This is a genomic window from Terrabacter carboxydivorans (assembly GCF_039532035.1).
Lineage (GTDB): Bacteria > Actinomycetota > Actinomycetes > Actinomycetales > Dermatophilaceae > Terrabacter > Terrabacter carboxydivorans.
Genome location: NZ_BAAARE010000012.1, coordinates 56,257 through 170,179, shown reverse-complemented (window position 1 = coordinate 170,179; position 113,923 = coordinate 56,257). Strand labels below are relative to the sequence as shown.

The following is a 113,923-nucleotide window of genomic DNA, read 5'->3' as shown; positions in this document are numbered from 1 at the left end:
TGCCCTGCCAGAGGCCGACGAAGTCGGGCAGGGTCTTGCGCGTCGTGTCGATGTCCTCGACGTGGACGCCCGGCACCCGCAGGCCGATGATGGCACCGGCGGTGGCCATGCGATGGTCGTGGTAGGTGCGGAATCGCCCACCGTGCAACGGTGCCGGTGAGATCCGCAGACCGTCCGCCGTCTCGGTCACGTGGGAGCCGACACCGCCGAGCTCGGCCGTGAGGGCCGCGAGCCGGTCGGTCTCGTGGCCGCGGATGTGGGCCACGCCGCGGATCCAGGTGGGGGTGGAGGCGAGGGCGGCGAGAGCCGCCACCGTCGGCGTCAGCTCGGCGGCGTCGTGCAGGTCGATGTCGATCCCGACGAGCTCGCCGCTGCCGGTGACGGTGAGCCCGGAACGGTCGAGCCGCACGTCGGCGCCCATGCTGTCGAGGATCTCGCGCAGGAGGTCTCCGGCCTGGGTGGTGTGCTGCGGCCAGCCGGGGACGCGCACCGTCCCGCCCGCGACCAGCGCTGCCGCGACGAAGGGCCCGGCATTGCTGAGGTCCGGCTCGACCGAGACGTCGAGGGCGTTGATCTCGGAGGGCTCGACGCGCCACGTGTCGGGCTCGCTGTCGTCGACGATGGCACCCGCGTCGCGCAACGTCTCGACGGTCATGAGGATGTGCGGCTCGCTGGGCACCGGCTCGCCGGCGTGGTGCACGGTGACGCCGTCTCCGTAGCGGGCACCTGCCAGGAGCAGGGCGGAGATGAACTGCGACGACGCCGAGGCGTCCATGGTGACGGGCCCGCCGGGCACGTGACCGCGCCCGTTGACCGTCACCGGCAGGTGCCCCTCGTCGTCGTCGACCTCGACGCCAAGGGCGCGCAGCGCGTCGATGACCGGGCCCATGGGCCGCAGGCGGGCCTGCGGGTCGCCGTCGAGCCGGACCGGACCGTCCGCGAGCGCTGCGACCGCCGGCAGGAAGCGCATGACGGTGCCGGCCAGGCCGCAGTCGATGCTCACCCCGCCGGCCAGCCTCTCGGGCGGCGTGACCACCCAGTCGGGGACCCCGCCGGCCACCGCCTCACCCTCCGGCACGACGTCGTCGATGCGGACACCGAGCGAACGCAGGGCATCGGCCATCAGCAGCGTGTCGCGGGACCGCAGCGGAGCCCTGAGGCGCGACCGGTCCGTCGCGAGCGCCGCGAGGACGAGGTAACGGTTCGTCAGGGACTTGCTGCCCGGGAGGACGACCGTCGCGTCGAGCGGTCCGGGAGCGACCGGGGCCGCCCAGTCGGGCGACGACCCGGTGCCGGCCGGGGCGGAGGAGCCGGCGGACTGGGTGCTCACGGGCGTGGGGTGGGGCGATGGTTCGGCGGGACTCAACTCAGCTCACGACGTCCTGGGCTCGATGGGCGAGCAGCCGCGCCTCACGCTGGGCGGTCCGCTGGGCGTGACGGGCCTCGCGGCGCGTCGTCTTCGTGGCGTGCTGGGCGCGCCAGGCGAGGCCGGGGCGACCCTCGGTGTCGACGGCGGCCAGGAGCAGGCCACCGAGCAGGCCGACGTTCTTGAGGAACAGGCTGCGGCTCTGGGCCTTGCGCGTGGGGTCGGTCTCCTCCCAGAACGCGTGCTCGATCGCCGTGGTCGGGACGATCGAGGCCGCGAGCACGGTCGAGGCCAGACGCGGCATACGGCCCGTTGCGAGGAGCAGGCCGCCGCCGAGGAGCGCCGCGCCGTTGACCCGGACGAAGAGGTCGGGGTCCTTGGCGGCCACGTCGGCTCCGGGGACCTGGTCCGGCACCTTCTGCAGCAGGTGGGCGGCCTGAGGGGTGCGCGCGGCAGGGTTGCGCAGGGCGTCGACCCCTGCTGCGACGAAGACGGACGCAAGGAGCGGACGGGCGAGACGGCGGACGATCATACGATTTCCTCCTCTGGCCGCAGTGCGCCGGAGCGCGCCGTGGCCATCGTGGACGTGTGGACACCTACGGTATCGACATACCCGGACGAGCTGCGGGCACGCCCACGTCGGGACGTCCCACGAGCCACCCGGCATACGCTGTGGCGCATGTGCGGGAGGTATGCCGCGAGCGCGCGGCCCGACGAGCTCATCGAGGCCTTCGACGTCGACGAGGACCACATCGACGAGCCCGCGCGCAGCGTGCTCAAGAGCCCCCAGAGCCCACCGGCGGGGGAGCCCGACTGGAACATGGCCCCCTCCAAGCAGGCGCCCGTCGTGCTGACGCGGCGCCCGCGGGGAGCCGACCCCGAGGCCGGCCAGTCGGACGGGCAGCCGGCCCCTGCCCGCCAGCTGCGGCTCCTGACGTGGGGACTCGTCCCGTCGTGGTCCAAGGACGTCAAGATGGGGCTGCGCATGACGAACGCGCGGGCCGAGTCGGTGCTGGGCAAGGGCGCCTTCGCCAAGGCCGCCCTCTCCCGCCGCTGCATCGTGCCGGCCGAGGGCTGGTACGAGTGGCAGGTCTCGCCCACGGCCGTCGACGCCAAGGGCAAGCCGCGCAAGCAGCCGTTCTTCATCCACCGGGCCGACGGCGCCCCGGTCGCCTTCGCCGGCCTCTACGAGTTCTGGCGTGACCGCGAGCTGCCCGACGACGACCCTGCGGCCTGGCTCACGACCTTCACCATCATCACCACGGCGGCCGACCCCGGGATGGACCGCATCCACGACCGGCAGCCGCTCGTGCTCGAGCCGGGCCAGTGGGAGCAGTGGCTCGACCCCGACGAGAAGGACCCCGGCTACGTCCAGGGTGTCCTCGACTTCGCCGACCCCGGCCGGTTCGAGGCCCATCCCGTCAGCCGTGCCGTCGGGGCGACGCGCAACAACGGGCCGTCGCTCGTCGAGCCCGTCCCGGAGTCCGAGCTCGAGGGCGTGGTCGACCCGATGACCGGAGAGGTGATCGGGGCATGACCGCCCCGATCCGGGCGACCGTGCGGGAGATCGACACCCCGGGTGGCCCGGCGCGGGCGCACGTCCACCGACCGGCGCGCCCGCACGGCACCGTCGTGCTCGGCCACGGGGCCGGGGGAGGCCTCGGTGCGATCGACCTCGCCATCGCCCGCGAGGTCCTCGTCGGTGCTGGCTGGGCCGTCGTGGTGGTCGAGCAGCCGTGGCTGGTCGCCGGCCGCCGGGTCGCCGGGCGGCCGCCCACCCTCGACCTCGCTTGGGTGCCCGTCGTCGAGGCCCTGCTCACCGGCCGCGGGCGGCTGCCCCGGCCCCTCGTCGTGGGTGGCCGCAGCGCCGGGGCACGCGTCGCGTGCCGCACGGCCGGGGCCCTCGAGGCGGACGCGGCGCTGCTGCTGAGCTTCCCCCTCCACCCGCCCGGCCGGCCCGACCGCCTGCGCGCCGACGAGCTGGCGCTCGCTCCGGACCCCTCGTGGGTGCTCCAGGGGTCGAGCGACGCCTTCGGCACCCCCGACGAGGTGCGCCCGTACCTGCCGCCCGGTGCCACGCTCATCGAGGTGCCCGGGGCGCACAGCTTCCCCGGCAGCTCGCGCGCCGCCCTCACCGAGGCCCTGACGGCGGTCGCGGGAATGCTCCCCGCCTAGGCGTCGTTGCACGGAGCATGGTCACCTGCCCCACCCGTGAGCCCGAGAGCGTCAGGACCGTGCCGGTCGAGCACGGTCTGCTGCAACCGCCCACCGGTCTAGGCTGGGAGGCGATGGCAAAGGACAAGAAGACCGATCCGAGCGCCGCCCTGCGGCTCGCGGACCCCAGCACCGACACCCCCACGGCTGCCCCGACCGCCCGGAGCGCCGCGGCGGCGGTCTCGGGCCCGGCCGCGGTCGTGGACCCCGAGGACGTCGCCCGGGCCGACGCGAGCGTCGACGTGGCGAGCGAGAGCGAGCCGGAGCGCCGCGCGCGCTTCGAGCGCGAGGCGATGCCGCTGCTCGACCAGCTCTACAGCGCCGCCCTGCGCACGACCCGCAACCCCAGCGACGCCGAGGACCTCGTCCAGGAGACGTTCGCCAAGGCGTACGCCGCCTTCCACCAGTACAAGCCGGGGACCAATCTCAAGGCGTGGATGTACCGCATCCTCACCAACACCTACATCAACACCTACCGCAAGAAGCAGCGCCAGCCGCTTGAGTCTGACGCGGCGCAGATCGAGGACTACCAGCTGGCGCGTGCCGAGTCGCACACGTCGGTGGGCCTGCGCTCGGCGGAGGCCGAGGCCCTCGACCACCTCCCCGACAGCGACGTCAAGCGGGCCCTGCAGGCGATCCCGGAGGAGTTCCGCCTCGCGGTCTACTTCGCCGACGTCGAGGGCTACTCCTACAAGGAGATCGCCGAGATCATGGAGACGCCCATCGGCACGGTCATGAGCCGCCTGCACCGCGGGCGACGCCAGCTGCGCGAGCTGCTCTCGGAGTATGCCGCCGACCGGGGTTTCGCCGCAGCCGGCTCGGTCGAGGCCGCGAAGGGCGCGGGCACCGAAGGAGGACGGTCATGAGCGACACGACGGCCGGAGCACCGGGAGCAGGCAACGAGGCGTCCCGCACCGACTGCTCCGAGGCGCTGCTGCGGGTCTACGAGTACCTCGACGGCGAGCTCGGTCCCGACGAGTGCGCCAAGATCCAGGCGCACCTCGACGAGTGCGGTCCGTGCCTCAAGGAGTACGACCTCGACACGACCCTGAAGTCGCTCATCAAGCGGTCCTGCGACTGCGAGCAGGCGCCGGAGGCCCTGCGGATGACGATCATGTCGCGCATCTCCATGACCGTGATCCAGGTCGACCGCGGCTGAACGCCCACGACGTCTTCGTCCGCCCGACGGCGGACACGACGAAGGCCCGCCCCGAGTGATCGGGTGCGGGCCTTTGACGTCTGCGGCTCAGGCGTTGGGCTTGCGGCCGTGGTTGGCGGCGTTGCCCTTGCGGGAGCGGCGCTTGCGGGCGCGCTTGCTCATCGTCGGCTCTCCTTGGTCCTGCGGGATGCTTCGCGCCCGTGCGGGCACGAAGCACCGATTCTTCCACACCGGCCCCGAGTCACCCAATCCGGTAGCGACGTTCCCTGCCAAACCTTAAAATCTTGGTATAGATCCGTCCGTAACGGCCGGATCTTCTTCCGTGCGCCTTCCTATCGTTGGCATCCTGAGCGCTGAGGGAAACCTCGGTTGTTCTGTGCTGCCGCGAGCACCGCCCCTCCATGGCGCACGCATCCGGAACATCAATGCAATGAAGGAGCCCCCAAATGTTCGCTGCCCTGCTTTCCGCCCTTGCTGCCAGCTCCACCGACTTCACCACCCGCGCGCTGTCGTACTTCGCCAACACGTGGACGTGGGGCAGCTGAGACCTGCTCCACTCCTAGACACCCGTTCGGTCCTGCGACCCGCCGTGGTTGCAGGACCGAACCGTCTTCGGGCATGAATAGGACGTGACCAGCCGAACCGAGAGCCCATCCCCGTCGCGGGCAGGGCCGTACTACATCGCCGGGCTGGCCGTTGCGTCGGTCGTTCTCGGCGCGGTGGCCTGGCGCTACGGGCGCCATCCCGACCTGGCGCCGCTGCTCCTGCTGTCGGCCATGGGGATCCTCAGCTTCAACCTCCGCGAGCCCACGGTCACCTCACGCATCGGCTTTTCCTTCCTCTCGATCATCCTGCTCGCCTCAGCGGCGATACTCGGTCCCTTCGGTGCATGGTGCGTCGGGGTCGTGTCGCAGGCGATCGAGCGAGACCCCAAGGTGATGTGGTTCCAGCGCGTGTTCAACATCGCGATGACCGGAATCATCGGCCTCGTAGGTGCAGGGGTCTACCTCGCCGTCGGTGGGGCGCCGGACCTGGAGCAGGTCTCGGGCTTCAGCGGGCTCGCTCTGCAGGTGGGAGTACCCCTGATCGTCGCGGACGTCATCCAGTGCCTGACCAACGCCGTTCTGCTCTCAGGCGCCATCACGCTGTTCCAGGGGGTGCCCTTCTGGGTGTTCGTACGCCGCGTGCTCGTGAGCTCGGGCGTCGCGTACGTCGGCTACGGCGTCATCGGGTTCCTCTTCGTCGTCCTCTGGTTCCCCGTCGACCTCGGCGCCTTCAGCGCCCTGCTCATCATGGCGCCGCTGCTCGCGGCCCGGTGGGCCTTCATCCAGTACGGCGAGGAGGTGCGCTCGCACGAACGCACCGTCGACACCCTCGTGACCGCCCTCGGCACCAAGGAGCCCCCGGCCGTGCCCCGCAGCCGCAGGGCCGCCCGTCTGTCGGAGTGGATCGCGGAGGAGCTCGGACTCGGACCCCACCAGATCGAGACGGTGAGGTATGCCGCCACCCTCCACGAGATCGGACACCTCGGGGTCCCGACCCGGCTGCTGCGGCGCGCCCCCGAGGCGGTCAGCGTCGCCGAGCGGCGGGTCATCGACCGCCACTGCGTGATGGGGGCGCGGATGATCGAGGGCATCGACTTCCTCGAGGACGCACGCTCCGGCATCCGGCACCAGCACGAGCGCTTCGACGGCGACGGACGACCCGACGGACTGGCAGGGCAGGACATCCCGCTCGCCGCCCGGGTCGTCGCCGTCGCGTCGGCGGTCGAGAACCTCCTCGACGCCCCCGGCGACGTGCCGTGGGACGCCGACACCACTGACATCGCCCGGGCGCTCCAGTCCGACCCCGGGCGCTTCGACCCGGCTGTCGTCACCGCGGTCCTCGCGGTGCTGGAGAAGCACGGCCGCCCGCACGGTGCCTCGACAGGCGTGAGCCGGTGATCGGCAAGGCCCGTCGCCCGTTCGCCCTCGTGCTCGGACTCGCAGGCCTGCTCGTCTCCGTCGTCGTCACCGTCGTGACCCGCGACCTGCCCGCCGGCGGCAACGACGCCGGCATCGGGGTCGTCGTGGCGTTCGCCGTGGCCATCGTCCTCGGCGAGTGGTTCCTGCTGCTGGCCCCCGGCTTCCGGGGGTCGGCGCCGATGGCGATGGCGAGCGCGTTCGGCCTGGCGCTGACGACTGAGGTCCCCGAGGGTCACTTCGTCTCCTACGGGGCGGCGTTCGTGCTGGCCGTGACGGCGGCGTCCATGACGGTCGGCACCGGCACACGCGTGCTCGCCGGACGTGAGGCCAACATCGTCGAGACCACGGGCCGGCTGGTGGCGGTCGCCGTCGTGGCCCTGCTCTACCGCGAGGCGCACCTCGGCCAGTCCCCGGGCACGCCGACCCACTCCGACGGACTCGTGCCCTGGCAGCGTGCGCTGCTGATGCTGGGCATCACGATGCTGGCCCTCGTGGCCGACACGCTCTTCACGTCGGTCCTGCGGGCCCTGTCCGCCACGGCCAACCTGCGACGCACCTTCGTCGAGGAGGTGCGCTCGTCGTTCGCCATGTCGATGGCCGTCGCGGTCACCGGGGTCCTCATCGCGCTGGCGGCGCCGGCGATGGGCATCGCGTCACTCCCGCTCTTCCTCATGCCGCTCGTGCTGACCCTCTTCGCGTTCCGCCGCTACGTGAGCATCCGGGCGACCTACCTGCAGAGCATCCGCACCCTCTCGCGACTGACCGACGCGGCGGGCTACACCCCCTCGGGCCACTCCGAGCGGGTGGCGGCCCTGTCGGTCCGGGTCGGGCGCGAGCTCGGGCTCTCCGAGCGCGAGCTGCTCGACCTCGAGTACGCAGCGCTCCTGCACGACATCGGTCAGGTGGCCCTCGTCGAGCCGATCCCGGGCGGCGCCACGGTGCTCGCGGCACCGGCCGACCAGCGTCGCATCGAGGCCGACACCGTCGCGATCGTCCGCGAGACCGGCGTCTTCGAGGGGGCCGCGCGGATCCTCGAGCACCAGACCACTCCGTACCGGCAGGTGCGCGAGCTCGGTGAGGAGATCCCGCTGACGAGCCGCATCGTCAAGGTCGTCAACGCCTACGAGGACCTGACCGCCGGGGCACGGAGCGTGCGGGCGCGTGAGGCCGCGGTGGAGCGGATCTACCTCGGGCTCGGGTACGAGTACGACCCGCGCGTCGTCGATGCCCTGCTCACCGCGATCGGGACCGGGGCCGACCAGGGCTGAGAGAGGCGTCACAGCCTCGCGTCGACCCTTGGGTGCGGGACGCAGCCGTGCCATGATGGCGACTTCGGGCAACCCCCGTCGCGAGAACGAGCTTGCAGGCCAGACCCCCGGCACTGTCTCACCAGTGAGGGCGCCTGCCCTCGACTTCTCCATGCGAACGAGGTGTCCCCAGCATGAGTGCGTTGCCCACCACCCAGCCCTTCGACCCCGCCGACCCGGTCTTCCGCGTCCACGAGGGAGGCAAGCTCGGGGTGCACGCCACGTCGGACCTGCGAGACGCGGCCGACCTCTCCCTCCTCTACACCCCCGGCGTCGCTCAGGTCTCCCTCGCCATCGCCGCCGACCCGACGCTCGCCGCCGTCTACACCAGCCGCCGCAACACCGTGGCCGTCGTCAGCGACGGGACCGCGGTCCTGGGCCTGGGGGACATCGGGCCCCTGGCCGCCATGCCCGTCATGGAGGGCAAGGCGGTGCTCTTCAAGCACTTCGCCGACGTGGATGCCGTCCCCGTCTGCATGGAGACCGGCAGCGTCGAGGAGATCGTGGACGCCGTCGCGCGCATCGCGCCGACCTACGGCGGCATCAACCTCGAGGACATCTCGGCCCCGCGCTGCTTCGAGATCGAGCGCCGCCTCCAGGCCCGCCTCGACATCCCCGTCTTCCACGACGACCAGCACGGGACCGCGATCGTGGCGCTCGCCGCCCTGCTCGGCGCGGTGCGGGTCGTCGAGAAGGACCTCGCCGACCTGACGGTGGTCGTGTCGGGCGCGGGTGCGGCCGGGGTCGCGGTCAGCCACATCCTGCTCGCCGCCGGGGTGGGCGACGTCGTGGTCGTGGACTCGCGCGGGGTGATCGGACCGGACCGGGACGACCTGGCGCCGCACAAGGAGCAGCTGCGCGAGGTCACCAACCGCCGTGGCGTCACCGGCTCGATCGGGGACGCGCTGTCGGGCGCCGACGTGCTCGTCGGCGTCTCCGGCGGGACCGTGGCCGAGCGGGACCTCATGCGCATGGCGCCGCGGGCCATCATCTTCGCGCTCGCCAACCCGGACCCCGAGGTGCACCCGACCGTGGCCGCCCGCTTCGCCGAGGTGGTGGCGACCGGTCGGTCCGACTTCCCCAACCAGATCAACAACGTGCTTGCCTTCCCCGGGATCTTCCGCGGGGCGCTCGACTCGGGCGCCCGACGGGTCACCGAGGAGATGAAGCTCGCGGCGGCGTATGCCATCGCCGGGCTCGTCGACGAGCCGACCGCCGACCGGATCGTGCCGAGCGTCTTCGACGAGCGGGTGGCGCCGGCCGTGGCCGCCGCGGTGGCCGGCATGGTGACCGGCAAGGTGACGGGCGGCGCCGGTCCGAGCAGGCTCGGGGCGACGACGCGCTGAGCCGTCAGGGGCTCCCGGTCGGTGGTGGTCCGCCCCGGCCGGGAGCCTCGCCGTCGTCGGCGGGGTCGGTGAGCCCTCTGGCGGCCAGCGCCTCGCCCGTGGCCCGGGCGTAGGCCACGACGTGCACGACCGTCGGCACGACGACCGCCCGGGGGTCGCGCTCGAGACCGCGGGCCCTGGCCGACTCGCGCACGCTCGAGAAGGAGCCCGCCACCCAGGGCACCGACCGCACGACGACCCCGAGGGTGAGCGCCACGACCTCCGGGTCGACGAACCGGCCCAGGGGTCGCGCGGCGCGGACCGCTCCGTCGAGCAGGTCGGAGACGGGCGTCGTCGCCGTGAGGATCCCGGCGGCCACGAAGGCGTTGACGATGCCGAGGACGACGCGGACGGCATACACCAGGTCGTGGGCCCACCACTGGAAGGCCAGCAGGAGAACGAGGACCGGCAGCAGGCCCCGCAGTGATCGCAGGAGCCGTCGGGCCGGGAGCCTGGCGACCAGTACGATGCCGGCAAGGGCGGCCGTCGCGAGGGCGAGCGGCAGGACCGACGAGACCGCCCAGGGCAGCACCCCGACGGCGAGGACGCCGACGAGCTTGAGCCCCAACGGCATCCGGTGCACGACCGACGTGCCCGGCACGTGAGCGGCGAAGATCCCGTGACCGGTCACGGCTCGTCGACCAGCCGGCGGTAGTGCTCGACGGCGGCACGCGGGTCTCCGTCGAAGACGATGCGACCCTCGTCGACGACGAGGGTCCGGTCGGCGGTCGCCGCCAGGTCGAGGTCGTGGGTGGCCAGCACGACGGTCTGGGCGAGCCCGTCCAGGAGCGCGCGAAGGCGGAGGGTGTTGCGGCGGTCGAGGAGCGTCGTCGGCTCGTCGAGCACGAGGAGGACCGGGTCGGTGGCGAGGACGACGGCGAGAGCCATGAGCTGGCGCTCGCCGCCGGAGAGGTCGTAGACGCTCTGGTCGGCCAGGTGGGCGAGCCCGAACCGGTCGAGGACGGTCTCGGCCGCGGCCCGGCGGTCGCCGCGTGACCGGTGCAGCCGTCGGAGCGAGAGCTCGACGTCCTCGCGGCCCGTCGGCATGACGAGCTGCGAGATGGGGTCGGTGAAGGCGAAGGCCACGCGACGGCGCACCCGCGCGCCGTCCCGCACGGTGTCGAGGCCGTCGACGGAGACCGTGCCGGACGTGGGGGAGACGAGGCCGTTGAGCAGGCGCAGCAGCGTCGACTTGCCCGAGCCGTTGGCGCCGACGACGCTGACCCGACGGTCGTCCAGGACGAGGTCGACGGGTCCGAGGATGGTGCGGGTGCGACGGTCGGGCGAGCCGTCGACCGGCACGGTGACCGTGGCCCCCTCGAGGCGGACCTGCGTCATGGAGCTGTCACGGCGCGGTCGGAGCCGAGGTCACGCGCGGGGGCGCACGAGCACGTCGGAGAACGCGCGGTGCACCGCGACCGCGGCGACGACGGCGACGACGTCCTTGGCCAGGTCGCCCGGCAGGAAGGGCAGGTCGGCGCTGATCGCGGCGGAGAGCGGCAGCTTGAGGTTGACCATGAGGCCCAGGACGCCGAGGACGTGGACGACGGCGATCGTGACGACGAACGAGGCTGCTGTCAGCAGGGCCACCCACAGGGAGCGACGGGTGCGGCGGAGCACGACCTGCGCTGCGAGGCCGACCACGACGGCCGCCACGAGGAAGGACACGAGGTAGCCGGCCGTCGGCCCGCTCAGCACCTGCAGCCCAGACTGGCCCCTGCTGAAGACGGGCAGCCCGACGAACCCGAGGAGCAGGTAGAGCAGGACCGCGAGGCCGCCACGGACCGGGCCGAGCACCAGACCGGTGAGCATGACCGCCAGGGTCTGCAGGGTGATCGGCACGCCGAGGGCGCCGACGGGGATGCCGGGCACGACGGCCGCCGCCACGAGCAGGGCGGTGAAGACGGCCACGAGTGCCACCGACTGCGCGTCGACCCCGCGACGTGGGCGCGCCTGCGACGAGGGGGCCCCGCCGGCGTCGGACGAGGGGGAGGCGGAGGTGCCGGCACGCAGGTCGCCCGGCGCCGGCTGGGCCGCGCTGCGCACGGGCGTGTTGTCGGTCACGCGGAGGACCCTACCGGGGTGCGGGAGCGGTCCCGGTCACTATGGTGCTGTGATGCTCGCTGCCTACGCCGTCAGTCAGTCCGCCTCCGACCCGCTCTCCGGCCTCGTGGTGGGCGAGCGGCCCGACCCCGAGCCTCGTCCCGGCTGGACCGTGGTCGACCTGCGGGCGGCCGCGCTGAACCACCACGACGTCTGGTCCCTGCGGGGCGTGGGGCTCGCGCCGGACCGCTTGCCGATGGTGCTCGGCTGCGACGGGGCGGGCGTCGACGCCGACGGCAACGAGGTCATCGTCCACGCCGTCGTCCCCTCGGACGGCTGGCGGGGCGACGAGACCCTCGACCCGCGCCGCACGCTCCTGTCGGAGCTGCACGACGGCACGCTCGCGGAGAAGGTGCTCGTCCCCGCCGGCAACGTCGTGCCCAAGCCCGAGTCGATGTCGTGGGAGACCGCGGCCTGCCTCTCGACGGCGTGGCTCACGGCATACCGCATGCTCTTCACCAACTCCGGCGTGCAGCCCGGCGGCACCGTGCTCGTCCAGGGCGCCGGGGGCGGCGTGGCCACGGCCCTCATCCAGCTGGGCGCCGCAGCCGGCTACCGGATGTGGGCCACGTCGCGCGACGAGGCCCGCGGGCAGCGCGCGCTCGAGATCGGCGCGGACCGCGTCTTCGGCTCGGGCGAGCGGCTCCCGGACCGTGTCGACGCCGTCATGGAGACCGTCGGTGCCGCCACGTGGTCGCACTCGGTCAACTCCCTGCGGCCCGGTGGCACCATTGTCATCTCGGGCGCGACGTCGGGCGACGCCCCGGCCAAGGCCGAGCTGACGAAGATCTTCTTCAAGCAGCTGCGCGTCGTCGGCTCGACGATGGGCACCCGCGAGGAGCTGGCGCACCTCGCCCGCCTCGTCGAGCAGCGGGGCATCGAGCCGGCCGTCGACTCGGTGATGCCCCTGGCGGACGCCCGGGACGGCTTCGCCCGGATGGTCGACGGCGACGTCTTCGGCAAGGTCGTCTTCACGGTCGGCTGACCGCGACGGTCAGGTCTGGGCCGCTCCGGAGATCCGGACGACCGCGGACAGGCCGTCGGCGGACGGCGGCCCGGCCTCGCCGACCAGCCACTCGCACCACAGCGCGGTGGTCAGCCGGGTGACGAGGCGCCCCAGCTCGTACGCGCTGTCCGCGCCGAGGGTCACCGAGACGTGGCCCACGTCGGCCGTGCCGGACTCGACGCCGTGCAGGGCGGCGCGCACCGCCCGCGAGACCGCGTCGAGGCGGCTGTCGCCGGCGGCGGGTGCCACCCCGACCTCGGCGGCCTCCGGGCTGCCGGGCTCGATGCCGAGCGCGGCGCGCACGGCCTCGACCCGGCCGTGGCCGAACCAGTCGCCCGGGCCGGTGCGCACGAGGTCTCGCCCGCGGGGGTGGCCCTCGAGCGGCTCGTCGAGCACGACGTCGGGGAGGCCGCGCAGCACGGCCACGGGTACCGCGGCCACCTTGCCCTTGACGAGGTCTGCGGCGGCGGCGATCTCGTCGGCGACGGCGCGCGTCGTCACCTCGAGCGGCCTGCCGTCGGCGTCCGTGCCTCCGCGCAGGTCGTCGAGCACGCGGAGCCCGTGGGCACCGAGGGCGAAGTCGGTCTGTCCGACGCGCCAGGCGCGGCCCGCGGTGTCGCTGAGCACCACGCCGACCCGGACACCGTGTCTGGCCACGAGCGCGTCGTGCACCTGCGCGCAGACGCCGTCGGGGTCGTGGGGGAGGAGCAGCCAGCCGCCGCGGTCGCCCGTGTTGGAGCCGTCGACGCCGGCCGCGGCCATGACCGGCCCGGCCTTGGCGCGCACGACGCGGGTGACCCGGTCGCCGACGGCGCGCTCGGCGACGACGTGCTCGCTCTCACCCCGCACGACGCGGTCCTTGTCGGGGTCGTGCGTCACGAGCCCGAGCGCCTTGCTCGCCACCTTGCTCGAGATGACGACGACGTCACCGTCGGCCAGGTGCACGCCCGCGTGGTCGAGTCCCACCTGGACGACGTCGGCGAGGTCGTCGCCCTCGCGCACCTCGGGTATGCCGGTGAGCGGGGTGATCGTGACGGGTGCCGTCACGCGGGGGCCCGCTCCGCGCGCAGCCGCAGGCCGAGGTCGAGGGCCGCTCCGGCCATCTCGGCCGCCGCGTCGACCGAGCTCATGAGCAGCGGGCGCCGCAGGACCTCGAGGCCGCGACGGGCGGGCATCGGGTCGTCCTCGTCGACGAGCCAGCCGTCGAGGAAGTCGGCGTAGAGCCCGGCGACACCGGCGCTCGACTCCTCGACGCCGATCGTGCGCAGGCAGACGTCGGCGTGGCCGCGGACGGGCCGTCCACCGACGAGGGGCGAGACCCCGACCACCGGGGCGCGCGTGCCACGCAGGGCGTCGCGCACGCCGGGGACGCCGAGGATGATCCCGATCGAGACGACCGGGTTGCTGGGCGGGAGGATGACGACGTCGGCCTCGCGGATCGCCTCGAGCACCCCCGGCGCGGGAGTCGCCCGGTCCAGGCCCGCCACGACGAACCGCTCGGCCGGCAGCTCGGCCCGGTGGCGCACCCACCACTCCTGGAAGTGGATGGCGCGCTGCCCCCCGTCCGGGTCGCCCTCGGCAGACACGACGACGTGGGTCTCGACCGGGGTGTCGGTCATCGGCAGGAGGCGGACTCCGAGGTCGCCCAGCCCCCAGCGGGCGGAGAGACGGTCGACGACCGCGCTGAGCGGCATACCCTGCCCGAGCAGCTGCGAGCGGTAGACGTGGGTGCCGAAGTCCTTGTCGCCGAGGGTGAACCACTGCGGCTCGGCACCGAGGGCGGCGAGCTCGGCGGCGAGGTGGTGCGACTCGTCGGCGCGCCCCCAGCCCTGGCCCTCGTGGATGCCGCCGCCCAGCGTGTAGAGCAGCGTGTCGATGTCGGGGCAGACCCGGAGGCCGAAGAGGGTGATGTCGTCGCCGGTGTTGCCGATGACCGTCAGCTGCAGGGGATCGGAATCGGGGCCGACGGGGTAGGACTGTCGGGCGTGGTGGAGCAGGCCTCGGAGGAACCGGGCGCCGCCGACTCCTCCGGCCAGGGCGGTGATGCGCATGCGCCGATCCTCTCAGCAGCCTGTCCCGGAGCGAGCGCGCGGGGTGGGCCCGGGCATCTCGAACCTGCGAATATCACCAACGGGCTTGACGTGGGGCGTATGACACGCATGTAATTTCATTGTTGTAGTCGGTCGGGGACGTACTTCTGGAACCAATGGACCTATTTGTCCAGAACCTCCTGAGAACGAACTCGCTCGGTGCGACAGTGCATCCACACAGTGCACGTCAGGGTCGAGGAGGGGTCATGCACGATTTGATGGTGGTTTGGTCGGACACGGGTGAGCAGGAGGGTGAGCTCTCCTGGCAGGAGCGCTCGCTCTGCGCCCAGACCGACCCGGAGGCGTTCTTCCCCGAGAAGGGCGGCTCCACGCGCGAGGCCAAGAAGGTCTGCGTGGGTTGCGAGGTGCGCTCCGAGTGCCTCGAGTACGCCCTGTCCAATGACGAGAGGTTCGGCATCTGGGGCGGACTGTCCGAGCGAGAGCGCCGCAAGCTGAAGAAGCGCGCGGTCTGATCGTGAGGTTCGAACCCGGTGCCCCGCAGGTGTCCGGGTGAAGGTAGCCGCTGTGCCCGATGAGCTAGCCGAAGACCACAGCACCCCCGCCGGCGCGGGGGGCGCGTCGTCCGCGTCGTTGTCTGCCCCTCCCTCCACCGGGCAGCGACCGGACGTCACCGTCGAGGCGATCGTCGTCGTGCACAACGGAGCCACGTGGCTGGCGCAGTGTCTCGACGGCGTGGCCGCCCAGACACTGCCGCCGGCGCGGCTCGTCATCGTCGACGTCGCGAGCAGCGACTCCTCGAACGCCATCGCGCACGCGCACTCCGGCGTGCGTCGCGCGATCGGGTCCGTCGAGGTGGTCCGCCTCGACGCCCGCGTCCCGGTCGGCCGCGCGGTCGAGCGCGGGATCGCGGCCCTGCCCGCGCCCACCGACCCCTCGTCCAGCTGGGTCTGGGTGCTGCACGACGACTCGGTGCCACGCGGCAACGCCCTGGCGCAGCTGCTGCAGGCCGGCCTGCGCTCCAAGTCCGTCGGCGTCGCCGGCCCCAAGCTCGTCGCCTGGGACGACCCGCGACGACTCGTCGAGCTGGGCATCCAGATCACCCGCACCGGACGCCGGCTCGGGTCGCCCGTCCGCGGCGAGGCCGACCAGGGCCAGTACGACCACCGCGCGGACGTCCTCGCGGTGAGCACGAGCGGCATGCTCGTGCGGCGCTCCGTCCACGACGACATCGGCGGGTTCGACCCCGCGTTCGTCGACCACGGCGCCGACCTCGACTTCGGCTGGCGCGCCCAGCTTGCCGGCCACCGCGTCATCGTCGTGCCCGGGGCCGTCGTGCGCGACGCCTCCGCGAGCCTCGAGGGGCGACGTCCCGGCGCGGCCACCCCCCGCGAGCTCGAGCGCCGCGGCCGACGGGCCGCCCGTCAGGTCACCCTGGCCCGGTGCTCGCCCTTCGCCGCTCCCTTCCTCGCGATCTGGATGGCGCTCTCCGCCGTCCTCGCGTCCCTGACGCTCCTCGTGGCCAAGCGCCCGAGGCAGGCCTGGCGCGAGCTGACCGACGTCTCGGCCCTGCTGCACCCGTTCGCGACGCTGGGCGCCCGCTGGCGTGGCCGTCGCACCAAGCGGCTGCGCCGTGACCACCTCGGCACCCTCTTCGTCGCGCCGTCCGTGGCGGCCCGCACGACCATCGACCACATCCAGGACGCCATCACCCCGGAGCGCACCCGCGCCCGGCGCGAGGCGGCCGCCACCACCGAGACGGGTCCCGTCGCAGACGAGTCCGAGTCGCTGGACAACCTGCCGGCCTCCCTGCCCCGCCGTGTCGTCACCCACCCGGGCTTCCTCGCCGTCGCCGCCGTGCTCGTCGTGAGCGTCGCCGCGTGGCGCGACACGATCCGCGCCGGCGCTCTCTCCCCGACCAACGCGGGTGTGGCCGGTGGTGAGCTGCGGCCCGTCACGACCGACTCCGCCGGCCTCTGGCACGCCTTCCGCGACGCCTGGCACGGCGCCGGTCTGGGCACGGGTGCCGAGTCGGGACCGCACCTCGCCGTCCTCTCGGCGCTGACCTGGCTGGCCGAGCAGGTCCCCGGGGTCGCCGAGAGCCGGTCGAGCGCGGGAGTCACGATCGCCTGGCTGCTCTTCCTCACCCCGGTGCTGGCCGCCTGGTCCACCTACCTCGCGGCGCGCGTCGTCACCTCCTCGCGTCCGGCCCGGGCGCTGGCCGCCCTCGCCTGGGGCACGGCCGGCGTCGCCGTCTCGGGCCTGGCGCAGGGGCGGGTGAGCGTGGCCGTCGTGCACGTGCTGCTGCCCTTCGTGCTGGCCGGTTTCTGCCTCGCCGCACGGCGTGACGGCACCTTCACGGCCACCTTCGCGACCGCTCTCGCGACGGCGGTGCTCGGCGCCTTCGCGCCGCCCCTCCTCGCCCTGGCGGCCCTCGCGGCCCTGCTGCTCCTCGTCCTGGGCCCGGGCCTGCGCCGGGCGAGGGCGCTCGTGCTCCTCGTCGTGCCCGCCGCCCTGCTGGGTCCGTGGATGGCGCGCTTCGTGCACGACCCCAGACTCCTGCTGTCCGGGCCCGGACTCGTCGCGACGTCCGCCGACCGCAGCCCGTGGGGCGTGCTCGGCCACGTGCTCGGCGAGGCCACCGCCACCACCTGGGTGGCGTGGCTCGGGGCCCCCGTCGTCCTGCTCGGCATCGTCGGGCTCGGGGCGCGCGGACGCAGTCGTGCCGAGTCCGTCGGGATGCTGGCCGGTGGGCTGCTGGCCGTGGTGGGGCTCGCTGCGGCCCTCGCCTCGGACCACGTCGTCCTCGGCTCCGCCGAGACCGGAGTGGGCCAGTCGGCCCCGGCCCACCTCTGGGCCGGACTCGGTGTCCAGCTGTGGTGGGCGGGCCTGCTCGTCGGCGTGCTGGCCGGCAGTCGCGCCGTGCTCGCCTCGCTCGGGCGACCGGGTCGTCGGTGGGGCTTCGTCGCCGCCGTCCTCGCGGCCACCCTCGCGGTCGTGCCGGTCGTCGCCGGCGCCGTCGTCTGGGGGGTGGAGGGCATCGGTCGCACCCTCTCCGTCGGCCAGGCCACGCTTCCGGCGATCGCCATCGAGCAGGGCAGCGGATCCCTCGGCAACCGTCTGCTGCTGCTGCGCCCCTCCGACGACGTCGTGGACTTCGTCCTCGCCGGCCAGGAGCCGGGCGAGCTGCTCCGCGACCTCGACCGGGCCCCGGACGCGGATGACGCGCCGCTCGTCGACGCCGTCGCCAACATCGTCGGTGGCCGAGGCGCGGACTCGCTCGACTCCAAGGCCCTGGCCCGTCTGGGCATCGGGTTCGTCCAGGTGCGTGCGACGGCCGACTCCGCCCTCGCCCGACGTCTCGACTCGTCCGAGGGCCTGAGCCGCCTGGGTTCCAGCTCGCGCGGCATCCTCTGGAAGGTCCAGCCCCTCCCGGCCGCCACAGGCGCGGAGGGCGCCGCGGCCCCGTCGCGAGCGCGCCTCGTCGACGCCGACGGTCGACTGCTGCAGGTCGTGCCGACGGTCGGCCCGCACGCCGCCGTCGACACCGTGCTGCCCGCCGGCACCCAGCCCCGGATGGTCGTGCTGGCCGAGCCCCGGGAGTGGTCCGGGCAGGCTCGGGTCAGCTTCGACGGGGCCGTGCTGCAGCCCGTGGCCGGGGCCGCCCAGCCGACGTATGCCGTCCCCTCCTCCGCGGGTGCTCTCCAGGTGGACCTCGCGGCCGCCCAGCCCTGGTGGCGCCTCGGCCAGGCCGTGCTGCTCGCCTTCGTGGTGTTCATGGCCCTGCCCTTAGGCAACCGACGCTCGAGGAGGCGCGCATGAGGAACGTGTCCGGCACCGTCCGGGCCGCAGCCGTGGCGCTCGTCGCCGCGGGCCTCGCGGTCGGAGCGACCCGCGTCGGCGGCTCGGTCCAGCTGGCCACCGCGGGCGAGCGGGTGGGCCTGCCCGAGTCGTCCAGCGTGCTCGTCGACGCCGCGACGCTCGTGTGCCCCGGCCAGCAACGGCTGGGTGCCGCCGGGCTGCGCGACGTCCAGGGCACCGTGTCCGTCGCTGCGGCCTCACCGGACCAGGGTGTGGTCGCCGGAGCCCCGTCCGGTGGCTCCGGAGGCGTCCAGCTCCTCGCCGGGTCGTCCTCGAAGGGTCTCGCCCAGACCTCCGACCGGGGCGCCGTCGCCTCGGCCGGCGTCAGCGGTGCCGACGTCGTCGTGGCCAAGGCCGACGGCGCTCTCGCTCCCGGCCTCGTTGCCACGCAGGTGTGGCGGCACACCGGCGACGACGACCGCGGACTCGTGGTGACGCCGTGCCAGCTGCCGTCGTCCGACGTCTGGCTCGTCGGGGGCGGTGGCGGCCCGTCGCGCACCGAGCGCATCATCGTCAGCAACCCCGGCGCCAACGCCGTGTCGGTCTCCTTCGAGGTCCTCGGGACCTCGGGCCGCATCGACGCCGCGAGCCAGCGGAGCGTCTCGATCGCCTCGCTGTCGCGCGAGGTCGTCTCGCTCGACGCCATGGCGCCGGCCGAGAACGCCCCGGTCGTCCACGTGACCGCCACCGGAGGTGTCGTCTCCGCGGTCCTCGACGACCAGTGGATCCTCGGTGCCACCGGGCGAGGCATCGACGACGCCACGCGGGCCGCCGCCCCGGGCACCGACCTCGTCGTGCCCGGCGTCGAGACCGGCGGTGACGCGTCCCTGCGCCTGGCCAACCCCGGCGAGAGCGAGGCGCTGGCGCAGGTGCGGCTGCTCACCGACAAGGGCACCGTGCAGCCAGACGACCTCCGGGCCGTCCGGGTGCCGGCCGGCTCGACCGTCGACGTGCCGCTCCCGGCCAACGGGGCAGCCATGGGGCTGGGCATCCGCTCCGACCAGCCGCTCGTGGCGGCTGCCTGGGCCGAGCGCCGGGCCACCACCGCGGACCAGATGGGTGACTTCGCCTGGTCGCCGGCGACGCCCGCCCTGCGCGGGGTGGCCGGAGTGCTGCTGCCGGGCCTGCAAGGAACGACGAAACGCCTTCTGCTGACTGCGGGCTCGTCCGCGGCCACCGTCGAGACCCGGCTCGGCACGGGCGACAAGGCAAAGGTCTCGAGCGTCGACGTCCCGGCGGACTCGACGGTCGCGGTCCCGGTCGGCGACGCCGACAGCGTCTGGGTGGTCCCGACGTCCGGTGCCGCGCGAGCGGCGGTCTCGGTCGCCGGCGTCGACGGGGGAGTGCCGTTCTTCTCGGTGGCCTCGCTCACCGACGCCCCCGTGCGCGCCCTGTCCGTCCCGGTGCGTCAGGTGCGCAACTGAGCGAGCCTCTGCCCGCTGGTCACCAGGGCGCGCCGGTCTCCCGGTGCGCCTTAGGGTCCGGGGTCAGGCGGCCGGCAGGGTCAGGATCTCCGCGCCGTCCTCGGTGATCGCGATGGTGTGCTCGCTGTGCGCGGTGAGGCCACCGCTGGCACTGCGCAACGTCCACCCGTCGGGGTCCGTCACGAGCTCGGCCGTGTCGGCCATGACCCACGGCTCGAGGGCCAGCAGCAGGCCGGGGCGGAGCCGATAGCCGCGGCCGGGTCGACCCGTGTTCGAGACGTGGGGGTCCTGGTGCATGGTCGACCCGACGCCGTGCCCGCCGAACTCGGTGTTGACGGGGTAGCCGGCGCCGGTCAGGACCGTGCCGATGGCATGGGAGATGTCACCGACGTGTGCACCGGGGCCGGCGGCGGCGATCCCGGCCGCGAGGGCCTGCTCGGTGGCCTCGATCATCTCGGTGCTGCCCGTGGGCCGTGTCTCGCCCACGACGAAGCTGATCGCCGAGTCGGCAACGACGCCGCGCAGCGAGACCGCGAGGTCGAGCGAGAGCAGGTCGCCGTCGGCGAGCGCATGGGCGTGGGGGAGTCCGTGCAGCACGGCGTCGTTGACCGAGGTGCACACGTGGTGACCGAACGGGCCCCGCCCGAAGGACGGCGCGTAGTCGACGTAGCAGGACAGCGCCCCCGCCTCGGTGATCATCTCCCGGGCCCACCGGTCCAGATCGAGCAGGCTCGTGCCGACCGTGCTGCGACTCTTCAGCGTCTGCAGGATGTCGGCGACCAGGGCGCCGGCTCCCCGCGCCCGGTCCAGCTCGGTGGGGTTCAGGATCTCGATCATGCGGGCCTCTCTCGTCCAATAACTATCCCGGCAATGTTATCCCGGTGGGATAGGATCCGCTGCATGGTCAGGCTGCCCCTCACCCCCGCCGAGCTGGCGCGCGGACAGCGCCTCGGCGCGCTGCTGCGACGCGCTCGAGGGGAGCGCTCGATGCTCGAGACGGCCCTCGAGGCCCGGGTGTCACCCGAGACCCTGCGCAAGATCGAGTCCGGCCGCGTCGCGACTCCGGCCTTCCCCACCATCGCCGCGATCGCCGACGTGCTCGGCCTCTCCCTCGACGCCGTCTGGGCCGAGGTCAACGAGTCGCCGGACACGTCCGGGAGCGGGACGGGCTCGACCGGCCAGGTCAGCGACCTGGCCTCGTAGCGCGGCCGTCCGACGACCGGCGCCCGGTCACTCGCCGAAGCCGGGGTCGAGCTCCTCCGGTGACACGCCGAGCAGGCCTGCGACCTGCTCGGTCACGATGTCGGCGACGAGGGCTGCCACGTCGCGACGGTCGGTGACCCGCGTCTCGACCGGCCGCCGGTAGACGACGATGCGGGCCGGGCGGGCACCCGTGGCGGGGAAGAGCCGCCCGAGGGGCACCTCCCGGTGGTCCCAGGGGGCGGGTCCTCGCGGCACGTCCTCGACCGCGAACTCGACTGCGGGAAAAGCGCGCCCGCACGTCGCCTCCAGGCGGGCCGCGGCGTCGAGGACGAAGCCGTCGAACTCGTCACGGCGCGACACCATGGCGGGAACCGGCGGCCACGCCAGCGGTCCACGCCGACCGCGACCGTGCCGGTCGCGCGGTCGGCGTCGTCCGGGAGTGCGGGGCGAGGCGGTGTCCACGACCACACTCTAGATCGACGGACACGGCCCACGACGCCGCGCCGGACGGCATACGCCCGCGGTGATCTCGTGCTGGGACGGCGTGGTGATTCGTCCTCTTCGGGAGGGCGGGCTAGAGTCCCGGATCGTGGGTCTGACACGTGGTTGCTCGAAGACGGGATGCGCCCGTCCCGCCGTCGCGACCCTGACGTACGCGTATGCCGACCGCGCCGTGGTCGTGGGTCCGCTCGCGACCTACGCCGAGCCGCACACCTACGACCTGTGCCTCGAGCACGCGGAGCGCATGACGGCCCCCCGCGGCTGGGAGGTCGTGCGGGTCGGTGGCGAGTTCCCCGAGCCCGCCCTGGCGGCTGACGACCTGCTCGCGCTGGCGGACGCCGTGCGTGAGGCCGGCCGTCCGCGCACGAGCCGCCCGCCCGAGCCGCGCACGACCCCGCGGGGACAGGCGAGCGCCGAGGCCGACTCCGGTGCCGTCGAGTCCGGCCGCCGCGGACACCTGCGCATCCTCAAGGACTCCTGAGCAACTAGGGTGTTCGGCGTGCCCCACCTCGCAGACTTCGTCAAGGCCTACGACGTGCGTGGACTCGTCCCCGACCAGCTCTCGCCCGAGGTGGCCCACGCCATCGGCGCGGCGTTCGCCGAGGTCGTCGCCGTCCCGGACGGCTCCGACGGGGTCGTCATCGGCCACGACATGCGCCCGAGCTCGCCCGAGCTGTCGGCGGCCTTCGCCGCCGGTGTGACCTCGCGCGGCGTGGACGTCACGCTCATCGGACTGTGCTCCACGGACGGGCTCTACTACGCCAGCGGCGCCCTCGACCTCCCGGGTGCGATGTTCACCGCGAGCCACAACCCGGCCCGCTACAACGGGATCAAGCTGTGCCGCTCCGCGGCCCGCCCCGTGGGCCAGGACTCGGGACTGGCCGAGATCCGCGACCTCGCCCAGTGGATGCTCGGCGGAGGCACGGGGCTGGCACTGCCGGCGGGCGGTCCGGGCTCCGTGACGACGCGTGACCTCCTCGGCGACTACGCCGCGTTCCTGCGCGGCCTCGTCGACCTCTCCGGCTCGCGCCCCCTCAAGGTGGTCGTCGACGCCGGCAACGGCATGGGCGGCCACACGGTCCCGGCCGTGCTGGGGACGGCGGCCGGGCTCCCCGAGCTGCCACTGGAGATCGTCCCGCTCTACTTCGAGCTCGACGGGACCTTCCCCAACCACGAGGCCAACCCGCTCGACCCGGCCAACCTCGTCGACCTCCAGGCGGCCGTCCGCGAGCACGGCGCCGACATCGGGCTCGCCTTCGACGGCGACGCCGACCGCTGCTTCGTCGTCGACGCCGACGGCGAACCGGTGTCGCCGAGCGCCGTCACCGGCCTCGTCGCCGTCCGGGAGATCGAGCGGGCCCGTGCCGGCGGCGACACGACGGTCTCGATCGTGCACAACGTCATCACGAGCGCGGCGGTCCGCGAGATCGTGCTCGAGGCCGACGCCACGCCCGTCCGCACCCGGGTCGGCCACTCGTTCATCAAGGCCGAGATGGCCCGTGCCGGAGCCGTCTTCGGCGGAGAGCACTCCGCGCACTACTACTTCCGCGACTTCTGGTTCGCCGACACCGGCATGCTCGCTGCCATGCACGTGCTCGCTGCCCTCGGCGAGCAGGACGCGCCGCTCTCCGAGCTCTGCGCGGACTACGAGCGCTACGTCGCGTCCGGCGAGATCAACTCCACCGTGACCGACGCGGCCGCCGTCGTCGACCAGGTCCGGGCGTGGGCCCAGGTCCGGGGCGCCACCACCGACGTGCTCGACGGGCTCACCGTCAGCAGCCCTGCCGGTGACACCCCGATGTGGTGGTTCAATGTGCGCGCCTCCAACACCGAGCCGCTTCTGCGGCTCAACGTCGAGGCAGGCGACCGTGAGACGATGCAGGACGTGCGCGACGAGCTGCTCACCCTGATCAGGTCGGGTGCCGACGGCGCCGACGCACCCCACGAGGGCGGGTCCACCACCGCCCAGGACGCAGGAGACGCTTCGTGAACCAGAGCCAGCAGACGATCGAGCCGTGGCTGCGCGGGATCATCCGCTGCCCGCAGTGCAAGGGCGAGCTCGTCGACGCGACCGCCGACACCGCGGGTGAGACCGCGAGCGCTGCCGATCCGGCCGCAAGCACGTCGGTCACCGAGCTGCGCTGCGGCACCTGCCACCTCGCCTATCCCGTCGAGGGCGGCGTCCCCGTCCTCCTCGTCGACCTCGCCCGCCGCACCGACGGCTGACCCGCGTGGGCGCCGTGTTCGACGAAGCCCGCCTCGACGACGAGGGTGCCCTGGCGTCCATCGACTCCAGCGACACGCTCCGCGCCCTCGCTGGGGCCGGTGCCCAGGTGCGGCGCACCATGGCCGCCGCCGGGGAGGCCGGCCTCGACCGGCTGCGTGACGTCGGGCCCCGTGGCGTCGTCGTCGCGGCCGCCGGCGGGTCCGTCGCCGTCGCCGACCTCTTCGAGGCCGTCTCGCGCCGCGCTGCGGCGCTCCCGGTCCAGAGCTGCACGTCCGGCTCCCTGCCGGGCTGGGTGGGCGCGCTCGACGTGGTGCTCGCGGTGTCGCAGTCGGGCCGGGCCGCAGGCACGCTCGCCCTCGCGGCCGAGGCCGCCAGGCGTGGCGCGTTCCTCGTCACCGTCGGCGCCGCGGAGTCCCCGCTTGCCGACGTCTGCGCCCGCGCCCACGGGGTGCACGTGCCGGTCGCCGTCGAGGGCTCGTCGTCCCGCACGTCGGTGTGGGCACAGGCGACGCCGGCCCTGCTCGCCGCCGACGCCATGGGGATCGCCTCCGTCAGCCACGAGACGCTGGGCGAGCTCGCCGACCTGCTCGACCGCGTCGCCACCGACGCGCGTCCGTCGTCCGAATCGTTCGTCAACCCGGCCAAGATCCTCGCGACCGAGCTCGCCGAGTCGACGCCGATCGTCCTCGGCGAAGGGCCCTTCGGCGACGTCACGGCACGCCGGGCCGCCGCGATGTTCGGTCGCACCGGGCGGGTCCCGGTGGCCCACGGCGCCCTGCCCGACGCCGCGAGCCAGATCGTGGCCTGCTTCGACGGGCCGCTGGCGCCCGGGCAGTCGGGCGGGGGCGGCAGCGACGACATCTTCGCCGACCCCTTCCTCGACGGCCCGAGCCGCCCGCCGCTGCGCCTCATCATGTTGCGCGACACCTCGGCCGGCGACGGGCACGGGCTCGCCGACACCGTCGTCTCCGTGGCCGAGGACGCCGGCGTGCGGGTGTCGCTCGTCGACGCGCCCGCCGCCGACCCTCTCGTCCGCCTGGCCCACCACGTCGTGCTGACCGACTTCGCCGCGACCTACCTGGCCCTCGGCTTCGGCTTCGACCCGGCGACCTCGCCCCACGTCCGCCTCCTGCGGGGTGCGCGGGAGGTGTGAGACGGCCGGGCCCCGACCGAAGGCGTATGCCGTCCGGTGGGCCCGAGCGCGCGTCGTCCCCACCCCGACCGGGCCGCGCCGCCGACGTAGGCTGCGACGGTGACCCAGCACTTCGACCTCGCCATCATCGGCAGCGGCTCGGGCAACTCGCTCGTGACGCCCGACTTCGACGACAAGCGCGTCGCCGTGATCGAGGGCGGGACCTTCGGCGGCACCTGCCTCAACGTCGGCTGCATCCCGACCAAGATGTTCGTCTACGCGGCCGACATGGCGCGGGACGTGCGCGAGGCCGGCCGCTACGGCGTCGACGCGACCCTGCAGGGGGTGCGCTGGGCTGACGTGCGCGACCGCGTCTTCGGGCGCATCGACCCGATCTCCGACGGCGGCCGGCGCTACCGCGTCGACGGGCCCAACACGACGGCCTTCCTGGGCCACGCCCGCTTCACCGGCGACCGCACGCTCACGGTCGACCTGGGCGACGGCCGGCAGGAGACGCTGACGGCGGACCAGGTGGTCGTCGCCGCCGGTGCCCACCCGGTCGTGCCCGACGTCATCGCCGACTCGGGAGTGCCCTTCCACACGTCGGACACGGTCATGCGCATCGACGCGCTGCCAGAGCGCCTCGCGATCCTCGGCGGAGGCTTCATCGCGGCGGAGATGGCGCACGTCTTCGCCTCCTTCGGCGTGCACGTCACGGTCGTGGCGCGGTCCTCGCACCTGCTGCGCCACCTCGACACCGACATCGCCCAGCGCTTCACCGACCTGGCCCGCGAGCAGTGGGACGTGCGCACAGGGTCCAACGTCGTCCGCGTCGAGCCCGGCGCCGGGGGAGCGGGGGTCCGCCTGCACCTCGACAGCACCGCGGTCGTCGACGCCGACCTGCTCCTCGTCGCCACCGGGCGGCAGCCCAACACGGCCGGCCTCGGCGTCGAGGCCGGCGGCCTGCGGCTGCTCGACGACGGTCGCATCGAGGTCGACGACCACGGCCGCACGAGCGCTCCGGGGGTCTGGGCCCTCGGTGACGTCAGCGCGCCGTACCAGCTCAAGCACGTCGCCAACGCCGAGGCGCGCACCATCGCGCACAACCTCGTGCACCCGGACGACCTGCGCCGCCTCCCGCTCGAGCACGTGCCCTCCGGCGTCTTCAGCCACCCCCAGATCGCGACCGTGGGGCTGACCGAGGAGGAGTGCGTCGAGCAGGGCCGCGCCCACGTGAGCCACGTCCAGGCGTTCGGCGACACGGCATACGGCTGGGCCATGGAGGACACGACGAGCGTGTGCAAGCTCATCGCCGACCCCACGACCGGGCTGCTGCTCGGTGCCCACCTGATGGGGCCCCAGGCGACCTCGCTCATCCAGCCGCTGATCCAGGGGATGGCGTTCGGCACCACGGTGCACGAGCTCGCCCGGGGGCAGTACTGGATCCACCCGGCGCTCGCCGAGGTCGTCGAGAACGCCCTGCTCGGGCTGAAGCTCGACCCACCCTCCTGAGCGCGTTCCCAGCCGGCTTCCAGACGCCCCTAGGATGACGCCATGGCAGGCGGACTCGTAGCCCTACTCGACGACGTCGCGGCGCTCGTGAAGCTCGCGGCGGCGTCGGTCGACGACGTCGGCGCGGCCGCGGCGAAGGCGAGCGTCAAGGCCACCGGGGTCGTCGTCGACGACACCGCGGTGACGCCGCGCTACGTCGAGGGACTGGCACCCGAGCGCGAGCTGCCGATCATCAAGAAGATCGCGCTCGGCTCGCTGCGCAACAAGCTGCTCATCATCCTGCCGGTCATCATGGTGCTCAGCCAGTTCGTGCCGTGGGCGCTGACGCCGATCCTCATGGTCGGTGGCACCTACCTCGCCTACGAGGGCGCCGAGAAGGTCTGGGAGATCGTCTCGGGGCACCGCGAGGAGCAGGCCGAGGCCGGCGCTGTCGACGAGGACGCCGTCGTCTCCGGCGCCGTCCGCACCGACTTCATCCTGTCGGCCGAGATCATGGTCATCGCCCTCAACGAGGTCGACACCGAGCCGTTCCTCTCGCGCCTCATCATCCTCGTCATCGTCGCCCTGCTCATCACGGCGCTCGTCTACGGCGTCGTCGGCCTCATCGTGAAGATGGACGACGTCGGCCTCCACCTCGCCGGACGCGACTCCGGGGCGTCGCAGAGGGTCGGCCGCGGCCTCGTCAAGGGCATGCCGAAGCTGCTGTCGGTGCTCTCCACCGTCGGCATCGCGGCGATGCTCTGGGTCGGCGGCCACATCCTGCTCGTCGGCGTGGACGAGCTCGGCTGGCACGCGCTCTACGACCTCGTGCACCACCTCGAGGAGGGCGTCGCCGGGGTCGCGGGCATCGGCGGCCTCCTGGCCTGGGTGGTCAACACCCTCGCCTCCGCCCTGATCGGCCTCGTCGTCGGAGCGGTGGTCGTCGCCGTCCTGCACGTCATCCCGCGGCGCACGAAGCACGACGAGGCCACGACCTCGCACTGACGGGGCAGGCCCAGCTGCACACTTCGGGGCCGACCACACCGCGTATGCCGTGTGCTGCCCTTCCAGAGGTGTGTGCCGGGGTCGTTCGACGGGCCGACACCGCTGTCCACACCCGGTGCGGGGGCACCTGCCACCGTCCACAGCGGGCTCCGGGCCGACCGTCCGGCCGGCCCGGAGCGGGCACCCTGACGGCATGGACCTCGTGCCCCACTGCGACGACCACGTCGTCGACGCCGCCCGCCTGCACGACGTCGGCCTGGCGTCGCACGACATCGAGCGGCTCTGCCGGGAGGGGCGCCTGCACCGTCTCGTCCGAGGCTGGTTCGCCACCCGTGCGCCTGAGGACGCCGTCGACCGGCACCTGCTCAGCCTGCGGGCGTTGTTGCGCCACTTCGAGGGCCGGGTCGCCGCCAGCCACCACACGCGCCTGCTCCAGGCCGGGATCCCCGTGTGGCGCGCGGACCTCTCCGACGTGCACCTCACCCGGGTGCACGACCGCGGGTCGAGGTCGCGCCAGGGCTACCGGGTGCATCCAGCCCTCCCGGGGGTCCGGGTCCGCGAGACGAGCACGGGGCCCGCGCTGCCGATCGCCGTCGCGGTGGTGCAGACCGGCATCCTCAACGGCCCGATGGACGCACTCATCGCCGCAGACGCGGCGCTGCACGCCGAGCTGATCACGAAGGAAGGCATCGTCGCGGCGCTCCGGGTCTTCGCGGGACGGAACGGGGTCGCGCCGGTGCGAGCTGCCCTCGCCCACGCGCACGGCCGGCACGAGTCGCCGGGCGAGACCCGGCTCGCTGCGGTGCTGCGCGAGCTGGAGATCCGTGCGACGCCGCAGGTGTGGATCCGGACGAGGCAGGGGGCCAAGCGGGTCGACGCGCTGCTCGACGAGCGCCCCGTCGTCCTCGAGTTCGACGGCGCGGTGAAGTACCGCCCTGCCGCGGAAAGTGCCGGTGTCACGGGAGACGGCCGGATGACCGGTCCACCCGCCGACAACCCGCTCTTCGCGGAGAAGATCCGCGAGGACGCGATCCGCGACGAGGACCACGAGGTCGTCCGCGTCGTCTGGTCACAGCTCGGCGACCCGGGCGGCATCCGACGCCGGATCGAGTCCGCCGCCCGTCGGGCCGCGCGGAGGGCGGCCTGACCCGTCCGACCGCGCGCCTGCACACCTCGGAGTCAGCGCCACCCCGCCTGCGGCGGGTGACCGGCCCGAAGGTGTGCGGGCGCCGCGACGGCGGATCTGCGTGCGCAGGGCTCGACAGGCGATTCGAGGCGGACCGACCCCGCCGCTAGACTGGGCGACTGCCGGCGTGGGTGATGACCCGCCACAAGAGCCCAGAGGGGCGCGCCGGGTCTGCACACCGACGATCAAAGGAAACGATCACTCATGTCCTTCGACTACAAGGTTGCCGACCTGAGCCTCGCCGAGGCCGGCCGACACCAGCTCCGACTGGCCGAGCACGAGATGCCCGGCCTCATGGCGATCCGCGAGGAGTACGCCGCGGCCCAGCCGCTCAAGGGCGCCCGCATCGCCGGCTCGCTGCACATGACCGTCCAGACGGCCGTGCTCATCGAGACCCTCACCGCGCTCGGCGCCGAGGTCCGCTGGGCCTCCTGCAACATCTACTCGACGCAGGACGAGGCCGCCGCCGCCGTCGTCGTGGGCCCGAAGGGCTCCGCCGACGACCTCCAGGGCGTGCCCGTCTTCGCCTGGAAGGGCGAGACGCTCCCCGAGTACTGGTGGTGCACCGACCAGATCCTCACCTGGCCCGGCGGCGAGGGCCCCAACATGATCCTCGACGACGGCGGCGACGCCACGATGCTCGTCCACAAGGGCCGTGAGTGGGAGCAGGCCGGCCAGGTGCCGCCCACCACCGACGAGGACTCCGAGGAGTTCGGCGTCTTCAAGGAGCTCGTGCGCCAGACCCTGGCAACCGACCCGCAGAAGTGGACCACGGTCGCCGCCGGCATCAAGGGCGTCACCGAGGAGACCACGACCGGCGTCCACCGTCTCTACCAGCTGGCCGAGGCCGGCGAGCTGCTCTTCCCGGCCATCAACGTCAACGACGCGGTGACCAAGAGCAAGTTCGACAACACCTACGGCTGCCGCCACTCGCTCATCGACGGCCTCAACCGCGCCACCGACGTCCTCATCGGCGGCAAGGTCGCCGTCGTCGCCGGCTACGGCGACGTGGGCAAGGGCTGCGCCGAGTCGCTCCGCGGCCAGGGCGCCCGCGTCATCGTCACCGAGATCGACCCGATCTGCGCGCTGCAGGCCGCCATGGAAGGCTTCCAGGTCGCCCGCCTCGAGGACGTCGTCGAGACCGCCGACATCTTCATCACGACGACCGGCTGCTACGACGTCATCACCGCCGAGCACATGACGAAGATGAAGAACAAGGCCATCGTCGCCAACATCGGTCACTTCGACAACGAGATCGACATGGCCGGCCTGGGCCGCGTCCCCGGCATCCAGAAGACCGAGATCAAGCCGCAGGTCCACGAGTGGACGTTCACGTCCGGCAGCTCGATCATCGTGCTCTCCGAGGGTCGCCTGATGAACCTCGGCAACGCCACCGGCCACCCGAGCTTCGTCATGAGCAACAGCTTCAGCAACCAGACGATCGCCCAGATCGAGCTCTTCACCAAGACGGGTGACTACGCCAAGCAGGTCTACACCCTGCCGAAGCACCTCGACGAGAAGGTCGCCCGCCTGCACCTCGACGCCCTCGGCGTCCGGCTCACCGAGCTGACCAAGGGCCAGGCCGAGTACCTCGGCGTCGACGTGGCCGGCCCGTACAAGCCGGAGCACTACCGCTACTGATCCCAGCGTGTCGTCGGCTCTCGCCGGCGCTCCTGGAGCACGAGTCCGTATGCCGTCCCCCTCACGAGGGGGACGGCATACGTCCGTCCGGGGTGGCCGATGCCGGTCGCAGACGGCGGCCGGGTCGTGCCGAGGGCAGGGCTTCCGGCGGCCTGCTCCAGCGGTCGCGGCGACGCCTGCCGTGGGAGGATCGGAGGGCTCACCGCCCACCCGTCTGGCAGGGACCCTCCATGAACAAGCTCCTGGCCGGTGCACTGGCACTGGCGTTGTCCGTCTCGCTCGCCGCCTGCTCCAAGTCCGTCGACCCGACGGCGACGTCGAGCACCCCGGCCCCCCCGGCAGCCTCGACGTCGAGCGCGACGACGCCGACCGACTCGATGTCGGCAGCGACGACCGACGACACGGGCGGCGGCACGGGCGCTGCCACGGTCGGACCGGTCGACCAGTCCACTCCCGAGGCCGCCATGACGTCGTGGCTCGAGTCCATGGTGGCCGGCGACGGCAACACGGTCTGCGGGCTCATGGCCACGGGCGGCAAGACCATCGCGAGCATCCCCGGCGCAGCCTCGGCCTGCGGCAAGACGATCACGCCGATGCTCGACCAGATCAAGGAGCTCGGCGGGGCGTTCCAGGGCCTCAAGATCAGCGGCGCCACCGTCAAGGGCGACCAGGCCACCTTCGAGAGCGTCACGACCGAGCCGGCCCTGGCCGCCGACGTCGTCGCCAGCTTCAAGGCGGTCCGCATCGGCGGCAAGTGGTACGTCACCCAGGGCTGAGCGCACTCCGCTGACGCCGCGCCGCCGGCGCGGCCTTCGGGCCCGAGCACGTGTGCCGGGTCGCGGGGTCCCGTGGACGACACCGGCCGGCATACTCCGGCCTGTTCGTCCCCGGCGCCGTCGGCGTGGGCCGATGAGCGTCAGCGGGTGGTCAGGCGTGTGTGATGATTTGGTCAGGACATACGGGGCGCGTGATCCGCGGTCCCGGGAAGGAGTCTGTCGTGAAGGGTCGGGTACTGGTCGTCGACGACGACCTCGCACTCGCCGAGATGCTCGGGATCGTGCTGCGCAACGAGGGGCTCGACGTCACGCACGTGGCCGACGGCTCCGAGGCGGTGGCTGCCTTCCGTGAGTCGCGGCCCGACCTCGTGCTGCTCGATGTCATGCTGCCCGGTCTCGACGGGATGGAGGTGTGCCGACGCATCCGCGCCGAGAGCGGGGTGCCGATCGTCATGCTGACCGCCCGCACCGACACCGTCGACGTCGTCGTCGGCCTCGAGTCCGGCGCCGACGACTACGTCGTCAAGCCGTTCAAGCCGCAGGAGCTCATCGCGCGGGTCCGTGCCCGTCTGCGCCGGGGCGACGAGCCGGCTCCGGAGCGTCTCGCCATCGGCGACCTCGAGATCGACGTCGCGGGCCACTCGGTCAAGAGGGCGGGGGAGTCGCTGTCGCTGACGCCGCTCGAGTTCGACCTGCTCGTCGCCCTGGCGCGCAAGCCGTGGCAGGTCTTCACGCGCGAGGTGCTGCTCGAGCAGGTGTGGGGCTACCGCCACGCCGGTGACACCCGCCTCGTCAACGTCCACGTGCAGCGGCTGCGCTCGAAGATCGAGCACGACCCGGAGCGTCCCGAGATCGTCGTGACCGTGCGCGGAGTGGGCTACAAGGCGGGTCCGTCCTGACATGACCGAGCGCGCGGCCCGGAGCGGACCCGCGGGCCTGGCCTCGCGGGCCGGAGCTCCGCTGCGCGCCGCGTGGCAGCGGGTCCTGCACCTGTGGCGTGCCTCGCTCGGCTTCCGGGTCGTCATCGTCACGATGCTGCTCGGCATCCTCGTGCTGACGGCCGTGGGCACCTACCTCTACGGCTCCATCGCCCAGGGCCTCGTCGACAGCCGCCAGCGCATCGCCTCCGAGGACAGCCTGCGTGACGCGACCGACGCGCAGGGGCAGTTCGATTCCACCGACCAGACCGACACGCAGGCCAAGCTGACGCAGTTCGCGACGACGCTGATCAACACCTACCGCCGCGACGCCGGCAACGAGACGCGCTACGTCGTGCTGACGCGGTTCGACAACAACAACTCGCCCTTCATCGTCGGCCCGATCGAGAGCGGCAGTGTCGGGGTGCGGTTCATCCCCGACGAGCTGCGCCAGCAGGTGGCGGCCCAGCCCGACCGCCAGCACCTGCAGGTCGCGACGATCGACGAGGGCGGCGACAGCATCTCGGCCGTCATCGTCGGCCAGAAGGTCGAGCTGCCCGTCGCGGGCAACTACGGCCTCTACTTCATCTACCCGATGGACCGCGAGCGCGAGATCATCAGCTTCATCGGGCAGACGTTCCTCTTCGGTGGCGCGGCGCTCATCCTGCTGATCGGCGCCATCGCGTTCGTCGTGACCCGGCTCGTGGCCGACCCCGTGCGCCGCGCCGCGGCCGTCGCCGAGCGCTTCGCCGAGGGCAACCTCAACGAGCGCATGCGCGCCAAGGGCGAGGACGACCTGGCCCGGCTCGGCAACTCCTTCAACGGCATGGCCGCCTCGATCCAGCAGCAGATCGCCCAGCTGGAGAACCTCTCCCGCGTGCAGCAGCGGTTCGTCTCCGACGTCTCCCACGAGCTGCGCACCCCGCTGACCACGATCCGCATGGCCGGTGACCTCATCCACGACTCGCGCGGAGACTTCGAGCCGACGGTCGCGCGCTCGGCCGAGCTGCTCCGCGGCGAGCTCGACCGGTTCGAGTCGCTTCTGAGCGACCTGCTCGAGATCTCCCGCTTCGACGCCGGGGCAGCGGTGCTCGAGGTCGAGGCCAGCGACCTGCGCGCCTGCGTCGAGCGCGCCGTCGACGCCCACCGCACCCTCGCCGCGCGGAAGGGCACGCAGCTCGTCGTCAACGCCCCGACGAGCCCGGTGGTCGCCGACATGGACTCGCGCCGGATCGAGCGCATCCTGCGCAACCTCGTGGCCAACGCCGTCGAGCACGGCGAGGGCAAGCCGGTCGAGGTGACGATCGGGGCCAACGACAGTGCTGTCGCCGTCACGGTGCGCGACCACGGGGTCGGCCTGCGTCCCGGCGAGGCGGCCCTGGTGTTCACGCGGTTCTGGCGGGCCGACCCGGCGCGTGCGCGCACGACCGGAGGCACGGGGCTCGGCCTGGCCATCGCGCTCGAGGACGCCCGGCTGCACGCCGGTCGCCTCGAGGCCTGGGGTGCCCGGGGGGAGGGTTCCTGCTTCCGCCTGACCCTGCCGCGCCGGGCCGACGCGACGATCACCAGCTCACCACTGCCGCTCAGCCCGCTGGCGGGCGAGGCCGCCCGGCTCCGGGCGGGTGGCGACGACGTGGACCCGCCCTCCGGCCTCGGCCGCCCCGCCGACGACGACACGCTCCGCCTGCGCCGCATCGTCGTGGAGCGCACCCCGTGAGAGCACGCCTGCTCGCGGGTGCGCTCCTCGTCGCGTCGACCCTGTTGGCGGCGTGCGGCGGCCTGCCGAGCACCGGCCCCGTCGTCGAGGGCCGTCCGCTCGGCGAGGTGCTCAACGAACCCGTCCGGGTCGTGGCCGTCGGGCCGGTCGACGGCGCGAGCCAGGAGGCCATCGTGCGCGGCTTCCTGCGCGCGGGCGAGGACACCGACGAGACCCACGCCACCGGCCGCTCCTTCCTCGCGCCCCAGTCGGTCGACCTGTGGAGGTGGTCGAGCGAGGACGTCGTCGTCTACGACGGGGACCTCACGGTCAAGCAGGTCGGGGACGACACCGTCGACGTCACGGCCACCGCCATGGCGCGCCTGACCCCCGACGGCCGCTACATCGAGGAGCCTCCCGGCACCCGGGAGAAGGTGACCTTCGGCGTCACGAAGGTCGGCGGTGAGTGGCGCATCGAGCTGCCCGCCACCGGCTTCGGGCTGTGGCTCGACAACGACCAGTTCAACCGCGTCTACGTCAAGCGGTTCATCCACTACGTCAGCCGCAACGGTCGCGACCTCGTCCCCGACGCGCGCTGGTTCCCCATCGGGACCCGTCTCGCGACGACCCTGGCCCGCGCGCAGCTCAGCGCCGTGCCGCCCTACCTCTCGGGTGCGGTCTCCACCGGCGTGCCGACCGGCACACGGCTGGCGGTCAACGCCGTCCCGGTCACCGCCGGCAAGGCGCAGGTCAACCTCAGCAGCCAGGCCCTGTCGGCCGACCCGGCCAACCGGGCCGCGATGTGGGCGCAGCTGACCAAGACCCTCAGCCAGGTCTCGTCGGTGGCCTCGGTGTCCCTCGCCGTCGACAACACCCAGCTCGAGCTGCCGGGTGGGGTGACGTCGGTGTCGTCGGCGGCGGACCTCGGCTACGACACCGTCCCCCAGAGCATCTTCGACACCGCGCTGCTGCGCAGCGGCGACACGATCCGTCGGTTCGACCCGCGCTACGTCCCCGACACCCAGGCGTCCAAGCGCCCCGACCTCAAGCCCAAGGACGGCGACATCGCCCGGGTGCCCGACACCTGGGTCGACCTCGCGCTCTCCGTCGACGGGAAGCAGGTGGCCGCCGTCTCCCGCGACCGGACGGAGCTGTCCATCTGGCGGGCCACCGAGCAGACCCGGTCGCTCCCGCCGTTCGCGACGTCGCTGACGCAGCCCGTCTACGACGCCAACGGCTACCTGTGGACCGCCGGCAGGGACAGCAAGGGCGATGACCGGGTGTTCGTCGTCGACGCGGTCTCGAGCGACCCGAAGACCACCGCCAAGGCCGTCAGCACGCCGTGGCTCGGCAAGCGCCGCATCACGGCCCTGGCGGCGTCGCCGGATGCCGCCCGGATGCTCGTCATCACCACCGACCGCTCCGGTGGCGACGTGCAGCTCGGGCTCACCGGCATCGTCCGCGCCACGAACGGCGAGCCGCAGTCGCTGGCCGAGCCGCTCCAGCAGGCGCAGTCCCTGACCCGCATCCAGGACGTCACCTGGCTCGACCCCGCGACGTACGCCGTGCTCGGGCAGGTCGGGGCCGACGACGCGATGCGGCCGTGGCTCGCCTCGATCGGGGCCGGCGTCGACGGGACCCGCCCGGGGATCGGCCGGCTCAACGCCGTGCCCGGCGCGGTGAGGATCACGACGGTCGGCGGTCCACGCGGCATCCTCATCGTCACGAGCGACAAGCGGGTGCTGGCCCGCGCCGGCACCAACTGGCCCCTCATCGAGCGTGGCAGCGACGTGCTCGTGCCGGGGAGCTGACCCGCGACCGTCGACCCGGTCCGCACGGCCCAGGCTGCGTCCACACCCCCTCGGTGAGGCGGGCGTCCGTCCCCAGCTGCCGACGACACCGCCGCGCGGTGGGGCGTCCTGCGCTTCGCTGTCGGTGTGGCCGTTGGTGTCGACGGGAGGGAGGCGGCGGGGTGCGACCGACTCGACCGGATGGGCGTCCCGGTGGACGACTCGGTGGACGACTCGGTGGACGACCGAGGGGGCCATCCGGTGACGGGGGAGGGATGGCCCGCGTGGTGGCCCGACTGAGGCAGAGCGACCTGCTCGACCTCGTGCTCCCGAGGGAGTGTGGCGGCTGCCTGCGTCCCGGGACCGACTGGTGCACGCGTTGCGCCCGTGCCCTGGCGGGGCTGGCCTTCCAGGTGCCCGAGGCGCTGGGAGCGGGCGCGCCGGCGCCGGGTATGCCGTCTCCGGCCCTCGCGGCGCCCGGCACCTTCCGCGGCGCGCGGGGCGGGGCGGGACCGGCGCCGGGGCCGGCAGCAGAGAGGGGTGGCGGCCCGTGGGTGGCGCCCCACCCGTCGCCGGACGGCATGCCGCCCGTGCATGCCTGGGGCATCTACGCCGACCCGCTCCGGGCAGCCGTGTCGGCGTGGAAGGACGTCGGCCGGCGCGACCTGGAGGCCGTCCTGGTGCCCCTGCTCGCGGCCTCGGTCGACGGTGCGCTCGCGGGGGTGGGCTGGTCCGACGGGGTCGTGGTCGTCGTCCCGGCGCCGTCGTCACGACGCGCCGCGCGCGAGCGGGGCGACACCCCGTTGACAATGCTCTGCGGCGCAGCGGTCGCCCAGCTCGCCGGGCGTCCGGGACCGACCCTCCGGGTGGCTCCCGCCCTGCGCCACGTCCGTCGGGTGCGGGACCAGTCGGGCCTCGGCACCGTCGAGCGGCGCGGCAACCTCGCGCAGGCACTGTCGGTGAACCCGTTGTGGCACAGCGTGATCCACGACCGCCGTATCCTGCTCGTCGACGACGTCGTGACGACGGGAGCCACCTTCGCCGAGGCCGCGCGGGCCCTTCGAGCGGCGGGTTCGGGCGCCGTCGTGGGTGCGTCCATGGCCGCGACGCAACGCACCCGTGGGTGAGCTCGCACCCCGTCCCAACAGGGACGGCGGCCCCCTCCCGAGTGCGCGGAGTGTCATGGCCTGCATGCCTTCCAGTGGGAGCGCGGCCCAAGTAGGGTCGAGTCATGACCCCGTCCCACGGGGAACGGCCTCCAGGTCGTGCGCCCCCGGGACGAGATCCCCAGGAAGGGGTGGTGCCCCGTTGACCGGCGGGCCCGTCCAAGGTGACCAGAGGCCCGGAACCACTCTCACTGCACCGCACGAAGAAGACGTGCGCGATCAAGGAGGAACCGTGGAGATCGTCGTCACTGGACGCCACGTCCAGATCCCCGACCGATTCCGTGAGCAGCTCGACGAGCGACTGGCCAAGGTGTCGGCGCTCGCACCCAAGGTGCATCGCATCGACGTCGTCGTCACCCACGAGCGCGTTGCCCGCGGGTCCGAGAAGGTCGAGATCACCTGCCACGCTAAGGGCCCCGTCATCCGGGCGGAGGCGTGTCTCGATGACAAGTACGCCGCCCTCGACGCGGCCGTGGACAAGCTCATGGATCGCCTGAGGCGGGTGCACGACAAGCGGCGCGTCAGCCGCGGACGACGACTCCCCGAGTCGGTGGCGCAGGCGACCGCCCGCATCGACTCCGCGAGCAACGGCTCGGCCCCGCAGGGCGGCGAGCCGACCGACACCGGCGAGGGCCGGGTCGATGACCTCGAGCGCTTCGGCGCGCTCGGCAACTCGCCCATCGAGGTCCGGGAGAAGATCCACACGGCAGCGCCCATGTCGCTCGAGGACGCCGTCAACGAGATGGAGCTCGTCGGTCACGACTTCTTCCTCTTCCACGACGCGGACACCGACCGCCCGAGCGTGGTCTACCGGCGTCGCGGCTGGAGCTACGGGGTGCTGCACCTCGAGACCGACGCGGACGCCGGCGTCGCCGCCACGGGTTGACCCCTGCTCCCCGAGCGGTGACGCCGTCGGGGCGCTCCCTCCACGAGGGGGCGCCCCGACGGGCGTCCACGCCCGGCTCCGGCAGGCGTCCGCGGCCCGGCTCGACCGCGCCGTCGCGGGTGCGCCGCGCGGCCGGAGCGCCCTTGGGCTGCGGTTTCCGGGGTGTGCGCCAAGATGGGGGCGTGAACCCGCCGTCCCCGGATGTCATCCGCGTCCTCATCGTCGACGACCACGCGCTCTACCGTCGGGGCCTGCAGATGGTCCTCGCCGTCGAGGACGGCATCGAGATCGTCGGCGAGGCCGCCGACGGGGTCGAGGCGGTCGACCAGGCGGAGGAGATCCTCCCCGACGTCATCGTGATGGACGTGGGCATGCCCAAGCGGGGCGGCATCGACGCCTGCCGCGTCATCAAGCAGCGGGTGCCGTCGGCCCGCATCATCATGCTGACGAGCTCCGACGAGGAGGCCAACCTCTTCGAGGCGGTCCGCGCCGGCGCCAACGGCTACCTGCTCAAGGACGTGCCGCCCGAGGAGGTCGCGGCAGGCATCCGTGCCGTGTTCCACGGGCAGTCGCTGCTCTCGCCGCTCATGGCCTCCAAGCTGCTCGAGGAGTTCAAGCAGATCAGCCAGCGCGAGCCGGTGCCCGCACCGATCTCGGGGCTCGAGCTGCCGCGCCTGACCGAGCGCGAGCTCGAGATCCTCAGGCTCGTCGCCCGGGGCCGCCTCAACCGCGAGATCGCGAACGAGCTGTTCATCTCCGAGAACACCGTGCGCAACCACATCCGCAACATCCTCGACAAGCTCCAGATGCACTCGCGCATGGAGGCGGCGATGTACGCCGTGCGACAGCGCCTCATCGACCCCGGCGAATGAGCGCGGCCACCCGCAGCCTGACGCGCGGCCAGGCGCGTCGGGTGGCCCTCGCCGCGCAGGGCTTCCTCGATCCGCGACCCGAACCGTTCGCGGCGACGATGCGCCACGTCCAGCGCGTCGTCGACCGGGTCGGCGTCGTCCAGATCGACAGCGTCAACGTGCTCGCGCGCAGCCAGTACCTCCCGTTCTTCTCCCGGCTCGGCCCCTACGACACGACCCTGCTCGACCGGGCGCGTGACCGCGCCCCGCGCCGGCTCGTCGAGTACTGGGCGCACGAGGCGAGCCTCGTGCCGCCGCAGACGTGGCCCCTGCTCGACTTCCGCATGCGGGCCGCGGCCGAGAAGGCCTGGGGCGGGATGCGCCGCATCCTGCAGGAGCGTCCCGACTACGTCGACCTGGTCCGGGCCGAGGTCGAGGCCCGCGGCCCGATGACTGCCCGGGAGGCCGAGGTGGCCCTCGCCCACGACCAGCCCCGTCGCACCGACCACTGGGGCTGGAACTGGTCCGAGGTCAAGCAGGCGCTCGAGTACCTCTTCTGGGCCGGGCAGATCAGCTCGGTCGGGCGCACGACGCAGTTCGAGCGTCGGTATGCCGCGCTCGCCGTCACCGCTCCGCCGTCCCTGCGTGCCGCGTGGACCGAGCGCCCCGGCCCCGAGGCCGACCCGGAGCGCTACCTCGAGCTCGTCCGCATCGCCGCCCGGGCCCACGGCGTCGGCACCGAGCTGTGCCTGGCCGACTACTTCCGCATCCGGCGCGAGGACGCCCGACCCGCGATCGCGCGGCTCGTCGCCGAGGGCGAGCTCATCCCGGTCACCGTGCCGGGCTGGAAGCCGGCCTGGCTGCACGCGGAGGCCCGGCTGCCACGGCGGGTCCACGCCGAGGCCCTCCTCAGTCCCTTCGACTCGCTCGTGTGGCAGCGCGAGCGGATCCACGCCCTGTGGGACTTCCACTACCGGCTCGAGATCTACACGCCCGTCGAGAAGCGGGTGCACGGCTACTACGTGCTGCCCTTCCTCCACGGCGACGGCCTCGTGGCGCGCTGCGACCTCAAGGCGGACCGAGCCGCGGGGGTGCTGCGGTGCCACCGCGTCACCTGGGAGCCGGGTGCCCCGCCCGAGGCCCGGGCCGCCCTGCTCGCCAACCTCGAGTCGATGGCGAGCTGGCTCGGTCTGGGCCGGGTCGACCTGCCCGCGGGGCTCTGAGCGCGGAGGGTGCACCCGGCATACGTCGTCGGTGACGGAGCCGGAACCGGGCCGGAACCGGGCCGGGCCGCGGTGCGTTGGTCGTTGTGTCCGGAAGGCGGCTAGCCTAGGCGGGTCCCGTGACCCATCACGGGCGATGGAGCCCGCCCACCGGGCGCGTCCACACGTTCAGTCGGGAGTGAGATCACCAGATGGCCGTCATCGAGAAGCTGCTTCGCGCCGGCGAAGGCCGGACCCTGAAGAAGCTCCAGGGCATCGCCAAGCAGGTCAACGCCCTCGAGGCCGACTTCGAGAAGCTCTCCGACGAGGAGCTGCGCGACGAGACCAAGGGCTTCCGCGAGCGCCTCGACAACGGCGAGACGCTCGACATGCTGCTGCCCGAGGCGTTCGCCGCCGTCCGCGAGGCGAGCAAGCGCACCCTCGGCAAGCGCCACTTCGACGTGCAGCTGATGGGTGGCGCCGCCCTGCACATGGGCAACGTCGCCGAGATGAAGACCGGTGAGGGCAAGACCCTCGTCGCGACCCTGCCCAGCTACCTCAACGCGCTGTCCGGCAAGGGCGTCCACGTCATCACGGTCAACGACTTCCTCGCCGAGTACCAGTCCGAGCTGATGGGCCGGGTCCACCGCGCCCTCGGCATGGAGACCGGCTGCATCCTCAGCGCGATGACGCCCGAGCAGCGCCGCGTCGAGTACGCCAAGGACATCACCTACGGCACCAACAACGAGTTCGGCTTCGACTACCTGCGCGACAACATGGCGTGGGACCCGTCCGAGCTCGTCCAGCGCGGCCACAACTTCTGCATCGTCGACGAGGTCGACTCGATCCTCATCGACGAGGCCCGCACCCCGCTCATCATCTCCGGCCCGGCCGACCTCGCGACCAAGTGGTACGTCGAGTTCGCCCGCATCGCCGCACGCCTCAACCGCGGTGAGGACGGTCGCGGCGACTACGAGGTCGACGAGAAGAAGCGCACCGTCGGCGTCCTCGAGTCGGGCATCGCGCGCGTCGAGGACCTCCTGGGCATCGACAACCTCTACGACACGGTCAACACGCCGCTCATCGGCTACCTCAACAACTCCATCAAGGCCAAGGAGCTGTTCAAGAAGGACAAGGACTACGTCGTCATGGACGGCGAGATCCTCATCGTCGACGAGCACACCGGCCGCATGCTGCCCGGTCGCCGCTACAACGAGGGCATGCACCAGGCCATCGAGGCGAAGGAGGGCGTCGAGATCAAGAACGAGAACCAGACGCTCGCCACGATCACCCTGCAGAACTACTTCCGCATGTACGACAAGCTCTCCGGCATGACGGGCACGGCCCAGACCGAGGCCGCCGAGCTCAACTCGATCTACAAGCTCGGCGTGATCCCGATCCCGACGAACCGCCCCATGATCCGCAAGGACCAGGCCGACCTCGTCTACCGCACCGAGGTGGCCAAGTACGACGCCGTCGTCGACGACATCGCCGAGAAGCACGCCGTCGGACAGCCCGTCCTCGTCGGCACCGTCTCGGTCGAGAAGAGCGAGTACCTCTCCCAGCAGCTGAAGAAGCGCGGGATCAAGCACGAGGTCCTCAACGCCAAGCAGCACGAGCGTGAGGCCGCCATCGTCGCCGACGCCGGCCGCAAGGGCGCCGTCACCGTCGCGACGAACATGGCCGGACGAGGCACCGACATCATGCTCGGCGGCAACTCCGAGTTCCGCGCGGTCGCCGAGCTGAAGCGCCGCGGTCTCGATCCCCACGAGACGCCGGAGGAGTACGAAGCCGCCTGGGACGAGGCTCTCGCCAAGGCCGAGCGCGACGTCGCTGCCGAGCACGAGGAGGTCACCGAGCTCGGCGGCCTCTACGTCCTCGGCACCGAGCGCCACGAGTCGCGCCGCATCGACAACCAGCTTCGTGGCCGGTCGGGCCGTCAGGGTGACCCGGGCGAGTCCCGCTTCTACCTCTCGCTCAACGACGACCTCATGCGCCTGTTCAACGCCGGTCTCGTCGACCGCTTCATGCAGACCGCCGGCATGGAGGACAACGTGCCGATCGAGTCCAAGATGGTCACGAACTCGATCCAGAAGGCCCAGGGCTCGGTCGAGGCCCAGAACTACGAGATCCGCAAGAACGTCCTCAAGTACGACGACGTCATGAACCGCCAGCGCCAGGTCATCTACGACGAGCGCCGCGCCGTGCTCGAGGGGGAGGACCTCCACGAGCAGCTGCGCCTCTTCGTCAACGACGTCGTGACCTCCTACGTCGACGCAGCGACGGCCGACGGCTTCGCGGCCGACTGGGACCTCGAGAAGCTCTGGGACGCGATGCGCCAGGTCTTCCCCGTCTCCCTCACCATCGAGGAGGTCGAGGACATGGCCGGCGGACGCCAGGCCATCACGGCCGAGCTCCTGCGCGAGCAGCTCATGTCCGACGCCCACCACGCCTACGACCAGCGCGAGGAGATCCTCGGCTCGGACACGATGCGCGAGGTCGAGCGTCGCGTCGTCCTGTCGGTCCTCGACCGCAAGTGGCGCGAGCACCTCTACGAGATGGACTACCTCCAGGAGGGCATCGGCCTGCGCGCCATGGCCCAGCGCGACCCGCTCATCGAGTACCAGCGCGAGGGCTTCCAGCTCTTCGAGGCGATGATGGAGGCGATCAAGGAGGAGTCGGTCAGCCACCTCTTCTCCGTCGAGGTCCAGGTCCCGGAGCCTGCCGCTGCAGCCGTGGGCGCCGCGCCCATGTCGGTCGGGGAGCTCATGGGTGGCCTGGCCGAGCACGCCCCGGTGGCCGACGACGTCACCGGCGCCTCGGCCCAGGACGGCGAGGACGAGTCCGTCGCCGCTGGGCGTCGCCCGTTCGGGTCGGGGGTCCGCGTCTCCGGCGTCGACCTCGAGACCGACGGGCAGCGCTCCGGCGGTCTGCGCTACACCGCACCCGGCGAGGACGGCCGCGCGGTCGAGACGGGCGGCCAGCAGACGGTCGAGCGCAAGGCCGACCGCCGCGGCAAGAAGGTCAAGCGCAAGCGTCGCTGAGCGACCAGCGCACCGAGTGCGTCACGGCCCGGGCACCCCTCGTGGTGCCCGGGCCGTTCGCGTGCTCCGTGGACGGGTCCCGCGGGTGCCGGGTGGGTGCCGGGTGGGTGCCCGCGTGGAGGTCACGTGATGTCGCGTGGATGTCGGGTGGGCGGTGTGGTGTCGTGGCGAGGTGTGCCGGGGCTGCCCGCTGGACGTATGCCGTGTGGCTCAGCCGATCGTGAGCGCCGTGACGAGCCAGCGGCCGTCGAGGCCCTCGAGCCGCAGCGCCAGGGCCCGGACGCGGCCGTGCGACACCACGACGGCGCAGGCCTCGACGACGCCGTCGGCAGGCTCGCACACCCGGACGCGACGCACGATCGCCGGCCGTCGCGGCCCGGGGACCCGGCGCCGCCCCGCGACCATGGCCTGGCGGGCGAGGACGGAGTAGATGGTCGGTGCGGTGTGCCGGATGAGCTGCGGTGCCGGCCGCTGGCCCGAGACGACCTCGACGATGGCCTGCGCCAGGCGACCCACGAGCGGCGCGGGCTCGGGCAGCTGGGCCGATCGGGTGGGCTGACGACCGAACTCCTCGTCGTCACGGGCGCCGAAGAAGTCGAGCGCCAGGGCGTCCTGCGCGTAGGGCTGCTCGCCGTGCCAGGCCTCGTCGGCGCTGATGATCCGGGGCGCCGTCTGCGGGATGCGCCGGACGGTGAAGCCGTCACGGCTGCCGCCGGGTCCGGTGGGAGAGGAGTCGACGGCGGGGGTCGAACCCGTCGTGGTCGTGCGTGCCATCACTGGTCTCCTTGCTGTGCTGTGGCGCCTGCCTCGGGGCCGGCGGCGGATGCGGAGGGGTGGCGGACGGCGGACGAGCCGACGACAGCGTCCGGTGGCCGGAGCAGCTGGCCGGGAGTGAGCAGGTCGGGGTCGTCTCCCACGACGTCACGGTTCGCGGCGTACCACCGCGGCCACTCCCGGGCGACCTCGGCGTCGGTGGCGCTGGAGCCGAGGTACCGCGCCGCCACGGACCAGAGGGAGTCGCCGCGTCGGACGGTCACGAGGTCGTGGGCCGCTGTCGTCACTCGCGGGGTCGGCGCCATCAGGCGGGAGCGGTCGGCGTCGTGGACGGCCGGGGGCGCCGAGGGGACGTAGCCGGGTCCGGACGCCGTCCGTGAAACGGTGGTGCCACGGGCCCGGACCCTGTCGGCTCGTCCCGTCGAGGCCGGGCCGGCGTCGGGAGCCGTCGGCGCGTAACCGGGACCGTCGGGGGGCCGAGGCGCGGGGGCGGCAGGCGGAGCGGCGACGCCGCGGCCGGCGTCGGTCGAGGGGGTGAATCCCGGGACCGCCTCGGTGGGTGTGAAGCCCGGTGCCAGACCGAGCGACGGGCCGGTCCCGGTGGTCCGGGCATCCGGTTCGTGGGCGCCGGTGCTGCGACCGACCGGCCCGGAGCCGGCGACAGAGACGAGCGCCGGCGGCAGGGCCAGGGAGCCGACCGAGGCTCCGAGCGCGAGCGCCAGCGTCTTGCGGACCGCGACCGGCGTGACGCGGTCGGCGACACCAGCCGCTGCGCGTCCCACGGCTCCGGGCGAGAGCGCCGCCACGGCCAGGAGAGATCCCAGGGCCAGCCAGGCCGCCAGGAGCAGGCCCACCCATCCGAGCAGGACGAGCAGGACGTCGTCGGGTCGGGTGGCAGCGGAGAGCCCCGGCGCCTGGCGCACCAGGGTGGCGAAGAGCGTCAGGGCCGCGGCTGCGAGACCGAGCCCGAGCAGAGCTCCTGCCAGCTCTCGGGCCGTTCGGCGCTCGCGTGGCCGGCGGGTGTGAGCCCTGCCGCTACCCATCCTGGTCGACTGCGATCCCCTGTGCATGTATTCATTTAATGCAGTTTGCTTGTGATTGGTCAAGTATGGTTTTGGTCAAGAAGGATCTCGGGTTGGCAGAGCGTCTGCCGGCCATGGAGGGTGGAGCACATGCGCTGGGACCGGCTCTTCGACGACCTCGAGGCACAGCTCGCGCTCGACGAGGTGCGCGAGCTCGATTCGGAGGTCGCCGACCGCACCCGGCGCGAGCGCGCCCAGCTCGACCTGCACACGCGGCTGCTCGCCAACCTCGACGCGCCGCGCGCTGCGTTGCGCCTGTCCGGACGGGTCGTGACCGGTCGGCTCCTCGACGTCGGACCCGACTGGGCGCTCGTCGAGACGGCGCCTGAGCGTCCCGTCCTCGTGGCCCTCCCGGCGGTGCGGGCGGTCTCGGGGATCGGCCCCGGAGCGCGCACGCCATCGGTCGTGGCGCGACGGTTCGGCATCGGGGCGGCCCTGCGCGCGGTGTGCCGAGATCGGGCGGTGGTCGAGGTCGCCGACGTGGACGGTCACCTCGCGACGGGGACGATCGACGTCGTGGGGGCCGACCACCTCGAGCTCGCCGAGCACGCATCCGACGAGACGCGGCGCACGGCCAACGTCACGGGGAGGCTGCTCGTGCCGTTCTGGTCCCTCGGCTCGGTCCGACGGATCTAGCGCATCCGTGCCGAGCCGCAGCGCCGTGCCGCTCCGCAGCGCCGTGGGGGGCCACCGCGACGTGGCGTCGCGGCGGGCGGCGGGTCACTCCTCGCCGGCACCGCCGAACGGGTGGGCCTGCACGAAGGACTTCGTCTCGGCGTACATCCGCTGGATGTAGCTCTCGAGCTCGGTGGCCTCGACCCGCCACTGGCCCCGGCCGCCGATCTTGATGGCGGGGAGCTCGCCGGAACGCACGAGGGCGTAGGCCTGCGCGGAGGAGATGTTGAGGATCTCGGACACCTCGGCGAGCTGCAGGAACCGCTGGGCCACGTTGACTCCCTCTTCTGGCACGGCCGTGTCGACCGCCTCGTTCTCACCCGTACCCGTGGCGGGGTGGGGCGCGTCCCTGCGAGCCTCGCCCCCTGGCGGCGAGGCTGCGCGGATGACCCCCTCATCCTAGGGATTCCACGGCGGGGGCCTTCACGGTTGTCCCCACCTGTGCACCTCGACGGGCGCTCCCGCCCCCGGTGATGCAAGATGATGCCGCGTCGTCCGGGCCAGTCGTCGGGCCGACGAGCCATGAACCGACGGATCACAGGGGGTCCCATGACCGAGCTGGCCAGTCCCAGCGCCAAGCGCCTTGCTCGCCCGTCGTGGCGCGACAGCCGCCTCGTCGTGGGCGTGCTCCTCGTCGTCGTCGCCGCGACGCTCGGCGCGAAGGCGGTCGCGAGCGCCGACGACCGGGTGCCGGTCTGGGTGGCTGCCAGCAACCTCGTGGCCGGTGACGAGGTCCAGCAGACCTCCTTCGAGCGGGCGGACGTGCGGCTCGCCGACGGGATGAACGCCTACCTGCCCGCCGACGCGCCGCCGCCGACCGGGGCGTTCATGCTCCGCGACGTGCGGGCCGGCGAGCTCGTGCCCCTCTCGGCCGTCGGCGGCGCCGATGCCGTCGACGTGCAGCGCGTGACGGTCCGGGCCGATGCCATGTCGACGACCGGCCTGACCCGCGGGAGCCGTGTCGACGTCTTCGTGACGCCGAAGACCTCGAGCGCGAGCGATGCCGCCACGACGCCCACGAAGAAGGTGCTCCAGTCCGCAGCCGTCGCGGCAGTGCTGACGAGCAGCGGGGGGTTCGGCTCCGGCTCCATGACGTCCGTGCAGATCTACGTGCCGTCGGACAAGGTGCAGCCGCTCGTCGAGGCGGTCGACGGTGAGGCGAAGCTGACGCTGGTGCCCTCCGTGGGCTCAGCCACCGGCGGCGGGGCATGACCGAGGTCCTGACCGCCCTCAGCCCGCAGTGGGAGTCGGCGGTGGCCACCGTGCTCGAGGGTGTTCGCGGGGTGACGGTGAGCCGTCGCTGTGCCGACGTGGCCGAGCTGCTGTCGGTGGCCGAGGCGGGGCTCGGCGACACCGCGGTCATCTCCTCCGACCTGCGAGGTGTCGACCTTGCGGTCGTGGGCCGCTTGCGTGCCAACCGGGTCCGCGTCATCGGCGTCCACCCGGCCGACGACGAGACCGCCGAGCGGAGGTTGCGCCAGCTGACCGTCACCGTCACCGTCCCGGTCGACGCGGACGCCGAACGCTGGGCGACGGCCCTCGAGGACGGCCGCGCCGCCACCGACGAGCTCGAGGCCTCGCTGCGCGGCTCCGGACCCACCGGCGCCGTCGAGCCCACGGGACCGTCCGAGCTCGCCGGGCCGCACGGGCTCCACGGACTCGGCGAGGCTCCGGACCCGGCCGGCGAGGGCGCCGGGGCGAGGTCCGCGTCCGGAGGTGCCTCGAGCACCGACGCAGGCTCCGACACCGACGGTGCCGGCACCGGATGGCGCCCCGCCGGTGCCGACACCGGGTCCTCGCGTGACGACGAGGACGCGGCGACCGGCGGGTGGGCTCCGGCAGGCGGCCTCGAGGCCGAGACTGCCGCCTCCGGGGCGCGTCGCGGCCCGGAGCGCGCCCCCGTCGTCGCGGTCTGGGGACCCACCGGGGCGCCGGGTCGCACGACGATCGCCTCGACGCTGGCCGCCGAGGTGGCGAGCCGCGGCGTCGAGGTGCTCCTCGTCGATGCCGACACCTACGGCGGGTGCGTGGCCCAGACCCTGGGGCTGCTCGACGAGGCCCCGGGCATCGCGGCCGCCTGCCGGGCCGCCGACCAGGGCCTGCTCGACCTGGCGGCGCTCTCACGCATCGCACCCACCGTCGCCCCGGGCCTGCGCGTGCTGACCGGGCTGCCCAAGGCCGAGCGCTGGCCGGAGGTGCGCGCCGCCGCCCTCGAGCGCGTGCTCGAGCTGAGCCGGTCACTGGTTCAGGTGGTCGTGGTCGACTGTGGCTTCTGCCTCGAGGACGACGAGGAGCTGAGCTACGACACGGTCGCTCCGCGCCGCAACGAGGCGACGCTGACCTCGCTCGCGGCCTCCGACGTCGTCGTGGCCGTCGGGGGCGCCGACCCCGTGGCGCTGCAGCGCTTCGTCCGCGGCCTCCAGGAGCTCGGCACCGTCCCGTCGGGAGACCCGGTGCCGGTCGTCAACCGGGTCCGCAGCGCAGCCGTGGGCTCACGGCCCGAGTCGCGCATCGCCGACTCGCTGCTGCGCTTCGCCGGGCTCACCACGGTGCGCTTCGTGCCCGACGACCCCGCCACCCTCGACTCGGCGCTGCTCGCGGGACGCTCGGTCGTCGAGCACGCTCCCGAGTCCGCGGTGCGCACCGCCGTGGCCGACCTCGCCACCGTCGTGCTGCCGTGGACCGTCGCGCCCGGGCAGCGACGCGACCGTCGAGACCGGCGTCGCCGCTCGCCCCGACGTGGTCGCTCGGCCGCCGTGGGGGCGTGAGAGACCGGGTCGTGAACGCCGGACGGTGAGCTAGCCGTCCGAGGGGGAGCGACCGGAGGGGGGCGACCGGTCGTGAGCGGCTGGCGCGTGGGCAACCACCGCTGCCGCTCCCACTGTGGTCAGGGCGCGAAGAGGATCGTGAGGCCGCCGAGGGTGTAGATGATCATGACGACCATGAGCGGCACCTGGCCGACCACGGCGGCGCGACGGTCGAGGACCGTGATCGCGCGCTCGTGGGCCGCGAGGACCCCGAGCAGGTGGCCGATGACGATGCTCACGGCCTGGATCGTCGCGACGAGGGTGGGCTGGATCAGCAGGTCGTTCGGCGTGAGGCCGGCCGTGCCGAGCAGGTCGGCCCCGGTCCCGAGGGGGTCGGTGAGCAGGCGCCAGGCGTACTGCCCCTGGTAGACCCACAGCGACCAGTAGTGCGCGACGACGTAGCCGCCGGCGATCGGGATGAGCGACGGGGCGATGTCGCTGACGAACGTGAAGGACCGGGTGAAGGGCTCGCGGGAGAGTCGCACCGAGACGACCGACGCGAGCCAGATCGTCACCGCGACGAGGCCGAAGAAGGCGAGCAGGGTGGCGGTCTTGAGCAACGAGGAGGGGACCGGGGAGCTCTGCACGAACGTCGACCAGGACAGGTTCGCCGAGAAGCCGTCGTAGGCCGTCCCGCCCAGCATGACGGCGACCGTCGGCACGAGCCCGCGCTGGCCTCGCAGGCCGTTGACGCCGTGCAGCGGGGTGCGCAGCACCCAGCGACCGTCCCGGCGGCGGCCGAGGGGCGAGAGCAGGCCGAGCAGGCGCGACCACGCCTCGAAGGGGTCGGCGTGGTCGAACCAGGTGCGGCCGAACACCGCCGAGCCCAGCAGCGACACCGCGAAGAACCCGCCGACCAGGAGCTGGAGGAAGCCGAGCGAGGTGTTGTCCTCGGCGACCAGCTCGACCCAGGTGAACGTCCCCAGGCCGAGCGCGGCCGGCCAGAGTCCCCACCGGTAGGGCAGGACCGCGAGGTCCGGCGAGACGCGGGCCAGGCGCAGGAGACCGGCGTGCAGCGCGCGGACCGGGTTGATGACGCGCCACATCGGGCCCAGCAGCATCGAGGAGAAGGCGAGGCCGACCCACAGCCAGACGTAGACGACGTGGGGCACGGGGTTGCGGGCAGAGTCCGGCCCGAGGACGAGCGCGGCCAGCGTCCACAGCGTGAGCGCCGCGGCGAGGACCCGGGCCACGACGCGGAGCGCACGGGAGTCGAGCAACGCCGCCAGCGGGCCCGGCAGCAGCACCCCGTCGGTGTCACGCAGCCGGGGCTCGCGCCAGAGCGTGCCGATGGCGACGAACGAGATGACGAGGGCTGCGACCGCGGCGATGACGAGCGCCGTGAACGGCAGCGGCAGGTCGCCCCGGCTGCCGACGCCGTGGGCCGGGACCAGGGCCGGGGAGAGGACGGCCACGGTCAGCGGACGGCGACCGTGAGCAGCGTCAGGGCCGGGTCGTGGGTCTCCACCTCGTAGGACCCGGCCTCCTTGCCCGTGAGCCGGAGCGTCGTCGGCACGCCGGCCTTGAGCGCCTCCTCGACCTCGAAGCCGTGCGCGTGCAGCTCGTCGTCGTGGTCGCTCGTCACGACGAGCTCGAGCGTCGAGCCGATCGGCAGGTCGACCTGTGCCGGGGCGGGCGTCACGGTCTTGCCGGTGATCGTGACCGCGAGACGCCTGACGCTGCCGGTCGAGACGGCCGCGCCGGCTGCGCCGGACCCGGGGTCCGACGTGGCGGAGGAGCAGCCGCCCACCACCGCGAGGGTGAGGACGCACACGGCATACGGAAGGGCTCGAAACGCACGCATGGCCACGATCCTAGGCAAGCCGGTCTGGCAGAGTGTGACCATGTCTGACCGGCTGACCTCGCTCGACGCGTCGTTCCTCTACCTCGAGGAGTCCACCACGTCGATGCACGTCGGGTCGGTCATGGTCTTCGAGCCGCCGCGGGAGGGCTTCGACTACGACCAGCTCGTGCGGATCATCGAGAGCCGCATCGGCGCCATCCCGCGGTTCCGCCAGAAGGTCCTCGACGTGCCCGGGCGCATCGCCAACCCGGTGTGGGTCGACGACGAGGCGTTCGACATGGGCTACCACGTGCGCAGGGCCGGGCTGCCGCGCCCGGGCAGCGACCGGCAGCTGCAGGACTTCGTCGCACGCGTCCAGCCGCGCAAGCTCGACCGCACCCGGCCGCTGTGGGAGGTCTACCTCGTCGAGGGCCTGCACGACGGGCGCTTCGCCATCGTCACCAAGACCCACCACGCCCTCATCGACGGCGTCAACGCCCTCGACATCGCGCACGTCATCGTCGACGCGGTCAAGGGTGAGGACGAGGTCGACTTCGTGACGCCCTGGGAGCCGAGCCGCCCGCCGTCGTCGGTCGAGCTCGTGACCGGCGCGGTCATCGACGCCGTGCGCCGCCCGACCCAGGTCGTCGACCTCGTGCGGGGCGGCCTCAACGACGCCCTCAACGTCGGCATGCGGGCCGTGGAGTCCGCGGGCCAGGTGCTCTCGACGGTGGCGCGCACGGCAGCCCGTCCGGCGCCCGACTCCCCGCTCAACGCCGAGATCGGCTCGGCCCGGCGGTGGGTCATGATCGCGACCGACCTCGAGGACTACCGCCTCGTGCGCAAGCGGCTCGCCCGGGGTGCCTACGCCGAGGACGTCACGATCAACGACGTCGTGCTCGCCACGATCGCGGGAGGCTTCCGCGCCTGGCTGCTGGGGCGGGGTGAGGCGGTCAGCCCCCACACCTCCGTGCGCGCCATGGTGCCGGTCAGCATCTACGGCGACGACCCCGCCGGGATGTACGCCAACCAGGTCATGGCGTGCGTCGTCAACCTGCCCGTGGGAGAGCCCGGCGCCTCGATGCGACTGCACCAGATCGCGTTCGCCATGCGCCAGCAGATGGAGGGGGGCCAGGCCGTGGGTGCCACCTCGCTCGCCAACCTCGCGGGCTTCGCGCCGCCCACCCTGCACGCGCTGGGCGCCCGGCTCGGCTCCGCCATGTCGCGCCGGCTCTACAACGTCATGATCACCAACGTGCCCGGCCCGCAGACCCCGCTCTATGCCGGTGACGCCGAGATGCTCTCGACCTACCCGGTGACACCGCTGGCCAAGGGGCAGGCCCTGTCGATCGGGATCACGTCCTACAACGGCGGCGTCTACTTCGGCCTCAACGCCGACCGCGACGCGATGCCCGACGTCGACGTGCTCGGCCAGTCCATCGTTGAGTCGCTCGCGGAGCTGACGAGCGGAAGGGAGTCCTGATGCCGGTCGTGCGCGTCTACGTGCCGCTGGGCAGGTCGCAGCTCGAGGAGCTCGCGGCCACGGGCTCGCTCGCCGCTGGTCCCGGCACCCCTCGGACGGCGTATGCCGTGACGTCGGGTCTGGAGCAGGCCGCGCCGGGTCTCGACGTGGAGGACCTCGAGTACGCCGCCTTCAGCGACGCCGTCGCAGCTGCGGCCGGGTTGCGGTCGGCCCGCTCGGACCGTCGCGTCGTCGCCTCCGCGGACGCAGATCCCGCGTGGGTGTCCCCGCGTGACGGGGTGCCCGTGTCCAAGGTCGTGCTGACGGCGCCGGTGCCGCTCTCGCGGGTGGCGTCGTTCCACGTCGACGACGAGGTGACCGGCGGTGTCGACGACGAGGCCGACGAGCTGCTCTGGTACGACGTGACCGAGCTCGACGACGTGCGCTCCTTCTTCGGCTGAGCCGTCGTGGCCGACGACGAGGAGGTCGCCCTCTACGACGAGTCCGGCGAGGTCGTGGGGACGGCGCCCCGCTCGGTCATGCGGGCGCGCAACCTCAGGCACGCGGCGTCGTCCGTGCTCGTGCGCGACCCGCTGGGGCGGGTCTACCTGCACCGGCGCACCACGACGAAGGACGTCTATCCGGGCCTGCTCGACTTCGCGGCCGGGGGAGTCGTCCTCGCCGGCGAGGACCCCGCCGTCGGCGCCGTGCGCGAGGTCGAGGAGGAGCTCGGGGTCGTCGGCGTCCCGCTCGAGCCCCTGGGCGTCGCGGACTACGCCGACGACCACACCCGCTACCGCGCCTTCCGCTTCGTCGTGACGTGGGACGGGCCGATCCGGTGGCAGCCCGAGGAGGTGTCGTGGGGCGAGTGGGTGACGCTGGAGGAGCTCGTGCGACGCCTCGACGCCGAGGCGTCGACCGTCGTGCCCGACAGCGTGGCCGTCTGGTCGGGGATCGTGCGCTCCTGGCTCACCGGAGCGGCCTGACCGAAGCGAACGCCAGCACACCCTTGTCGTGGACGAACGATCGTGCTTTTATGAGCCATGGGCAAGGGTGAGAACACGAAGGTCGCGATCCTCGACGAGGCGACCGAGCTCGCCTCGCTCGTCGGGCTCGGTGGCCTGACGATCGGCTCGCTCGCGGCCGCGACGATGCTGAGCAAGAGCGGCCTCTATGCCCACTTCGCCTCCAAGGAGTCGCTCCAGGTCCAGGTGCTCCAGCACGCGCGCGAGAAGTTCACCGACGTCGTCATGCGTCCGACGATCGCCGCCCCGCGTGGGGAGGCGCGGGTGCGTGAGTTCTTCGACCGGTGGATCACCTGGCAGTCCACGGCCTTCGACGGGGGATGCATCTTCGTCGATGCGGCCAGCGAGTTCGACGACCAGGAGGGGCCGGTCCGTGACGAGCTCGTGCGCGCCGAGCGCGACAAGCTCGAGTCGGTGACGCTCATCGTCGGCACGGCCGTGAGCGAGGGCGACTTCCGCGACGACGTCGACCCCGAGCAGTTCGCCTACGAGCTCGAGGGCATCGTGCTCGCCCACCACCACGCGCGCCGTCTCATGCGCGACGGTCGCGCGGAGGAGCGAGCCCGCCGTGCCTTCGACCGGCTCGTCGAGGCCTGCCGCCCCGTCGCGCAGTCGGCCTGAACCGCCGGCTGCGGTTCCGACCTCCCACCCACGACAGCACCTACCCGTCGAGGCCGACGCCGACCGGCGCGGCCCACCCACCCGGAAGAGGAGACAACATGACTATTTCTTCGGCTCATAAAAGCACGATCGTTCGGTCGTTTATCTGCGCCTCGACGAGAGTCGCAGAACCCCTGACCCCGTCCCTCGGGGCGCGACTCGCCGAGCGCCTCTGGTTCCGGCTGCCCTCGACGAGCCCCCGTCCCGCCCGTCACGCCGGTGCCACGCCGGTCCGTGAGCTGCTCGGGTCGCCGTTCGAGGTGGCACTCCGCGGCCGCACCGTCCGTGGCTGGACCTGGGGGCAGGGGCCTGTCGTCTACCTCGTGCACGGCTGGGGCGGCACGCTCGAGCAGCTCACCCCCCTCGTCGCGCCGCTCCTCGACCGCCGGTTCCAGGTCGTCGCGTTCGACGGCCTGAGCCACGGCCGCTCCGACCCCGGTGCCCACGGCCCGGCCTCGAGCGACGCCGTCGAGCTCGGCCGCTCGCTCGACGCGGTCGCGGCGCGGTTCGGGCCCGCGCGCGCCGTCGTCGCGCACTCGATGGGAGCCCTCAGCACCCTGCTGGCCGTCCGGGACGGCTGGCTCGCGACCGAGCGCGTCGTGCTGCTGGCCCCGCCCAGCGGCATACCCGACCTGCTCGAGGCCCTGCGGAGCGAGCTGGGGCTGGGGGAGAGGACGATGGCGCGGCTCGTCGAGCGGGTGCGCCGTCGTACCGGCTACGCACCGGGCGAGCTGGGGCTCGCCACGATCGCCGCGACGCTGACGGACCGGGAGCGCCCCGAGCTGCTCGTCGTCCACGACCTGCTCGACCGGGAGGTGCCCCACGAGCCGTCGAGGCTGCTGGTGAGGTCGTGGCCCGGCGCTCAGCTGCTCTCGACCGCGGGGCTGGGCCACCGGCGCCTGCTCGCCGACGCGGGGGTCGGCGGAGCGGTTGCCCGGTTCGTCGACCGGCTGCCGGTCGAGGCCACCCTCCACGGCGAGGACCGGCCACAGCCCCTCGCCCGGGCCTCTCGTCCGGAGGTGGCGACCACGGAGGAGGCCGCCTGCGTCGACTCCCGCGTCGGGGCGGCTTGAGCGTCCCACGTGCTGGTCCGGGGGAGTCGCGGTCAGTCGATCCCTTGTTACCTTGCGCGGATGGACTTCACCGCTGACGAGTACGCGCGCCGCGATGCCGACCGCCTCCGCGAGATCCTCGCCGGGCCGCCCGTGACCTGGGTGTTCCTCGGCGACAGCATCACCCAGGGCGTCACGCACACGCACGGCCACCGCGGCTACGTCGAGCACTTCGCCGAGCGCGTCCGCGGTGAGCTCGGGCGACGCGGTGACGCGGTCATCAACTCCGGGGTGTCCGGTGCGACCACCGAGGACCTGCTGCCCGAGTTCCACTGGCGTGCAGGACGATTCGCGCCCGACGTCGTCTTCGTGATGTTCGGCACCAACGACATCCTCAACGGTGAGGACGGCGTGCGCGGGTTCCGCTACCGCCTAGACCAGATCGTCCAGCGCTCCCGCGACGTCGGCGCCACCGTCGTGCTCCAGACGCCGCCACCGGTGCTCGAGGACGGCGGCCGAAGCCCCCACCTCATCGGCCTGTACGCCGAAGCCGTTCGCGAGGTCGCCCGCGACCTCGGCGTCCTCGTCGTGGACCACGCCGGGGCGTGGGCGAGTGCCGCGTCCGGCGTGGGCGCCGACGTCGCGCCGGACGGCTGGCTCGACGACTCGTTCCACCCGGGCGCCCGCGGCCACCACGAGCTGACGCTGACGCTCCTCGAGGCTCTCGACCTCGCCGACCCGGCCAGTGACGTCTGCTCGCTCGAGGTCGCCGACGCCGTCGGGGCGCCCGCCTGACCACACGGCATACGCCACTGCACACGTCACGACGGGCGCGGGTCCGCTCGGTCTCCGACGGACGCGGAGCCCGGCGCCGGTCAGGGACGGCTCAGGGTCGGATCAGGGCACTCCCCAGCAGCGGAACCGGGCCTTCGCGCGCGACCATGGAGTCATGACACAACCGATCCCGAATCCGTCGTCCGGCCAGTCGCTGACGCCGACGAGCGAGGAGCGCACCTGGGCCGTCCTCGGCCACCTCGCCGCGCTCGTCGCTGCCGTCATCTCCGTGGGCTGGCTCAGCTTCGTCGGCCCGCTCGTCATCTGGGCCATCTACAAGGACCGCAGCGCGTTCGTGCGCCAGGCGGCGGCCGGGTCCTTCAACTTCAACCTCGCCGTGTGGGCCGCGATCATCGTCGGCTGGGTCATGTTCTTCACCGTCCTGCTGATCCCCGTCGCGATCATCGTGTGGATCGTCGCGGTCCTGGCCGGCATCTGGTTCCACGTGCGCGCCGCCATGGCCGCCAACCGCGGTGAGTCCTTCCGCTACCCGTGGAGCATCCCCGTCCTGCACTGAGCTCCACTGCGGCAGGCATGGAACGATGGGGTGGCTGCCCACGAGGCGGCCACCCCATCGCGCCCCCGGGCGCAGACCGTGCCAACCGCAGGAGAACTTGATGGACGCCGTGACCCACGTGCCCGCACCGGCCAACGAGCCGGTGCTCGACTACGCGCCGGGCTCGCCCGAGCGAGCCGCGCTCGAGGTCGCCCTCGCCGAGCTGGGGTCCACCCAGACCGAGCTGCCCCACACGATCAACGGCGAGCGCGTGGTCGGCACGGGGCGCAAGATCGCCGTGCGCCAGCCGCACGCGCACCGCAAGGTGCTCGGCACGCTGCGCAACGCCACCGTCAAGGAGGGGCAGGCCGCCGTCGACGCCGCCAAGGCCGCCGCCCCGATGTGGCGCGAGCTGTCGTTCGACGACCGCGCCGCCATCCTGCTCAAGGCCGCCGAGCTGCTCTCCGGCCCGTGGCGCGCCCGCCTCAACGCGGCGACAATGCTCGGCCAGAGCAAGACGGCCTACCAGGCCGAGATCGACGCCGCGTGCGAGCTCATCGACTTCTGGCGCATCAACGTCCACTTCGCCCGGCAGATCCTGGAGCAGCAGCCGCCCCTCAACGCCAAGGGCATCTGGAACCGCTCGGACTACCGCTCCCTCGAGGGCTTCGTCTACGCGGTCACCCCGTTCAACTTCACGGCCATCGCCGGCAACCTGCCGACCGCCCCGGCCCTCATGGGCAACACCGTCGTGTGGAAGCCGAGCCCGACGCAACAGCTCGCGGCCCAGCTGACGATGGAGCTGCTCGAGGAGGCCGGCATGCCGCCCGGCGTCATCAACCTCGTGACCGGCGACGGCATCAACGTCAGCAAGGTGGCGCTGCGCGACGAGGACCTCGCCGGCATCCACTTCACCGGCTCGACGCCGACGTTCAAGCACCTGTGGCACGAGGTCGGCACCAACCTCGACCGCTACCGCACCTACCCGCGCCTCGTCGGCGAGACCGGTGGCAAGGACTTCATCCTCGCGCACCCGAGCGCCGACCCGGCCGTGCTGCGCACCGCGATGATCCGCGGCGCCTTCGAGTTCCAGGGCCAGAAGTGCTCGGCCGCCTCGCGCGCCTACGTCCCCGCCTCGGTGTGGAAGCAGATCAAGGGCGACCTCGTCGACATCACCAACGGCCTGACCCAGGGCGACGTCACCGACCTGTCCAACTTCATGGGCGCCGTCATCGACGACCGGGCGTTCGCCAAGCACAAGGACGCCATCGACCGCGCCCACGCGGCCAAGGGCATCGACGTCGTCGCGGGCGGCACCTACGACGACTCGGTCGGCTACTTCGTGCGCCCGACGGTCCTCGAGATCAAGGACGCCGCCGACGAGTCGTTCCGCACCGAGTACTTCGGGCCGATCCTGTCGGTGCACGTCTTCCCCGACGCGCAGTACGACACGGTGCTCGACCAGATGGAGCGCTTCGCCCCCTACGGCCTGACCGGATCGATCATCGCCCAGGACCGCCGCGTCATCGCCGACGCCACCAAGCGCCTGCGCTTCGCCGCCGGCAACTTCTACGTCAACGACAAGCCGACCGGCGCCGTCGTCGGCCAGCAGCCCTTCGGTGGCGGCCGCGCCTCCGGCACCAACGACAAGGCCGGGGCGGCGCAGAACCTGCTCCGCTGGACGAGCGTCCGCTCGATCAAGGAGACGTTCGTGCCGCCGACGAACCACACCTACCCGCACATGGGGTGAGCGCCGGCTGACCTGCTGAGCGCGTATGCCGCAGGGCCCGTCTCCGGGTGGAGGCGGGCCCTGCGGCGTGTGGCTGAGGACTGGCGCCGCCGCCCGGAACCCGGAGCCCGGGCGAGCGGCAGACCGGCGTGCCGGCGCTGTCAGGCGCGCTCGGAGAGCCAGGCGTTGCCGGTGCGCTGCTCGCTGCGGATCGCGTCGATGACGGCCGGGGCGGCAGCCTTCTCGACCTTGCCGCCGAAGAGCGGGATCGAGGCCTTGAGGTCGCCCTCGATGGTGATCTGCGTGCCGCCGCCCGACGGTGCGAGGCGCACGGCCGAGCGCATCGCGACGGGAGCGCCGGCGACCTCGACCGTCAGGGTGCCGGTGCGGGAACCGTCCGCCGCCGGGGAGCCCCACTCGTAGGTCTCGGTCACCGAGAGGGTCGGCCCGACGATGGACTTGGCGAAGTCGGGCAGGTCGTCGGCGGGCAGGTCGCGCTTGGTGACGACGCGGGCGCCGTCTCCGGCCGGGCTGACCGCCGCCTCGTGACGCTGCGCGCCGGCCTCGACGCACTTGCGCTCCTGGAAGGCGCGGTCGGTGACCATGGCGTAGACGGCCTCGGGCGGCGCGGCATACGTGATCGTCTCGGAGATCTTCATGGCCGCCACGCTATTGCACGGGGGCAGGCACGCGAGGAGGTGTGTCGTCGACCGGGTCAGGCGCCTGAGCGGGCGCGGTCGGACAGCGCTGCGAGCGTCGTCGCGGACGCCTCGAGCTCGCGGCGCAGCCGTGCCTGCTCGCGCGACCGCACGGCGGTGACGCGGTTGAGCAGCTCCTGGAGGCGGTCGCGCTCGGCCAGCCTCTCGCCCGGCTCGACCCGGCTCGGCCCCGAGCGTTCGACGACGAGCTGCCCGTCGATGACGAGGTCGAAACGGGTCAGTGCCGGCTCGAGGGCGCGCACGCGGGCGGCGGACTCGACGGCCGTGGTGGTCCACGACTGCAGCAGTCCGCCGACGCGGTCGAGCTCGGTGGCGGCGCGTGTCACGAGGTCGCGCTCGGGGCCCGTCACGTCGGGGGAGCCGGTGCGCGCTGCTCGACGGGCTGCCGCGTCGAGGTCGACGACGAAGTCGGCCAGGCCGCCGGCCTGCGTGCGCAGCGCACCGCCGAGGGCGGAGGTGGAGCCGGCGTCGCCCGCCGAGAGAGTCACCAGGCGTCACCCCGTCTCGAGGCGGATCCCGTTGTCGCGGAGGAGGACTGGTCGTCGACGGCCGGCGGGAGCGATCGAGCGGAGCCGAGCTCGAGCAGCCGCTCCTCGAGCGCCTCCGAGAGCGCCCGCAAGGTGTCGGCCGCCTGCTCGACCCACGCGTCGAGGGCGCGCTGCGTCGGAAGGTCACCGAGGTCGGGCAGATGCGTCAGCAGCTCGTCCGACATCGTCCGCGTCGTGGAGCGGCCGGTCGTGAGGGCTCGGAGGATGGCCGGGTCCGCAGCACCCGCCCCCGGGCTCCCGTCGGTCATGTCACCACTCTAGGGACTCCTGCCCCTCCCGCCCCGGAGTTCTCCACCGGGGCCGTGCGCGCCGCGAAGGTGACCGCAGGCGCGGCGGCGGGCCGGTTCGGGCGCGGGGACGGACGGCGATAGGCTCACATGGTGAGATGCGCGGCACAACGACGTGTCGCCGCACAGGCCGCACGGTGAGGAATCCGACTACCGCATGTCAGCGTCACTCGAACAGTCTCGAATCGACGTCATGAAGGCCGCCGCGGCGGCCGTGGCGCCCGTCCCGCGCCGGGGGCGCGGCCGATCCGCAGGGGCCGCGCCGGACGAGCTCGAGGAGTTCCTCCGCGCCTACTACCGCCTCGTCGCCACCGAGGACCTGCTGGCCCGTCCGGCGCGTGAGCTCGCGATGATCGCCACCGAGCACCGCGCCTTCGCCCAGCAGCGCCAGGTCGGCACCTTCAACGTGCGCGCCTTCAACCCCACGGCCGAGGACGAGGGGTGGTCGACGAGCCACTCCGTCGTGCAGGTCGTCGTCGACGACATGCCCTTCCTCGTCGACTCGGTCGTTGCGGCGCTCGGCGGCTTCGACCGCGGCGTGCACCTCATCGTCCACCCGCAGATGACGGTCTCGCGCGACATCACCGGCGAGCTGAAGTCGGTTGTCACCGACGGCTCGACCACCGTTCGCTCGAGCTCGGTCGGTCTCGTCCGCGAGTCGTGGATGCACCTCGAGATCGACCGCCTGCCCGACGACGCGCTGCCCGACGTCGAGGAGCGCCTGCGCCACGTCCTCGAGAACGTCCGGGACTCGGTCGAGGACTGGCCGAAGATGCGCGCGCACGCGCTCACCATCGCGAGCGAGCTGCGCTCGGCGACGCCACCCGGGACCGACCCGCACCACGCCCGCGAGGCCGGCCGCTTCCTCGAGTGGCTCGCGCACAACAACTTCACCTTCCTCGGCTACCGCGAGTACTCCCTCGCGCACGAGAACGGCAAGGACGTCTCCCGCCAGGTGCCCGGCACCGGTCTGGGCCTGCTGCGCTACGACCGGCCTTCTGCCGGAAAGGGACTCGTGCTCACCCCGGCCGCCAGCCGGGCCGCGCGCGACTCGAGCATCCTCATCATCACCAAGGCCAACTCGCGCGCGACCGTCCACCGCGACGTCTACCTCGACTACATCTCGATCAAGCGCTTCGACGCGCGTGGCGAGTGCGTCGGCGAGCAGCGCTTCCTCGGCCTCTACGCGTCGGCCGCCTACAACGACACGATCCACGACATCCCGCTGCTCGACGTGCGCGCGCAGGAGGTCCTGCGCCTGACCGGCCTGAGCGCCGACAGCCACTCGGGCAAGGACATCCTGCAGATCCTCGAGACCTACCCCCGCGACGAGCTCTTCCAGACGAGCTCGGCGCAGCTGGCCGAGATCGCGACGAGCGTCCTGCACCTGCAGGAGCGGCGCAAGACCAAGCTCTTCCTGCGCCGTGACGAGTTCGGGCGCTTCGTCTCCTGCCTCGTCTACCTCCCGCGCGACCGCTACAACACGACCGTTCGCCTGCGGATCGAGGCCATCCTGCTCGAGGCCTTCGGCGGCGAGAACATCGACAACACCACGCGCGTCAGCGAGTCCACGCTCGCACGGCTGCACTTCGTCGTGCGTATGCCGGCCGGCACCGACATCCCGGACGTCGACGAGGCTGCCCTCGAGCAGCGCGTCATCGACGCCACGCGCACCTGGGACGAGGACCTCTCCGAGGCGCTCGGCGAGGCCCGCGGGATCGAGGGGGCCGCACGCACGATGGCGGCCTACGCCAAGGCCCTGCCCGAGGCGTACAAGGAGGACTTCGACGTCGCCACGGCCGTCGACGACCTCGACCGCATCGACGCGCTCGGCGACGGCGACCGCACGACCGGGCTGCACCTCTACGACGACCCGGCGTCCGACGACCCGCGCGAGCGGCGCTTCAAGCTCTACCGCCGCGCCGACCTCTCGCTGACCCAGGTGCTGCCGCTCTTCACCCACCTCGGTGTCGAGGTCACCGACGAGCGTCCCTACGAGGTGCCGGGGCCCGACGGTCGCACGCTGCACATCTTCGACTTCGGCCTGTGCGCCGACGCGCAGACCTGGGGCTCGGGCGACGCCGCCCTCGCGAGCACCGTCCGCGAGCGGTTCGAGGAGGCCTTCCGGGCCGTGTGGGACGGTCGCGCCGAGTCCGACGGCTTCAACGCCCTCGTGCTGGCCGCAGGGCTCACGTGGCGCCAGGTCGTCATCCTGCGCACCGTCGCGAAGTACCTCCGCCAGACGGGCTCGACCTTCTCGCAGGACTACGTCGAGTCGGCGCTCGCGGCCAACACCGGCATCTCGCGCAGCCTCGTCGAGCTCTTCGAGGCGCGCTTCGACCCCGACGCCTTCCCCGACACCGAGAGTGGCCGCGACAAGCGCGCCGCCCGGCAGAAGCACATCGTCGCGGGCATCAAGGAGGCCCTCGACGACGTCGCGAGCCTCGACCACGACCGCATCGTGCGGGCGCTGCTCGGAGTCGTCCTCGCTAGCCTGCGCACCAACTTCTACCAGCCCGACGAGGCGGGGCACGACAAGGCGTACGTGTCCCTCAAGCTCAACCCCAAGAAGGTCCCCGACCTGCCGGCACCGCGGCCGATGTTCGAGATCTGGGTCTACAGCCCCCGCGTCGAGGGCGTGCACCTGCGCTTCGGCAAGGTCGCCCGCGGTGGCCTGCGGTGGTCCGACCGCCGCGAGGACTTCCGCACCGAGGTGCTCGGGCTCGTCAAGGCGCAGATGGTCAAGAACGCCGTCATCGTGCCCACCGGCAGCAAGGGTGGCTTCTACGCCAAGCAGCTGCCCGACCCCGCGGTCGACCGGGCCGCGTGGATGGACGAGGGCATCGCGTCCTACAAGCTGTTCATCTCGGGCCTGCTCGACGTCACCGACAACCTCGTGTCGGGCCAGGCCGTCCCACCGCACCGGGTCGTCAGGCACGACGAGGACGACACCTACCTCGTCGTCGCGGCCGACAAGGGCACGGCCAAGTTCTCCGACATCGCCAACGGCCTCTCGGCCGAGTACGGCTTCTGGCTCGACGACGCCTTCGCCTCGGGCGGGTCGGCCGGCTACGACCACAAGGGCATGGGCATCACCGCCCGCGGCGCGTGGGAGTCGGTCAAGCGCCACTTCCGTGAGCTCGGGGTCGACACCCAGACACAGGAGTTCACGGTCGTCGGCGTCGGTGACATGAGCGGCGACGTCTTCGGCAACGGCATGCTGCTGTCCGAGCACATCCGCCTGCTGGCCGCCTTCGACCACCGGCACATCTTCGTCGACCCCACCCCCGACGCGGCGAGCTCGTATGCCGAGCGGCGGCGGATGTTCGACCTGCCGGGCTCCTCGTGGGCCGACTACGACGCGTCGCTCATCAGCAAGGGCGGCGGGATCTTCTCGCGGTCGGCCAAGTCGGTGCCCGTGAGCCCCCAGATGGTCGCGGCCCTGGGCCTGCGCGCCAACACCAAGAGCATGACGCCCGCCGAGCTGATGAAGGCCATCCTGCTCGCGCCGGTCGACCTGCTCTGGAACGGCGGCATCGGCACCTACGTCAAGGCGGCCGGTGAGACCAACGGCGAGATCGGCGACCGCGCCAACGACGCCATCCGCGTCAACGGCGGCGACCTGCGCTGCAAGGTCGTCGGCGAGGGCGGCAACCTCGGGGCGAGCCAGCTCGGCCGCATCGAGGCGGCGCTCGCCGGGGTGCGCGTCAACACCGACGCCATCGACAACAGCGCCGGCGTCGACACCTCCGACCACGAGGTCAACATCAAGATCCTGCTCACCGAGCTGACCCGCTCGGGCGAGCTGACGACCAAGCGCCGCAACACGCTGCTCGCGTCGATGACCGACGAGGTCGCCGAGCAGGTGCTGCGCGACAACTACGAGCAGAACGTCCTGCTCGGCAACGCCCGGGCGCAGCAGCACGGGATGCTCGGCGTGCACGAGCGGCTCATCCAGTTCCTCGAGGCCGAGGGCGACCTCGACCGCTCGCTCGAGTTCCTCCCGAGCGACGCCGTCATCGCCCGGCGCCAGAAGGACGGCCTCGGCCTGACGTCGCCGGAGTTCTCGGTGCTCGTCGCCTACGCGAAGCTCTACCTGAAGAACCAGCTCATCACCACCTCGCTGCCCGACGACCCGTGGTTCGAGACGACCCTGGCGGAGTACTTCCCCAAGCCGTTGCGGGCCAAGTACGCCGAGCAGATCGCCGCCCACCCGCTGCGACGCGAGATCATCACCAACGCGGTGGCCAACTCGATGGTCAACCGCGGCGGCATCACCTTCGCCTACCGGGCGGGGGAGGAGACCGGTGCGACGCCCGAGCAGGTCGCGCGGGCCTATGTCGTGTGCCGCGAGGTGTTCGACCTCGCCGGCTTCGTGCGACGCGTAGAGGCGACCGACAACGTCGTGAGCACGGCGGCCCAGACTGCGCTCTACCTCGAGTTCCGCCGGCTCATCGACCGGTCGGTGCGGTGGTTCCTCACCTCCCGCCCCGCCTCGCTCGACATCGCTGCCGAGGTGGCCCGCTTCCGCCCCGGCATCCAGGCCTTCTCGGGTCGTATCGGCGAGCTGCTGCAGGGCAGCGAGCGCACCCGCCTGGGCCGACGGGCGCGCGAGCTCGAGGGCAAGGGCGTCCCGGAGGAGCTCGCCCTTGGCGCCGCGTCGTTGCTCGACCTCTACTCGCTGCTGGACTGCATCGAGATCGCCGAGGACACGGGGGAGCAGCTCGACGACGTCGTCGGCGTCTACTTCCTGACCTCGGAGACGTTCTCCATCGACGCCATGCTGACGCGCGTCACGATGCTGCCCCGCGACGACCGCTGGGACGCCATGGCCCGTGGCGCGCTGCGCGACGACCTGTATGCCGTCCTCGAGAGCCTGACGCGCTCGGTGCTCGAGGTCAGCAGCTCGGCCCACGACGCCGCTGGGCGCCTCGCCGAGTGGTCCGAGCTCAACGCCGACGCGCTGGGCCGGGCGCGAGCAGCGCTGGGCGGGATCGAGCGGATGAGCCACGCCGGCATCGCCGCCCTCTCGGTCGCCCTGCGCACGCTGCGCACCGTGACCAAGCCTGCGGCCTCCGGCCAGCCGACCCCCGTCGAGTCCGCCTCCGCGTCGACGCCCGCGAAGAAGGCCCCGGCGAAGAAGGCGCCGGCGAAGAAGGTCGCAGCCAAGAAGGCCCCGGCGAAGAAGGCGGCTGCCACGAAGCCGTCACCGAGCCAGAGGGCGACGGCTCCGACCGCAGCCCAGGGGGCGACACCGAGCACGAAGGCAGCCGGCACGAAGGCAGCCGGCACGAAGGCAGCCGGCACGAAGGCAGCCGGCACGAAGGCAGCCGGCAAGAAGGCTGCCGGCAAGAAGGCAGCCACGGCGTAGCGCCCACTCGAGTGGCCACGCAGCCCCACGCGTACCGGATCACGGCGGTGGGGCGGCGGGGCCACTCGAGGGGAGCCGGGCCGGGCGTCACCAGGAGGCTCACTAGGCTCGGGGTGTGGCGACCCTGAGCGAGCTCCTGCGCGGCCGGACGAACCTGCCCGACCACGACGTCGAGTGGCTGCAGCTGCTCGTCGGTGACTGGCAGCTCGTCGCCGACCTCTCGTTCGCCGACCTCGTCCTCTGGGTCCGCTCGTCGGGCGAACGCTGGGAGGCCGTGGCCCACGTGCGTCCGACGACCGGCCAGCTCGTCTTCGTCGACGACCAGGTCGGCAGGGTGGCCGACCCGGGCCGCACCCGCGACCTGCTCGACGAGGCGGCGTCCGAGCAGCGCATCCTGCGCGTGCGGCAGGTCGTCGTGACCCACGAGCAGGGCCCCGACCAGTCGGTGCGCGAGGAGTACATCCCGGTCGTGCGTGGGGGCCATGTCGTCGCTGTGATGACACGGCACACGAACCTCTGGACGACGCGGACGCCGAGCCGCCTGGAGCTGACGTACCTCGCCACCGCCGACGCGCTGTGCCGCATGGTGACCGGGGGAGAGTTCCCGCACAGCGGCGCGCCGACCGGGCTGCGCCGTGGCGCGCCCCGGGTCGGTGACGGCGTCATCCGGCTCGACGTCGACGGCGTCGTCACCTACGCGAGCCCGAATGCCGTCTCGGCCCTGCACCGCCTCGGGCACCTCGGCGAGGTGGTGGGCGCGAGCCTCGCGCAGATCGTCACCGACAACGTTCGGGAGTCCTACCCCGTCGACGAGGGGCTGCCGCTCGTCGTCACCGGACGCCAGCCGTGGCGCACCGAGGTCGTCGCCGGGGGCACCACGATCTCGATGAGGGCCATCCCGCTCACCGAGGCCGGCCAGCGCTTCGGGGCCATCGTGCTGATGCGTGACGTGGGCGAGCTCCGCCGCCGGGAGCGCGAGCTGATGACCAAGGACGCGACGATCCGCGAGATCCACCACCGGGTCAAGAACAACCTCCAGTCGGTGGCTGCCCTGCTGCGCCTGCAGTCGCGCCGCCTGCCCGACGGGGAGGCCAAGCTCGCGCTCGCGGAGGCCGAGCGCCGGGTGGGGACCATCGCCATGGTCCACGAGCAGCTGAGCCAGGGCTTCGACGAGACGGTCGACTTCGACACCATCGCCCAGCGCGGCCTCAACGCCGTCGTCGAGGTCTCGGCCAACGGTGCGCCGGTCCACACCGTCACCCGCGGCTCGTTCGGGCGCCTGCGGGCCGAGGACGCCACCTCGCTCGCGATGATCATGAGCGAGCTCGTCCAGAACGCCATCGAGCACGGCCTCGGCGACGCCGGTGGAGAGGTCCGCATCGCCATCGAGCGCGTCACCGACGACCGTGGTCAGTCGAGCCTCACCGTCTCGATCGAGGACGACGGCAAGGGCATCGACCCGGCGCGCCGGCCCGGCTCGGGGCTCGGCACCCAGATCGTGCAGTCGCTCGTCGGAGACCTCCAGGGCCGCATCACCTGGGAGCCGCTGGTGCCCCACGGCACCCGCGCCCGCTTCAGCGCGCGCCTGCGCCCGATCACCTGACGGCGACCAGGCGGGTGCCCCGGCGGCCCGCGGCGTGCGCGCGGGCACCCAAAAGCCCGGCGACCGTGACGGTCACCGGGCTCGCGGACGTGTGTCGTGCGGAGGGGGTGCTGCGGAGGTCAGCCGGCGCGGCGGGCGCGGGCGTTGCGGCGCTTCAGGGCGCGTCGCTCGTCCTCGGAGAGGCCGCCCCAGACGCCGGCGTCCTGGCCGGTCTCGATGGCCCACTTGAGGCAGGTGTCCATGACCGGACAGGTCCGGCACACGGCCTTCGCCTCCTCGATCTGCAGGATGGCCGGGCCGGTGTTCCCGATGGGGAAGAACAGCTCCGGATCGGCCTCGAGGCAGGCAGCGCGGTCGCGCCAATCCATGTGGCGTGCTCCTTCATGTATGTCGGTTCGGCACCGACGTCCGGGTGTCGGTCGCGGTGCATGTGCGGGGCGCCAGCGTCGTTGTCGGAGCCAAGTCATGGTGTCGTCGTGCCATGGGGGATGACCCCCTGACCAACGGAAACGCGCACGAATATGTTCCGTACGCGTCGCGGGCCATGATCCAGTGTGACCGGAGTCCGTGTCCGTGTTCAACGACTGGGCGCCGACCACACCAAGGATTGAGTCTATCGGCAGTCGGCCCCCAGTTCCAGACCTCACGGCCACGAGCCGCCCGCCGAGAGGGACGCGGAGGCCCCGGGCGCCGGGATCGCTAGGCTGGCAGGGTGACCGAATCGACGTCCCCGACCCGCGAGGTGCGCGGATCCCACCGCGTGGCAGGGCTGCTCACCCTGGTCGAGGCGGTGGCCGTCCTCGGCTTCGCCGGCTTCTACGTCTACGAGATGGTGACCGGCGCCACAGAGGACCTGACGCGCGCCGCGACCTCCGGCGCCCTGATCCTCGTCTTCGGCCTGGGTCTGCTGGCCCTGACCCGTGGCTGGGTGCGCGCCGCCGACTGGCCGCGCACCCCCACCGTGCTGTGGAACGCGCTCCTGCTGCCCGTCGCGTGGTCGTTGCACGAGTCCGATCGCACGCCGGTCGCGGTCGCCGTGGCCGTCGTCGCGGTCGCGAGCATCGGCGCCGCCGTGTCCGCGCCGGGACGGCGCGACCAGGCCGCCGACGAGGGCGGGAGTCGCGAGGGAGGCGAGACGCAGGACCCGCGCACGGGCGGGACCGGAGGCCGCGGGGCCGACGACAGGCTCAGCTGAGGGAGAGCCAGTCGTTCCAGCCGTTGTGGAGCACGAGCCAGGCGATGAGGCCGTAGCCGGCCTGTCCCGGGTGCGAGCGGTCGGGACTCGCGGCGAGGTCGGCCATCCACTGGTCGTGCGTGGCCAGCGGGCGGTAGCAGTCGACGTAGGTGATGCCGCGGCGTGAGCACACGTCCGCCTGGGCCTCGGCCAGCGCCTCGATCTTGCGGTTCATCTCGACGTCGAGGGTCGGGGTCAGCCCGACGACGAAGACGCCGATGCCGGCGTTGGTGGCCTCGTCGAGCACGTTGGCGAGGTTGAGGCGCGAGCGCGCCATGGTCATGCCGGTGACGACGTCGTTGGTGCCGACGCTGAGCACGAGGCGGCGCTCGGTGCGGCCCTTCCAGCGGGGGTGGCACTCGGCGCCCCAGCGGGCCACGATGTCGCCGGACGTGTTGCCGCGGACACCGAGGTTGTAGGCCGTGAGGTCGAGGTCGGGGTGCTGCGTGCGGGCGACGACGCGGCCGACCCAGCCCAGGCCCTTCGGGTCGCCGTAGCCCGCCGTCATCGAGGCACCGACGAACACCATGCCGACGTCGCGGATCCCCTCGGCGACGGTGAACTCGGCGCTCGGGGCGTAGTAGGGGTCGTCCGCGCCGCTGCTCGGGCCGGTGCCACCCGTGCCGCCCGTGGCGCCGGACGTGCCGGTCGCGTCCGTGGAGTCCGCCGCAGCGGCAGGGGAGCCGTGCGTGGGAGCCGGGCTCGCGGCATACCGACCCGGGCCGTCGTTGGTGAACCGGGTGTGGGACGAGGGGTAGGCCGGGCCCACGCCGTAGGGCTCCCTCGGGGCGTCGGGGTGCGTCTCGGCTCGGTCGCCTCGGTCGCTGCGGTCGCTCACGTGCTCAGTCCTCGTCGTCGTCCAGTCGGGCGAGCCACGTCGCGAGTCGCTCGACCGGCACCTCGAACTCGGGGTTGAGGTCGACGAACGTGCGCAGCTGCTCGGCGAGCCACTCGAAGGTGACCTCCTCCTCGCCGCGCCGGGCCGCCAGCTCCTCGATGCCCCTGTCGGTGAAGTACACGATGGGAGGCTATCGCGTGCGGGCGCGGGGCCGGCGGAGGCGGGCCGGGGACGAGCGCCCGATCTCGGCCCCGACGCCGACGCGTGCGTATGCCGTCACCCCGGAACGCGGCGAGGGACCCCGCCGATGTGGCGGGGTCCCTCGCTCGGTCCGGCGGGCTTCAGCGGCCGAAGGCGCGCTCCATGAGCTCGGCCTGCTCGACCGCGTGCTTCTTCGACGAGCCCGTCGCGGGCGATGCAGCCGCCTTGCGGGCGACGACGCGCCACGGGCGGGTCTCGCCGAGGTCGCAGAGGTCCTCGTGCAGCCACTGGGCCATGAGCGGCCAGGCGCCCTGGTTGCGCGGCTCGTCCTGCACCCACACCAGCTCGGCGCCGGGGTACTTCGAGGCGGCGTCGACGATCTCCTGCTCGGGGATCGGGTAGAGCTGCTCGACCCGGATGACCGCCGTCGAGGTGTCGCCGCGCTTCTCACGCTCGGCGTCGAGCTCGTGGACGATCTTGCCGCTGGCGAACAGCACGCGGGTGACGTCCTTGGTCACGCCCTCGTGGTCGGCGAGGACCGGCCGGAAGCCGCCCGTGGTGAACGCCTCCACCGAGCTCGCCGCCGCCTTGCTGCGCAGCATCGACTTCGGGGTGAAGACGACGAGCGGCGTGCGCGGGCGGGCGTAGGCCTGACGGCGCAGCAGGTGGAAGTAGCTCGCTGCGGTCGAGGGGTAGGCGACCGTCATGTTGTTCTCGGCGCACAGCTGCAGGTAGCGCTCGATGCGCGCCGAGCTGTGGTCGGGTCCCTGGCCCTCGTAGCCGTGCGGCAGCAGCAGCACGACCGAGCTGCGCTGGCCCCACTTCTGCTCCGAGCTGGAGATGAACTCGTCGACGATCGTCTGGGCGCCGTTGCCGAAGTCGCCGAACTGGGCCTCCCAGAGCACGAGGGCGTCGGGGCGCTCGACCGAGTAGCCGTACTCGAAGCCCATCGCGGCGTACTCCGACAGGAGCGAGTCGTAGACCCAGAAGCGGGCCTGGCCCTCACCGAGGTAGAGCAGCGGGGTCCACTCCTCCGCGTTGTTCTTGTCGATGAGCACCGCGTGGCGCTGGACGAACGTGCCGCGGCGGCTGTCCTGGCCGGCCAGCCGGATCGGCGTGCCCTCCTTGAGCAGCGTGCCGAACGCGAGCAGCTCGGCCATCGGCCAGTCGATGCCGCCCTCGTGGACCATCTGCGCGCGCTTGTCCATGAGCTGCTTGAGCTTCGGGTGGATCGTGAAGCCCTCGGGCGGGTTGGCGAAGGTCTCGCCGATGTGGACGATCTCGCTCGCCGGGACGCCCGTCTCGGCGGCCGAACGCACCGGTGCGACGTCGTCCTGGACCTGCGCCGTCGGGCGCTCGAGCCCCGCGTTGTCCGGGGCGTCCGACGCGCGGTCGCCGGTCTGGGCCGACGCGGCGCCCTGGGCCTTCTTGGCCTCACGGGTCTCGACGAAGACGCGCTCCAGCTGCTGCTGGTAGTCGCGCAGTGCGGCCTCGGCGTCCTCGACGCTGATGTCGCCGCGGCCGATGAGCGACTCGGTGTAGAGCTTGCGGACCGAGCGCTTGGCCTCGATGAGGTTGTACATGAGCGGCTGCGTCATCGACGGGTCGTCGCCCTCGTTGTGACCGCGACGGCGGTAGCACACCATGTCGATGACGACGTCCTTGTTGAACTCCTGGCGGAACTCGTAGGCCAGCTCGGCCACGCGCACGCAGGCCTCGGGGTCGTCGCCGTTGACGTGGAAGATCGGCGCCTGGATCATCCGCGCGACGTCCGTCGAGTACACCGACGAGCGCGAGCTGCTCGGCGACGTCGTGAAGCCGACCTGGTTGTTGATGACGACGTGGATCGTGCCGCCGGTGCGGTAGCCGCGCAGCTGCGAGAGGTTGAGCGTCTCGGCGACGACGCCCTGGCCCGCGAAGGCCGCGTCACCGTGCATGAGCACGGGCAGGACGGTGAACGACTCGCCGGCGAGGTTGAGGCGGTCCTGCTTGGCGCGGACGATGCCCTCGAGCACCGGGTTGACCGCCTCGAGGTGCGAGGGGTTGGCGGCGAGGTAGACCTTCGTCTTGCTGCCGTCCTCGGAGACGAACTCGCCCTCGGTGCCGAGGTGGTACTTCACGTCGCCCGAGCCCTGGACCGACTTCGGGTCCTGGGTGCCCTCGAACTCACGGAAGATCTGGCCGTAGGACTTGCCGGCAATGTTGGCGAGCACGTTGAGGCGGCCGCGGTGCGGCATGCCGATGCAGACCTCGTCGAGGTTGTCGCTGGCCGAGCGGCACAGGATGCGGTCTAGCAGGGCGATGACCGACTCGCCGCCCTCGAGCGAGAAGCGCTTCTGGCCGACGAACTTCGTCTGCAGGAAGGTCTCGAAGGCCTCGGCGGCGTTGAGGCGGCGCATGATCCGCATCTGCTCGTCGCGGTTGGCCTTCTCGTAGGGCCGCTCGACCTTGTTCTGGATCCACTTGCGCTGCTCGGGGTCCTGGATGTGCATGTACTCGATGCCGACGGTGCGGCAGTACGAGTCACGCAGGATGCCGAGGATCTTGCGCAGCTTGAGGAACGGGTAGCCGCCGAAGCCGCCCGTGGCGAAGGTGCGGTCGAGGTCCCACAGCGTCAGGCCGTGCGTCGTGACGTCGAGGTCGTGGTGGCGGCGCTGCTTGTACTCCAGCGGGTCGGTGTCGGCCATGAGGTGGCCGCGCACGCGGTAGGCGTGGATGAGCTCCTGCACCCGGGCGACCTTGTTGATGTCGTCGTCGTGGGAGGAGTCGATGTCCTGGATCCAGCGGACCGGCTCGTAGGGGATGCGCAGCGACTCGAAGATCTCGTCGTAGAAGCGATTGTCGCCCAGGAGCAGCTGGTGGATGATCCGCAGGTAGTCGCCGCTCTGGGCGCCCTGGATGATCCGGTGGTCGTAGGTCGAGGTGAGCGTGAGGATCTTGCTCACGGCGTTCTTGTTGAGCGTCTCGTTGCTCGCGCCCTGCCATTCGGCGGGGTAGTCGAGGGCGCCGACGCCGATGATGGCGCCCTGGCCCTTCATCAGGCGCGGGACCGAGTGGACGGTGCCGATGCCGCCGGGGTTGGTCAGCGAGATCGTCGTGCCCTGGAAGTCCTCGACCGTCAGCTTGTTGGCGCGGGCCTTGCGCACGATGTCCTCGTAGGCGGTCCAGAAGTGGACGAAGTCCATCTCCTCGGCCGACTTGATCGAGGGGACCACGAGGGTGCGGGTGCCGTCGTCCTTCTGCAGGTCGATGGCGAGGCCGAAGTTGACGTGGGCCGGGCGCACGAGCGCGGGCTTGCCGTTGACCTCGGTGAAGCCGTTGTTCATCTCGGGCATGAGCGCCAGGGCCTTGACCATGGCGTAGCCGATGAGGTGGGTGAAGCTGACCTTGCCGCCGCGCGAGCGGGCGAGGTGGTTGTTGATGACGACGCGGTTGTCGATGAGCAGCTTGGCCGGGACGGCACGCACGCTCGTCGCGGTCGGGACGGTGAGCGAGACCTCCATGTTGGCCACGACGCGCGAGGGCGCTCCGCGCAGCGGGGTCACGACGTCCTCGTTGACCGGTCCGGTGCCCTTGACGGCGGGCATGTCGCGCGGCTTCGGGGTCTCGGCGCCGGGCTCGCTCTTCGGCTCGGTCTTCGGCTCGGTCTTCGGCTCGGTCTTCGGCTCGCTCTTGGCCTCGGGAGCCTTCGCCGCCGGGGCCTTGGCCTCCGGAGCCTTCGCCGCAGGCGCGGCAGGCGCCTTCGTCGCCGGGGCGGCGGCGGTGGCCGTCGCGGCCGAACCGTTCGCCCCACCGGTGTGCGCCCCGTTGGGCGACCCGTTCGAGGACCCGTTGGACGGGGCGGCGGTCGCTGCCGGCTTGGTGGCCGTGGCGGTCGTCGACGTCGTGGCGGACGTCGTGCCGGCCGTGTCGCCGTCACCCGGCCGGTAGTCCTCGAAGAACCCCCACCAGGCCTTGTCGACCGAGGAACGGTCGGTCAGGAACTGCTGGTAGAGCTCGTCGACGAGCCATTCGTTCGGCCCGAATGCTGCAATCGGGTCACCGGACGTGGACTGATCGGACACGACGAATGCGCCTCTTTCGTTGGCTGGGGTGCGTCTTTGCCTATACAGGGGTCAAGCCTAGCCCCGAAGCCACGGTTACCCGCCCGAGGCTCGGATGCCGAACGCGGCGCTCGAGGAGGCGTTGGTCACGTCTGCGGGCCGATGGGCACGACGGTGCTCAGCTGATGTCGGAGCGCAGCGTCCGCCACGTCCCGAGACCTGCCATCACGGCGGCATACGCCATGAGCACGAGCGCGCCCGCCCACCAGGACAGCTGGTTCACCGGCTGTCCGTCGAAGCCACCGCTCGAGGACTCGAGCATCGCGCTCGTTGCCCGGCTCGGCAGGTAGGGCGAGACGCTCTTGCCCCAGTCGGTCAGCGCCAGCACGAGGCCGAGGAGGGGCTCGACGATCCAGGCGACGGCGACGGAGATGAGCAAGGCCGCGACCTGGTTGGGGATGAGGATGCCGGCCCCCAGACCGATGAGGGCCCACAGCCCGAGGACGAGCAGCGAGAGGGCCAGGGTGCGCCAGATCGAGGTGTCGGCGAACGGTGCGACGCCCTTGGAGCTCAGCACGACCGTGCCGGCACCGACGGCGCCGGCGAGCGAGAGCAGGCCGTAGAGCGCGCCGACCGCGAGGAGCGAGACGACCTTGGCTGCCATGACCCGGCCCCGGCGCGGGATGGCGAGGAAGGTCGCGGTGATGGTCTGGTGTCGGTACTCCGAGCCGATCGTCAGGACCCCGATGGACAGGGTGAGCAGGTAGCCGACCTGCAGGCCGCCGGTGAAGACGGCCTTGGCGAGCGCGGCGTCGGTGCGGGGGGCCGCAGCAGCCTGGGGTCCGCGCACCGCGTCGCTGGTGAAGACGAAGGCGAAGAGGACCGCGAACGCCGCTCCGCTCACCAGCACGGCGATGGCCATGCCCCACCACAGTCGCGTGGTGAAGAGCTTGCGCAGCTCGGCGCGCACCGCGGCGGTCATCGGCGTCCTCCGTCGTGCTCGGGCCGGGCCGTCGGGGCCGTCGGGGCCGCGGGGGTCGGCGCTGCGGGCGCCGACGGCTCCGCAGGCTCAGCGAGCAGGGCGGGGTCGATCGGCGGTCCGCTCGGCGGTGGCAGCTCAACCGGGACCCCGGACGGGTGGGCGTCGAGGTTGCGGTTGCGGTGCTCCTCGCTCTCGGTGAGGTTGAAGAAGAGCTCCTCGAGGTGCGTCTGCTCGCTGCGCAGCTCGTGAATGGCGACGTCGCTGGCGTGGGCGGCGTCCCCGACGACCGCGAGGTCCTCGGTGGTGACCCGCAGGCCGGGGCCGCTCCGCGCGACGCTCAGGCCGCGGGCCTGCAGCGCCTGCGTGAGCCGGTCGGGGTCGGACGTGCGGACGTATGCCGTGGGCTCGCCGCGCAGCTCGGCGACCGTGCCTTGGGCGACCCTGCGCCCGTTGGCGATGATGACGACGTCGTCGACCGTCTGCTCGACCTCGGAGAGCATGTGGCTGGAGATCAGCAGGGTCCGGCCCTCGTCGGCGAGGTGGCGCAGGAAGCCGCGCAACCACCGGATGCCCTCGGGGTCGAGGCCGTTGGCCGGCTCGTCGAGGATGATGACGCGGGGGTCACCGAGCAGGGCCGCGGCGAGGCCGAGCCGCTGGCGCATCCCCATGGAGTAGCCACCGGCGCGCTTGCGGGCGGCCGCGGGGATGCCGACGAGCTCGAGCAGCTCGTCGACCCGGGAGTCCGGCACGCCGGCGACGGCGGCCTGCACGCGCAGGTGGTTGCGTCCGGTGCGTCCCGGGTGGAAGTTCGTCGCCTCGAGCGCCGACCCGACGACCGTGAGCGGGTTGGGGATGTCGGCGTAGCGGTGACCGTCGATGGTCGCCGTGCCGTGGGTGGCGCGCACGAGCCCGAGCAGCATGCGCAGCGTCGTGGTCTTGCCGCTGCCGTTGGGCCCGAGGAAGCCCGTGACGCGGCCCGGCTCGACGTCGAAGTCGAGGTGGTCGACGGCGGTGAAGGAGCCGAACCGCTTGGTCAGGGCGCGCACCTCGATGCGTCCGGTGAGCTCCGGTCGTCCGTGCACCGCCCTGATCCCTCCCTCGGCCCGCGCGTGAGCCCCTGTCCCCCGCCGTGATGCGCCCAACTCAACCACACGGCATACCTCGTGCACACGCAGGTCGGGAGCACGGCCCGGGCCGCCGCGGCCTCCCGCTTCTCCTTATAGTGGGCGCACCATGACCTTCCCTCGCGACCAGGTCCCGCCCACCAGGGCCGGGTCTCCCGTCCCGGCCGGACGGGCGGTCCGACGGTGACCGAGTGGCTCCTCGTCCTCGGCGCCGTGCTGCTCACCGCCGGCACCGCCCTCTTCGTCGCCGCCGAGTTCTCCCTCGTCGCCATCGACCGGCCCACGGTCCAGCGCGCCATCGACGAGGGCGACTCGCGGGCCCGGGTCGTGCTCCAGTCGCTCAAGCAGCTCTCGACCCAGCTGTCGGCGGCCCAGGTCGGCATCACGATCACCACGCTCGTCGTGGGCTACCTCGCCCAGCCCTCGATCGGCGTCCTCCTCGCCGGACCGCTGACGCGTCTCGGGCTCGGAGCCGGCGGCGTCGAGGCGGTGTCGAGCACGTTGGCGCTGCTCGTCGCGACGATCTTCTCGATGGTCTTCGGCGAGCTGCTCCCGCAGTTCCTCGGCATCTCGGCGCCGCTCGCGACGGCCAAGGTGGTGGCGCTGCCCGTACGCGTCTTCGCCGTCATCGCCAAGCCGCTCATCGTCGTGCTCAACGGCTCGGCCAACGCGTTCCTGCGCTCCCTCGGCATCGAGCCGCAGGAGGAGCTCTCGGGCGCGCGCACGCCGCAGGAGCTCGCGAGCCTCGTGCAGCGCTCGGCCGAGGCCGGCACGCTCGACATCACGACCGCTCGCATGCTGACCCGCTCGCTCGGTTTCGGTGAGCGCACCGCCGACGACGTCATGACCCCTCGCGTGCGCTGCACCGGCATCCACCGCGACGAGTCCGCCGACGACGTGTTGCGCCTGTCGCGGCGCACCGGCCACTCGCGTTTCCCGGTCCTGGGCGAGGACTGGGACGACATCGACGGCGTCGTCCACGTCAAGAAGGCGATGGCCGTGCCCCACGAGCGGCGCAAGGACGTGCCGGTCTCGGCGCTCATGTCCGACCGTCTCGTCGTGCCCGAGACGATCCGCCTCGACCCGCTGCTGCGCGAGCTGCGGGAGGGCGGCTTCCAGATGGCCGTCGTCGTCGACGAGTACGGCGGCACCTCGGGCATCGTCACGCTCGAGGACGTCGTGGAGGAGATCGTCGGGGAGGTCTCCGACGAGCACGACCGCAGCCGCCAGGGCGGCCGCGAGCTCATCGACGGCTCGTGGACGGTGCCCGGTCTCTGGCGCCCCGACGAGGTGCGCGACGCCTTCGACGCCGACGTGCCCGACGGGTCCACCTACGAGACGATGGGCGGCTTCGTCATGACGAGCCTCGGGCGCGTGCCCGTCGTCGGCGACGTCGTGCGCGTGCCAGGCTGGCGCATCAACGTCGTCGGCATGGAGGGTCGCCGGGTCGACCGGCTGCGTTTCGTGCCCGACCCGGAGTCCCTCCCGCAGGACGGCGCCGACCGGACGCAGGACGACGGCGCCGACGCGCGCGCCGGACACGACGGGCGCGACGGACGCGCTGGACGCGCTGGACGTATGCCGTCTGCCACCGGACCGGGGGAGAGCTCGTGAGCGGTCCCTGGGTCTACGTCGTCTCCGTCTTCCTCCTGCTCGGCAACGCCTTCTTCGTCGGTGCGGAGTTCGCCGCGATGGCCGTGCGGCGCTCGACGCTCGAGCCGCTCGCCGACGCCGGCAGCAAGCGGGCGCAGTCGTGCCTGCTCGCCCTCGAGCGCCTCGGCTCGATGCTCGCGACGGCTCAGCTCGGCATCACCGTGTGCTCGGTGGGTCTCGGCGCGCTCGCCGAGGCGGCCCTGCACCACCTGTTCGAGCCGGTCTTCGCCGCGTGGGGGCTCTCCGACGCGTGGGCGAGCGGGGTGGCCCTCGCCATCGCGCTGCTCATCGTGTCCTACCTGCACGTCGTCGTCGGGGAGATGATCCCCAAGAACCTCGCCATCGCCGGCCCGGACCGCGCTGCCCTGGTGCTCGTGCCGGCCCTCTTCTTCATCGCGAGCGCCCTGCGCCCGGTCATCCACGCGATGGAGACCGTCGCGAAGGCCCTCGTGCGCCTCTTCCGCGTCGAGCCCAAGGACGAGATCACCTCGGCCTTCACCGTCGAGGAGGTGGCCCACATCGTCGGCGAGTCCCGCCGCGAGGGCCTCATCGAGGAGGAGCGGCACGGCCTCGTCGCCAAGACGCTCGAGTTCTCCGACAAGCGCGCCCGCGAGGTCGCGGTCGACGTGCGGTCGCTGACGACGGTCGGGCTCGGGGCGACTCCTGCCGACATCGAGCGGCTCGTCGCCAAGCAGGGCTTCTCCCGCTACCCGGTGCGCGACGCCGCCGGTGAGATCGCGGGCTACCTGCACCTCAAGGACATCCTCTACGCCGACGACGAGCGGCACGAGCAGCCGATCCCGCCCAAGCGGGTCCGCCGGCTCGCCACGGTGCGCGAGGACGACGACATCGAGGACGTGCTCGCCACGATGCAGCTGACCGGTGCCCACCTCGCGCGCGTCATCGACGGCGACGCGGCCGTCACCGGCGTCGTCTTCCTCGAGGACGTCCTCGAGGAGCTCGTCGGCGAGGTCACGGACACCACCCAGCGCTGAGCGGGCTCGGCGGGGGAGTGATGACGCGCCGTCGCGCGGTCGGGCCCGTTGACGCTGCACACCGTCGGCGGGCGCTCGCGAAGGTGCGTCGGCCGTCCCCGCGAGGGGTCGCGGTACCCGCTGGCCCGACCACACGGCATACGACAGCCGTATGCCGTGTGGTCGAGCTCAGCCGACGCGTTCGACCCAGTCGAGGTAGGCCACGCCGCGCGGTGACAGCTCGTAGCCCACGTCGTGGCTGATCGTCAGCCCGAGCGTCTTCAGCTTGCGGATGTCGACCTTCATCGGGAGCAGGTCCACCCCGCGCAGGGCGGCGAGCTCCTTGCTGACCACCCGGGGGTGGTCCCGGATCCACTCCAGGATCTCCAGCGTCCACGGACCCGTCGGTCGCGCATCCAGGCGCGCGAGACGCGTGGCGAGGTCGCGCAGGGTGTCCTCGTCGGGAAGGCTCTCGCGCAAGGCGATCCGCGGGTCCTCACCGGCCCAGCTGAGCCTGATGCGATAGACGGTGTCCCCACCACGACCGCCCCGCGGCGACGGCTTGCGCTCGCGCGGGGCCAGGAACTTCTGCAGCGTCGCCAGGTCCTTGACGCCGGCCGTGCGGGCGTCGCGCTCGGTGAGCTTCTCCGGGTCACGCACCCTGCTGACGGCGTCGAAGCGCACGAGGCCGGCGGGGGTCAGCTGCAGGCCTCCGACCTTGACCCGGGGAGCGTCCCAGCGGCGGAAGGCCTGGGTGACGATGCCGGCGCGGATGGCCTCGGCGACGGGCTTGGAGATGAGCACGCCGCCCACTGTGGCAGACCGGTCGGTGTGAGGCGCTGTTCTCGGGTCCTGTTCTCGGTCGGCTCACCACGTCGGTCGCCGAGGCCTCGGAGCCGGCCCCCCGGCAGGACTCCGGTTCCTTCCTCGTCCCTCGGAAGGAACCTCCCCGAACCCCTCGGGGGCACGAACGAGATGAAGGCCGATCTGAAGGGCGCTTCGCGCCATCAGGTCGGCCTTCGTCTCGTCGGTGCCCCCGGCAGGATTCGAACCTGCGCTCCCGCCTCCGGAGGGCGGTGCTCTATCCCCTGAGCTACGGGGGCGGCTCGCACTTTCGTGCGCCCGGTGAGATTAGCAGCACCGGGGCGCGATCGCTGAATGCGCCCCCGGTTTCATGGAGCCCGTCGGGCACCCGACGCCGGAAGGGCTCCACGAGCCGGCTGCACGCGCCCCCTCGTAGACTCACGCCATGACGCCGGAGCAGCTGCGCGCCCTCCTCGAGGAGGTCGCCGCGCTGGCGGCCCGCACCGGCGAGCTGCCCGACGAGGCGCAGGCCGGGCCTCCCGCGGGGTCCATCTTCCGACCGACCGACAGCCGGGCCGCCGGGGTCGTGGCCGACTGGGTGACCCCGATCGCGCAGCGGTGGGCGCCGGAGCTGGACCTCGCACCCCGTGAGCTCGCCCGCGTCCTCGCCCGGGGGCTCACGCTCCAGAAGCCCGTGGCCTCCGTCGAGGTCGCCCCGAGCGGTCTCATCGCCCTCACGCTGGAGGACGCGGCCCGAGCCGGCATCATCCAGCGGGTTCTCGACGAGCAGGACAGCTACGCCCTCGGTGGGGAGCCTCGCCGCGAGATCGCAGAGGCCCCCGGCAGCCGAGACCCGGACGACCCGGTCCGCGCCGCGCAGCTGGCGCACGCCCGACTGTGCCGGACCATCCGCAACGCCGAGGCCGCCGGGGTGGAGCGGCGCCCCTCCGCCCGCCTCGGCGACCTGACCCACGTCCCCGAGCGCCACCTGCTGGTGGCCCTGGCCGACCTGCCGCAGCGGCTCGACCGGCACGCCGGCGACGAGGTGCAGCAGCGGCGCGCCGTGACCGACCTCGCCGCGCTCGCCGACTCCTGGGACCACCCCGTCCGACCGCTCACCGCCGGGGCCCACCCCGAGCCGGTCCACGGCGCTCGGCTGATGCTCGCCGACGCCACGCGCGTCGTCTTGCGCAATGGACTCGCGCGCCTGGGCGCAGCGGCCCCGGAGAGGATGTAAGCATGCGCGCACACGAAGCAGGAGCGCTGCACGCGGAGGGCTATCGCGGCCCCGCGTGGCTCCAGACCCCCGTCGACGTCAACGCTCTCGTCCCGTCCCTGTGGGCGACGTCGGTCGGCCGGGGGAGCGACGGGGTCCTGACCGTCGGTGGGGTGAGCGTGACCGAGCTGGCGCGCGAGTTCGGCACTCCGGCATACGTCATCGACGAGGACGACTTCCGTTCCCGCGCAAGGGATTTCAAGCAGACGTATGCCGAGGTATTCGACGGTCTGTCAGGTGGCGCCGACGTCTTCTACGCCGGCAAGGCGTTCCTCTGCACCGAGGTCGCGCGGTGGGTCCACGACGAAGGGCTCCACCTCGACGTGTGCACCGGGGGAGAGCTCGCGGTGGCGAAGCGCGCCGGAGTCCCGGGTGAGCGCATCGGCCTCCACGGCAACAACAAGAGCGTCGCCGAGATCCGCGACGCCCTCGAGTACGGCGTGAGCCGCATCGTCATCGACTCCTTCGACGAGATCGAGCGTGTCGCAGCGGTCGCGACCGAGCTCGGCGTCGTGGCCCCCGTCCTCGTCCGCGTCACCGTCGGGGTCGAGGCGCACACCCACGAGTTCATCGCCACGGCTCACGAGGACCAGAAGTTCGGCCTGTCGCTCGCCGGCGGGCACGCCTTCGAGGCGGCGCGTCGCATCCTCGAGCGGCCCGAGTCGCTGCGCCTGCTCGGCCTGCACAGCCACATCGGCTCGCAGATCTTCGACACCGCAGGCTTCGAGGTCTCGGCGCGGCGTGTCGTCGGCCTCCACACGCAGATCGCCCGCGAGCTCGGGGCTCAGCTGCCCGAGCTCGACCTCGGCGGCGGCTTCGGCATCGCCTACACGACCGAGCACCACCCGCTGGCGCCCGAGAGCCTCGCCGTCGGCATGGCCGAGATCATCGAGCGCGAGTGCCGCGCCGAGGGGGTCACGGTGCCGCGCATCTCCGTCGAGCCCGGGCGCGCCATCGCCGGCCCCAGCACGTTCACGCTCTACGAGGTCGGCACCGTCAAGCCGGTCGACCTCGATGGCGGCGCCCAGCGCGTCTACGTCTCCGTCGACGGCGGCATGAGCGACAACGTGCGCACGGCCCTCTACGACGCCGACTACTCCTGCACCCTGGCGAGCCGTGCGGCCAGCGCCGCGCCCGTCCTCGCGCGGGTCGTCGGCCGGCACTGCGAGAGCGGCGACATCGTCGTCAAGGACGAGTTCCTCCCCGGCGACGTGGGCGCGGGCGACCTCATCGCCGTCCCGGGCACCGGCGCCTACTGCCGGTCCCTGTCGAGCCAGTACAACCACACGCCGCGGCCGCCGGTCGTCGCCGTCCGGGACGGTGTGGCACGCGTCATCGTCCGGCGCGAGACCATCGACGACCTGCTCGCCCTCGACGTCTGATGGGCCTGCAGATCCTGCGCCGCGGATGTCCGGATCGCGAAACAATGACCGTCCAGCACCCGGACAGGCGGCAGGATTCCAAGCGTGGACAGCGCCATGAGTGACCCCAGGCCGTTGCGCGTCGCCCTGCTCGGGGCGGGTGTCGTCGGCGGAGCCGTGGCGCGCCTGCTCGTCGAGCACGCCGACGACATGGCAGCGCGCGTCGGTGCGCCGCTGCAGATCGTCGGCATCGCGGTGCGCCGCGCCGGGCGGGACCGGGCCGCGCTCGGCGTCGACCCGGGGCTGTTCACGACCGACGCCGACGAGCTCGTCACCCGGGCCGACGTCGTGGTCGAGGTCATCGGCGGCATCGAGCCGGCCCGCTCGCTCATCCTGCGCGCCATGGAGCACGGCGCCTCGGTCGTCACCGCCAACAAGGCACTCCTCGCCGAGGACGGGCCGGCCCTCTACGACGCGGCCGCGCGGCACGGCGTCGACCTCTACTACGAAGCCGCGGTCGCCGGCGCCATCCCGCTGCTGCGCCCACTGCGCGAGTCGCTCGCCGGTGACGAGGTGCGCCGGGTGCTCGGCATCGTCAACGGCACCACCAACTACGTCCTCGACAAGATGGACACCACCGGAGCGGGCTTCGACGACGCCGTCGAGCAGGCCCAGGCGCTCGGCTACGCCGAGGCCGACCCGACCGCCGACGTCGAGGGCTTCGACGCCGCGGCCAAGGCAGCCATCCTCGCCTCGCTCGCCTTCCACACGAGGGTCTCGGGCACCGACGTCTACCGCGAGGGCATCACCGAGGTCTCGGCGGCCGACGTCGCAGCCGCCCGCGAGATGGACTGTGTCGTCAAGCTGCTCGCGATCTGCGAGCGCAGCGACAAGGGCGTCAGCGTGCGCGTGCACCCGGCGATGATCCCGCGCTCGCACCCGCTCGCGGGGGTCCGCGAGGCCTTCAACGCCGTCTTCGTCGAGGCCGACGCCGCGGGCGAGCTGATGTTCTACGGCAAGGGCGCCGGCGGCGATCCCACCGCGTCGGCCGTCCTCGGTGACCTCGTCGCCGTGGCCCGCCACCGCGTCGGAGGCGGGCTCGGGCCGGGGGAGTCCAGCTACGCCGACCTGCCCGTGCTGACCATGGGTGACGCCCAGACGAGGTACCACATCAGCCTCGACGTCGAGGACCGCTCGGGTGTGCTCGCGCAGGTCGCGGCGGCCTTCGCCGACCACGACGTGTCCATCGAGACCGTGCGTCAGCAGCTCGTCCCCGCGGGTGACGGCCAGCCGGCCCGGGCAAACCTCATCATCGTCACGCACTCCGCGACCGATGCGGCCCTGTCCTCCACGGTCGAGCGACTGCGCACGCTCGACGTCGTCCGTGGCGTCAACTCCGTCATGCGCGTGGAAGGTTCGTGATGGCCCACCAGTGGCGCGGAGTGATCCGCGAGTACGCCGACCGGCTCCCGATGCTCGAGGGTGCGCCGGTCGTCACCCTCCACGAGGGAGGCACACCGCTCATCCACGCCGAGAAGCTCTCCGCCCTCGTCGGGGCCGAGGTGCACCTCAAGTACGAAGGGCTCAACCCCACCGGGTCGTTCAAGGACCGGGGCATGACGACCGCGATGAGCGTGGCGGCGCGCAAGGGCGCCAAGGCCGTCATCTGCGCGAGCACCGGCAATACGAGCGCGTCGGCGGCGGCCTACGCCACGAAGGCCGGCATGACGTGCGGTGTCCTCGTGCCCGACGGCAAGATCGCGATGAGCAAGCTGAGCCAGGCCATCGCGCACGGCGCGACGCTGCTGCAGGTCGACGGCAACTTCGACGACTGCCTGACGCTGGCGCGCAAGCTGGCCGAGGCCTACCCGGTCGAGCTCGTCAACTCCGTCAACCCGGCCCGCATCGAGGGCCAGAAGACCGCGAGCTTCGAGGTCGTCGACGCGCTCGGTGACGCCCCCGACATCCACTGCCTGCCCGTGGGGAACGCCGGCAACATCACGGCCTACTGGAAGGGCTACCGCGAGTACTCCTCGGACCACGCGGTCAGCGACCAGCCCGGACCGGCCACCCGGCTGCCGCAGATGTGGGGCTTCCAGGCCGCCGGTGCCGCACCCATCGTGCTCGGTCACCCGGTCGACCACCCCGAGACGATCGCGACGGCCATCCGCATCGGCAACCCGGCGTCGTGGGAGCAGGCCATCGCGGCCCGCGACGAGTCCGGCGGCCGCATCGAGGCGGTCACCGACGAGCAGATCCTCGAGGCGCACCGCTTCCTGTCGGCCAAGGAGGGTGTCTTCGTCGAGCCCGGCTCGGCCGCCTCCGTCGCGGGGCTGCTCGCCAGCCACGCGGCCGGCCTCGTCCCCGCCGGGGCGCGCATCGTCTGCACCGTCACCGGCCACGGCCTCAAGGACCCCCAGTGGGCCCTGCGCACGGCCGACGGGGGAGAGGTCGTGCCGACCCGCGTGTCGGTCGACGCGTTCTCGGCGGCCCAGGCGCTCGGCCTGGAGGGCTGAGGACGTGTTGCGGGTGCCCGCGGGCCGCTCCGTCAGCGTGCGCGTGCCCGCGAGCAGCGCCAACCTGGGCCCCGGCTTCGACTCGATCGGCCTCGCCCTCGGCCTGTGGGACGACTACGTCGTCACGACGTCCGACCAGTCCGGTCTCGTCATCGAGGTCGCGGGTGAGGGTGCCGAGGAGGTTCCCACCGACGAGCGCCACCTCGTGCACGCCACGATGCAGCACACGTGGAGCGTGCTCGGTGTCGAGCCACCTTCGGGTCTGCACCTGCAGGCCGTCAACGGCGTCCCCCACGGTCGAGGCCTGGGCTCGTCTGCCACCGCCATCGTCGCGGGCGTCGTTGCGGCACAGGCTCTCTCGGCCGGTGTGCTCGAGAGTGCGTATGCCGGGTGGCCGGCTCCCGGCGAGGGCGTTCCCGTCGACCTCGGCCTGGCGACGCATCTGGCGAGCCGGCTCGAGGGGCACCCCGACAACGCCTCGGCGAGCGTGCTCGGTGGCCTCACCGTCAGCTGGATGCCCGACGGCACGGGCCTCGACCAGGGCCAACGCACCGTGACCGCGCGCCTCGACCTGCACCCCGACGTCGACGTGGTCGTCTTCGTCCCCGAGACCCAGCTCGCGACGCGAACGGCCCGTGCCGTGCTGCCGGCGACCGTGCCGCTGGCGGCCGCCGCCGCGGGCGCCGGTCGAGCAGCGCTGCTGGTCCACGCCCTCACGGCGGACCCGACGCACCTGCACGCGGCCACGCGGGACTGGCTGCACCAGGAGGCCCGCCGGTCCTCCTACCCCGACACCATGGAGCTCGTGGACCTGCTGCGCTCGCAGGGTCGTGCCGCCGTCGTGTCGGGAGCCGGTCCGAGCGTGCTCGTCCTCACGACGCGTGAGGCGGCCGAGGAGGTGCGAGCCGGACATCTCGCCTCGAGGTGGGAGCGGCTGCTGCCGACGGTGCCGACGGTGGGTGCCACGGTCCGGGCTCGCTGACCTGCCGGACCCGCGCGGCTTCGCCCGGGCGGAGGTGACCGGGTGGTATCCTGACCTCGCACCACACGCCGCGACACCGCAGGCGGTGCACCACCCCCACACTGAGGCGAACTCCTGTGCCTCTGGGCGCGTTCTGCGCCGAAGTGGATCTCAGACGGCCAGCGAACCTGGTCCAAGTCCGGCCCGCTGGAATGTCCCGGGCCGCAAACGAGGGGGAAGGATCCTTCGTGTCAGAAACAACCACTCGTCCGCTCTCCGGCCTGTCGGCCATGAAGCTGGACGAGCTCAAGGGCGTCGCGTCGTCGATGGGCATCACCGGGACGGCGAAGATGCGCAAGAGCGACCTCGTCGAGGCGATCAAGGCCCGCCAGTCGGGCGGCTCGTCCGCCCCGGCGACCGCGCCTGCAGCGTCGGCGGCTTCGGCCGACTCGACGACCTCGGCCGGCGACACCGCCCCCGCGCAGGCCGCCCCGGCCCGCGCCTCGCGCCGGGTCAGCCGTCCGGCGGGCTCCGCCGCGACGCCGGAGACCTCCCCCGAGGTCCAGGCCCCTGCCTCCGACGCCGCCCCGGCGCGCGACGAGGCGCAGGCGCGCGAGCAGGCTTCCGAGCAGGCCGTTGAGCGGACCACGGAGCGGACCCCCGAGCGGGCTCCCCGGTCGGAGGGTGGCTCTCGGACGTCGCGTGAGGCGCGCTCCGATGAGCAGGAGCCCGGAGCCGGTCAGCGCGCCGAGCGCCGCGAGCAGGCGGCCCCCGAGGGCGAGGACCGCGCGTCCCGTCAGCGTGACCGTGGCCAGCAGGGCAACCGCTCCGACCGTCAGCAGAGCGACCGTCAGCAGAGCGACCGTCAGCAGGGCGACCGCCAGCAGGATCGTCAGCAGAACGACCGCCAGCAGGATCGTCAGCAGGACAACCGCCAGCAGGATCGTCAGCAGGACAACCGCCAGCAGGATCGTCAGCACGGGGACACGCACGACCAGAACCGCGGCCAGCAGGCCGGCTACGACGACGACGGTGGCAGCCGCCGCAGCCGCAACCGCCAGCGCAGCCGGGACCGCAAGCGCGGCCGCGGCCGCGAGGGCGGTCAGGACTGGAACGACCAGGACCTGCAGGTCGGCGACGACGACGTGCTCGTGCCCGTCGGCGGCATCCTCGACGTGCTCGACAACTACGCGTTCGTCCGGACGTCCGGCTACCTCGCCGGCCCGAACGACGTCTACGTCCCGCTCGGGATCGTCAAGGGCAACGGCCTGCGCAAGGGCGACGCCGTGACCGGCGCCGTCAAGGCGCTGCGTGACGGTGAGCAGCCGTCGGGCAACGTGGGGCGCCAGAAGTTCAACGCGCTCGTGCGTCTCGACACGGTCAACGGGCAGACGCCCGAGGAGGCTGCGAAGCGAGTCGAGTTCGGCAAGCTCACGCCCCTCTACCCGCAGCAGCGACTGCGGCTCGAGACCGAGCCCAACGTGCTCACGACGCGGATCATCGACCTCGTCGCCCCGATCGGCAAGGGCCAGCGCGGCCTCATCGTCGCTCCGGCCAAGGCCGGCAAGACGATGATCATGCAGACCCTCGCCAACGCGATCACGACGAACAACCCCGAGTGCCACCTCATGGTCGTCCTCGTCGACGAGCGTCCCGAGGAGGTCACCGACATGCAGCGCGCCGTCAAGGGCGAGGTCATCTCCTCGACCTTCGACCGGCCTGCCGAGGACCACACGACGGTCGCCGAGCTCGCGATCGAGCGTGCCAAGCGCCTCGTCGAGCTCGGTCACGACGTCGTCGTGCTCCTCGACTCGATCACCAAGCTCGGTCGCGCCTACAACCTCGCCGCGCCGGCGAGCGGGCGCATCCTGTCCGGTGGTGTCGACTCGGCCGCGCTGTACCCGCCGAAGAAGTTCTTCGGTGCGGCGCGCAACATCGAGAACGGTGGCTCGCTCACCATCCTCGCGACGGCTCTCGTGGAGACCGGCTCGAAGATGGACGAGGTGATCTTCGAGGAGTTCAAGGGCACCGGCAACATGGAGCTGCGCCTCAGCCGGGACCTGGCCAACCGCCGGATCTTCCCCGCCGTCGACATCAACAGCTCGGGCACGCGCCGCGAGGAGATCCTCCTCGCGAGCGAGGAGCTGAAGATCATGTGGAAGCTGCGCCGGGTCCTCGGCGGCCTCGACGCCCAGCAGGCCATCGAGCTGCTCATCGACCGGCTGAAGAAGACGCGGACCAACTACGAGTTCCTCACCCAGGTGCAGGCGACGAGCGGTTCACGGCTCGGCGACGAGTCCTGACGGACCTCATCGGGAGGGGACGGCGCAGGTGCGTCGTCCCCTTTCGGCGTTTCACGCGGCATTGGTGCGAAATGTCCATAAAATGAGGGGACCACCCGATCCCCATCATGGAGTGCCATGTCTGCGCCTGCCGGCGACCCCGATGCCAGCCCCGTCCGCGTCCTCGTGGCGGACGACGACGCGGACATCCGAGACCTCGTGGAGTTCAAGCTGACCCAGGCGGGGTATGCCGTCGAGGCCGTTCCCGACGGCATCAGCGCGTGGGAGGCCTTCGAGGCCAACCCGCCGCAGCTGGCCGTGCTCGACGTGATGATGCCCGGGCTCTCGGGCATCGACGTCCTGCGCAAGATCCGCGAGAGCGAGTTCCCTTCCGTCCCGGTGCTCCTGCTCAGTGCCAAGTCGCGAGACTCCGACGTCGACACCGGCTTCGCCGTCGGCGCCGACGACTACGTCATCAAGCCGTTCAGCCCGCGGGAGCTGCTGCACCGGGTCAACGGCATGCTCGCCAGGGCACGATGAGCCCGAGGTTCTCGTGATCATCGGAGCGGCGCTGCTCGTCGGTGCCACGGTGGTCATCCTCGGTGCCTGCCTGCTCCTCGTCATCCTCGTCGTCGCCGTGCGGGCGCGGCGTCACAGCCGCAACCAGCGCGACGAGATGCTCATGTCGCCCCTGCGCCCGGCCCTCATCACCGTGGCCTCCGGCGAGGACGACGACGGCGCGGCCGCCGAGGAACTGACCTGGGCCACCGGCGTCTCGCGCGCGGTCCTCGACCGCAACATCGTCGAGATGCTCGGCAAGATCCGGGGCGTCCCCGCCGACCAGCTCGTCCACGTCCTCGAGGTGCACGGCGCCGTGGACGCGGCGGTCGAGGACCTGTCGAGCCGGTCCACGGTGCGCCGGGCCAGGGCGGCCCAGCTGCTGGGCCTGGCCCGCGCCGGGGACTCCGTGCCGCTCCTCGTCGAGGCGCTGGGCGACGAGTCGGTGGAGGTGCGCAACAGTGCGGCCTACGCCCTCGGGCTCATCGGCGACCCGGTGGCGGCCGGCCCCGTGCTGGCGGCGATCGGTGCGCCCGACCGGGGCCTGCCTGCGGCGACCGCCGCCGAGGCCCTGCAGTCGATGGGCGTCGGCATCTCCGAGGTGCTCCGTGACGGCATGGGCGACGACAACCCGCGCACCCGCATGGTCGCCGCCCACCTCAGCGCCGAGCGCAGCTTCACGCTGGGGCTCCCGCAGCTGCGTCGCCTCCTGGACTCCGACCCCGACCTGACCGTGCGCGAGACGAGCGCCACCGCGATCGGCCGTCTCGGTCGGGGCGAGGACGTCGACATCCTCGTCCGTCACACGGTCGACACCGAGCCGTTGTCGTTGCGCCGGGCCTGCGTCGTCGCGATCGGCGAGCTGGGCGACTCCCGCGCCGTGCCGGCACTGGCGGCACTCCTCGGTGACCCCGACCCGCGCCTGGCCGAGCTGGCCGCGACCGCCCTGCTGACGATGGGCGCCGAGGGCAGCAGCGCTCTGGTGGGTCACGAGAGTGACGCGGCGGTGCGCTCGGCGCGACTCATGGCGAGCCTCCAGCGGGCGAGCGCATGAGCTGGGACGGCTTCGTGGAGGGGCTGCGCTCCTTCGTCGTGTGGGTCATGGACGTCTCGAGCGTGCCGATCATCATCTACTTCCTGCTCATCAACACCTCGTTGCTCGTGCTCATCGGTCTGGCCTACCTCGAGTTCCGGGCCCAGCAGCGCCGGCGCGCCACCGCCCTGACCTGGCAGGGCGCGGGCCTCGCGCCCGGGGTGTCCCTGCTCGTGCCCGCCTACAACGAGGAGGCCGGCATCGTCACGGCGGTCAAGTCCTTCCTCACGCTGCGCTACCCGCGCCACGAGGTCGTCGTCGTCGACGACGGCAGCAAGGACGAGACCTTCGCCCGTCTCGAGGAGGCCTTCGACCTCGTCCAGGTGCCTCGCGAGCTGCCGCACGAGGTTCCGGTCCGCGCACAGATCATCGGGATCTGGGTCCCGCGCGACGGTCGCACCCGTCTCGTCGTGGTGCGCAAGGAGAACTCCGGGCGCTCCGAGGCCATCAACGTCGGCATCAACGCCGCGAGCGAGCCGCTCGTCGCGATGATCGACGGCGACTCGATCCTCGAGCCCGACGGGCTCCTGCACGTGACGCGGCCCTTCGCCGACGACCCGACCCGCATGGTGGCGACCGGCGGTGCCATCCGTCCCGTCAACGGCAGCCGTGTCGTCTCGGGCCGCATCGTGCGCGTCGAGATGCCGCAGACCTGGATCCCGCGCATCCAGCTCGTCGAGTACCTCCGCGCCTTCCTGCTCGGTCGCACCGGGTGGTCGCGACTCGGCGGCCTGATCCTCATCAGCGGCGCCTTCGGCCTGTTCCGGCGTGACGTCGTCGTCGAGGTCGGGGGCCTGGACCCCGACAGCATCGGCGAGGACTTCGAGCTCGTCATGCGCATCCACAAGCGCATGCGCGACGAGGGGCGCGACTACAAGGTCGAGTTCGTCCCCGAGCCGGTCTCCTGGACCGAGGTCCCCGTGACGGCGACCGTCCTGCGCAACCAGCGCCGGCGCTGGCACCGCGGCCTGTGGGAGACGCTGTGGGCCTACCGCTCGATGCTCTTCCGCCCGAAGTACGGCCGCGTCGGGTGGCTCGCGCTGCCCTACTACTGGCTCTTCGAGCTCATCGCGCCGCTCCTCGAGTTCTTCGGCATCCTCATCGTCCCGCTCGCGCTGCTGCTCGGCGTCGTCAACGTGCCCTTCGCGATCCTCTTCCTCGTGCTCGCCTACGGGTATGCCGTGCTCGTGACCCTCTCGGCGATGGTCGTCGACGAGTGGGCGTTCCACAAGCACGACCGGTGGCGTGCCATCTGGCAGACCATCGCCGCCTCCGTCCTCGAGAACATCGGCTACCGCCAGGCCACCGTGTGGTGGCGCCTCGAGGGGTGGTGGTCGAGCCTGCGCGGGAAGAAGCACGTCTGGGGCGTCATGACCCGCACGGGCTTCGACGAGGAGCAGGCGTGACCAGCGGTCTACCCGTGGTCTCCAGGCGCTCGGTCGGCAGCCAGATCCGCCTGCTCATCACGATCCTCGTCATCCTCGTGCCCGCCGGGGCCATCGTCTCCGTGGCCACGATCCACTCGCAGGGAGCGGCCGTCCGTGCCCTGACGCTCGCGCTGGGACCGGCTCGCGAGGCCAACGGCGCGGTGCTGCTCGACATGACCCGCGCCGAGGGTGCCTGGCGCCAGGTCGCCTCGGGCGTCCCGTCGGCCCTCGACCCCCTCAGTCTCCGGGCGAGAGTCGACGCCGAGCTCGAGCAGGTCCGGACGGCGACGGCCAGCGAGGAGCTCTCGAGCGGCGACCGGGCGCGCTTCGCCGTGCTCGTCGCGCAGGAGCGGGCAGCCGTCGACGCGTGGTTCGTGGCGGCCGGTGAGTCCCTCAAGGGTCTGGCCCCTGGCGCGTCGGCGACCGCGGCCGACCGCGCCCGCAGCGTCGCGGCATACGCCGGCTTCCGTTCGGCCAACGACGCCCTCGGCTCGAGCGTCCAGACCCAGCGCGACGCCGCCCGGGTCGACTCGCGCGAGGCCACCGCGATCACGTCCGCCGTCATCATCGTCGTCGCCGGAGCCGTGCTGCTCGTCCTCGTCGCCGCGGGCTTCGGCATGGACCGCGCCGTCGGCCGGCCGCTCGCCCGCCTCCGCGAGGTGGTGCGCCGGCAGGCCGAGGAGGACGTCATCGCGATGGCCAACCAGGAGGAGGGCGCCCTCGAGGTGCGCATGCTGGCCCGCGACTTCAACGACCTCACCCGCGCCAACGCGAGGCTCGTCGACCAGCAGGCGGCCGTCCTCGAGATGCAGGAGCTCGTGCTCGACGTCGGGCGCACCGTCCGGTCGGCGGGTGACGTGCACGAGGCCCTCCAGCGCGTCGCGACCAAGCTCGGCGCCGGCCTCGGCGCCGACCGCGTGCTGCTCTACACCCTCGGCGACGACGGCCAGACCATCGAGGACCGCCTCCAGTGGCACACCGACGACCTGCCCGACCTGCCGCCGCTGCCACGCTCGCTCGCCCAGCAGGTCGGTGCCGTCAACGACGAGCTGCGCCGCGACGTCGGCTTCTTCGACCTCGGTGACCTGCTCGCCCACCAGGCCTACGACGACGAGCGGGCCCGCGCCTTCTTCCGGGCCACGGGCGCCAGGTCCCTGCTCATGCTCCCGGTCGGCACCGGCGGTCGAGGCCTCGGGATCCTCTCGGTGATGATGGTCAGTGCCCCGCGGCGCTGGCACCGTCACGAGATCCAGGCCGCCCAGCAGTGCTCGGCCATCGCCGCACAGTCCATCGTGGCGCTGCGCCTGGCCGAGATGCAGGACGAGCAGGTGCGACGCCTGACCGAGCTCGACCGGCAGAAGACCGACTTCATGGCGACGGTCAGCCACGAGCTGCGGACCCCGCTCACCTCGATCAGCGGCTACCTCGAGCTGCTCGTCGACGGCGACTTCGGCGACGTCAGCGACGGCCAGCACGTGGCGCTCGACATCATCGGCCGAAACGCCACCCGCCTGCGCGGTCTCATCGAGGACCTGCTGGTGCTCAACAAGATCGAGATCAGCGGGCTGCAGTCGGTCTCCGAGGACGTGGCCGTCCGTGACCTGCTGCGCACCGTCACCGAGACGATGGAGCCGGTCGCGGCCGCCGGCGGGGTCGAGCTCGTCTGCACCGACGTGCCCGACGACCTCCGGGTCCGGGTCGACCGGGGACAGGTCGAGCGGGCCCTGATCAACCTCGGCTCCAACGCCGTCAAGTTCACGCCGGAGGGCGGCCAGGTGCTGCTGTCGGCCGAGCGGTCCGGCGGCTCGACGATCATCTCCGTCCACGACACGGGGATCGGCATCCCGGCCGCGGACCTCACGCGCCTGTCCGAGCGGTTCTTCCGGGCCGGCAACGCCACCGCGGCGGCGATCCCCGGCACGGGCCTGGGCCTGGCCATCGTGCGTGCCATCGTCGAGGGTCACGGCGGCGAGCTCGTCATCGCCTCGGTCGAGGGGGAGGGGACGACGATGCAGGTCGTGCTCCCGGTGTCGCAGGCCGCCTCCCAGCCCGCGGTCGTGCCTGCCTGAGCGACGATGCGCGCCCGCGTCCGCGGGCGCGGCGGGCGGGGAATGCGCCGGAGGCGTCGCGCGTTTGGGAGGAGGTGCGCCTTTCTGGCACACTCTTCCTTTGGACCGGTTCACGGCCGAGCGACCCACCACGGTGGGCAGCGACGACACCGACCCGGCCGACTACCTCGAGGAGAACACGTTGAAGAAGGACCTTCACCCCGACTACGTGGAGACCACGGTCACCTGCACCTGTGGCAACACGTTCACGACCCGCAGCACCGAGACGTCCGGCAAGATCTCTGCCGACGTGTGCTCGCAGTGCCACCCGTTCTACACGGGCAAGCAGAAGATCCTCGACACCGGTGGCCGCGTGGCCCGGTTCGAGGCCCGTTACGGCAAGAAGGCCGCCAAGTAGGTCTCCCGCACGCCGGCTCCCACGACTTCGGTCGTCGGGGGCCGGCGTTCGTCGTATCCGTCCGTCTCCAGGGATGTCTCCCCGGACGTCTCCCCCCAAGTTCCTGAGCCGAAGGGCCTGCCGTGCTCGAATCCGTCCAGTCGATCCTCGACGAGTACGCCGAGCTCGAGCAGCAGCTCGCCGACCCTGCCGTGCACGGTGACCAGGACCTCGTGCGCACGCTGAACAAGCGGTATGCGGCGTTGGCGCCCACCGTCGCAGCCGCGCGCGAGTGGACGGCGGCCGGCGACGACCTGACGGCCGCACGCGAGCTCGCCGCCGACGACGAGTCGTTCGCCGAGGAGGTGCCCTCGCTCGAGTCGCGCCTCGCGGCTGCCGAGGAGCACCTCCGGCACATGCTCGTGCCGCGCGACCCCGACGACGACCGCGACGTCATCCTCGAGGTCAAGGCGGGTGAGGGCGGCGACGAGTCGGCGCTCTTCGCCGGGGACCTGCTGCGGATGTACCTCCGTTATGCCGAGCAGCGCGGCTGGCGCACCGCCGTCGAGGACGCCACCGAGAGCGACCTCGGCGGCTACAAGGACGTGCGGGTCTCGGTGCGTGCCAAGGGCGCTCCGGGTCTCGGAGAGGGACCGTGGGCTCGCCTGAAGTACGAGGGCGGAGTCCACCGCGTGCAGCGCGTGCCCGTCACCGAGAGCCAGGGCCGCATCCACACCTCGGCCGCCGGGGTCCTCGTCATGCCCGAGGCCGAGGAGGTCGAGGTGACGATCGACCCCAACGACCTGCGCATCGACGTCTACCGCAGCAGCGGTCCCGGCGGGCAGAGCGTCAACACGACCGACTCGGCCGTGCGCATCACCCACCTCCCGACCGGCCTCGTCGTCTCGTGCCAGAACGAGAAGTCGCAGCTGCAGAACAAGGAGGCCGCGATGCGCGTCCTGCGAGCCCGGCTGCACCAGCTGGCCCAGGACGAGGCCGACGCCGAGGCGAGCGCCGCCCGCCGGTCACAGGTGCGCACCGTCGACCGGTCCGAGCGCATCCGGACCTACAACTTCCCTGAGAACCGGATCTCCGACCACCGCACGGGCTACAAGTCCTACAACCTCGACGCGGTCCTCGACGGCGACCTCGACCCGGTGGTGCAGTCGGCGATCGACGCCGACGAGGCGGCCAAGCTCGCGGCCCTCGCCGCCGACGGGTCCGACGCGTGACGGACCTGCGTGACGGTGTCCGGGCCGCCGCCGCGCGCCTGCGCGAGGCCGGCGTGGTCTCGGCCGACGTCGACGCTATCGCGCTCGCGGCCCACGTCCTCGGCGTCGACTCCTCGGAGGTGCGTCGCCTCATGGTGCTCGGCGGACGCACGCTCCCGAGCACGTATGCCGTCCTCGTCGACGAGCGCGCCGGGCGGGTGCCGCTCCAGCACCTCACCGGACGGGCCCACTTCCGGCGGCTGACCCTGGCCGTGGGGCCCGGGGTCTTCGTGCCCCGACCCGAGACCGAGGTGCTCGTCGACCTGGCCCTCGCCGAGGTCGACCGGGTGCTCGCGCTCGGCCGGTCCGAGCCGGTGCACGTCGTCGACCTCTGCTCCGGGTCCGGCGCGATCGCGCTGTCGGTCAAGGACGAGCGGCCCGAGGCGGAGGTGCGGGCGCTCGAGCTGTCGCCCGACGCCTACGCCTGGGCCGTCTCCAACCGGGACCGGCTCGGCCTCGACGTCGACCTCGTGCAGGGCGACGCGACCGCGGCGTGCTTCGAGGAGTGGGCCGGCGGCATCGACCTCGTGACCATCAACCCGCCCTACATCCCGGTCGGGGCCGTGCCCGTCGACCCCGAGGTCCGCGACCACGACCCCGACATCGCGCTCTACGGCGGCAGCGAGGACGGGCTGGCGATCCCGCTCGCCGTGGCCCGGGTGGCGGCCGGTCTGCTCCGTCCGGGGGGACTCGTGCTCGTCGAGCACGCCGACTCGCAGGGCGAGAGCCTGCCACGCCGGCTCGGGGCCACTGGGGAGTGGGTCGAGGTGGAGGACCACCGGGACCTTGGTGGTCGTCCCCGGGTCACGCGGGCCCGTCGCGCCGACTGACCCGCGCCCGCGAGGGTGACAGGCACACCCCTCAGACGGAGGCCCCGGTGGAGGCCGTGACGAGGGCGCGGGCGCACTCGCGGGCCACCGCGGGCGCCTCGGGGCTCGCGTCGAGCGAGCCGCTCGCCAGGCCGCCGTCGAGCAGGAGCGTCAGGGAGCGCGCCAGCGCCTGCGGGTCCGGTGCGCCGGCCTGCTCCGACAGGTCCCGCACCCAGTCGAGCACGGCGCTCTTGTGCGCGACGGTGCGGTCGTGGACGGCGCTGCCCGGCTGCGACTCGGCCGCCGCGTTGATGAAGGCGCAGCCGCGGTAGCCCTCGCGCCGGCACGCCGAGCCCAGCGCGTCGAAGAGCCCGACGAGCTGCGCCGCGGGGGACTCGCCCGCAGCCCGGGCCGCCTCCTTCAGCTGTCCCGTCCAGACGCCGTCGACCTTGTCGAGGTAGGCCACGACGAGGTCGTCCTTCGCGGGGAAGTGCTTGTAGAAGGTCGCCTTGGCCACGCCGGACTCGGCGATGATGAGGTCGACCCCGACCGCGCGGATGCCCCGCGCGTAGAAGAGCGAGAAGGCTGTGTCGAGGATGCGCTCGCGCGCGGCGCTGAGGCGGGGCGGCGTGGCGGTGGGCATCGGGCTCCTCGGTTCGTGCGACGGCGTCGGCGCCAGCATACCTTGCAGGTAGACAGATCTGTCTGTTACGTTCAGGACCGTGGGGCAGACAGACTTGTCTACTTCGACCTCGACCCACACCGGACCACCTCCAGGAGAACCTCCATGAAGATCGCAGTCCTCGGCACCGGCTCGGTCGGCCGGACGATCGCCGGCCGCCTGTCCGGCCTCGGCCACGACGTCACGGTCGGCACGCGCGACCCGCAGGCCACCCGGGCCCGCACCGAGCCCGACGGCACGGGCAACCCGCCCTACTCGGCCTGGGCGGCGGACCACGACCGGGTGCGCCTTGCCACCCTCGCCGACGCGGCCGCCTCGGCGGAGCTCGTCGTCAACGCCACGAGCGGGCACGGCGCGCTGCCGGCCCTCGAGGCAGCCGGTGCGGACCACCTGGCCGACAAGGTCGTCCTCGACATCTCGAACCCGCTCGACTTCTCGAACGGCTTCCCGCCCACCCTCTTCGTCAAGGACACCGACTCCCTCGGCGAGCAGGTGCAGCGGGCGTTCCCGCGGGCCCGAGTCGTCAAGACGCTCAACACCCTCACGGCCGAGCTCATGGTCCACCCGGAGAACCTCGGGCAGGAGTCGTCCGTCTTCGTGTCCGGCGACGACGCGGCGGCCAAGGCCACCGTGACCGAGCTGCTCACGTCCTTCGGCCACACCGACGTCATCGACCTCGGTGACATCACGACGGCCCGTGGCACCGAGATGCTGCTGCCCGTGTGGCTGCGCCTGATGGGCTCACTGGGCACGGCGGCGTTCAACTTCAAGGTCGTGCGCTGACGTGGCGGGCCCCGTGACCGGTGCCGAGGGCCCGATGGCGGGCCGGACCGTGCTCGTCACCGGCGGCACCGGCGGCATCGGGCTGGCCACGGCCACCCGCCTCGCCGGTCTCGGGGCCCGGGTCGGGATCGTCGGACGCGACGCGTCCCGCGCGGAGTCGGCGGCGACCTCGATCCGCACCGTCGGTGGCCGGGTCGACGTCTTCGTGGCCGACCTCTCCGCCCAACGCGAGGTGCACTCGCTCGCCGAAAGGGTGCTCACGGCATACCCACGCCTCGACGTCCTCGTCAACAACGTCGGCGGCTACTGGGCGACACGGCACGTGACGGCCGACGGCCTGGAGCGCACCTTCGCCGTCAACCACCTCGCACCTTTCCTGCTGACCCACCTGCTGCTCGACCGGCTGCGCGCGAGCGCCCCTGCCCGCGTCGTCACCGTGTCGTCGGGCGCGCAGGCCATGGGTCGCATCGACCTCGACGACCTCCAGGGCACCCGGGACTACAGCGGGCAGCGCGCCTACAGCCAGTCCAAGCTCGCCAACGTCATGTCCACCTACGAGCTCGCGCGCCGGCTCGCGGCGGTCGACGGCGCGGCCGTCACGGCGAACGCACTGCACCCCGGCGTCGTCCGGACCGCCTTCGGCCAGGAGGACTCCGGCCCGTGGATGCGGCGACTGCTCCCTGTGGTGCGGCCGCTCATGAAGAGCCCCGAGCGTGGGGCGGACACCTCCGTCCGTCTCGCGTCGTCGCCCGAGCTGGAGGGCGTGTCCGGCCGCTACTTCGTGAATGGCAGGGCGAGCCGCTCCTCGCGCGCGTCCTACGACACCGAGGTGGCCGCGCGGCTCTGGTGCGCCTCGGCCGAGCTCGTCGGCATCGAGCCGTCCTGACGGCTCGTCGGCCCGCCCTCCCGCGCGCCGCCGGGTGCCCCCGCCGGGTGCCCGGCCGGCGCCAGTAGGCTCGGCCCGTGAGCGAACGCTACGACTGCACCGACCCCGAGGGGCGGGCCGAGGGCATCCCGGCCGCGGCCTCGGCCGTCCGACGCGGCGAGATCGTCGTCCTGCCGACCGACACCGTCTACGGCGTCGGCTGCGACGCCTTCGACGCGACAGCCGTCGCCTCGGTCCTCGCGGCCAAGGGACGGGGACGCGACATGCCGCCCCCGGTCCTGATCCCGACGGCGCGCACGGCCCAGGGCCTCGCGACCCAGGTGCCCGACTACGCGCAGCGGCTCATGGAGAAGTTCTGGCCCGGACCGCTGACGCTGGTGCTCAAGGCCCAGACGTCACTGCACTGGGACCTCGGCGAGACCAACGGCACGGTCGCGCTCCGGGTGCCCGACCACGAGATCACCCTCGAGCTGCTCGGCGACATCGGGCCCATGGCCGTGACGAGTGCCAACACCACCGGCGATCCCGCGGCCCTGACCGTCGACGAGGCCCAGGGCATGCTCGGCGAGTCCGTCGGCGTCTACCTCGACGGTGGGCCTGCCGGCGGCGGTCTGCCCTCGACGATCATCGACTGCACCGGCGAGACGCCCGTCACCCTGCGGGTCGGCGCGCTCTCGCAGGACGACATCGACGCGGCGCTCGAGCCGGAGCCGGAGCTCGAGGCCCCGGCTCCCGACCCCGTGGTCGACGACCCGGCCGCCGTGGGGGAGTGGAACGACGTCTCCACCCCCGAGCAGCAGTCCGACGGTCCCAGCACGACCCCCTAGAGTTGGCTCGCGCTCGCGCCCCACTCCCGACCCACCCGGAGAACTCCCATGGCTGACGACACGTTCTACGGCTCCGACTTCGGTGCCCTGAAGTCCTTCGACCCCGACATCGCCGGGGTGCTCCTGTCGGAGCTCGACCGCATCCGCGGCGGGCTGCAGCTCATCGCGAGCGAGAACATCAGCTCGCCGGCCGTGCTGACGGCCCTCGGGTCGACGCTGTCGAACAAGTACGCCGAGGGCTACCCGGGGCGCCGGTACTACGGCGGCTGCTCCGAGGTCGACAAGGCCGAGACGATCGCCATCGAGCGGGCCAAGGCCCTCTTCGGCGCCGACCATGCCAACGTCCAGGCCCACTCCGGTGCGAGCGCCAACCAGGCCGTCTACGGCGCCTTCATGTCGCCCGGTGACACGATCCTCGCGATGGCCCTGCCGATGGGCGGCCACCTGACGCACGGCACCAAGGTCTCCTTCTCCGGCAAGTGGTTCAACGCCGTGCACTACGGCGTCGACGCCACGACCGAGGACATCGACTACGACCAGGTCGAGGCGCTCGCCAAGGAGCACCGCCCCAAGGTCATCTGCGCCGGTGGCTCCGCCATCCCGCGTCTCATCGACTTCGCGCGCTTCCGTGCCATCGCCGACGAGGTCGGCGCGATCCTCTGGGTCGACGCCGCGCACTTCATCGGTCTCGTCGCCGGCAAGGCCATCCCGTCGCCCGTGCCGTACGCCGACGTCGTGACCTTCACGACGCACAAGGTGCTCCGCGGCCCGCGCTCCGGCGCCCTCGTCTGCAAGGCCGAGCACGCGGCCGCCATGGACAAGGCGATCTTCCCGATGATGCAGGGCGGCCCGCAGATGCACACCATCGCGGCCAAGGCGGTCAACTTCAAGGAGGCCGCGACCCCCGAGTACGCCCAGTACGCCAAGGACGTCATCGCCAACAGCCAGCAGCTCGCCTCGAGCCTGCTCGAGCTCGGCATCCGTCCGACGACCGGCGGCACCGACACGCACCTGTCGCTCCTCGACCTGCAGGGCGTCGGCGTCACCGGCAAGGAGGCCGAGGAGCGCGCCGACGCGGCCGGGATCGTGCTCAACAAGAACGCCATCCCCTTCGACCCGCAGAAGCCCAACATCGCCTCGGGCATCCGCGTGGGCACGCCGTCCGTGACGACGCAGGGCATGGGCCTGGAGGAGATGAAGCAGATCGCGACGCTCATCCACCAGGCCGTCACGCAGGGCGACGCCGACCCGGACCACGCCGTCAGCAAGCAGGTTCGCGCGGAGGTCACGGACCTCGTGACCCGCTTCCCGGCATACCCACGCTGAGTCGTCCCACATCGTCGTCCCACGTCCCGGCGACGGCGCCCGAGCGAAGGTCGGTAGGTGCACGAGTACGTCCTCGTCCTCATCGTGGCCGCTGCGGTCACGTACCTCGCCACACCCTTCGTGCGGAGCCTCGCCGTGGCGACGGGTGCCTTCACCCCGGTCCGCGAGCGCGACGTCCACAAGACGCCGATCCCGCGGCTCGGGGGAGTGGGCATCTACATCGGGTTCGTGGCGGCCGCGCTCGTGGCGCGGGCGCTGCCCTACCTCGGCTCCCTCTTCTCGACGAAGCAGATCATCGGCGTGGTCGCGGCGGGCGGGATCGTGTGCCTCGTGGGGGCCTTCGACGACATCCGTGAGCTCGACTGGCTGACCAAGCTGGCCGGCCAGATGCTCGCCGCGGGCCTGATGGCCTACACCGGCGTGCAGCTGCTCTCGCTGCCGATCTTCGGCACGACGATCCTACCGACCCCCGTGCTCGTGCTCTTCACGGTGCTCGTCGTCATCGCCTCGACCAACGCGGTCAACTTCATCGACGGGCTCGACGGGCTCGCCGCCGGTGTCGTCGGCATCGCGGCGTTCGCCTTCTTCATCTACAGCTACCTCGTGTCGCGGTCCTTCGTGCCGGCCAACGTCTTCTCGACGGCGACGTTCATCAGCGCGGCCCTCGTGGGGTGCTGCGCCGGCTTCCTGCCGCACAACTTCCATCCGGCCCGGCTCTTCATGGGCGACTCCGGCGCCCTGACCCTCGGCCTGCTGCTCTCGGCGGCCACGATCACCCTGACCGGCAACGTCGACCCCGGCCAGGTCAGCGCCAACGAGGTCTCGGCAGCCTTCCTGCCGATCCTCGTGCCCCTGGCCGTGCTCCTGCTGCCGTTCCTCGACATGGTCCTCGCCGTCGTGCGCCGCACCCGCGCCGGTCAGCGCCCGTGGCAGCCCGACGCGCTGCACCTGCACCACCGGATGCTCCGCATCGGCCACGGCCACCGCCGGGCCGTGCTCATCCTCTACCTGTGGGCCGCCATCGTGGCCCTGGGATCGGTGTCCTTCGTCATCTGGGACGGCCTTCGTCCACTGGCGGTCGTCGGGGCGGCCGCGGCCATGGGTGTGGTGCTCACGGTGTGGCTGCCGCGGTGGAGGCCCTCGGAACGCTTGTGATAGCATTCACAAGCACCTGAGGGCAGCCTGACAAGGCCACCGCGGGCGCCCGATCCGCTTCACCGCACCACGGTCCGAGCCCGACCCGGACCAGCCCGAGCCCCGCCCGCACTACGCCTCCACGACGCACCCAGGCAGGTTTTCTTGAGCGCCACACCGGCACCGAACGCATCACAGTCCGATGCGTTCGCCCAGCTCCTCCGGGGCTCGCTGCTGCCGACCGCCGTCACCGGCCTCGTGTGCGTCGTCGTCGGGTTGTTCTCCAGTCCCAAGGCCGCCTGGTCGGCCGCGCTCGGTGCGGCGCTCGTCATCTTCTTCTTCAGCCTGACGCTGCTCGTCATGAAGCGCACGGCCGACCTCCCGCCCACGACCACGATGATGATCGTCATGGCCACCTACACCTTCAAGGTGCTGGTCCTCGGCGTCGTCATGTTCGCCCTGCGCGACGTCACCTGGGCCTCCGGCTACGCGATCGGGCTGTCCGTCACGATCTGCGCGGTCGTCTGGCTCTTCTTCGAGATGCGCGCCTACAAGCGGCTGCGCATCTTCGCCTACGACCCGGACGGCGCGGCCTCCCTCGAGGCCCCGAGCGACCGGGAGCCGCGTGATGAGCAGTGACCACGGAGGTGCACATGTCCACGCCCTCACAGCCCGAGCCGACCTCACCCGACGAGCCGTCGGCGGAGGACAAGGCCGAGGAGCTGCGGTCCTTCAACATCCGCGAGCAGGACTCGGCCTGGCGGGCCGTGGCCTACCTGCTGACCGGCCCGCTGATCTACGGCGGCCTCGGTGCCCTCGCGGACCACTGGCTCGGCACGGGGTGGCTCGTCGGAGCGGGGATCGTGGGTGGAATGGCCCTGTCGCTCTACCTCATCTGGTTCCGATACGGTACCCAGTGAGCCCGCAGACGAGCCCGACGGCCACCGCGCCGCCCGCCAGCGCGTCGCCTGCCGGCCCGCAGACCCGGGGCCCCGCCGGGAGCCCGCACCCGAGCACCGCCCCTGCACCGCTGACGCCGTCCGTCAGCCGAAGCGCCCAGAACCTACGAAGGAGTAACCCGTGAGCATCGTGGCCGCCGCCCCGACGGACTACACCGCCCCCGGTGTCGAGGAGTTCTGGCAGCCCCTCATCGGTGACGGCGCATGGGCGATCACGCGCCCCATGTTCCTCATGGCCCTCTCGATCATCCTGATCAGCTGGTGGCTGCTGGCCACCACGCGCAAGAAGGCTCTCGTCCCGAGCAAGGGCCAGATGGGGACCGAGGCCGTCTACGGCCTGGTCCGCAACGGGGTCGCCAAGGACCTCATCGGCAGCCACGAGTTCATGAAGTTCGTGCCGCTGCTGTTCTCGATGTTCGTGCTGATCCTCGTCAACAACCTCTTCGGCGTCATCCCGCCGATGAGCTACCCGACGATGAGCCGCATCGGCTTCCCGATCGCCCTGGCCCTCATCGTCTGGGTCGTCTTCCACGTCGTCGGCATGAAGAAGCACGGCTTCATCGGCTACTGGAAGTCGCTCGTCCCCTCGGGCCTGCCCAAGGGGATGATCATCCCGATCTTCATCCTCGAGCTGATCACCGACCTCTTCACGCGTCCGGTCACGCTCGCCCTGCGACTCTTCGGCAACATGTTCGCCGGCCACATCCTCATGGTCCTGTTCATCACGGGTGGCTGGTACATGCTGACCTCCGGCGGCATCCTCGTCGTCGCCGGTGGCGTGACGTGGATCTTCGCCTTCATCATGACGCTCTTCGAGCTGCTGGTGGAGTTCCTGCAGGCCTACGTCTTCACCCTGCTCGCCGCGCTCTACATCGCGGGTGCCGTCGCCGACGAGCACTGAGCGTCCCCGCGCGTCCACCGCGCGCAGCACCACCCGCACCACCGCACGAGCACCACGAACCAGCTTCGCCCCAGCCCGTCTGGTAACCGCCAGCCGGACAAGACAAGAAGGAATGGAACAAACATGACTGGCAACATCGCCATCCTCGGTTACGGCCTCTCCGCCATCGGCCCCGGTATCGGTGTCGGTCTGATCTTCGCCGCCTACATCAACGGCGTCGCCCGTCAGCCCGAGGCCCGCGGCATGCTCCAGCCGATCGCCTTCCTCGGCATGGCCATCACCGAGGCGCTCGCCATCTTCGGTATCGCGCTCGCGTTCGTCTTCAAGGGCTGACGCCCCTCCCCAGGGGCAGCTCGAAGCACCGACCGTCTTTTCTCTCTAGGAGAAGCTCATGCAAGCAGTGACCGTGACCGCCGAAGGCGGCGAGGGCTTCTGGGCCACCGCGGCACCGATCATCCCGCACCCGCTGGAGTTCTTCTTCGGCCTGGTGTGCTTCGCGATCCTCTACGTCGTGGTGTCCAAGAAGGTCGTGCCGCGCCTTGAGCAGATCTACGCCGAGCGCACGGCTGCCATCGAGGGCGGCATGAACAAGGCGGAGGAGGCCCAGGCCCAGGCCCAGGCCGCGCTCGAGCAGTACCAGGCTCAGCTCGTCGAGGCTCGCTCCGAGGCCGCGCGCATCCGTGAGGACGCCAAGGCCCAGGGCGCGCAGATCATCGCCGAGATGCGCGAGCACGCCGCCTCCGAGGCGTCGCGGATCACCGAGACGGCACACAAGCAGATCGAGGCCGAGCGCCAGCAGGCGGTCGTCTCGCTCCGCAGCGACGTGGGCCGCATCTCGACCGACCTCGCGAGCCGGATCGTCGGGGAGTCCCTCCACGAGGAGACCCGCCAAAAGGGCATCGTCGAGCGTTTCCTCGCCGAGCTCGAGTCGGGCGACGTCGTGCGCGAGAAGGTCGGCGGCGCCGCCGGCAGCCAGGGCGGAGACGCCTGATGCAGGGACCCTCACGCGCAGCAGCGGCGGCGAGCCGCGAGGCGTTCACCGGCGTCCTCGCTGCCGGTGCCGACCGCTCGCGGTTGGCCGAGGAGCTCTTCGCGGTCGTCGGCGTCATCGACGGCAGCGCGACCCTGCGCCGCGCCGTGGCCGACCCCTCGCGGGACGGTGCCGACAAGGCGCAGCTCGCCGAGCGCCTGTTCGCGGGCAAGGTCAGCGCCGAGGCGCTCGTCGTGCTCAAGGGCGCCTTCGGGCAGCGCTGGAGCTCCGAGCGTGACCTCACCGACGCGGTCGAGGGGTATGCCGTCGAGTCCGTCATCGCCTCGGCCGAGGCGGGCGACCGTGCCGACCGGGTCGAGGACGAGCTCTTCCGCTTCGAGCGCATCGTCGCGGCCGACCCGGCCCTGCGTGCGGCGCTGACCGACTCCCAGGCACCGGCCGACCGGCGCGCCGACCTCGTGTCGTCGCTCCTGCGCGACAAGGTCGCCCCGGAGACCCACGTGCTGGCCCGCCAGGCGGTCGTCGCCCCCCGCGGGCGTCGGTTCGACCGGGTCGTCGAGCACTACCTCGAGACGGCCTCGCGCCGCCGCGAGCAGCAGACGGCCACCGTCACCTCGGCCGTCCCGCTCACCGACGAGGACCGGGGCCGCCTCGCGGCGGGCCTGGCTGCCATCTACGGCGGCACCGTCCACGTCAACACCGTCGTCGACCCGCGGGTCATGGGCGGGATCAGGGTCGAGATCGGTGACGAGCTCATCGACGGCACCGTCATCCGCAAGCTCGATGCGGCCCGCCGGGCCATGGGTGCCTGAGGCACCCACCACCAGCTGTGAACAACCATTGGCCCGTCCTGCGGGTCGAGACCGAGGAGAAGATCTGACATGACGGAGCTTTCGATCCGTCCGGAGGAGATCCGGGACGCTCTGGATTCGTTCGTCCAGTCCTACGAGCCCGGCGCTGCCTCCCGCGAAGAGGTCGGCCGCGTCACCGACGCCGGTGACGGCATCGCTCACGTCGAGGGTCTTCCCTCGGCCATGACCAACGAGCTGCTCCAGTTCGAGGACGGCACGCTCGGCCTCGCCCTGAACCTCGACGTCCACGAGATCGGTGTCGTCGTCCTCGGTGACTTCGCCGGCATCGAGGAGGGCCAGACCGTCAAGCGCACGGGCGAGGTCCTCTCCGTCCCGGTCGGTGACGACTTCCTCGGCCGCGTCGTGGACCCGCTCGGCAACCCGATCGACGGTCTCGGCGACATCAGGTCCGACGAGCGTCGCGCCCTCGAGCTGCAGGCGCCCAACGTCGTCCAGCGCAAGTCGGTGCACGAGCCGCTCCAGACCGGCATCAAGTCGATCGACGCCATGACGCCCATCGGCCGCGGCCAGCGCCAGCTCATCATCGGCGACCGCCAGACCGGCAAGACCACGGTCGCGATCGACACGATCATCAACCAGAAGCGCAACTGGGAGTCCGGCGACCCCGACGCCCAGGTCCGCTGCATCTACGTCGCCATCGGCCAGAAGGGCTCGACCATCGCGTCGGTCCGCGGCACGCTCGAAGAGGCCGGCGCCCTGGAGTACACCACGATCGTCGCGGCCCCCGCGTCCGACTCGGCCGGCTTCAAGTACCTCGCCCCCTACACCGGCTCGGCCATCGGCCAGCACTGGATGTACCAGGGCAAGCACGTCCTCATCGTCTTCGACGACCTGAGCAAGCAGGCCGAGGCCTACCGCGCCGTGTCGCTGCTGCTGCGCCGTCCGCCGGGCCGCGAGGCCTACCCGGGTGACGTCTTCTACCTGCACTCGCGGCTGCTCGAGCGTTGCGCCAAGCTCTCCGACGACCTCGGCCACGGCTCGATGACCGGTCTGCCGATCATCGAGACCAAGGCGGGCGACGTCTCGGCGTACATCCCGACCAACGTCATCTCGATCACGGACGGCCAGATCTACCTGCAGGCCGACCTGTTCAACGCCAACGTGCGTCCGGCCATCGACGTGGGTGTCTCGGTCTCCCGAGTCGGTGGTGCCGCGCAGATCAAGGCGATGAAGTCGGTCGCCGGTCGACTCAAGCTCGACCTCGCGCAGTTCCGCGCCATGGAGGCGTTCGCCATGTTCGCCTCCGACCTCGACCCGGCCTCACGGGCCCAGCTCGCCCGTGGCGCGCGCCTCGTCGAGCTGCTCAAGCAGCCGCAGAGCTCGCCGTACCCCGTCGAGGAGCAGGTCGTCTCGATCTGGACCGGCACGACCGGCAAGCTCGACGACATCGCCGTCGAGGACGTGCGGAACTTCGAGTCCGAGCTGCTCGAGGCGCTGCGTCGCGACGGCAAGATCCTCCAGACGATCCGCGAGACCCTCAAGCTCGACGACGACACCGAGACGGCCCTCTCGAAGGTCGTCGACGAGGTCAAGTTCACCTTCCGGGGCACCGGCCGCGACGGCCTGCAGGCCGGCAACGAGGAGTTCGACGAGATCGCCGACGACCAGATCACCCAGGCGCAGATCGTCAAGCAGAAGTGACCACCTCCCGTGTGCCGTCCGGCCCAGCCGGCGGCGCACGGGAGCGGGCGTGAGCCCACCCTGCCGGCAACCACAGACTTTTAGAGACCAAGAGAGGCGGAGCACATGGGAGCGCAGATGCGGATCTACCGCCAGCGCATCAAGTCCGTCAACTCCATCAAGAAGATCACCAACGCGATGGAGCTGATCGCTGCCGCACGCGTCGTCAAGGCCCGCCAGCGGGCCACCGAGGCGATGCCGTACACGACTGCGCTGACCCGCGCCGTGTCCGCGGTGGCGACCAACACGAACGAGGACCACCCGTTGACGACGGCGAAGGAGACCGCCAAGCGGGCCGGTGTCGTCATCATCACGGCGGACCGCGGACTTGCCGGTGCCTACTCCGTCGCGGCGATCAAGGAGAGCGCGGAGCTGGTCTCCAAGCTGACCGCCGAGGGCAAGGAGGTCGTGCCCTACCTCGTGGGTCGCAAGGCCGTGAGCTACTACAAGTTCCGCAAGCGCGACTACGCCGCCGAGTGGACGGGCTTCTCCGACGCGCCGACGTTCGAGAACGCCAAGGAGATCGCCGACCGCATCACCGCCGACTTCCTCAAGCCCACCGAGGAGGGCGGCCACGACGAGATCCACATCGTCTTCACCCGCTTCCGCTCGATGGTCCGCCAGGACCCGCACGTGCTGCGACTGCTGCCCCTCGAGGTCGTCGAGGCCGACGAGGCCCGGGACGACGAGGGCCTGGACCTCAGCGTGCACCACTACGAAGAGGGTCAGATCCCGCCGGAGTACTCCTTCGAGCCGGGTGCGGCCGAGGTCCTCGACCTGCTCCTGCCGAAGTACGTCCGCAACCGCATCTTCACGGCGCTGCTCAGCTCGGCAGCGTCCGAGCTGGCTGCCCGCCAGCGCGCGATGAAGTCGGCGACCGACAACGCGACGGAGCTGATCAAGACCTACCAGCGCCTCGCCAACCAGGCCCGTCAGGCCGGCATCACCCAAGAGATCAGCGAAATCGTGGGCGGCGCGAACGCCCTCGCCGACGCCCAGAAGTAACGCCCACAGGTAAGGAAGCAGACCACCATGACTGCAACTGTCAGCGACACCACGTGGACGGCCCCGCCCGCGGGCGGCGTCGGACGCATCTCCCGGATCATCGGCCCGGTCGTCGACGTGGAGTTCCCCGTCGAGGCCATGCCGGAGCAGTACAACCTGCTCACGACCGAGGTCACCCTCGCCGGTGAGACCAAGAACATCAACCTCGAGGTCGCCCAGCACATCGGCGACAACATGGTCCGCGCCATCTCGCTCCAGCCGACCGACGGCCTCGTGCGCGGCTCGGCCGTGCAGGACACCGGCGGCCCCATCACGGTCCCCGTCGGCGACGTGACGCTCGGGCACGTGTTCAACACGACGGGCGAGTGCATGAACCTCGCCGAGGGCGAGCGGCTCGAGGTCAAGGAGCGCTGGGGGATCCACCGCAAGGCCCCGGCCTTCGACCAGCTCGAGTCCAAGACCACGATGTTCGAGACGGGCATCAAGGTCATCGACCTCATGACCCCGTACGTCCAGGGTGGCAAGATCGGCCTCTTCGGTGGTGCCGGTGTCGGCAAGACGGTGCTCATCCAGGAGATGATCGCCCGTGTCGCCCGTGACCACGGTGGTGTGTCGGTGTTCGCCGGTGTCGGTGAGCGCACCCGTGAGGGCAACGACCTCATGGTCGAGATGGAGGAGGCGGGCGTCCTCGGACAGACCGCCCTCGTGTTCGGCCAGATGGACGAGCCGCCGGGCACGCGTCTTCGTGTCGCCCTGTCGGCGCTGACGATGGCGGAGTACTTCCGCGACGTCCAGAAGCAGGACGTGCTCCTCTTCATCGACAACATCTTCCGCTTCACGCAGGCCGGCTCGGAGGTCTCGACCCTCCTCGGGCGTATGCCGTCCGCCGTGGGTTACCAGCCCACCCTGGCCGACGAGATGGGCACCCTCCAGGAGCGCATCACCTCGACCCGTGGTCACTCGATCACCTCGATGCAGGCGATCTACGTGCCGGCCGACGACTACACCGACCCGGCCCCGGCCACGACGTTCGCGCACCTCGACGCGACGACCGAGCTCTCGCGTGACATCGCGTCGATGGGTATCTACCCGGCCGTCGACCCGCTGTCCTCGACCTCGCGAATCCTCGACCCGCGCTACGTGGCGGCTGACCACTACAGCACGGCCGTGCGCATCAGGTCGATCCTGCAGCGCAACAAGGAGCTGCAGGACATCATCGCGATCCTCGGTATCGACGAGCTCTCCGAAGAGGACAAGATCCTCGTCAACCGTGCCCGTCGCATCCAGCGCTTCCTGTCGCAGAACACCTACGTCGCCAAGCAGTTCACCGGCATCGAGGGCTCGACCGTGCCGCTGAAGGACACGATCGAGGCGTTCACGAAGATCGCGGACGGCGAGTACGACCACGTCGCCGAGCAGGCCTTCTTCATGTGTGGTGGCCTCGACGACGTCGAGCGTCAGTGGGCCGAGATCCAGAAGAACCTCTGATCTCAGCGGTTCGTCCCACCCGACGACGGGGAGGTGCCCACTGGGCTCCTCCCCGTTCGTCTTCGGACCGCCTCGCGTCGTCCTGCGGGCATGCGGGTACGCCGCACAGTGTTGACACAGATGGACAAGACGTCAGCGCCGACGAGCCAGTACCGACATCAGGACGAGGAGAATCGTGAGCAGCTCCACCCAGCACGCCGCGCGGCATCGGGTCGTGGTCATCGGATCAGGGTTCGGCGGCCTGTTCAGCACCCAGAAGCTGAAGGGGGCCGACGTCGACGTCACGCTCGTGGCGCGAACGACCCACCACCTCTTCCAGCCCCTGCTCTACCAGGTCGCGACCGGCATCCTGTCCGAGGGCGAGATCGCACCCTCCACGCGTGAGGTGCTGCACCGGCAGCGCAACGCCAAGGTGCTCCTCGGCGACGTGACGGACATCGACCTCGCCGCGCGCACGGTCACCCACTCGACCGTGGGCCGCGAGACGGTCACGCCCTACGACTCGCTCATCGTCGCCGCCGGTGCGGGCCAGTCGTGGTTCGGCAACGACCAGTTCGCCCGCCACGCGCCCGGCATGAAGTCGATCGACGACGCCCTCGAGCTGCGTGGTCGCATCTTCGGATCCTTCGAGCTGGCCGAGCTCGCCTCCACCCAGGCCGAGGTCGACCGGCTCATGACGTTCGTCGTCGTGGGTGCGGGCCCGACCGGTGTCGAGATGGCGGGCCAGATCTCCGAGCTGGCCCGGCGCACCCTCAAGCGCGACTTCCGGCGCATCGACCCCACGAAGGCGCGGGTCATCCTGCTCGACGCCGCGCCGGCGGTGCTGGGCTCGTTCGGCGAGAAGCTCGGCGACCGTGCGGTCAAGCGCCTCACCGAGATGGGTGTCGAGGTGCGGCTCGGCGCCAAGGTCGTCGACGTCGACTCGACCGGCATCGAGGTCGAGCACGGTGACGGCAGCCGCGAGCGCATCGAGTCGGTCTGCAAGGTCTGGGCCGCGGGCGTCAGCGCCTCACCCCTCGGGCGCCAGCTCGCCGAGCAGTCCGGCGCCGGCCTCGACCGCGCCGGGCGCATCGAGGTGAACGACGACCTGACCCTCCCCGGTCACCCGGAGGTCTTCGTCGTCGGCGACATGATGGCGCTGAAGAACCTGCCCGGCGTGGCCCAGGTCGCGATCCAGGGCGGACGCTACGCGGCGGAGCAGATCACCCGTCGCCTCGCGGGCCGGGAGCCCAAGGGGCCGTTCGAGTACTTCGACAAGGGGTCGATGGCGACGATCTCGCGTTTCTCGGCCGTCGCCTCGGTGGGCAAGGCGCAGTTCAGCGGCTTCTTCGCCTGGGTGCTCTGGCTGGCCGTCCACCTCGTCTACATCATCGGCTTCAAGCACCGCATCACGACGCTGCTGCACTGGGTCGTCACCTTCATCGGTCGCGGCCGCTCCGAGCGGGTGGTCACCGAGCAGCAGGTCTTTGCGAGGCAGGCCATCTCCGACCTGGGGTCCGAGTTCAGTCCCGAGCTGCCACGCGTCGACGGGGACCGCCCTCACGCCGGTGCCACCCCTGCCGACCAGGCATCCGGTGATGCCAGTCCTGCTGAGGCGGCTCCTTCCTCCGGGGCTACTGCCCACTCAGCCTCGACGGACCGGGCCGCCACCGCGCCGGCAGCGGACTCCTCGAGCGTGGACTGAGCCCGCCTGCGCAACCGCTGACGGACGCACGACCGGGCCGGCTCCGTGGGGAGCCGGCCCGGCGGCATACCTCGTCGGTGACGCCTGTCCCAGACGTCGCGCTGCGTCAGGGGACGAGGCGCTCCACGGCCGCACCGAGGCGCGGGAGCGCGGCCACGACGTGCTCCTTGGCCTTGCCGCGCAGCGAGCCGTAGACCTTCGCCGCGGACGTGTGCGACGTGCTGGCCGCCTTGGCGTCCGTCACCGCGAGCAGGGCGTCGGCAGCCGCGTCGGGCTGGGCCGCGAGGTGGGCGCCGAAGGGCTGCTCGCCCTTGGTGGCCCAGAACGGGTCGAGCGCGCCCGCGAACTGGGGGAGCAGACGGTCGGTGGCGCTCGTGACGAAGTTGCCGCCGAGCTTCTTGGCCGCGGCGTAGCCGGCCTTGACGGCGGTGCCGCCGAAGCCGGACTTGTCGGAGACCTCGGCGTCGATGACGTCGGTGAGGGTGGCGACGGCCACCGGACGGCGGGTGGGCTCGAGGAGGGCGTCGGACACGGCGGTGCTCATGAAGATGACTCCTGTGGAGGGTCGGGGATCGGAGCGGGCGGCCTGTGCCACCTCGCGTACGGAGCATCCTCGCAGAGGCACTAAACTGCTGATCACACCCCCACGATCCGGAGGAAACGTGAGTTCGCTCAAGGTAGAGATGGTTGCCGCCGACCGGAAGGTCTGGGAGGGCGAGGCCAAGTTCGTACGCGCTCGGTCCATCTCGGGCGAGCTGGGCATCCTGCCGGGCCACGCTCCTCTGCTCGGTGTCCTCGTCGAGGGCGAGGTGGCCATCGAGTCCCTCGAGGGCGAGCGTCGCACCGTGACGGTCGACGGCGGGTTCCTCTCGGTCGACTCCGACGTGGTGACGATCGTCGCCGAGCACGTCGACGCCTCGTCTCTGCAGACGAACTGAGGTCGCGCGTGCCGACCGTTCTCGTTTCGACCGAGATCGTGATCGGCACGCTGCTGGTGGTCGCGGTGGTCGTCCTCGCGACGACCTTCCTGCGCCGCCGCTACATCGCCAAGGGTCTGCCCCTGACGTTGTGCGGCATGAGACGGTCCCCGTCCGACCGCTGGCGCCTGGGCCTCATCAGGTTCGGTGACAACGCCCTCGAGTGGTACACCCTCGGGGGCGTCTCCGTCCGGCCGCGGCACCGCTGGCTGCGGCAGCGCCTGCTGCTCGACGTGCCCCAGCTGCTCCGGGGCAGCGAGTCCCTCCCGCTCCTGCCGGGAGCGAGCCGGGTGCCGTGCAGCGACGGCGACAGCGACTTCGAGCTGGCCCTGCAGGGCCCTGCCTACACCGCGCTGCGGTCGTGGCAGGAGGCTGCACCCCCCGGCTACAACGTCAACGTCGCGTGACGCCTGACGCCTGACGCCGGCAGTGACGACGGCAGGCCCCGGCAGGCCGCCCGCGAGGTCGATCACCTGGTGCGCCCAGGCGGGACCTCCTGTACGACCAGCGGCAGGATCCCGGGTCCAGGGGAGGCTGCGCAGCATCCGCGCCCGCGCGGGGTCAGTGCCGCTTGGTGCGCTCCGGCTTCTCCACCCGTCCGCCACCGGGCTGCCACAGCACGTCGCCGCCGATGGGCTTGTTGGCGACGCGGGCCAGGATGAAGAGCAGGTCGGAGAGGCGGTTGAGATACTTCGCCGTGAGCACGTTGACTCCGCCGACGCCGCGCGCGTCGGTGCCCTCGGCCGCCGGCTCGGTGCCGTGCTGCTCGACGGCGGCCCAGGCGGAGCGCTCGGCCCGGCGCACGATGGTCGTCGCGAGGTGCAGGTGGGCGGAGCCCGGCGTGCCGCCGGGGAGGATGAAGGAGCGCAGCTTCTCGACCTGCTCGAGGTAGTGGTCGCAGTCCTTCTCGAGGTCGTCGACCCACGGCTGCTCGACGCGCAGGGGCGGGTAGTCGTAGCGCTCGCGCAGCGGCGTCGACAGGTCGGCGCCCACGTCGAAGAGCTCGTTCTGCACGCGCTGCAGGGTGGCCTTCACCTCGTCGGTGAGGCCCCCGCACGCGACCGCGATGCCGATGGCCGCGTTGGCCTCGTTCGAGTCGGCGTAGGCGTGCAGCCGGGCGTCGTTCTTGCTGACCCGTGAGAAGTCGCCGAGGCTCGTCGTGCCGTCGTCGCCGGTGCGCGTGTAGATCCGCGTCAGGTTGACCATGGGGCCACTCTCTCACCCACCCCGCGGCGTCCGGCGCGCGGCCACGTCCCCGCTAGGGTTCGGTGGGTGAGAGAGCGATTTCGCGTCGTCGGTGGCGCACACCTCGTGGGCGAGGTGTCCGTGGTGGGCGCCAAGAACAGCGCCCTCAAGCTCATGGCCGTGGCTCTGCTCGCCGTCGGACGCACGACCCTGACGAACGTCCCGGCCATCGCGGACGTCACGATCATGGCTGAGCTGCTGCGGCGCCTCGGGGTCGGTGTCGACTACGACGCGGCGGCCGGGGTGGTCGTGCTCGACGTCCCCGAACGCATCGGCCACCGCGCCGACTACGAGCTCGTCCGGGCGCTGCGCGCCTCGATCTCGGTGCTCGGTCCGCTCGTGGCGAGGGTGGGGGAGGCCGACGTCGCGGTCCCCGGCGGGGACGCCATCGGCTCGCGCGGCCTCGACCTGCACGCTGCCGGTCTCGAGGCGCTGGGCGCCGAGGTCCACGTCACCCACGGCTACCTCGTCGCCACCGCACCGCGAGGGCTCACGGGCGCGGACATCCGGCTGGACTTCCCCAGCGTGGGAGCCACCGAGAACATCCTGACCGCAGCGGTGCTCGCCCGCGGCACGACGACGATCGACAACGTGGCCAAGGAGCCCGAGATCGTCGACATCGCCGAGATGCTCATCTCGATGGGGGCCCGGCTCGAGGGCGCCGGCACGTCCCGCATCACCGTGCACGGCGTCGAGGCGCTGGCCCCGACCGAGCACGCGGTCGTCTCCGACCGCATCGCGGCCGGCACCTGGGCCTTCGCCGCGGCGGCGACCCGCGGCAACATCGAGGTGGTCGGTGGGGTCGCCGACCACCTGCGCGCGCCCCTGGGTGCGCTCGAGGCCGCGGGCTGCCTCGTCGAGGTCACCGAGCGCGGTTTCCGGGTGTCCGCCGTCGGACGGCGCCCCCGTGCCTTCGACGTCGCGACGCTGCCCTACCCGGGCTTCCCGACCGACCTGCAGCCCTTCGCGCTGACCTACAACGCCGTCGCCGAGGGCTCGGCGATGGTCACCGAGAACCTCTTCGAGGCCCGCTTCCGCACCGTCCAGGAGCTCGCGCGCCTCGGTGCCGACGCGCAGGTCGACGGCCACCACGTCATGACCCACGGCGTCCCGATCCTCTCCGGCGCCCCGGTCGAGAGCAGTGACATCCGCTCGGGGGCGGCGCTCGTGATCGCGGGCCTCGTGGCGGACGGCGAGACCCTCGTCAGCGGGGTCCACCACATCGACCGCGGCTACCCGCGCTTCGAGGAGGCGTTGCGGGCGATGGGGGCCGACGTCACGCGCGAGCCCGACGACGAGCCCCCCTTCGACTAGCCCACTTCGTCGCCCACTTCGACGCCACCTCTGGCGATGGCGTCCGGCGGTGGCGGCGGTGGATCGTCCCCTTTGCCGGGTGTGCTCCGACCAGGTTCTGGTGCCGCCACACGTTGTTCACCCCGAGGTCGTATTTCTTGACCACTTCTTGACTCCTAGGGGCAACGTTTTCGTCGGCTGACGCGTCATCATGGTGACGGCACAGCGTTGAGAGGGGTCTGCATGACGCTGAACACCCACCGCAGGGGACCGGTCCGAGTGCTCGACGCGCCCGACGGCCACGATGTCATCATCGAGGGTCGTCTCGACGTCCACACGGTTCCGGACATTCGCGACGCGATCCACGCTGTCATCAACGAGGGTCCCGGGGAGCTTCGGCTGCACCTGGGCAGCGCGGAGATCGGCGACGCGACGGGTCTCGGGGTCATCGTCCACCTCCACCGGCGGGCGACCCGGGCGGAGCGTCGCCTGCTGCTCGTCGACGCGAGCGACCGCACGACGCGCCTGCTGCGGGGGTGTCGCCTCGAGCGCATCCTCGCCCCGCGCCACCCGGTGTCGGACGCCGTGACTGTGGCGCCTCTCACCGCCTGAGCGCCTGCCCACGGCGGGACGCCGCCGCTACCGTCGAGCCATGTCTTCGACGGAGAGCACCCAGTCCCCGCACGCCCGGGTGACGCCCGACCGTCCGTGGGTGATGCGCACGTATGCCGGCCACTCGAGTGCCGCTGCGAGCAACGCGCTCTACCGGCGCAACCTCGCGAAGGGGCAGACGGGCCTCTCGGTCGCCTTCGACCTGCCGACCCAGACCGGCTACGACCCGGACCACGTGCTCTCCCGGGGCGAGGTCGGCAAGGTCGGCGTCCCGATCAGCCACATCGGAGACATGGCGGCGCTCTTCGCCGACATCCCGCTGCGCGAGATGAACACCTCGATGACGATCAACGCGACGGCCATGTGGCTGCTGGCGCTCTACCAGGTCGCGGCCGAGCAGCAGGCCGAGGCCGCCGGGGAGGACCCGGCCGAGTGGGTGCACGCCCTGGCGGGGACCACGCAGAACGACATCATCAAGGAGTACCTCTCACGGGGGACCTACGTCTTCCCGCCTGGTCCGTCGCTGCGGCTCATCACCGACCTCGTCGCCTACACGGTGCGAGAGATCCCGAAGTGGAACCCCATCAACATCTGCAGCTACCACCTGCAGGAGGCCGGGGCCACGCCCGTGCAGGAGATCGCCTACGCCATGTCGACCGCGGTGGCGGTGCTCGACGCGGTGCGCGACTCGGGCCAGGTGCCGGCCGACGAGTTCGCCAGCGTGGTGGCCCGCATCTCCTTCTTCGTCAACGCGGGCGTCCGCTTCGTCGAGGAGATGTGCAAGATGCGCGCCTTCGTGCAGCTGTGGGACGAGCTGACCCGGGACCGCTACGGCGTCACCGACGCCAAGGCGCGGCGCTTCCGCTACGGCGTGCAGGTCAACAGTCTCGGCCTGACCGAGGCGCAGCCCGAGAACAACGTCCAGCGCATCGTCCTCGAGATGCTCGGCGTCACGCTCTCCAAGGACGCCCGGGCCCGCGCGGTGCAGCTGCCGGCGTGGAACGAGGCGCTCGGCCTGCCGCGGCCGTGGGACCAGCAGTGGAGCCTGCGCATGCAGCAGGTCCTCGCCTACGAGTCCGACCTGCTCGAGTACGACGACCTCTTCACCGGGTCCGTCGTCGTCGAGGCCAAGGTCGCCGCGCTCGTCTCCGGGGCCAGGGCGGAGATGGGACGCATCGAGGAGATGGGCGGCGCCGTCGCCGCCGTCGAGTCGGGCTACATGAAGTCGGCGCTCGTCGCCTCGCACGCCGAACGCCGTCGCCGCATCG

106 protein-coding genes and 1 tRNA gene (2 of these 107 running past the window's edge) are annotated in these 113,923 nt (G+C 72.1%); 78 read left to right on the top strand and 29 right to left on the bottom strand.

Going from position 1 to position 113,923, the window contains the following annotated elements; all coding sequences use genetic code 11:
• Both aroA and ABD297_RS14860 read right to left on the bottom strand, forming a co-directional pair.
• A protein-coding gene (aroA, locus tag ABD297_RS14865) for a 3-phosphoshikimate 1-carboxyvinyltransferase (RefSeq protein ID WP_344255809.1) crosses the window boundary here: on the bottom strand, positions 1 to 1,330 show its 5' portion. Its footprint begins 38 nt before the window's first position; the window shows 1,330 of its 1,368 coding nt (coding positions 1-1,330); the start codon lies at positions 1,328 to 1,330; its stop codon lies off the left edge, out of view.
• A gap of 37 nt (positions 1,331 to 1,367) precedes the next feature.
• Positions 1,368 to 1,898: a DoxX family membrane protein gene (locus tag ABD297_RS14860; protein ID WP_344255808.1), complete on the bottom strand. Its 531-nt coding sequence runs from the start codon at positions 1,896 to 1,898 to the stop codon at positions 1,368 to 1,370.
• Positions 1,899 to 2,045: 147 nt separating this feature from the next.
• Between ABD297_RS14860 and ABD297_RS14855 the strand changes: the two genes are divergently transcribed.
• From ABD297_RS14855 to rsrA, 4 genes are read left to right on the top strand one after another with little or no spacing between them, the layout of a single operon-like run.
• Positions 2,046 to 2,903, top strand: coding sequence for an SOS response-associated peptidase (locus ABD297_RS14855; RefSeq protein WP_344255807.1), 858 nt, complete (start codon positions 2,046 to 2,048; stop codon positions 2,901 to 2,903).
• Entirely contained in the window at positions 2,900 to 3,541 is a 642-nt protein-coding gene (locus ABD297_RS14850; protein WP_344255806.1) for an alpha/beta hydrolase family protein, read from the top strand. Before ABD297_RS14855 ends, ABD297_RS14850 begins: the two co-directional genes overlap by 4 nt.
• 17 nt (positions 3,542 to 3,558) lie before the next feature.
• Positions 3,559 to 4,446, top strand: a complete 888-nt coding sequence (locus ABD297_RS14845; RefSeq protein ID WP_344255805.1) for a sigma-70 family RNA polymerase sigma factor — start codon at positions 3,559 to 3,561, stop codon at positions 4,444 to 4,446.
• Positions 4,443 to 4,739, top strand: coding sequence for a mycothiol system anti-sigma-R factor (rsrA, locus tag ABD297_RS14840; protein WP_344255804.1), 297 nt, complete (start codon positions 4,443 to 4,445; stop codon positions 4,737 to 4,739). Before ABD297_RS14845 ends, rsrA begins: the two co-directional genes overlap by 4 nt.
• A gap of 87 nt (positions 4,740 to 4,826) precedes the next feature.
• On the opposite strand, the gene ABD297_RS23725 is transcribed toward rsrA, so the two are convergent.
• Entirely contained in the window at positions 4,827 to 4,901 is a 75-nt protein-coding gene (locus tag ABD297_RS23725) for a 50S ribosomal protein bL37 (RefSeq protein ID WP_369791897.1), read from the bottom strand.
• Positions 4,902 to 5,368: 467 nt separating this feature from the next.
• Between ABD297_RS23725 and ABD297_RS14830 the strand changes: the two genes are divergently transcribed.
• The 3 genes from ABD297_RS14830 to ABD297_RS14820 all read left to right on the top strand — a co-directional run bounded on the left by ABD297_RS14830 (position 5,369) and on the right by ABD297_RS14820 (position 9,356).
• Positions 5,369 to 6,682: an HD-GYP domain-containing protein gene (locus tag ABD297_RS14830; RefSeq protein WP_344255802.1), complete on the top strand. Its 1,314-nt coding sequence runs from the start codon at positions 5,369 to 5,371 to the stop codon at positions 6,680 to 6,682.
• Positions 6,679 to 7,971, top strand: a complete 1,293-nt coding sequence (locus ABD297_RS14825; RefSeq protein ID WP_344255801.1) for an HD-GYP domain-containing protein — start codon at positions 6,679 to 6,681, stop codon at positions 7,969 to 7,971. Before ABD297_RS14830 ends, ABD297_RS14825 begins: the two co-directional genes overlap by 4 nt.
• Before the next feature lie 173 nt (positions 7,972 to 8,144).
• On the top strand, positions 8,145 to 9,356 hold the full coding sequence (locus ABD297_RS14820) for an NAD(P)-dependent malic enzyme (RefSeq protein ID WP_344255800.1): 1,212 nt from the start codon (positions 8,145 to 8,147) through the stop codon (positions 9,354 to 9,356).
• 4 nt (positions 9,357 to 9,360) lie between these two features.
• Here the strand turns inward: ABD297_RS14820 and ABD297_RS14815 are convergent, their stop codons facing one another.
• From ABD297_RS14815 to ABD297_RS14805, 3 genes are read right to left on the bottom strand one after another with little or no spacing between them, the layout of a single operon-like run.
• Positions 9,361 to 10,026 carry a CbiQ family ECF transporter T component gene (locus ABD297_RS14815; RefSeq protein WP_344255799.1) on the bottom strand — a complete coding sequence of 222 codons (666 nt, stop codon included), beginning with the start codon at positions 10,024 to 10,026 and terminating at the stop codon, positions 9,361 to 9,363.
• The gene (locus ABD297_RS14810) at positions 10,023 to 10,733 is read right to left on the bottom strand and encodes an energy-coupling factor ABC transporter ATP-binding protein (RefSeq protein WP_344255798.1); all 711 of its coding nucleotides are present in this window, start codon (positions 10,731 to 10,733) and stop codon (positions 10,023 to 10,025) included. The genes ABD297_RS14815 and ABD297_RS14810 overlap by 4 nt, the downstream gene beginning before the upstream one ends.
• 30 nt (positions 10,734 to 10,763) lie before the next feature.
• The gene (locus ABD297_RS14805) at positions 10,764 to 11,459 is read right to left on the bottom strand and encodes a biotin transporter BioY (RefSeq protein ID WP_344255797.1); all 696 of its coding nucleotides are present in this window, start codon (positions 11,457 to 11,459) and stop codon (positions 10,764 to 10,766) included.
• 52 nt (positions 11,460 to 11,511) lie between these two features.
• Between ABD297_RS14805 and ABD297_RS14800 the strand changes: the two genes are divergently transcribed.
• Entirely contained in the window at positions 11,512 to 12,483 is a 972-nt protein-coding gene (locus ABD297_RS14800; RefSeq protein ID WP_344255796.1) for a zinc-binding dehydrogenase, read from the top strand.
• A 9-nt stretch (positions 12,484 to 12,492) separates the two neighbouring features.
• Here the strand turns inward: ABD297_RS14800 and ABD297_RS14795 are convergent, their stop codons facing one another.
• Positions 12,493 to 13,551 carry a coenzyme F420-0:L-glutamate ligase gene (locus ABD297_RS14795; protein ID WP_344255795.1) on the bottom strand — a complete coding sequence of 353 codons (1,059 nt, stop codon included), beginning with the start codon at positions 13,549 to 13,551 and terminating at the stop codon, positions 12,493 to 12,495.
• Positions 13,548 to 14,555 (bottom strand): 2-phospho-L-lactate transferase, encoded by a 1,008-nt coding sequence (gene cofD, locus ABD297_RS14790; RefSeq protein ID WP_344255794.1) that lies wholly within the window; start codon positions 14,553 to 14,555, stop codon positions 13,548 to 13,550. The genes ABD297_RS14795 and cofD overlap by 4 nt, the downstream gene beginning before the upstream one ends.
• 245 nt (positions 14,556 to 14,800) lie before the next feature.
• Here cofD and ABD297_RS14785 point away from each other — a divergent pair, with 245 nt between their 5' ends.
• From ABD297_RS14785 to ABD297_RS14775, 3 genes are read left to right on the top strand one after another with little or no spacing between them, the layout of a single operon-like run.
• Positions 14,801 to 15,067 (top strand): WhiB family transcriptional regulator, encoded by a 267-nt coding sequence (locus ABD297_RS14785; RefSeq protein ID WP_147066250.1) that lies wholly within the window; start codon positions 14,801 to 14,803, stop codon positions 15,065 to 15,067.
• A 52-nt stretch (positions 15,068 to 15,119) separates the two neighbouring features.
• On the top strand, positions 15,120 to 18,374 hold the full coding sequence (locus ABD297_RS14780) for a glycosyltransferase family 2 protein (RefSeq protein WP_344255793.1): 3,255 nt from the start codon (positions 15,120 to 15,122) through the stop codon (positions 18,372 to 18,374).
• Positions 18,371 to 19,837: a DUF5719 family protein gene (locus tag ABD297_RS14775; RefSeq protein ID WP_344255792.1), complete on the top strand. Its 1,467-nt coding sequence runs from the start codon at positions 18,371 to 18,373 to the stop codon at positions 19,835 to 19,837. Before ABD297_RS14780 ends, ABD297_RS14775 begins: the two co-directional genes overlap by 4 nt.
• Positions 19,838 to 19,900: 63 nt before the next feature.
• Here the strand turns inward: ABD297_RS14775 and map are convergent, their stop codons facing one another.
• Positions 19,901 to 20,674, bottom strand: coding sequence for a type I methionyl aminopeptidase (gene map / locus ABD297_RS14770; protein ID WP_344255791.1), 774 nt, complete (start codon positions 20,672 to 20,674; stop codon positions 19,901 to 19,903).
• Between the two features lie 63 nt (positions 20,675 to 20,737).
• On the opposite strand from map, the gene ABD297_RS14765 reads away from it, so the two are divergent.
• Positions 20,738 to 21,040 (top strand): helix-turn-helix domain-containing protein, encoded by a 303-nt coding sequence (locus ABD297_RS14765; protein WP_344255790.1) that lies wholly within the window; start codon positions 20,738 to 20,740, stop codon positions 21,038 to 21,040.
• 27 nt (positions 21,041 to 21,067) lie between these two features.
• On the opposite strand, the gene ABD297_RS14760 is transcribed toward ABD297_RS14765, so the two are convergent.
• Positions 21,068 to 21,403 carry a metallopeptidase family protein gene (locus ABD297_RS14760; RefSeq protein ID WP_344255789.1) on the bottom strand — a complete coding sequence of 112 codons (336 nt, stop codon included), beginning with the start codon at positions 21,401 to 21,403 and terminating at the stop codon, positions 21,068 to 21,070.
• A 226-nt stretch (positions 21,404 to 21,629) separates the two neighbouring features.
• Between ABD297_RS14760 and ABD297_RS14755 the strand changes: the two genes are divergently transcribed.
• From ABD297_RS14755 to secA, 17 genes are all read left to right on the top strand, one after another.
• Positions 21,630 to 22,022, top strand: coding sequence for a DUF3499 domain-containing protein (locus ABD297_RS14755; RefSeq protein ID WP_344255788.1), 393 nt, complete (start codon positions 21,630 to 21,632; stop codon positions 22,020 to 22,022).
• Between the two features lie 9 nt (positions 22,023 to 22,031).
• The gene (locus tag ABD297_RS14750; RefSeq protein WP_344255787.1) at positions 22,032 to 23,531 is read left to right on the top strand and encodes a phosphomannomutase/phosphoglucomutase; all 1,500 of its coding nucleotides are present in this window, start codon (positions 22,032 to 22,034) and stop codon (positions 23,529 to 23,531) included.
• A complete protein-coding gene (locus ABD297_RS14745; RefSeq protein ID WP_344255786.1) occupies positions 23,528 to 23,767 on the top strand; it encodes a Trm112 family protein in 240 nt (79 codons plus the stop codon). Before ABD297_RS14750 ends, ABD297_RS14745 begins: the two co-directional genes overlap by 4 nt.
• A gap of 5 nt (positions 23,768 to 23,772) precedes the next feature.
• On the top strand, positions 23,773 to 24,921 hold the full coding sequence (locus ABD297_RS14740) for an SIS domain-containing protein (RefSeq protein WP_344255785.1): 1,149 nt from the start codon (positions 23,773 to 23,775) through the stop codon (positions 24,919 to 24,921).
• A 99-nt stretch (positions 24,922 to 25,020) separates the two neighbouring features.
• Positions 25,021 to 26,412, top strand: coding sequence for a mycothione reductase (locus tag ABD297_RS14735; protein ID WP_344255784.1), 1,392 nt, complete (start codon positions 25,021 to 25,023; stop codon positions 26,410 to 26,412).
• Between the two features lie 42 nt (positions 26,413 to 26,454).
• Entirely contained in the window at positions 26,455 to 27,396 is a 942-nt protein-coding gene (locus tag ABD297_RS14730) for a DUF808 domain-containing protein (protein WP_344255783.1), read from the top strand.
• Positions 27,397 to 27,589: 193 nt separating this feature from the next.
• The gene (locus ABD297_RS14725) at positions 27,590 to 28,543 is read left to right on the top strand and encodes a hypothetical protein (RefSeq protein ID WP_344255782.1); all 954 of its coding nucleotides are present in this window, start codon (positions 27,590 to 27,592) and stop codon (positions 28,541 to 28,543) included.
• Positions 28,544 to 28,786: 243 nt separating this feature from the next.
• Positions 28,787 to 30,223 carry an adenosylhomocysteinase gene (ahcY, locus tag ABD297_RS14720; RefSeq protein WP_344255781.1) on the top strand — a complete coding sequence of 479 codons (1,437 nt, stop codon included), beginning with the start codon at positions 28,787 to 28,789 and terminating at the stop codon, positions 30,221 to 30,223.
• Between the two features lie 230 nt (positions 30,224 to 30,453).
• Positions 30,454 to 30,999, top strand: a complete 546-nt coding sequence (locus ABD297_RS14715) for a hypothetical protein (RefSeq protein ID WP_344255780.1) — start codon at positions 30,454 to 30,456, stop codon at positions 30,997 to 30,999.
• Between the two features lie 221 nt (positions 31,000 to 31,220).
• Complete coding sequence (gene mtrA / locus ABD297_RS14710) at positions 31,221 to 31,898, top strand: MtrAB system response regulator MtrA (protein WP_344255779.1); 678 nt, start codon at positions 31,221 to 31,223, stop codon at positions 31,896 to 31,898.
• 1 nt (position 31,899) lies between these two features.
• Complete coding sequence (gene mtrB / locus ABD297_RS14705; RefSeq protein ID WP_344255778.1) at positions 31,900 to 33,633, top strand: MtrAB system histidine kinase MtrB; 1,734 nt, start codon at positions 31,900 to 31,902, stop codon at positions 33,631 to 33,633.
• A complete protein-coding gene (locus ABD297_RS14700; protein WP_344255777.1) occupies positions 33,630 to 35,423 on the top strand; it encodes an LpqB family beta-propeller domain-containing protein in 1,794 nt (597 codons plus the stop codon). The genes mtrB and ABD297_RS14700 overlap by 4 nt, the downstream gene beginning before the upstream one ends.
• 254 nt (positions 35,424 to 35,677) lie before the next feature.
• A complete protein-coding gene (locus ABD297_RS14695) occupies positions 35,678 to 36,529 on the top strand; it encodes a ComF family protein (RefSeq protein WP_344255776.1) in 852 nt (283 codons plus the stop codon).
• A 271-nt stretch (positions 36,530 to 36,800) separates the two neighbouring features.
• Complete coding sequence (hpf, locus tag ABD297_RS14690) at positions 36,801 to 37,454, top strand: ribosome hibernation-promoting factor, HPF/YfiA family (RefSeq protein WP_344255775.1); 654 nt, start codon at positions 36,801 to 36,803, stop codon at positions 37,452 to 37,454.
• 182 nt (positions 37,455 to 37,636) lie between these two features.
• The gene (locus tag ABD297_RS14685) at positions 37,637 to 38,326 is read left to right on the top strand and encodes a response regulator (protein ID WP_344255774.1); all 690 of its coding nucleotides are present in this window, start codon (positions 37,637 to 37,639) and stop codon (positions 38,324 to 38,326) included.
• The gene (locus ABD297_RS14680) at positions 38,323 to 39,528 is read left to right on the top strand and encodes a winged helix-turn-helix domain-containing protein (RefSeq protein WP_344255773.1); all 1,206 of its coding nucleotides are present in this window, start codon (positions 38,323 to 38,325) and stop codon (positions 39,526 to 39,528) included. The genes ABD297_RS14685 and ABD297_RS14680 overlap by 4 nt, the downstream gene beginning before the upstream one ends.
• Positions 39,529 to 39,719: 191 nt before the next feature.
• Positions 39,720 to 42,551 (top strand): preprotein translocase subunit SecA, encoded by a 2,832-nt coding sequence (gene secA / locus ABD297_RS14675; RefSeq protein ID WP_344255772.1) that lies wholly within the window; start codon positions 39,720 to 39,722, stop codon positions 42,549 to 42,551.
• A gap of 210 nt (positions 42,552 to 42,761) precedes the next feature.
• On the opposite strand, the gene ABD297_RS14670 is transcribed toward secA, so the two are convergent.
• Positions 42,762 to 43,325 carry an Rv3235 family protein gene (locus ABD297_RS14670; protein WP_344255771.1) on the bottom strand — a complete coding sequence of 188 codons (564 nt, stop codon included), beginning with the start codon at positions 43,323 to 43,325 and terminating at the stop codon, positions 42,762 to 42,764.
• Positions 43,325 to 44,395, bottom strand: coding sequence for a LysM peptidoglycan-binding domain-containing protein (locus ABD297_RS14665; RefSeq protein WP_344255770.1), 1,071 nt, complete (start codon positions 44,393 to 44,395; stop codon positions 43,325 to 43,327). The genes ABD297_RS14670 and ABD297_RS14665 overlap by 1 nt, the downstream gene beginning before the upstream one ends.
• Before the next feature lie 102 nt (positions 44,396 to 44,497).
• Between ABD297_RS14665 and ABD297_RS14660 the strand changes: the two genes are divergently transcribed.
• Positions 44,498 to 45,043 (top strand): hypothetical protein, encoded by a 546-nt coding sequence (locus ABD297_RS14660; RefSeq protein ID WP_344255769.1) that lies wholly within the window; start codon positions 44,498 to 44,500, stop codon positions 45,041 to 45,043.
• A gap of 84 nt (positions 45,044 to 45,127) precedes the next feature.
• Here the strand turns inward: ABD297_RS14660 and ABD297_RS14655 are convergent, their stop codons facing one another.
• Entirely contained in the window at positions 45,128 to 45,355 is a 228-nt protein-coding gene (locus tag ABD297_RS14655) for a helix-turn-helix domain-containing protein (protein WP_344255768.1), read from the bottom strand.
• A gap of 276 nt (positions 45,356 to 45,631) precedes the next feature.
• On the opposite strand from ABD297_RS14655, the gene ABD297_RS14650 reads away from it, so the two are divergent.
• Both ABD297_RS14650 and ABD297_RS14645 read left to right on the top strand, forming a co-directional pair.
• Positions 45,632 to 46,294: a CpaB family protein gene (locus ABD297_RS14650; protein ID WP_344255767.1), complete on the top strand. Its 663-nt coding sequence runs from the start codon at positions 45,632 to 45,634 to the stop codon at positions 46,292 to 46,294.
• Positions 46,291 to 47,850, top strand: coding sequence for a hypothetical protein (locus ABD297_RS14645; protein ID WP_344255766.1), 1,560 nt, complete (start codon positions 46,291 to 46,293; stop codon positions 47,848 to 47,850). Before ABD297_RS14650 ends, ABD297_RS14645 begins: the two co-directional genes overlap by 4 nt.
• Before the next feature lie 119 nt (positions 47,851 to 47,969).
• Here ABD297_RS14645 and ABD297_RS14640 read toward each other — a convergent pair whose 3' ends face one another.
• Together ABD297_RS14640 and ABD297_RS14635 are read right to left on the bottom strand one after the other, a co-directional pair.
• Positions 47,970 to 49,304: a hypothetical protein gene (locus tag ABD297_RS14640; protein WP_344255765.1), complete on the bottom strand. Its 1,335-nt coding sequence runs from the start codon at positions 49,302 to 49,304 to the stop codon at positions 47,970 to 47,972.
• Between the two features lie 2 nt (positions 49,305 to 49,306).
• On the bottom strand, positions 49,307 to 49,693 hold the full coding sequence (locus ABD297_RS14635; protein ID WP_344255764.1) for a hypothetical protein: 387 nt from the start codon (positions 49,691 to 49,693) through the stop codon (positions 49,307 to 49,309).
• Positions 49,694 to 49,733: 40 nt separating this feature from the next.
• Here ABD297_RS14635 and ABD297_RS14630 point away from each other — a divergent pair, with 40 nt between their 5' ends.
• The 8 genes from ABD297_RS14630 to pruA all read left to right on the top strand — a co-directional run bounded on the left by ABD297_RS14630 (position 49,734) and on the right by pruA (position 56,951).
• Positions 49,734 to 51,155: a WS/DGAT/MGAT family O-acyltransferase gene (locus ABD297_RS14630; RefSeq protein ID WP_344255763.1), complete on the top strand. Its 1,422-nt coding sequence runs from the start codon at positions 49,734 to 49,736 to the stop codon at positions 51,153 to 51,155.
• Positions 51,155 to 51,595: a DUF6912 family protein gene (locus tag ABD297_RS14625; protein WP_344255761.1), complete on the top strand. Its 441-nt coding sequence runs from the start codon at positions 51,155 to 51,157 to the stop codon at positions 51,593 to 51,595. The genes ABD297_RS14630 and ABD297_RS14625 overlap by 1 nt, the downstream gene beginning before the upstream one ends.
• Positions 51,596 to 51,601: 6 nt before the next feature.
• Complete coding sequence (locus tag ABD297_RS14620; RefSeq protein ID WP_344255759.1) at positions 51,602 to 52,120, top strand: NUDIX hydrolase; 519 nt, start codon at positions 51,602 to 51,604, stop codon at positions 52,118 to 52,120.
• A gap of 57 nt (positions 52,121 to 52,177) precedes the next feature.
• Positions 52,178 to 52,780: a TetR/AcrR family transcriptional regulator gene (locus tag ABD297_RS14615; RefSeq protein ID WP_344255757.1), complete on the top strand. Its 603-nt coding sequence runs from the start codon at positions 52,178 to 52,180 to the stop codon at positions 52,778 to 52,780.
• Positions 52,781 to 52,878: 98 nt separating this feature from the next.
• The gene (locus tag ABD297_RS14610) at positions 52,879 to 53,892 is read left to right on the top strand and encodes an alpha/beta fold hydrolase (protein WP_344255755.1); all 1,014 of its coding nucleotides are present in this window, start codon (positions 52,879 to 52,881) and stop codon (positions 53,890 to 53,892) included.
• Between the two features lie 60 nt (positions 53,893 to 53,952).
• Entirely contained in the window at positions 53,953 to 54,666 is a 714-nt protein-coding gene (locus ABD297_RS14605) for an SGNH/GDSL hydrolase family protein (protein WP_344255753.1), read from the top strand.
• Between the two features lie 154 nt (positions 54,667 to 54,820).
• The gene (locus ABD297_RS14600; RefSeq protein ID WP_344255751.1) at positions 54,821 to 55,222 is read left to right on the top strand and encodes a DUF4870 domain-containing protein; all 402 of its coding nucleotides are present in this window, start codon (positions 54,821 to 54,823) and stop codon (positions 55,220 to 55,222) included.
• A 100-nt stretch (positions 55,223 to 55,322) separates the two neighbouring features.
• Positions 55,323 to 56,951: an L-glutamate gamma-semialdehyde dehydrogenase gene (gene pruA, locus ABD297_RS14595; protein WP_344255749.1), complete on the top strand. Its 1,629-nt coding sequence runs from the start codon at positions 55,323 to 55,325 to the stop codon at positions 56,949 to 56,951.
• Positions 56,952 to 57,091: 140 nt separating this feature from the next.
• On the opposite strand, the gene ABD297_RS14590 is transcribed toward pruA, so the two are convergent.
• From ABD297_RS14590 to ABD297_RS14580, 3 genes are read right to left on the bottom strand one after another with little or no spacing between them, the layout of a single operon-like run.
• Entirely contained in the window at positions 57,092 to 57,589 is a 498-nt protein-coding gene (locus ABD297_RS14590) for a DUF2505 domain-containing protein (RefSeq protein WP_344255747.1), read from the bottom strand.
• Positions 57,590 to 57,645: 56 nt separating this feature from the next.
• A complete protein-coding gene (locus tag ABD297_RS14585; RefSeq protein ID WP_344255745.1) occupies positions 57,646 to 58,137 on the bottom strand; it encodes a hypothetical protein in 492 nt (163 codons plus the stop codon).
• Positions 58,134 to 58,445 (bottom strand): hypothetical protein, encoded by a 312-nt coding sequence (locus tag ABD297_RS14580; protein ID WP_344255743.1) that lies wholly within the window; start codon positions 58,443 to 58,445, stop codon positions 58,134 to 58,136. The genes ABD297_RS14585 and ABD297_RS14580 overlap by 4 nt, the downstream gene beginning before the upstream one ends.
• Positions 58,446 to 58,677: 232 nt before the next feature.
• On the opposite strand from ABD297_RS14580, the gene ABD297_RS14575 reads away from it, so the two are divergent.
• Together ABD297_RS14575 and ABD297_RS14570 are read left to right on the top strand one after the other, a co-directional pair.
• On the top strand, positions 58,678 to 63,855 hold the full coding sequence (locus tag ABD297_RS14575) for an NAD-glutamate dehydrogenase (protein WP_344255741.1): 5,178 nt from the start codon (positions 58,678 to 58,680) through the stop codon (positions 63,853 to 63,855).
• A 115-nt stretch (positions 63,856 to 63,970) separates the two neighbouring features.
• Positions 63,971 to 65,458, top strand: a complete 1,488-nt coding sequence (locus tag ABD297_RS14570) for a sensor histidine kinase (RefSeq protein WP_344255739.1) — start codon at positions 63,971 to 63,973, stop codon at positions 65,456 to 65,458.
• A 119-nt stretch (positions 65,459 to 65,577) separates the two neighbouring features.
• Here ABD297_RS14570 and ABD297_RS14565 read toward each other — a convergent pair whose 3' ends face one another.
• Positions 65,578 to 65,826, bottom strand: a complete 249-nt coding sequence (locus tag ABD297_RS14565; protein ID WP_142177174.1) for a WhiB family transcriptional regulator — start codon at positions 65,824 to 65,826, stop codon at positions 65,578 to 65,580.
• A 344-nt stretch (positions 65,827 to 66,170) separates the two neighbouring features.
• Between ABD297_RS14565 and ABD297_RS14560 the strand changes: the two genes are divergently transcribed.
• The gene (locus ABD297_RS14560; RefSeq protein ID WP_344255737.1) at positions 66,171 to 66,653 is read left to right on the top strand and encodes a hypothetical protein; all 483 of its coding nucleotides are present in this window, start codon (positions 66,171 to 66,173) and stop codon (positions 66,651 to 66,653) included.
• Here ABD297_RS14560 and ABD297_RS14555 read toward each other — a convergent pair.
• The 5 genes from ABD297_RS14555 to ABD297_RS14535 all read right to left on the bottom strand — a co-directional run bounded on the left by ABD297_RS14555 (position 66,646) and on the right by ABD297_RS14535 (position 73,838).
• Positions 66,646 to 67,530, bottom strand: coding sequence for a GDSL-type esterase/lipase family protein (locus ABD297_RS14555; protein WP_344255735.1), 885 nt, complete (start codon positions 67,528 to 67,530; stop codon positions 66,646 to 66,648). The two genes, ABD297_RS14560 and ABD297_RS14555, sit on opposite strands and share 8 nt — an antisense overlap.
• Before the next feature lie 4 nt (positions 67,531 to 67,534).
• Positions 67,535 to 67,711 carry a DUF6104 family protein gene (locus ABD297_RS14550; RefSeq protein ID WP_142184561.1) on the bottom strand — a complete coding sequence of 59 codons (177 nt, stop codon included), beginning with the start codon at positions 67,709 to 67,711 and terminating at the stop codon, positions 67,535 to 67,537.
• Between the two features lie 160 nt (positions 67,712 to 67,871).
• Complete coding sequence (locus ABD297_RS14545; RefSeq protein ID WP_344255733.1) at positions 67,872 to 71,795, bottom strand: multifunctional oxoglutarate decarboxylase/oxoglutarate dehydrogenase thiamine pyrophosphate-binding subunit/dihydrolipoyllysine-residue succinyltransferase subunit; 3,924 nt, start codon at positions 71,793 to 71,795, stop codon at positions 67,872 to 67,874.
• A 157-nt stretch (positions 71,796 to 71,952) separates the two neighbouring features.
• The gene (locus ABD297_RS14540) at positions 71,953 to 72,756 is read right to left on the bottom strand and encodes an ABC transporter permease (protein ID WP_344255731.1); all 804 of its coding nucleotides are present in this window, start codon (positions 72,754 to 72,756) and stop codon (positions 71,953 to 71,955) included.
• On the bottom strand, positions 72,753 to 73,838 hold the full coding sequence (locus ABD297_RS14535) for an ABC transporter ATP-binding protein (RefSeq protein WP_344255729.1): 1,086 nt from the start codon (positions 73,836 to 73,838) through the stop codon (positions 72,753 to 72,755). The genes ABD297_RS14540 and ABD297_RS14535 overlap by 4 nt, the downstream gene beginning before the upstream one ends.
• A gap of 225 nt (positions 73,839 to 74,063) precedes the next feature.
• Here ABD297_RS14535 and ABD297_RS14530 point away from each other — a divergent pair, with 225 nt between their 5' ends.
• Positions 74,064 to 75,494 (top strand): hemolysin family protein, encoded by a 1,431-nt coding sequence (locus ABD297_RS14530; RefSeq protein ID WP_344255727.1) that lies wholly within the window; start codon positions 74,064 to 74,066, stop codon positions 75,492 to 75,494.
• Entirely contained in the window at positions 75,491 to 76,528 is a 1,038-nt protein-coding gene (locus ABD297_RS14525; RefSeq protein ID WP_344255725.1) for a hemolysin family protein, read from the top strand. The genes ABD297_RS14530 and ABD297_RS14525 overlap by 4 nt, the downstream gene beginning before the upstream one ends.
• A gap of 168 nt (positions 76,529 to 76,696) precedes the next feature.
• Here ABD297_RS14525 and ABD297_RS14520 read toward each other — a convergent pair whose 3' ends face one another.
• On the bottom strand, positions 76,697 to 77,311 hold the full coding sequence (locus ABD297_RS14520; protein ID WP_344255723.1) for an ASCH domain-containing protein: 615 nt from the start codon (positions 77,309 to 77,311) through the stop codon (positions 76,697 to 76,699).
• A 227-nt stretch (positions 77,312 to 77,538) separates the two neighbouring features.
• Positions 77,539 to 77,610 (bottom strand) — tRNA-Arg (locus tag ABD297_RS14515).
• Between the two features lie 146 nt (positions 77,611 to 77,756).
• Here ABD297_RS14515 and ABD297_RS14510 point away from each other — a divergent pair.
• The 13 genes from ABD297_RS14510 to prmC all read left to right on the top strand — a co-directional run bounded on the left by ABD297_RS14510 (position 77,757) and on the right by prmC (position 93,331).
• Positions 77,757 to 78,548 (top strand): DALR anticodon-binding domain-containing protein, encoded by a 792-nt coding sequence (locus ABD297_RS14510; protein WP_344255721.1) that lies wholly within the window; start codon positions 77,757 to 77,759, stop codon positions 78,546 to 78,548.
• 2 nt (positions 78,549 to 78,550) lie between these two features.
• Positions 78,551 to 79,969 carry a diaminopimelate decarboxylase gene (gene lysA, locus ABD297_RS14505; protein WP_344255719.1) on the top strand — a complete coding sequence of 473 codons (1,419 nt, stop codon included), beginning with the start codon at positions 78,551 to 78,553 and terminating at the stop codon, positions 79,967 to 79,969.
• A gap of 96 nt (positions 79,970 to 80,065) precedes the next feature.
• Positions 80,066 to 81,370 (top strand): homoserine dehydrogenase, encoded by a 1,305-nt coding sequence (locus tag ABD297_RS14500; RefSeq protein WP_344255717.1) that lies wholly within the window; start codon positions 80,066 to 80,068, stop codon positions 81,368 to 81,370.
• A complete protein-coding gene (gene thrC / locus ABD297_RS14495; protein WP_344255715.1) occupies positions 81,370 to 82,464 on the top strand; it encodes a threonine synthase in 1,095 nt (364 codons plus the stop codon). The genes ABD297_RS14500 and thrC overlap by 1 nt, the downstream gene beginning before the upstream one ends.
• 4 nt (positions 82,465 to 82,468) lie before the next feature.
• A complete protein-coding gene (locus tag ABD297_RS14490; protein ID WP_344255713.1) occupies positions 82,469 to 83,446 on the top strand; it encodes a homoserine kinase in 978 nt (325 codons plus the stop codon).
• Between the two features lie 191 nt (positions 83,447 to 83,637).
• Positions 83,638 to 85,728 carry a transcription termination factor Rho gene (gene rho / locus ABD297_RS14485; RefSeq protein ID WP_425581176.1) on the top strand — a complete coding sequence of 697 codons (2,091 nt, stop codon included), beginning with the start codon at positions 83,638 to 83,640 and terminating at the stop codon, positions 85,726 to 85,728.
• A 117-nt stretch (positions 85,729 to 85,845) separates the two neighbouring features.
• Complete coding sequence (locus tag ABD297_RS14480; RefSeq protein ID WP_344255710.1) at positions 85,846 to 86,247, top strand: response regulator transcription factor; 402 nt, start codon at positions 85,846 to 85,848, stop codon at positions 86,245 to 86,247.
• Positions 86,248 to 86,260: 13 nt separating this feature from the next.
• Positions 86,261 to 87,319, top strand: coding sequence for a HEAT repeat domain-containing protein (locus ABD297_RS14475; RefSeq protein WP_344255708.1), 1,059 nt, complete (start codon positions 86,261 to 86,263; stop codon positions 87,317 to 87,319).
• Positions 87,316 to 88,764, top strand: coding sequence for a glycosyltransferase family 2 protein (locus tag ABD297_RS14470; protein ID WP_344255706.1), 1,449 nt, complete (start codon positions 87,316 to 87,318; stop codon positions 88,762 to 88,764). Before ABD297_RS14475 ends, ABD297_RS14470 begins: the two co-directional genes overlap by 4 nt.
• A complete protein-coding gene (locus tag ABD297_RS14465) occupies positions 88,761 to 90,854 on the top strand; it encodes an ATP-binding protein (protein WP_344255704.1) in 2,094 nt (697 codons plus the stop codon). Before ABD297_RS14470 ends, ABD297_RS14465 begins: the two co-directional genes overlap by 4 nt.
• Before the next feature lie 181 nt (positions 90,855 to 91,035).
• A complete protein-coding gene (rpmE, locus tag ABD297_RS14460; RefSeq protein WP_344255827.1) occupies positions 91,036 to 91,251 on the top strand; it encodes a 50S ribosomal protein L31 in 216 nt (71 codons plus the stop codon).
• Between the two features lie 122 nt (positions 91,252 to 91,373).
• Positions 91,374 to 92,462 carry a peptide chain release factor 1 gene (prfA, locus tag ABD297_RS14455; protein ID WP_344255702.1) on the top strand — a complete coding sequence of 363 codons (1,089 nt, stop codon included), beginning with the start codon at positions 91,374 to 91,376 and terminating at the stop codon, positions 92,460 to 92,462.
• On the top strand, positions 92,459 to 93,331 hold the full coding sequence (gene prmC / locus ABD297_RS14450; RefSeq protein ID WP_344255700.1) for a peptide chain release factor N(5)-glutamine methyltransferase: 873 nt from the start codon (positions 92,459 to 92,461) through the stop codon (positions 93,329 to 93,331). Before prfA ends, prmC begins: the two co-directional genes overlap by 4 nt.
• 31 nt (positions 93,332 to 93,362) lie before the next feature.
• Here prmC and ABD297_RS14445 read toward each other — a convergent pair whose 3' ends face one another.
• Positions 93,363 to 93,953, bottom strand: a complete 591-nt coding sequence (locus ABD297_RS14445) for a TetR/AcrR family transcriptional regulator (protein ID WP_344255698.1) — start codon at positions 93,951 to 93,953, stop codon at positions 93,363 to 93,365.
• 144 nt (positions 93,954 to 94,097) lie between these two features.
• Here ABD297_RS14445 and ABD297_RS14440 point away from each other — a divergent pair, with 144 nt between their 5' ends.
• From ABD297_RS14440 to ABD297_RS14370, 15 genes are all read left to right on the top strand, one after another.
• On the top strand, positions 94,098 to 94,775 hold the full coding sequence (locus ABD297_RS14440) for an NADPH-dependent F420 reductase (protein ID WP_344255696.1): 678 nt from the start codon (positions 94,098 to 94,100) through the stop codon (positions 94,773 to 94,775).
• A gap of 13 nt (positions 94,776 to 94,788) precedes the next feature.
• The gene (locus ABD297_RS14435) at positions 94,789 to 95,661 is read left to right on the top strand and encodes an SDR family oxidoreductase (RefSeq protein WP_344255694.1); all 873 of its coding nucleotides are present in this window, start codon (positions 94,789 to 94,791) and stop codon (positions 95,659 to 95,661) included.
• Positions 95,662 to 95,738: 77 nt separating this feature from the next.
• The gene (locus ABD297_RS14430; protein WP_344255692.1) at positions 95,739 to 96,488 is read left to right on the top strand and encodes an L-threonylcarbamoyladenylate synthase; all 750 of its coding nucleotides are present in this window, start codon (positions 95,739 to 95,741) and stop codon (positions 96,486 to 96,488) included.
• Positions 96,489 to 96,536: 48 nt separating this feature from the next.
• On the top strand, positions 96,537 to 97,814 hold the full coding sequence (locus ABD297_RS14425; RefSeq protein ID WP_344255690.1) for a serine hydroxymethyltransferase: 1,278 nt from the start codon (positions 96,537 to 96,539) through the stop codon (positions 97,812 to 97,814).
• A gap of 57 nt (positions 97,815 to 97,871) precedes the next feature.
• Positions 97,872 to 98,969, top strand: a complete 1,098-nt coding sequence (locus ABD297_RS14420; protein ID WP_344255688.1) for a glycosyltransferase family 4 protein — start codon at positions 97,872 to 97,874, stop codon at positions 98,967 to 98,969.
• A 144-nt stretch (positions 98,970 to 99,113) separates the two neighbouring features.
• Complete coding sequence (locus ABD297_RS14415; protein WP_344255686.1) at positions 99,114 to 99,587, top strand: Cg1360 family ATP-synthase-associated protein; 474 nt, start codon at positions 99,114 to 99,116, stop codon at positions 99,585 to 99,587.
• 14 nt (positions 99,588 to 99,601) lie between these two features.
• A complete protein-coding gene (locus ABD297_RS14410) occupies positions 99,602 to 99,868 on the top strand; it encodes an AtpZ/AtpI family protein (RefSeq protein ID WP_344255684.1) in 267 nt (88 codons plus the stop codon).
• A gap of 160 nt (positions 99,869 to 100,028) precedes the next feature.
• Positions 100,029 to 100,808: a F0F1 ATP synthase subunit A gene (gene atpB / locus ABD297_RS14405; RefSeq protein WP_344255682.1), complete on the top strand. Its 780-nt coding sequence runs from the start codon at positions 100,029 to 100,031 to the stop codon at positions 100,806 to 100,808.
• A 123-nt stretch (positions 100,809 to 100,931) separates the two neighbouring features.
• Entirely contained in the window at positions 100,932 to 101,141 is a 210-nt protein-coding gene (gene atpE / locus ABD297_RS14400; RefSeq protein ID WP_020142944.1) for an ATP synthase F0 subunit C, read from the top strand.
• Between the two features lie 58 nt (positions 101,142 to 101,199).
• Positions 101,200 to 101,799, top strand: a complete 600-nt coding sequence (locus ABD297_RS14395) for a F0F1 ATP synthase subunit B (protein WP_344255680.1) — start codon at positions 101,200 to 101,202, stop codon at positions 101,797 to 101,799.
• Positions 101,799 to 102,611, top strand: a complete 813-nt coding sequence (locus ABD297_RS14390; RefSeq protein WP_344255678.1) for a F0F1 ATP synthase subunit delta — start codon at positions 101,799 to 101,801, stop codon at positions 102,609 to 102,611. Before ABD297_RS14395 ends, ABD297_RS14390 begins: the two co-directional genes overlap by 1 nt.
• A 69-nt stretch (positions 102,612 to 102,680) precedes the next feature.
• Positions 102,681 to 104,312 carry a F0F1 ATP synthase subunit alpha gene (gene atpA / locus ABD297_RS14385; RefSeq protein WP_344255676.1) on the top strand — a complete coding sequence of 544 codons (1,632 nt, stop codon included), beginning with the start codon at positions 102,681 to 102,683 and terminating at the stop codon, positions 104,310 to 104,312.
• 105 nt (positions 104,313 to 104,417) lie between these two features.
• A complete protein-coding gene (locus ABD297_RS14380; RefSeq protein ID WP_344255674.1) occupies positions 104,418 to 105,356 on the top strand; it encodes a F0F1 ATP synthase subunit gamma in 939 nt (312 codons plus the stop codon).
• Between the two features lie 27 nt (positions 105,357 to 105,383).
• Complete coding sequence (atpD, locus tag ABD297_RS14375; RefSeq protein ID WP_344255672.1) at positions 105,384 to 106,844, top strand: F0F1 ATP synthase subunit beta; 1,461 nt, start codon at positions 105,384 to 105,386, stop codon at positions 106,842 to 106,844.
• A gap of 175 nt (positions 106,845 to 107,019) precedes the next feature.
• Entirely contained in the window at positions 107,020 to 108,528 is a 1,509-nt protein-coding gene (locus ABD297_RS14370) for an NAD(P)/FAD-dependent oxidoreductase (protein WP_344255670.1), read from the top strand.
• A gap of 106 nt (positions 108,529 to 108,634) precedes the next feature.
• Here the strand turns inward: ABD297_RS14370 and ABD297_RS14365 are convergent, their stop codons facing one another.
• Complete coding sequence (locus ABD297_RS14365) at positions 108,635 to 109,072, bottom strand: DUF6918 family protein (RefSeq protein ID WP_344255668.1); 438 nt, start codon at positions 109,070 to 109,072, stop codon at positions 108,635 to 108,637.
• A 118-nt stretch (positions 109,073 to 109,190) separates the two neighbouring features.
• Here ABD297_RS14365 and ABD297_RS14360 point away from each other — a divergent pair, with 118 nt between their 5' ends.
• Positions 109,191 to 109,466: a F0F1 ATP synthase subunit epsilon gene (locus ABD297_RS14360; RefSeq protein ID WP_344255666.1), complete on the top strand. Its 276-nt coding sequence runs from the start codon at positions 109,191 to 109,193 to the stop codon at positions 109,464 to 109,466.
• A gap of 8 nt (positions 109,467 to 109,474) precedes the next feature.
• Positions 109,475 to 109,912, top strand: a complete 438-nt coding sequence (locus ABD297_RS14355) for a DUF2550 domain-containing protein (RefSeq protein WP_344255664.1) — start codon at positions 109,475 to 109,477, stop codon at positions 109,910 to 109,912.
• 154 nt (positions 109,913 to 110,066) lie between these two features.
• On the opposite strand, the gene ABD297_RS14350 is transcribed toward ABD297_RS14355, so the two are convergent.
• Positions 110,067 to 110,711: a cob(I)yrinic acid a,c-diamide adenosyltransferase gene (locus ABD297_RS14350; RefSeq protein ID WP_344255662.1), complete on the bottom strand. Its 645-nt coding sequence runs from the start codon at positions 110,709 to 110,711 to the stop codon at positions 110,067 to 110,069.
• Between the two features lie 66 nt (positions 110,712 to 110,777).
• Between ABD297_RS14350 and murA the strand changes: the two genes are divergently transcribed.
• The 3 genes from murA to ABD297_RS14335 form a co-directional block, all read left to right on the top strand.
• On the top strand, positions 110,778 to 112,064 hold the full coding sequence (gene murA, locus ABD297_RS14345; RefSeq protein WP_344255660.1) for a UDP-N-acetylglucosamine 1-carboxyvinyltransferase: 1,287 nt from the start codon (positions 110,778 to 110,780) through the stop codon (positions 112,062 to 112,064).
• Between the two features lie 222 nt (positions 112,065 to 112,286).
• Positions 112,287 to 112,655 (top strand): STAS domain-containing protein, encoded by a 369-nt coding sequence (locus ABD297_RS14340; RefSeq protein ID WP_344255658.1) that lies wholly within the window; start codon positions 112,287 to 112,289, stop codon positions 112,653 to 112,655.
• A gap of 103 nt (positions 112,656 to 112,758) precedes the next feature.
• On the top strand, positions 112,759 to 113,923 hold the 5' portion of the coding sequence (locus tag ABD297_RS14335; RefSeq protein WP_344255826.1) for a protein meaA. Its footprint extends 854 nt past the window's final position; only the first 1,165 of its 2,019 coding nucleotides appear in the window; it begins with the start codon at positions 112,759 to 112,761; the stop codon falls past the right edge of the window.

Bases quoted from the DNA above. Each gene is read 5' to 3' on its own strand.
- ABD297_RS14860 (WP_344255808.1), bottom strand. From the start codon at position 1,898: ATGATCGTCCGCCGTCTCGCCCGTCCGCTCCTTGCGTCCGTCTTCGTC.
- ABD297_RS14855 (WP_344255807.1), top strand. From the start codon at position 2,046: ATGTGCGGGAGGTATGCCGCGAGCGCGCGGCCCGACGAGCTCATCGAG.
- ABD297_RS14850 (WP_344255806.1), top strand. From the start codon at position 2,900: ATGACCGCCCCGATCCGGGCGACCGTGCGGGAGATCGACACCCCGGGT.
- ABD297_RS14845 (WP_344255805.1), top strand. From the start codon at position 3,559: ATGGTCACCTGCCCCACCCGTGAGCCCGAGAGCGTCAGGACCGTGCCG.
- rsrA (WP_344255804.1), top strand. From the start codon at position 4,443: ATGAGCGACACGACGGCCGGAGCACCGGGAGCAGGCAACGAGGCGTCC.
- ABD297_RS14820 (WP_344255800.1), top strand. From the start codon at position 8,145: ATGAGTGCGTTGCCCACCACCCAGCCCTTCGACCCCGCCGACCCGGTC.
- ABD297_RS14810 (WP_344255798.1), bottom strand. From the start codon at position 10,733: ATGACGCAGGTCCGCCTCGAGGGGGCCACGGTCACCGTGCCGGTCGAC.
- ABD297_RS14800 (WP_344255796.1), top strand. From the start codon at position 11,512: ATGCTCGCTGCCTACGCCGTCAGTCAGTCCGCCTCCGACCCGCTCTCC.
- cofD (WP_344255794.1), bottom strand. From the start codon at position 14,555: ATGCGCATCACCGCCCTGGCCGGAGGAGTCGGCGGCGCCCGGTTCCTC.
- ABD297_RS14785 (WP_147066250.1), top strand. From the start codon at position 14,801: ATGCACGATTTGATGGTGGTTTGGTCGGACACGGGTGAGCAGGAGGGT.
- ABD297_RS14775 (WP_344255792.1), top strand. From the start codon at position 18,371: ATGAGGAACGTGTCCGGCACCGTCCGGGCCGCAGCCGTGGCGCTCGTC.
- map (WP_344255791.1), bottom strand. From the start codon at position 20,674: ATGATCGAGATCCTGAACCCCACCGAGCTGGACCGGGCGCGGGGAGCC.
- ABD297_RS14765 (WP_344255790.1), top strand. From the start codon at position 20,738: ATGGTCAGGCTGCCCCTCACCCCCGCCGAGCTGGCGCGCGGACAGCGC.
- ABD297_RS14760 (WP_344255789.1), bottom strand. From the start codon at position 21,403: ATGGTGTCGCGCCGTGACGAGTTCGACGGCTTCGTCCTCGACGCCGCG.
- ABD297_RS14730 (WP_344255783.1), top strand. From the start codon at position 26,455: ATGGCAGGCGGACTCGTAGCCCTACTCGACGACGTCGCGGCGCTCGTG.
- ABD297_RS14725 (WP_344255782.1), top strand. From the start codon at position 27,590: ATGGACCTCGTGCCCCACTGCGACGACCACGTCGTCGACGCCGCCCGC.
- ahcY (WP_344255781.1), top strand. From the start codon at position 28,787: ATGTCCTTCGACTACAAGGTTGCCGACCTGAGCCTCGCCGAGGCCGGC.
- ABD297_RS14715 (WP_344255780.1), top strand. From the start codon at position 30,454: ATGAACAAGCTCCTGGCCGGTGCACTGGCACTGGCGTTGTCCGTCTCG.
- mtrB (WP_344255778.1), top strand. From the start codon at position 31,900: ATGACCGAGCGCGCGGCCCGGAGCGGACCCGCGGGCCTGGCCTCGCGG.
- ABD297_RS14695 (WP_344255776.1), top strand. From the start codon at position 35,678: ATGGCCCGCGTGGTGGCCCGACTGAGGCAGAGCGACCTGCTCGACCTC.
- ABD297_RS14680 (WP_344255773.1), top strand. From the start codon at position 38,323: ATGAGCGCGGCCACCCGCAGCCTGACGCGCGGCCAGGCGCGTCGGGTG.
- secA (WP_344255772.1), top strand. From the start codon at position 39,720: ATGGCCGTCATCGAGAAGCTGCTTCGCGCCGGCGAAGGCCGGACCCTG.
- ABD297_RS14670 (WP_344255771.1), bottom strand. From the start codon at position 43,325: ATGGCACGCACGACCACGACGGGTTCGACCCCCGCCGTCGACTCCTCT.
- ABD297_RS14665 (WP_344255770.1), bottom strand. From the start codon at position 44,395: ATGCACAGGGGATCGCAGTCGACCAGGATGGGTAGCGGCAGGGCTCAC.
- ABD297_RS14660 (WP_344255769.1), top strand. From the start codon at position 44,498: ATGCGCTGGGACCGGCTCTTCGACGACCTCGAGGCACAGCTCGCGCTC.
- ABD297_RS14650 (WP_344255767.1), top strand. From the start codon at position 45,632: ATGACCGAGCTGGCCAGTCCCAGCGCCAAGCGCCTTGCTCGCCCGTCG.
- ABD297_RS14645 (WP_344255766.1), top strand. From the start codon at position 46,291: ATGACCGAGGTCCTGACCGCCCTCAGCCCGCAGTGGGAGTCGGCGGTG.
- ABD297_RS14635 (WP_344255764.1), bottom strand. From the start codon at position 49,693: ATGCGTGCGTTTCGAGCCCTTCCGTATGCCGTGTGCGTCCTCACCCTC.
- ABD297_RS14630 (WP_344255763.1), top strand. From the start codon at position 49,734: ATGTCTGACCGGCTGACCTCGCTCGACGCGTCGTTCCTCTACCTCGAG.
- ABD297_RS14625 (WP_344255761.1), top strand. From the start codon at position 51,155: ATGCCGGTCGTGCGCGTCTACGTGCCGCTGGGCAGGTCGCAGCTCGAG.
- ABD297_RS14615 (WP_344255757.1), top strand. From the start codon at position 52,178: ATGGGCAAGGGTGAGAACACGAAGGTCGCGATCCTCGACGAGGCGACC.
- ABD297_RS14610 (WP_344255755.1), top strand. From the start codon at position 52,879: ATGACTATTTCTTCGGCTCATAAAAGCACGATCGTTCGGTCGTTTATC.
- ABD297_RS14605 (WP_344255753.1), top strand. From the start codon at position 53,953: ATGGACTTCACCGCTGACGAGTACGCGCGCCGCGATGCCGACCGCCTC.
- ABD297_RS14600 (WP_344255751.1), top strand. From the start codon at position 54,821: ATGACACAACCGATCCCGAATCCGTCGTCCGGCCAGTCGCTGACGCCG.
- pruA (WP_344255749.1), top strand. From the start codon at position 55,323: ATGGACGCCGTGACCCACGTGCCCGCACCGGCCAACGAGCCGGTGCTC.
- ABD297_RS14590 (WP_344255747.1), bottom strand. From the start codon at position 57,589: ATGAAGATCTCCGAGACGATCACGTATGCCGCGCCGCCCGAGGCCGTC.
- ABD297_RS14580 (WP_344255743.1), bottom strand. From the start codon at position 58,445: ATGACCGACGGGAGCCCGGGGGCGGGTGCTGCGGACCCGGCCATCCTC.
- ABD297_RS14575 (WP_344255741.1), top strand. From the start codon at position 58,678: ATGAAGGCCGCCGCGGCGGCCGTGGCGCCCGTCCCGCGCCGGGGGCGC.
- ABD297_RS14565 (WP_142177174.1), bottom strand. From the start codon at position 65,826: ATGGATTGGCGCGACCGCGCTGCCTGCCTCGAGGCCGATCCGGAGCTG.
- ABD297_RS14540 (WP_344255731.1), bottom strand. From the start codon at position 72,756: ATGACCGCCGCGGTGCGCGCCGAGCTGCGCAAGCTCTTCACCACGCGA.
- ABD297_RS14510 (WP_344255721.1), top strand. From the start codon at position 77,757: ATGACGCCGGAGCAGCTGCGCGCCCTCCTCGAGGAGGTCGCCGCGCTG.
- lysA (WP_344255719.1), top strand. From the start codon at position 78,551: ATGCGCGCACACGAAGCAGGAGCGCTGCACGCGGAGGGCTATCGCGGC.
- ABD297_RS14500 (WP_344255717.1), top strand. From the start codon at position 80,066: ATGAGTGACCCCAGGCCGTTGCGCGTCGCCCTGCTCGGGGCGGGTGTC.
- thrC (WP_344255715.1), top strand. From the start codon at position 81,370: ATGGCCCACCAGTGGCGCGGAGTGATCCGCGAGTACGCCGACCGGCTC.
- rho (WP_425581176.1), top strand. From the start codon at position 83,638: ATGTCCCGGGCCGCAAACGAGGGGGAAGGATCCTTCGTGTCAGAAACA.
- ABD297_RS14480 (WP_344255710.1), top strand. From the start codon at position 85,846: ATGTCTGCGCCTGCCGGCGACCCCGATGCCAGCCCCGTCCGCGTCCTC.
- ABD297_RS14470 (WP_344255706.1), top strand. From the start codon at position 87,316: ATGAGCTGGGACGGCTTCGTGGAGGGGCTGCGCTCCTTCGTCGTGTGG.
- ABD297_RS14445 (WP_344255698.1), bottom strand. From the start codon at position 93,953: ATGCCCACCGCCACGCCGCCCCGCCTCAGCGCCGCGCGCGAGCGCATC.
- ABD297_RS14440 (WP_344255696.1), top strand. From the start codon at position 94,098: ATGAAGATCGCAGTCCTCGGCACCGGCTCGGTCGGCCGGACGATCGCC.
- ABD297_RS14425 (WP_344255690.1), top strand. From the start codon at position 96,537: ATGGCTGACGACACGTTCTACGGCTCCGACTTCGGTGCCCTGAAGTCC.
- ABD297_RS14410 (WP_344255684.1), top strand. From the start codon at position 99,602: ATGTCCACGCCCTCACAGCCCGAGCCGACCTCACCCGACGAGCCGTCG.
- atpE (WP_020142944.1), top strand. From the start codon at position 100,932: ATGACTGGCAACATCGCCATCCTCGGTTACGGCCTCTCCGCCATCGGC.
- ABD297_RS14395 (WP_344255680.1), top strand. From the start codon at position 101,200: ATGCAAGCAGTGACCGTGACCGCCGAAGGCGGCGAGGGCTTCTGGGCC.
- ABD297_RS14390 (WP_344255678.1), top strand. From the start codon at position 101,799: ATGCAGGGACCCTCACGCGCAGCAGCGGCGGCGAGCCGCGAGGCGTTC.
- atpA (WP_344255676.1), top strand. From the start codon at position 102,681: ATGACGGAGCTTTCGATCCGTCCGGAGGAGATCCGGGACGCTCTGGAT.
- ABD297_RS14380 (WP_344255674.1), top strand. From the start codon at position 104,418: ATGGGAGCGCAGATGCGGATCTACCGCCAGCGCATCAAGTCCGTCAAC.
- atpD (WP_344255672.1), top strand. From the start codon at position 105,384: ATGACTGCAACTGTCAGCGACACCACGTGGACGGCCCCGCCCGCGGGC.
- ABD297_RS14365 (WP_344255668.1), bottom strand. From the start codon at position 109,072: ATGAGCACCGCCGTGTCCGACGCCCTCCTCGAGCCCACCCGCCGTCCG.
- ABD297_RS14350 (WP_344255662.1), bottom strand. From the start codon at position 110,711: ATGGTCAACCTGACGCGGATCTACACGCGCACCGGCGACGACGGCACG.
- ABD297_RS14340 (WP_344255658.1), top strand. From the start codon at position 112,287: ATGACGCTGAACACCCACCGCAGGGGACCGGTCCGAGTGCTCGACGCG.